The sequence below is a fragment of the Endozoicomonas sp. 2B-B genome, assembly GCF_053470045.1.
On the sequence record NZ_JBLZMU010000001.1, the window covers coordinates 4,356,434 to 4,471,776 of the forward strand.

Consider the following 115,343-nt stretch of genomic DNA (forward strand, 5'->3'; position numbering starts at 1 on the left):
AGATGAAATTCGACATGTGTGGTGCAGCCAGCATTTTTGGCGCCATGCAGACCATTCTGGCATTGAACCTGCCCATCAACGTTGTAGGCATGGTTGCCGCCGCCGAGAATATGCCCAGTGGCAACGCTACCCGTCCGGGAGACATCGTCACTTCAATGTCGGGCCAGACCATTGAAATCCTTAATACTGACGCCGAAGGCCGACTGGTACTCTGCGATGCTCTGACTTACGCCGAGCGTTACAAGCCAAAAGCAGTGATCGATGTTGCCACTCTCACAGGTGCCTGTGTCATTGCCCTGGGTCACCACACCACCGGTCTTCTGAGCAACAATGATGAGCTGACCGAAGCACTGCTGAAAGCTTCCAGAGACGCTTCCGATCTGGCCTGGCAGCTGCCAATGGGTGAAGAGTATCAGGCCCAGCTGGATTCCAACTTTGCTGATATGGCCAACATCGGTGGCCGTGCGGCTGGTACCATCACTGCGGCCTGCTTCCTGGCGCGCTTTACAGAAAGCTACCCGTGGGCTCATCTGGACATCGCCGGAACGGCATGGAACTCCGGTAAAGCCAAAGGCGCTACCGGTCGCCCTGTACCCATGCTGATTCAATATCTGCTGAACCAGCTGTAATATTCTCAGGGTTGTGGATCTTTGGAGGCTCACAACCCCTGTTTCCGAAAATCATCAACGCAACATTCGTGAAGCCGCTGTCAGGTGTCTTGCCGTAAATCTCTACTAATATGTGTCATTCACTCATATTGATTGGAGTTATGCCAGTGAATACAAGAGCAAAGCCTCAGCCGACAGAGATTAATCATATTCGCAACACCTTGACTGACGTAGTTGATGGTTTGGGTCAGACCCGTGGTGAAATGCACCAAAGGTTTGACCAGCAAGAAAAAGAACATAATCAATTCAGACATGAAGTTAATCAGCAGTTTGCCGAGTTTAATGAGCGGTTTGGCGGCCTCGAACATGAGGTTCATGAGGTTAAAGCGCGTCTTGGCGGCCTCGAACATGAGGTTCATGAGGTTAAAGTCCGTTTTGACGGCCTCGAACAGAAAGTTGACCGGCAAGGCTCTGAAATCAGTGAAATCAAAGAAATGCTCCAGACCTTCCTTTCCCGCCAATAACCAGGCTGCCTGACAAGTGGTGGCGTAGGCTCCGTCCTTAAGGGCTCCACCCGACGCGCCTTCGGCGCGCAGCTAACCCAAGCGTTGACAGTTAACGACCTTTAAACCAGCATCATTTCCCATTACACTCAACGTCATGTCTCGAGTTACTTTCTATTTACTGCAACAGCAGTCTGCCCAAGCCGTTAAAAAGTTCGCCTGTCGACTGACCGACAAGGCATGGCGTAGTGGTATGCCTGTACATATTCATACGGATAATGACATCCAGTGCGAAACTCTGGACCGACTGCTCTGGGAGTGGCGTGAGGACAGTTTTCTGCCACACCAGATCATCAACAGCGAAGCAGTAATAGCGCCAATCACGCTGGGATATAAACCACCGGAATCGTTGCACGAAAACACCCTGCTGATCAATCTGTCCAGCCAAATTCCGAACTTTTACAAAAATTTTGTCCGAACTTGTGAAATTGTTGACCAGAGTCCGGGCCCGGTTGAGGTTCTCCGTGAAAAATTCAGGACTTATGTTGCGGATGGCATCCAGCCGGAAACCCATCAAATCCGGGATTGAAGCCATTAGCTGGCAAAAAGCCATCCGCTGGCAAAAAAAATGAGCAGGTAGAAAATATGAGTCAGAAAAAGACGAAAGGTCTGCTGAATGAACAGGAAAGATTAAAAAGCCTACTGAAGGAAGAGATAGACCGCAATGATCATCTCAACCAACACATTCCTGTTCTTACCGACCTTGCTGAGCATGAAGGGGCCAGACAGACCATCACAGTTCTGAATGTCACCGGTGATTATCAACAGAATAACCCGCAAGAACCGCCTATTCTAAGCCCCCTGCTTAACCCCGGTGTCACGGAGTCTGAACTGAAAACCCGGCTACGCAAACAGGCCCGACTGCTGATTCAGGAGATCATCGATGAAGAGCTGGTCAGGGTCGAGGCTCAGCTGAACCGTGAGCTTAACAACTATCTGGATCACCTTCTCGATCAGATGCCCGACGGTCTATCGGATTAACGTCCGATATCATTCAGACAGGTGGCTTCTCCTATTAACACTGCCCTGTCGGTTCCGTGTATACTGCGTCGTTTAGATCAGAACCTGTCAGAACTCTGTAGTTATGGAAAAAACGTTTAACCCTCACGCGATTGAGCGCAGCTGGTATCAGACTTGGGAAGAAAAAGGCTACTTTGCCCCCTCCGGCGAAGGTTCTCCCTACTCCATCATGATTCCACCGCCCAATGTCACCGGCAGTCTGCACATGGGTCACGCTTTTCAGGACTCCATTATGGACGCCCTGATTCGTTACCAGCGCATGAAAGGCAGCAATACTCTTTGGCAGGTGGGTACTGACCATGCCGGTATTGCCACACAGATGGTGGTAGAGCGTAAAGTCCAGGCGGAAGAAGGCAAGACACGTCACGATTATGGCCGTGAAGCTTTTACCGACAAGATCTGGGAATGGAAAGAAGAGTCCGGCGGTCACATCACCCGTCAGCTGCGTCGTCTTGGAGCCTCTGTTGACTGGAACAATGAACGTTTCACCATGGATAAAGGCTTCTACAAAGCCGTTCAGGAAGTCTTCGTTCGCCTTTATGAAGACGATCTGATCTATCGTGGCAAGCGCCTGGTCAACTGGGACCCCAAACTTCATACCGCCATCTCTGACCTGGAAGTGCTGAACAAGGAAATCAAAGGGCACATGTGGCACCTGCGTTATCCTCTGGCTGACGGCGAAAAAACCGCTGAAGGCAAAAACTACATTGTCGTAGCCACAACCCGTCCCGAAACCATGCTGGGTGACACAGGTGTTGCCGTTAATGCCGCAGACGAGCGCTACAAGGCCCTGATCGGAAAAGACATTATCCTGCCACTGGTCAACCGTCGTATTCCTATCGTTGCCGATGAACATGCTGACATGGAAAAAGGCACAGGTTGTGTAAAAATCACTCCGGCTCACGACTTCAACGATAACGAGGTCGGCAAGCGCTGCGGTCTGCCCATGATTAATGTCATGACTCTGGAAGGTCATATCAGTGAACAGGGTGAAGTTTTCAACATTGATGGTTCCAGCAATCACGACATGGAAGCCCCCATCCCCGAGAAATACCGTGGCATGGAGCGTTTTGCTGCTCGTAAGGCCATTATCGCCGACTTTGAAGCGGCCGGGCTGCTGGAAGAAGTTAAAGATCACGAACTGATGGTGCCTTACGGCGACCGTTCTGACGTTGTTATTGAACCTCTGCTGACGGACCAGTGGTTTGTCCGTGCAGGGCCTATGGCAAAACCCGCCATTGAAGCCGTCAAAGATGGCCGCATTCAGTTTGTCCCCAAACAATACGAAAACATGTATTTCTCCTGGATGCAGGACATTCAGGACTGGTGTATTTCCCGCCAGCTCTGGTGGGGCCACCGCATTCCTGCCTGGTACGATGAAGAGGGCAATGTTTATGTAGGCCGCAGTGAAGAAGACGTACGACAGGAAAACAACATCCCGGCCGAAGTCAGCCTTAAACAGGAAGACGACGTACTGGATACCTGGTTCTCTTCTGCCCTCTGGACTTTTGCCACCCTGGGCTGGCCTGAAAACACCGGGCGCCTGAAAACCTTCCACCCGACAGATGTTCTGGTGTCCGGTTTTGACATCATTTTCTTCTGGGTTGCCAGGATGATCATGATGACCATGCATTTCATCAAAGATGAAGACGGCAACCCCCAGGTACCGTTCAAGTATATCTACATGACCGGTCTGATTCGAGATGAGAATGGTGACAAGATGTCCAAGTCCAAAGGTAACGTACTGGACCCGCTGGATATGATCGACGGCATCGGCCTGGAAGATCTGGTTGCAAAACGCACCGGCAATATGATGCAGCCACAGCTGGCGGCAAAAATTGAAAAACGAACCCGTAAAACCTTCTCTGAAGGTATCGCGGCGCACGGTACGGATGCCCTGCGTTACACCCTATATTCACTGGCTTCCACCGGCCGTGACATCAACTGGGATATGAAGCGCCTGGAAGGTTACCGAAACTTCTGTAACAAGATCTGGAATGCAGCCAACTATGTTCAGATGAACACCAGGGGTGAAGACTGTGGTCAGAGCAATACCGACGTTGAGCTGACTCTGGCGGACAAGTGGATTATTTCCCGGCTGCAACGTCTTGAAGCCCAGCTTGAAAAGAATCTGGCAGACTTCCGTCTGGATCACGCTTCCCAGAATCTGTACGACTTCATCTGGAATGAATACTGTGCCTGGTACCTGGAACTGTCCAAGCCTGTTCTATGGAGTGAAAATGCTTCCGAAGCCCTGAAGCGGGGTACCCGTCGAACACTGGTCCGGGTTCTGGAAACCATTATGCGTCTGGCTCACCCATTCATGCCGTTTATTACTGAAGAGATCTGGCAGAACATCAAGCAAGAAGCTGGCGTTGAAGGTGAAACCCTGATGCTGCAGAGTTACCCGACTCTGGACGAAAGCAAGCTGGACGAAACTGCCGAGCAAGACATCGAATGGCTGAAAGGCTTCATTACCGGTATCCGTAATATTCGTGCTGAACTGAATATTGGCCCCAGCCGTGAACTAAATGTTCTGCTGCGCAACCTCTCTTCTGACGACCAACGTCGCCTTGATGAAAACAGCGCTTTTCTGAAGTCTCTGGCGAAATTGTCAGACATTCGTCTTCTGGGCTCTGACGAGGAAGCACCTATGTCGACGACTCAACTGGTCGGCAAGATGGAAGTTCTGGTGCCTATGGCGGGCCTGATCGACAAAGACAAGGAACTAGCTCGTCTGAGCAGAGAAGTTGAACGACTGAATAAAGAAGTTCAGCGCTTTGAAGGCAAACTGGCCAACGAGAAGTTCATCAACAACGCCAAACCTGAAGTAGTTGCTAAGGAACGCGAAAAGTTGACAGAAGCGCTGGCTGCCAGAGAACGGCTCGATGAACAGCTCAAAGCGATTCGGGCTCTGTGAATCCGGTAGCTGTTGAGTTTATATTTTATTGAGTTCTGAAAACATAAAAAGCCTGGGTGCGAATAGCAACCAGGCCTTTTTACGGGTCTCTAAGGGGCTGTTGATATGCCTTTATTACTTTTCCTGTCAGGTAGCGTAATCGCTAAAAACACCTGACGGATAGGAAACTAGCACAAGGGGCTTGCTTTGCAAGCCGAGCTTACATCCCCGTCCTCAAAGTACGGGGCTTTATGCTTATTCGATAAAACTGAATAAGAACTAACCAGAGCGTCAGTCTGACTAACAATATTCCTGTGGGGGCATCTAATCAGTGTTTCTCCGAAATTGATCCCTGAACTGCTGCAAGCGTATCCACTCTTCTTCAATAGCCAGTAACTCTGAAAACAGCTCATCATCAACGATCGACTCACATTGATTGTCTTCTACAACCTCCTCCGGATGCTCTGCAATCCAGAAATGCTCGAATCGACCTTCAATCTGGAGGTTCAACAGATTAGACCGGACGATTCTGGCATCAGAATCCATCCTGATAACATCTTGCCTGTCTGAGACAAAGCGTCTAATCCTTGCAAAAAGGTTTTGCCAGAAAAAAAGAAACTCAGTATTTTCAGGATTGTTCCGGCCGGAGGCGGGCTCCTGACCCTGATCAGAATCGTCAACCATTGGTGCGTCCTTACTGCCTGTTCTAATAAACTGATTATAGAAGCCTGATTATATCTCGCCGAATATCCAGATTTTGGCAGTGTTTATGTCCATTTAATCAGGCAGGAAGGAGCGTTACAAGAACCCACTAAAGGAGAAAAAAGGCCATCAAAAAAGAGGTAACAGTTGAATAAACTAGCGAATAAAGCCGGACCAGCCCCGAGAGGCTGACCCGATACAGGCTCTTGGAAACTTATTTAATATCCAGAACCTGCTCTTCTATCTTTTGTTTCCAGATTTGTGGTCCGGTTTTGTGGACAGAATTACCAGTGTGATCGACTGCTACGGTCACAGGCATATCCTTAACCTCAAACTCGTAGATAGCTTCCATACCCAGTTCAGGGAAAGCAACGACTTCTGCTTTCTTGACAGCCTGGGAAACCAGGTAAGCGGCTCCACCTACAGCAATCAGATAGACAGATTCGTTATCCTTGATCGCCTCAATCGCAGCGTCACCCCGTTCAGCCTTGCCAATCATTCCAGCCAGACCGGTCTGCTCCAGCATAGTACGGGTAAATTTGTCCATACGAGTAGAAGTGGTTGGACCTGCCGGACCCACCACTTCGTCACGAACCGGATCAACAGGTCCTACGTAGTAGATAAAACGACCTTTCAGATCAACAGGCAACTCTTCGCCACGGGACATCATGTCAACCATGCGCTTATGGGCAGCATCACGACCGGTCAGAATTTTTCCTGACAGCAATACTGTGTCGCCCGGCTTCCAGCTCTTGGTCTCTTCTTTGGAGATATCGTCAACATTAACCTTGCGCACCCCTTCACTCATATCCAGAGCGACTTCAGGGTAATCATCCAGGCTCGGAGCTTCCTGAATAACAGGGCCATTGCCGTCCAGTACAAAGTGCGCATGTCGTGTGGCAGCACAGTTTGGAATCATCGCCACGGGCAGAGAGGCGGCATGAGTAGGATAGTCCTTGATCTTGATATCAAGCACCGTGGTGAGACCACCCAGACCCTGTGCACCAATACCCAGACTGTTGACAGCATCCATGATCCCCAAACGCAGCTCTTCAACCCGGTTACTGGGTCCACGCTCTCTGAGTTCATGGATATCAATGGGGTCCATCAGAGATTCCTTGGCAAGCACCATGGCTTTTTCAGCTGTTCCACCAATACCAATACCCAACATGCCCGGAGGACACCAGCCCGCACCCATCGTCGGTACGGTTTTCCTGACCCACTCAACAATATCATCAGAGGGGTTAAGCATGGCGAGCTTGGACTTGTTCTCGGAACCACCACCTTTGGCTGCCACCTGGACATCAACAGTATCTCCGGGCACGAGAGTCATGTGAATGACAGCAGGTGTGTTGTCTTTAGTGTTTTTGCGGGCACCTGCCGGATCTTCCAGAACAGAGGCACGCAGAACATTTTCCGGATGCGTATAGGCACGGCGAACACCTTCATTCACCATATCCTCGACACTTCGGTCACTTTCGAAGCGGACATTCATACCGATCTTCAGGAAGACCGTAACAATACCGGTATCCTGACAAATGGGTCGCTTGCCCATTGCACACATTCTGGAATTAATCAGAATCTGGGCCATGGCGTCTTTGGCAGCCTTGGAGGGCTCTTTTTTCCAGGCATCATGAACAGCGTGAATAAAGTCCAGTGGATGATAACAGGAGATAAATTGCAGAGCGTCAGCTACGCTCTCAATCAGATCCTCTTCACGAATTAGTGACATTGCGCTCCCCAACTCCCATGTTCGGTCCAGAAACCTGTCGGACTCAAAGCACAGCTCCAACAGACCCCGGATTTGCAAGCTTCAATCTATTGCGATCTCTGAAGAACAGCCTTCAGGACCCTGGCCGGTTCCCCGGCTCTGTTGTTTGGTTCTGATCTGAACAGAAACCTCTGTCATATAGATCAGAACATCAATGAAGAACCCTTCGAAACACGACAGTTTTATCGGTTTCCCATGAGCTTCCCCTCCTCATTTGTCCTGCCAGTATATCAATGCTTTGCATCAGAAAACATGGATTGAAAACAGGATCTATCACTTTTTGTCACGGATTACCGAAACAAAACGACAGACAATACCTGATAACACGAGCCACAACTGAATAATGCTCTCGGTTAATACGCAAAAAAGTAAAAAACACAACAGCATTGCAAAGCAGATTTCTCTTCAGAACAGAGCAGACTGGAAAAAAACGACAAGTGCAATAGGCTGATATTTTGGAATTGAATCGGTTACCGACTCAGAGGTCTACCTTATCTTCCATCGGTAGTCATAATACCCAGTCGGCTGTTAGTTGTCAGCTGCACTGTTTCAAGCCTGACAGGGTACAAATCTGAAAAACTTGGACCACGTCGAGACCAGAGCATGATTTATTTCTGCACAGAAGCAGAGATTGTTACCACTGCTGAGAACATAAAAAGTCATTAAGTTCTTCTTACTGAAAGACACCTGTCCGGCCTTCTGAGACCTTGATCTAAACGACAGAGATAGTATTCATTATCAGTTCTGATTGATCGTTCTCAAACCAATAACCAGAAACTCTGAACTCACAAATGGAAAATGATACTTGCACCTTTTCACCTGACAGCTATCATTTGGCTACCTTAAATGTGCAGATCAAAAAAGTTTGCCAAATTATCGAAGTTTTCACGTTAGTATTTCGTTATGCGATATTTATTTATAACTTTGATACCAGTCATCATTACAGGTCAAGCTTGGTCAGTAGGATGCAATAATTGTAAATTTGAAATTAATGCAGCAAGCAACTTTTGCCCTAATTGTGGTTTTCAAATTTCATTACAACTTTTACCAACTGGTCGCCTAAGGGGAGAAGACTCTGTCGCCAGAATGGCAATTGGAAAAAATATCAGTTCTGGAATCAGTACAAATAATAAACACAACACATCTCTACATTATCATTTGAGAAGATTGCTTGAACGAGCAAGGAAAGAAGGAAGGTTTTCAGCCTTATGGCGTGATATTGATTACCTCTGTAAATTTTCAGAACATAAGGATGATTTATTCTTTTTGTATGCCCACGCAGTAGCTTTAAGAAATATGGGAAAACTAGGACAAGCGTTGAGCACTTTAAATACATGCCTGGTAAAAACAAAGTTTTCCCACCCAACAAATCTCAGAAATTTGCAAATTTACTATGAACTTTCATTTGTTCACTCTTTGATGGGCAACCATAACGATGCAATTCATTATTATTATTTATTTTTTACAAACAGAGAAGATAGGGGAATAAATCAATCGACTGTAAATTCTGCAGTAAATTCAGCAGTGATAGCTATAACTTGTAACTCTGAAAATGCAGAAGCATACAGCTTACTTTTATATTGTTGGAAGAACTTGAAACAGAAAATAAATCCCGACAATCTTGAAAAAATGCGTATTTATGGATTTCACTGAATAAATAAGGATCTGATCTGGCAACACCCGAGAGAGCTATTGGATTCTGGCCTTATATCGAAGCGATCAAATAGCTGATTCAACACCGCAACATCGCACTAGTGAAGTCAGGGGCTGGATTCTATGTACATATCTACTGATGGGACCTTGGAATCAGCTTGATCGATTACCTGTAAATTTATTTTTGGAATCCACGGTAGTGTTTTGGCGTCTGATGGTGGTGAGGAATTTATTATCTGCCTTACACCATAAATTTGTGGGCCCTCAAGCTCACCTATGATTCTTTGTATTGCCCGCCTTTGTATTATCTCCCAAACTTCCCGGAGGCTTTTATCTGGTAATGCCTTGTTTGACGAGCTGGCTTGAGACGGTTTGCGAGATATATTAATTGCATATTTTGAGTTTCTGGATGAAAGAGAGTCTATCTCGACTTTGCCTTCTGTAGTGTTGGTGCTGACAAGCATTGTTACTGGAACATCAACCGTATCTTTTCTCTTCCTGTTGTTCTTTGCTCTTGATGTACGTGGGACTTCGATGCCCAGATTAATATGCCCTGTGATACGAAATTGGTAGTGATCCTGCTCATTCGTAGCGGGGCTTTCAGAGGCAGCAGCTGCATTGGAGGGTCCTTCTTCTGCAGGTGGCGGCCGTGGGGTGGTCTCAGCCAATGTGTTGGCAGAAGGCGCTTTTCTTTTCCGCTTTGATCGCGAGGTCTCCTTGTTGGCGCTTCTGTCGGAAGCTGGTTGTTCTTCTGGTGCTGGTTTATTTTCAGTGCTGGATGAAGCAGTGCTTCCGCAAGTAGTGACTATTGGATCATGAAGTATTGGATCAATCACATACAACTGATTCCGGTTTTCAATTTCAATTTCAATAGGCCCTATCGGGAGAGCGATTGCGAAACCAGATTGTTGGCCAGCCCCAGTGGCCATTTGAATTAAATTCTCGTGCGTAAGCATCTGAAGAGCATCAAGAGCCATTACCCCTTCCTCTAAAGAAGGAGAGAACAAGCGATCCGGAGTTGAGGAGTAAGAAGGCGGCCAGAGCTCTGCAACAAAATGTGGACTTTGACTGTAAAAAGACTCAGGAAAGATAATTGCAGCACTTGGTTGTGGTGGCTGTTGATTAAGTGAGGGACCAAGAGTATGTGAAATAATAAGGTGGCAATTATCCCCTTGCCGATGTGCGACGACAATTTCGTCATATATTTCATTAATAACAATGCTATATTCGGTGGTGCTATCAACAAAATCATCATCTGCACAAGCATTGATTACTGTAAACCCAAGCGTAAGTGTAAAGAATGTTCTTGCAAAAAGACTAGAGAAAAGCATCGTTTGATACCTGATTTACTACCAGACAGAAACATTCTGGCTGATCCATGATGACCAATTGGCCACTTATAATAGCACATAACCTCTGGTTCAAGTGCTGCGCATCAGCGCATTCCTTTGGAAACATTTGTTAGTTTGCGGGATTATGACTATATTGGAATGCTTTACCTGTTGTACTTTGCAGCCACAAAATACTAAAAATATTTTTACAGGAGTAAGATCATGTTTAATACACTGTATCTTTTACTATTTTTTATATTTTCTTTCTGTTCCTTGACTTGGGCGACCGTAGAAGTCATTGGGCCAAACACTTTCACCTATACAGATAGTACAGGTAGTACAAAAACTCGACAAATTCTTGGCCACACCAGGCCTGAGAATGTTGATCAATATTTACAACTGGCTACTTCCATGTCTGAAACCACCCTGAGAGTTGATAAAAATCTCAAAGAGAGAATTATAAGTAAAGTTTACGTTATTCAGTTTTCAGCTGATCCCGATGGCCTTGTTGACCAGATTGAAAACATTGGTTTTATTGTCATTTTGAATGATGGAACAGCTCTCCTTAGTTTTGATTTTTTGTCCGCACCAGGCCAGGTTGCGAGTAGCTTCGATCAAGCCGAAGCAGGAAATAGGTTAATGTCACTTATCTCCAAACATGCTACAGGAGTCGGTATGTTGGCTCAGGGCTCAACAGAGTCTCATTTGTGGTCACTGCCCTCATCCTCGTATCAAAATTTCAAGGAATCCGGCTTTCGCAGAGGCAAGAAAATAACCAATAGATATCAAGCAACCTTTCTGATCCCCTATCTGACTTTATCTGGTCAGGGGACTTTAGAAATAAGAAATCTTGGCACATACGAATACACCATTCTTGAATCTACTTCGGTACATTCGTAGCATTCTAATTCTGTCCGATTAAATGAAGGTCCTTAATTGAAGAATAAATTTGAATCTTGGACGAGGCTAATTTTACTATCCATCACAATCTTATGTCTCTCATCAGCTTGCTTCTCGAATTATGAAGGACATGATGAGAGTGAAGTAACTATGGAAGATCAAAATTTTTGGTATCACACTTTTCAAGAGTCATTGTATTACTACATCTATATACCAGTGGATTATTACATAAGTCCAAGAGGTATCTTTCGTTTGTCATCAATATTAGCAATGGGATACAGAAACTATTATAAATTTTATTTACATCGAAGAGCTGATGATAGAATAACTCGTTGGCTTTTAAGATTTTCGCTTGCAATTATACCTGCGAATTTTATTTATGATATTTTAGAAGATAGAACAGCCTCAGGTGATAGTGATATTCCTAAAATAAAAACACGTAAAATTAATGGTTCCCCTGCTTTTAAAATAGAGCTTTCGAGCTTATCAAAAAACAGTGCTCTACAGAATATATCAAAACCATTACTAAGTCGTGGTGTTAACAGCATTATATTCACCTCCTCCATAATAGACGACGAAATACATCTTTTAGGAGAGTTAACACAAATTAGCAAAAACGATAAAATATTCTTTGATATTTTTTTCCCCAAATTAAATTCTGACAGCTATTATTGGCTTGAACTTTCCCGCTGTGTCAGGATAGTTGTCCCGCTCACTGATTAACCAATAAAAGCTAGACAGTGGGCGATGGACGTTGAATATGCCTCGTTTTTCAGAGGAACGTAAATCAGCTGTTTTGAAAAAACTGTTACCACCACACAATCGCTCTGTGCCGGATGTTGCCAGAGAGGAAGGTATCAGCGAACAAACCCTGTATAATTGGCGTAAAAAACTACGGGACAAAGGATTACCTGTGCCAGGGAACGAACAAAAATCAGAACAATGGTCTGCTGAAAGCAAGTTTGCCGTGGTCGTCGAAACCGCTGCTTTGTCAGAAACAGAGTTAAGTGAATACTGCCGTAAAAAAGGGCTTTATCCTCAACAAGTCAAGGAGTGGAAGCACGCTTGTATTTCAGGTGCTGTTCAGGCTTCTCAGCGTGCAGACCAGGAAAGCAAGCAATTAAAACAAGAGCGTAAGCGCAATCAGAGCCTTGAAAAAGAGCTTCGCCGTAAAGACAAGGCGTTGGCAGAAGCTGCAGCCCTGCTGGTGCTATCAAAAAAGCTCGATGCCTTCTACGGGATAGACAGCGAGGACAACTGACACCTGTCGATAAGCGCCGCCAACTGCTGACATGGTTTGATGAGGCTATAGCAAACGGCGCTTCTCGCTGGAAGGCTGCTGAACAATTGGAAATATCCCTGAAAACACTGAATCGCTGGCGCGATGACAATGGTGCAGTGTTAACGGACAAACGCCCGGATGCCTTGCGCCCGGTACCCTCTAACAAACTGACTGAGGAAGAGGAGCAACGTATTCTGACTATCAGTAATGAAGATGAGTATGCGAGCCTGCCACCATCGCAGATCGTGCCAGCCCTTGCAGACAAGGGAGTATACGTTGCTTCTGAATCTAGCTTTTACCGTGTGTTGAAAAAGTATGGTCAGTTGCACCACCGCGGTCGTTCAAGAAAGCGATCGAAAAGCAACAAGCCGACAACCTATGTTGCTACTGGCCCTAACCAGGTCTGGTGTTGGGACATCAGCGGAGTTTTTCAAGATAGTTGTCCCGAAAACTGAATTTTAGGCTGCCTTTTTCTCGTTAATTCTTGCTTCAGACAACCGCTCAGGATTCAGTGCAACCGCACCTACAGGCTCCCAGTTTCTGATAACTCCTGACCAGCGCGTTGGATTAGCTTCTCGCGCTTTGGTATACACCTGTTTCCGGTGATTCAGGATTTCCTGATCTCTTTTCTCATGCCGTTGCGCAGGTGTCACAAAGCGGATTGAGCTATGGCGGTGTTCATTGTTATAAAAGCGCTCAAACTTCAGCATCCACTGTCGACTGTGTTCTAACGTCAGAAAACCTTGAGATGGCCACTGAGGACAGTACTTCACCGTTTTAAAGATCGATTCTGCAAATGCGTTATCGTTACTCACCCTTGGGCGACTATGAGAGGGAATAATGCCCAATTCCTCAAGCTTGGCCTTAAAGGTACTCGACGTCATTGGAGCCCCATTGTCTGAGTGCAGTACAAGCGGTGTTTTAGTGCATTTTTCAGCCACCATTGTCCGGTTAATCAGTTCACTGGCTAACTCACCAGACTCACGGCTATGAATCTCCCAACCAACAATCTTACGACTGTAAACGTCCAGTATCAGGTAGAGGTACCAGAACTGGCCGCGTACCCTGGAAGGTATGTAACTGATGTCCCAACACCAGACCTGGTTAGGGCCAGTAGCAACATAGGTTGTCGGCTTGTTGCTTTTCGATCGCTTTCTTGAACGACCGCGGTGGTGCAACTGACCATACTTTTTCAACACACGGTAAAAGCTAGATTCAGAAGCAACGTATACTCCCTTGTCTGCAAGGGCTGGCACGATCTGCGATGGTGGCAGGCTCGCATACTCATCTTCATTACTGATAGTCAGAATACGTTGCTCCTCTTCCTCAGTCAGTTTGTTAGAGGGTACCGGGCGCAAGGCATCCGGGCGTTTGTCCGTTAACACTGCACCATTGTCATCGCGCCAGCGATTCAGTGTTTTCAGGGATATTTCCAATTGTTCAGCAGCCTTCCAGCGAGAAGCGCCGTTTGCTATAGCCTCATCAAACCATGTCAGCAGTTGGCGGCGCTTATCGACAGGTGTCAGTTGTCCTCGCTGTCTATCCCGTAGAAGGCATCGAGCTTTTTTGATAGCACCAGCAGGGCTGCAGCTTCTGCCAACGCCTTGTCTTTACGGCGAAGCTCTTTTTCAAGGCTCTGATTGCGCTTACGCTCTTGTTTTAATTGCTTGCTTTCCTGGTCTGCACGCTGAGAAGCCTGAACAGCACCTGAAATACAAGCGTGCTTCCACTCCTTGACTTGTTGAGGATAAAGCCCTTTTTTACGGCAGTATTCACTTAACTCTGTTTCTGACAAAGCAGCGGTTTCGACGACCACGGCAAACTTGCTTTCAGCAGACCATTGTTCTGATTTTTGTTCGTTCCCTGGCACAGGTAATCCTTTGTCCCGTAGTTTTTTACGCCAATTATACAGGGTTTGTTCGCTGATACCTTCCTCTCTGGCAACATCCGGCACAGAGCGATTGTGTGGTGGTAACAGTTTTTTCAAAACAGCTGATTTACGTTCCTCTGAAAAACGAGGCATATTCAACGTCCATCGCCCACTGTCTAGCTTTTATTGGTTAATCAGTGAGCGGGACAACTATCCTGACACAGCGGGTCAGTTACATACCTTCCAGGGTACGCGGCCAGTTCTGGTACCTCTACCTGATACTGGACGTTTACAGTCGTAAGATTGTTGGTTGGGAGATTCATAGCCGTGAGTCTGGTGAGTTAGCCAGTGAACTGATTAACCGGACAATGGTGGCTGAAAAATGCACTAAAACACCGCTTGTACTGCACTCAGACAATGGGGCTCCAATGACGTCGAGTACCTTTAAGGCCAAGCTTGAGGAATTGGGCATTATTCCCTCTCATAGTCGCCCAAGGGTGAGTAATGATAACGCATTTGCAGAATCGATCTTTAAAACGGTGAAGTACTGTCCTCAGTGGCCATCTCAAGGTTTTCTGACGTTAGAACACAGTCGACAGTGGATGCTGAAGTTTGAGCGCTTTTATAACAATGAACACCGCCATAGCTCAATCCGCTTTGTGACACCTGCGCAACGGCATGAGAAAAGAGATCAGGAAATCCTGAATCACCGGAAACAGGTGTATACCAAAGCGCGAGAAGCTAATCCAACGCGCTGGTCAGGAGTTATCAGAAACTGGGAGCCTGTAGGTGCGGTTGCACTGAATCCTGAGCGGTTGTCTGAAGCAAGAATTAACGAGAAAAAGGCAGCCTAAAATTCAGTTTTCGGGACAACTATCTTGAAAAACTCCGCTTTGTTGCAACAAATATATTGATTGTAATATTTTTTCTTCAACTCCATTAAGTGTACTGTCAGAAGAAGTGGTCGGTGAGTTAGTCATTTTTTTAGATGGCAACTATGATTTTCTGGCTTCAAGCAGCAATTTTAACAGAGCCAAAGGGATTGACTTTTCAATTAGTGAAGAGTTTGTTGTAGCAAAAATACAACGGATAGAGTCCGACATCTTTTCTTATTCTATATGTAATACTCAAACTGATACTTTGCAAATAAAAAGCAACCAACTGAACTTCTCTAATGAAACTTTAGTTTTCGAATTTAAAGAAAAATTATCTTTTCAGCCTGAAGGATGGCTTGCATATACCATAAAATTAGCTTTTAAACAGCTTGAACATATTTTTCTTATCATGACAATTGATGCGTTGTTTGAAGATTTTTTTCTAGGAGAGTGCGCTATTTGCCATAAAAACATGATCGTAGGAAAAGTTTCGATGGCTGGCTGTCATAGGCATTATTTTTGTACCTTATGCCTGCGTCAATGGGCACAACATGGCTCTGGAAGGTGTCCATATTGCAATAGGTAGTGCCAAGCCTAACAGCTATCAGAACCCCAGTAATTGATATTGGATATTACACTCATGCAGTTTATACCCTCTGAATCAGGAATAATAAATTCACTTGGAGCTATCCCAACTTCTCAGTCTTTTGGAACCTTTAGTATGCGTTCAGATCTATCTGCCAGTACCCAACATCAAGCCATTGGTTAAATTTAAAACCAACTTTTTCAAAGTGTGCTAATTTTACCATTCCAAGCTTCTCATGGAGCTTGACGCTGGAAGCATTTGGAAGGGTAATCCCACTGATCGCCATACGAACCCCAGATTCTTTGAGTCTTTGGAGCAGTAATGAATACAGCTTTGTGCCAAGCCATTTGCCTGACATTTTATGCGATAAATAAACAGTTATCCCAACAGAGAAGCGGTAGGCACTTCTATCACCCTGCTGGTATTTTTATTTTTACTGGTCGCGAACAATAAGTATTCCTAACACAGTTGTTACTATTCATTGAACTCTTTGACAACAGAACAGTCAAACTAATTATTAACGATCAAATCGATTCTCTTAAAGAGAACAAAATAAAAATAGTAGGGATAGCTCAAGCAGCGCTATACAAATCCCTGAGTGCAATGATATGGAAAAAGTTTACTTTAAATACAGATAATTTTAAGTCAGATGAGCATCTTGATCGAAGTTTATAAAGCCTGCTTCAGCCACTTCCCGAAGGCGAGACATGTGGATGGACGAAGTCTCGGAAGAAACTGGAATCATTTGTTAGCATCTATGCTTGTTTTTTTAGGGAGTAAGTACAATGAAAAAATATACTTTAATAATCGCAATATGTTGCTCACTAGTAACTCAATATGCAAAGTCAGCCCCTCTCCCAAAAAATGAGGATGAATTGAGCACTTTGCACGCATTAATTAATATGACCCTCACAGATTCAGCAACTATTGAAGATAAAGAATCTAATATAACGGTCGTTCTTACAAAGTCAGATACACCTCTGCTAAAAACAGAGGATGAATTGAGCACTTTACACGCAGTAACAAATATGAGCCTCACAGATTCAGATTCAGATTCAGATTCAGATTCAGTGAATACTGAAGATAAAGAGCCTTACAAAACAGTCGGTTTTATAAAGAGATATAATATTGATAAGCAAATTTATTATGGATTATTATTAGGTGCAATACATTTTACAGAGTATCGAATTTTGTATTTTTGCATTTTACGCCCTCTGTCATTAGTACATGACCCATACGATGGAAAATTAACATTTTTAGAGGCTGTTTCAGGAGCTATCGTTGAAGAGGCTATATTTAATGGTTTGTTGCTCCCTTTAATCAATTACTCTATAGAATTGGCAACTAACAGTAGCACCAAGTTTGATGAAGAAATATTTATTTTAAGTTACAACCATCATGATAAAAAAATATTTATTATGAGTAACATCATCAAATCCACAGCATTTGGACTTTTACACCTTGCCAACAAGAACCCATTAATGGCACAAGTCCTGATATCAATGACCAACTCATTCGCAAGAGGACAATTTACTAAACATTATGGTTTACTAAGTGCGATTGTAGCTCATGTTTCTTTAAACTCTATGGGTTATTTAGTCTACATCTATAGCAGACGAGAGCACTTTTAGCGACTAACAGTTATTAGCAGTCAAACGAGCGACATTAGTTATGACTCAGACGCGTCTCCCCCCTAAGCAAGGGAGAATAAACTCATTTGAGTATACCCAAACCTTTCAGTTTGTCATAAAGCCATTAATAACCAATAGGCTATTAGCTATTTTTCCTATTTTTTGGTTTGCATACTTTTAGGTTGAGCAAACTGCATCGTTACAGATGCACTTTATTTTCCTCTATAAAACAGTATTTTTCCCACACTGCCGTCAGGCGATCTATATTTGAAGATCTTGTTATAATTTGATAGGACACGGGGACACAACAAGTTCGTTATTGCTTAAATACAACAGCACCCACGAAAAAACATGGGTGTTTCCGTAGTAAAAAGCATTAAGGTAAGATACCACCATGCCTGTTATCACACTGTCTAACCGGGCCTACCCGGTCGATAAAAACCAGAGCCTGCTGGACTCCTTACTGGCAAAGGGTGAAAAAATACCTTTCTCCTGTCGTTCAGGTATCTGTCATGCCTGCATGATGAAAGCTGACACAGGTCATCTCAGCGAGCGGAGCCAGGCTGGGCTGAGCAGTGAAAAAGTTCGTGAGGGGTATTTTCTTGCCTGCCAGTGTCTGCCTGAAAATGATATGACTGTCTCCCTGCCCGGCAGGAGCCACACCCAGGCCATCATTACCGAAAAACAGTTCTTATGCCCTACCGTTGTGGCTCTGACTCTCGCCCCCAGGCATCCGATGAACTATTTTCCCGGCCAGCATGTCTTTATCGATATAGGGCTACAAGTTAATAAAGAGTGCTATCTGGCCTCAGTGCCATCACTGGATCAGACGATGGTCATCCAGGTCCAGCGCAAGGTGGCAGATCCTTTCAGCACCTGGGCGCACGATTCTGCCGAAACAGGACAAAAAATCAGCATCAGCAGCCCCCGCGGAATCAATCTATGTGGAAGCCTGCTGGATATCCCTGACCAGATACTGATCGCTCAGGAAGTGGCACTGGCCCCCATACTGGCTTATGTCCGTGAAGCTTTGCACAATACCGGGTCCTCATCACAACTTAGAATTCATCTGATCCACGAGGCGTATAGCAGCAACGATCACTTCGGTATAGCGCTATTGGAAGCACTTTCACAAATGGATCAGTTCAGTTATGCCCTGACAACCGGAAGACAGGATTATGGGCAATGGCTGGACTCGGCTTTACCAGAAGCTTCATCGATTAGAGTTATTTGTGCCGGTGAGGCATCATTCTGTAAACCTATTGAGGAATCTTGCTCACAGCGCCCAGGTATTAACTACACGGCCTTGAACAGTGAATTTTCCTGATCCACTTTTCTCTTCGCAACCCTCGCGTCTTCCTGTTAATCTAAAATCATATATCTGATCGTCCAAGCATGATTTAAAAGGTGGAAATGGAAGTATGACTATGCAAGATCGTGTCAGTGACAAACTGACCACTGCCCTGGAGCTTGAACACTTTGAAATATTCAATGAAAGCCATATGCACAATGTGCCGCCGGGTTCTGAATCTCATTTTAAAGTGGTTTTGGTTAGCCAGTCGTTTGAGGAGCAGATGCCGGTTAAACGCCATCAGCTGATTTACAAAATTCTGTCTGATGAGATGCAAGGGGGCATTCATGCTCTGGCCCTTCATACTTATACCCCCGGTGAATGGTACGAGCGTAAGGGCCTGGCACCTGTCAGTCCGGACTGCAAAGGCGGCAGCAAGCACTGAACTCTCTCAAACGGCCACAACCAGAGCAGGCCGCTAAAAGTAAGTTTTGCCACCTTCATGGATGAAAGGCATTTCACAATTGGTAATGGAGAGCCCCAGGACGTGTGCGGCGGTGTTCAGTTCGAGTTGGATGGCCTGACCATCAAAACCTTTTTCCCAAATCCCAAAGCCCGTTTGCCGGTATTGAGCCTGCAGGGCCAGCAGATTCTGGTTCCCTGGGGACGCCGTGAGGGTCAGCCTGGTCACACACCACAAGGAGGTTGGGCAAGACTGGAATCCATTAAAAAGGGTATTTGGAATCGGTTTAGCCCCAAACCTGTCAAAATAAGTGTCGATGCCTTTATGGAAAAAGATGAAGCAGGCGAGAGTCATTGGTTTCTCTTGGAAAACCAACAGTTTATACAAGGGCTGATCGCTACTGATGGCCCTTTTACCCGGCTTTATGTCGTAACAGAAGAGAACGAACAAAGTTGCCACAAGAGTCACCGTTGGCCCAGAGTAATGGATGCACCGGAACCCCTCAGAACCGCATCAGGGGGACTTTTTTAGCAGCAGCCCGCACCACCCTCCTTTCTTGTCTCGATTATTGGCATCAGTTCAGCTCATCACTGCGTTATACACTTTAGTGCAATGATTATCTCGGTAAATCATACTTTTCAGCAGACAAACTTTGATAGACACTCTACCTCAGTTAAAGCAAATACCTTAATCAAACGACGACACGAACCATGACAGCTTATAAAAAAACTCGCCGACTTTTTGCCCTGCCCTTTATGTTGGTCAGCGCCCTGTTTCTAACAGCCTGTTCAACGCAGCAAAAAATTGATACTGAAGAACAACCCTTCAGCGGCTATCTGGAAAACTATGAAAGACTGACTGCTTTTGATGACGATACTGCCATGCGCTGGGTCAGTGGTGATCTGAAAAAGTATAAAAAGGTCTATGTTGAACCCGTTAATCTGTTCCCGAATTACAATGCAACCAATGATGCCCAGCGGGAAGTAGCTACTAAAGTCGCTGACTACCTGAACAATGGTTTCAGAGAAGGTCTGAAGCAGCGTGGGATGCTGGCAGAAAAGCCGGGACCGGGCGTCCTGGTCATTCAGCCTGCCATTACCGGCATTGTGTCAGAAATGCAGGACCTCAGACCCAGACAATTCGTTCTCCCCGTCGCAGTTGCCAGAACACTGATCAAAACAGCCACCGACCGACTGGATTACATAGTAGCCCTCTATTTGGAAGTACAACTGAGAGACGGCGAAACGGGCAAGCTTGAGGGTGAAGTGCTGCGTAAAGGAATCAATAAGCAATCGGATAATGATGAAGTCACAAAGGAAGATGTCAAAGCGGTTCTGGATGACTGGTTGGAATTCTACAACCGTGGTCTGGACAAGCTAACCAACAAAGAGCAGTAAAACCCACCAACACGGCTGCCTGTCAGAAACATCAGGCAGCCAGCCCTTTATTCCCCTTAACGACTCAGGACACCGAGGTGTGCAGCCCACACTCCCGATTACCAATCACTTTGGTAGGGTCGTAATAATCTTCTTCAATAGGAAGGTCGTTCATGACCAGATACTCTTCAACATCCAGCTCTGACCAGTTCAACAGAGGGGCCACCCGGTAATAACCATCTTTGGTTTCACTGACGACCTCTAGCCCCTGACGAAAAGCGGTCTGGTCTTTCCTGATGGCCGTCAACCAATAGTCCGGAGAGAAACTCTGCATGGCCCGTCCAAAAGGCTCAAGTTTGACCTGACGGGTAAATTCGTCATGAGCAGGCGTATCCACCTCCGGCACACCGCCCATAATGGCATCGCGGTAAGCACGACTGTACTCTGGATGATAAATCTGAATGTTCAACTCCAGCTTCTGGATTAAACCCCGGGCGAAGCGGTACGTAGCATGCGTCCCGTAGCCTGAATCAATCCAGATAACCGGCAAATCAGGTTGAACCCGGGTAGCCATATGCAGAATGGCAGCCTCATGGGGACCAAAGTTGGTGGTAACCAGCGGCTTGACGGCCTTTTGCAGAGCCCAGCGGATTATCTCTTGTGGCGAGCGCTCGGCAAGCTCACGGTTTATGGTCTCCAGATCCATTGACTTCCCCCGAAATGTTTCTTCTTTAACACTTATGTCTTGATTCATTCGAACTATAGGTGATGAAGTTCCCGGGAAGCAATGCATCGTCTAGAACATATCTTTCTTTGCAAATAGTGAGTTGGACTAATGCCCCAGGTCAGAATTAAGACAATTGCAAAAGAATGATAAAAATCAGATCTTCCGTACCACATGAAGACCATGCCTGACAGGTAAGAGAACATTATCCAGATCCTCTCTGGAAGACAGATAACGATTAAGCTCTGCAATCACCTCGTCCCGCTCATCCTGAGGATTCAAAACACCACCTTTCCAGAGGGCATCGTCAATGACAATAAGCCCCCCCTGCTTGAGCATGGGGAGTATAAGCTCCAGGTATTCAAAGTACTTTTTCTTGTCGGCATCAATAAAAACAAAGTCGAGCTCACCCTCGATGGTAGGGATGGTTTCCAACGCTTTGCCAAACAGTACTTTCAACTTATGAGAATGAAGTGATCGATCAAAGAATTCCTCTGCAATAGCAATGGCTCGCGGGTTGGTTTCACAACAGTAAATTTCCCCATCCTCTGGCAGTGCTTCTGCCATGGATAAAGCCGCGTAGCCGGTGAACATGCCGATTTCCAACACTCTTCTGCTATTGCTCAGGGCCACCAGCAGTTTCAGGGTTTGTCCCACCATTCTTCCTGACATGTTCCCCGGGTAGCGGGTCCGGTCCTCCGTCGCCTGGGCCAGCTCTTTCAGAAGTGACGATTCACCGCCGGTAATGTCATGGCAATATTGTTCAATATCGGGATTTACAATGACCGTCATGGCCCTTCCTTCACTGCATTAACGGGCTGATTCTATCAGCAGCCTGCTGAGTAAAAAATGCCTTTTAACCATGCCCGGTTGATAAACTCATGGTAGGATTTGAAGTAGCTTCCCGAACCCTCTGAACAAGTCAGACAGGAACAAGGGGCTCAATCAAAAAAATAAAAAAAATCCATCACTCACCCAACCCCTCCAAGGCAGTAGACTGTGACAGAAAAACCCATTATAGAAATAGAATATTGTAGCCAGTGTCAGTGGCTGCTTCGCTCTGCCTGGCTGGCTCAGGAACTGCTCAGTACGTTCAGTACTGACCTGGGAGAGGTGAGACTGAAGCCCGGAACAGGTGGTATCTTTATCATCACCCTGAACGGTGAACAGATCTGGGAGAGAAAACAGGACGGCGGCTTTCCTCAGCCCAAGCAGATCAAACAGAAAGTTCGTGACTTGATAGATCCGGAACGGAATCTCGGCCACAACGACCGTTGATTTATGTTACTCCGATCAAAGTGAGGCTCTGACGATCAACCAGAGCCTTTTTCAAATATTTACGACATTTAAACCCAGTCTGACGCCGGCTTTTTGCGGAATCGGATCATTGGCAGGAACAGCCCCAGCAGAATCCCTATGATTATCGTACCACCCCCATAGAGGTACCAACGCATAGTGCTGCTGCGAATCAGCTGGTTATTTTCAGCCTCAACCACCTCAATCCGGTTTTTCAGCTGCAAATTTTCTTCCATCAATTGTTTGTTCCGACGATCCAGTGCCTGAGGGTCGGCGGTGGCTTCTCTCAGGGCAATAAACTGAGAGGTTTTGTCATCCAGCAATCCGGCAGTTTCCTGAAGAGAACCTTTTACACTTTTCAGCTCATTCTCAGTGGCAGATAGCTCAGACTTCAGAGCCGTATTTTCTTTGCTCAGCCGCGAAACGTTTGCCAGCACTTTTGGCAGACGCTCTCTGGCAGGCTGTTCGGCCACCAGGTACTGACGGGGGATATAACCTTCTGATCCATCGGCCATTCTGACCTTGCTGAACCCTTCTCCGGCGTCAGCTTCGAGAACAGTCATTTTCAGCCCTGTTTTCAGGCCCCGATGCAAAATCCGGTATTGATTACCAGGCCCTGACCGCATTGGCACATAAACGACATCCGTAACATAACGTGTTTCAGCCTCTACTGGTTCAGCCTGAACCATTGAACCCAGCAGTACTAAACCGGTGAGTGATAAAAACAGTTTGGGTAAGGTTTGTTTCACGTTTTCTCTCTTAACCAGGCTGCCCTGTTATCAGAATTATTCGAACAGGGCCGCATCCTGCAAAACTTAATTATAAAAATGACAGACTTCCGGAAGGAAAATCAGGGCAGTACTCGCTTGAATGGCTTCACACTTACAGAATGATAGACACCGGCGGCCACGTAGGGATCATCATCAGCCCAGGATTGCGCGGCTTCGAGGCTGTCAAATTCAGCAATAACAATACTGCCACTGAATCCGGCTTCGCCCGGATCGTTACTGTCGATAGCAGGACAGGGGCCTGCCAGGATCAGACGCCCCTGAGACTTCAATACCTCAAGCCTTTCCAGATGAGCAGGTCTGGCTGTCTTGCGCAGAGACAGACTATTGTCAACATCTTCACTGATGACTGCGTAAAGCATTTATTTTTCCTCAGCCTGTATATGTCTCGAGATGACCAGAAACTGCAAGACAACAAAGACAAAAGTAAGAATCAGGCTACCAAACACCTTAAAGTCAACCCAGAACTCGTGGAAGGTGAAAGCCACATAAAGGTTAGCGGCACCCAGTAGTGCAAAGAATACAACCCAGCTCAGATTCATACGAATCCAGATCTCATCCGGCAGGCTGATGGCATGCTCCATCATTCTCTGAACCAGGCTTTTCTGGCCAACAAACTGACTGCCCAGAAAGGCGGCAGCAAAGATCCAGTTTACAATCGGCGCTTTCCATTTCAGGAAGTTTTCGTCCTGAAAGGCCAGGGTCATGCCACCGAATAAAACCACGGCCATAAGCGTAATCACCTGGCTCTTTTCAAGGGTTTTGTTCTTGATAAAGCTGCCACCATAAACAATGACAGAGGCAATGATCAGGAAGAAAGTGCCACTGATAGCACCTCCGACCTCAAGGGAATATCCGGCTACATCCACCATTCTGGGGTCCATCTTGTAGACCGTAAAAAAGATAATAAGTGGAATAAAATCAATCAGTTGCTTCATATTAAACCAGTCGGGTTACCTTGTGATTTACTTCGATATTTCGCTCAGGGTTTCTCACTAACCAAGTTCAGAGCTCGTTAAATCATCCTGTAGTTTACTATGGAACGGCTGCATTGCCATGTCTGGTCGACTCCACCCTGCCAACTTTTTAAAAGCCTTTACAGTTCCATTGGTGGTAGAGTGTACAGACAGTTACTACTTATTTGTATCGCAATGACCCTGAATGTCGACCTCCATTGTCACACCACCGCATCCGATGGTTCCATGGGACCACTGGAAGTTTATGAACGAGCACGTGATAAAGGTGTCGATATACTGGCTATTACGGACCATGATTCGGTGGCTGCACACCAGTTTCTCTCCAATAAAACACTCTCTGGCCCCAGGCTGATCACCGGGACGGAATTATCAACCACCTGGTCTGCCATGGAAATCCATATTGTCGGTCTTAACTTTTCCCTGTCGAACCCGGATCTTGAACGAATCATCCATCACCAGTGCTCCGCCAGAAAGCAACGATCTCTGATGATCGCCAGCCGTCTGATGAAACAACTGAAACTGAAGATCAGCGCTGACACTTTGATGAATGAAGTCATTGATCTGGCATTGAACCGGCAGAAACAATCGCCTGACGGCTTTGTTTTATCCAGAGAAAATATCCAGACAGGCCGACCTCATTTCGCCCAATGGCTGATTGAAAAAGGCTACGTCAAAGAGATGCAAGCAGCTTTTGACAGGCATCTGTCGCACCAGAAAATAGGCAACTTGAAGGCCTTCTGGCCTCCCATGGGTCAGGCCGTAGCCTGGATCAGAGCCCTGAATGGTACGGCTGTGTTAGCTCACCCCGGAAAATACAAAATGACCCGCACCAAGCTCAGAGCTCTGGTCAAAGACTTCAAACTGGCTGGCGGCCATGCCCTGGAAGTCAGTGGCTGCCAACAACCTCCCGGACAGCGGGAAGCACTGGCAAGCCTTTGCCAGGACTTTGAACTCAGAGCCTCAAGAGCCAGTGACTTTCATACCCCCGCCAAACCTTGGGTAGAACTGGGCAGAGCGCCAGAACTTCCCAAGGGTGCTCTGCCCGTCTGGGAGAACTGGTAGATAATTTACTAATGCCTGAGTGCCAGAAAACACTGATTCTCACGCTCCCTTGCTCAATTAACCATCCCTCCATAGTTCGGTAACTTTTGCTAAGTGACCGGAACTTCTGGTCACCACATGGCGACTATCGTTGCTAAAGCTGGCCGATAAGATCTTTTCAGAATGGGAAACGGTGGCTTTTCGTTGCCATGATCCGTCAGCCTTCCGACCAATGATTTGAGCTCTGCGATCAAAACTGGCAGTCAGCAAATGATCGCCATCGGCATTGAAGGTGGCTGATCTGATCGAATTATTATGATGAATGGTCGTTTCTTTCCACCATGATCCATCGGTCCTCTTACCAGTGATTTGCACCTTGTCATCTCTACCAACGGTCGCCACACGGCTACTATCTGGGCTAAAGACGGCTGAGATAACACTTTTTTCGTGGGAAATGATCGCTTTTATTTTCCATGTTCCATCGTCTTCCCGGCCATAGATTCTTGCCTCATGATCATCACCAGCTGTCACCAGATAGCGGCCATCCGGGCTTAAGCTGGCAGAGTTGACAGAGTTATCATGGACAATGACGATTTCTGTTTTCCATGATTTATCCGCCTGCAGACCATGGATTTTCACCGTATTATCGTTACCGACACTGACCACATGGCGTCCATCAGTACTAAAGGTGGCTGAACTGATCGAATCATTATGGTTAATGAACATTTTTGGCTCCCATGATCCATCGTCCGCTCGCCCATAGATTTTTGCCGTAGGATCCTCACCAACGGTCAGTACATGGCAACTGTCGGGACTGAAGGTGGCTGAGTTGACAACATCGTCATGAGCAATGATGGCTTCTTCTACCCATGATTTGTCATCCTTCTGGCCATAGATTCTCGCAGTATGATCCATACTGGCGGTGACTAGCAGCCTGTCGGACTTGAGCGTCCGTAGCGAGGATTGCGAGAAATTGAGGATAAAAATTTCTGATTCCGAGGAGAATAGCGAGCTATTTGACGAGGGAGCAGGAATTTTTAGACCAATTTATCGCAACCGCAGTAGGACAGTCTTAAGTCCGACAGGCTGCTAGGAGCCTGACCGAGAATGGCGTAACTAGATCCCCAGAGGCTCTCTAAAATTTCAGGATGAGCAAAAAACATCCAATTTTTGGTGTAATTTTGCTCATTTTTGCAAATTTAGGCCTTTTCACAGCCTTTATGCCGCTTTTTTAACCCCTTTTAAATTCTCAAGACGGATTGATCCCGTTGAAGCGGCCTTCACAAATTTTTTGAAATTGTGTGCCGTGCATACCAGTGAGAACTCTGCTTCTACCTTCTCTTTACCACGAAGGCTAAAACTCCTGAACCCTGAGTTTTTTATATGACCAAACGGTGGCTCTGCAATGACCTTACGACGCTCATAGATTGCTTTCGCACTGGCTGTCTCCATTTTCTTGTTCATACGTTGCCGCGCGGGCTCAAACTTGTCTGTGCGGATGACCCTGCCAGCATCCTTTTTTGAGCCACTGCATTGTGAACGGTAAACACACTTCCTGCATGCGTCCTTGTTCGCCCGGTAACTCTGCCTCTTGGCCTTGCTGTCTGGGTTAGTTATCAGCTTCTCCCCAGCCGGACAGATAAACACATCCATTTCTGCATCGTAGTCAAAATCTGCTTTGACAAACTTACGCTCAGAGTCCTTAAGCTGGGTATCTGCTGGCTTCTCTTTTCTGTCGGTGGCTATGTAGCCATCTATTTCATGCTTATCCAGCACATGCAGGTTTGGCCCTGAGAAATAACCATTATCCATGCTCACCTTATCCACAACAGCACCATCGGTTGTCTCAGACAGTGCTTCCAAAGCAGGCTCTGCCTCCTGAACATCATTGGCTTGCTGGCTGATGTGCTGGCCGACGATGATCTGATTATCAGCATCTACGGTGATTTGAGCATTGTAGCTGTACTCACAGTAACTTTTCTTGCTCATGATCCGGGCATCATGGTCTGCAAAGCTTATCTGCCTTTTGTCGTCAATAGGCTCATCAGGGTTCAGGGCTTTTTCGCGTTCTTCAAGGGCTTCTTTGGCCGCTTTGATTTTTTTCAGACGCTCCTCTTTAAACTGGAGGTCTTCAGGAATGCTGTAGCCGTTGCTTGCTTTGTAGGCGTCGTCTTCTTCCTGGTCGCACTGACTGGCTTTTTTGATCAGCTCATCCACTTCTGCACTGAGTTCTGCCTCTTTAGCCTTGAGCCTTCCGTAGGTCATGGCCTTGTGCTTTGAGCTGTTGGCTTTGAACTTGGAGCCATCCAGGCTGATATGGCCCAGTGATGCCATTTTGAGCTCCATGGCCAGTTTGACGGACTGTTTGAAGCAGTCATGAAAAAACGACAGATTTTCCTTACGAAAATCTCCCAGAACCCTGAAATTTGGGCAGTTCATTTGTGAGATATACATGAACGCCAGATCTTGTCGACACCGTCGCTCAATCTGACGGGAGCTGAAAACACCATGGCTATAGGCGTAGATCAGAATAGCGACAATGAGCTTTGGAGGGTAAGCGTGCTGACCAAGGTGGTGATATTTTTTTTCAACCTCAGACGTATCGATGTTCTGAAAAATGCTTTCATAAACGAAACAATCATGGTCTTTGGGAAGCAGGTCGAAAATGTTGGTTGGGAACAGCAGATGCTGGTCAAACTCAACAGGGCTGTCCTTGAATTTTGGTGGTGGTGACATCTGGCATCATCGGAGTTGGTTTAAGGCTTATCATAACAGATAAGCCTATTCTCGGTCAGGCTCCTAGATGGCAGCCATTGGGGCTGAAGCTGGCCGAGTTGACACCATCACCATGGGTAATGACGAATTCTTCTACCCATAATTCATCATCCTTCTGGCCATAGATTTTCGCCGTATGATCCATACTGGCAGTTATACATAGCTGCCATCAGGGCTGAAGCTGGCTGAGTTGACAACATCATCATGAACAATGATGGCTTCTTGCGCCCATGATTGGTCGGCCTTCACACCGTGGATTTTCGCCGTTCCATCGTCACTGGCGGTGATCATATGGCGGCCATCAGGGCCAAGGCTGGCTGAGTTGATCCAGGATTTGTGAGCAACACTGGATACTGTCACTGGAAGCATTGTTTTTCCTAAAACATTGACAGCCTCTGATACACTTGTTTCCTGGCTGTTATACCTGCAAAGCTGGATATAATGAAATTTCTCCAAAGTCACCAACTACTATCGATTGTCAAAAGAATCAACATTTCACCATGTGACTTAGAACCTGCATAGTAATAAAAGTTCAAATTTTCTTAACTGCAATTAACATTTTTTTAACTCATTCACACATTCCACAGGCTACTGCAAAAGTAAAACATCGGAAAAGTCAGTCTGCCATCAGAACTTGGCCCTGGTAGCCGAGTGCTCCATTTTCGGGGAAAATCCATATATTTGAGTGACTAAGGGCTGAATAATCTTTATTGGCCTGCCGGGCAACGCTTCATTAGTGGCCGGAGCTCGTCGAACCCGTATCGATACTGAACAAGGTCAGCCATCCCCTGGACAGTGGCGGGTACACGACCGAAGACTATCTTTTGCAACCGCTGGAGGGCGGGTGGTTGTGCGGATGAACGGTTCGGTGTTTTTCGGTAAGCTAGCGCCTGGTTATAATGCAATAGGTTAACCATGAGCACACCGTCAACGCCCCTTAAAAAAACGGCCAACTATTATTATGGGCTGGGTATTTTTGTTGCTTTTTTCCTGGCCGTGATACAGATTGTTTCGGCACTCAGTGAAGACACGTGCAGGCCATCTGTTTCAGAATACCCCAACGCGCAACTCAATTTCATGGCGCTGGTCAAGAATTACCGGAACCTGTATGTCCGTGTGAGTTCTATCCCTGGGTTATGTGGCACTCTCGGAAACACACTACAGCAAAATTGAACTATCAAGGTTTAGGAATGTCCAATTTCTGTATTTAAAAAGGAGTCTTCCTATGATTCATGGAATGATAGATTCAGCAAGCGTTCAGAATAAGCCTAAGATTAGTATTTCTCCTACTTTAAAAGAAGCTTCAGCTTTTATGGGCTTCAAGGTTAAAGTGATATGTAATTGCTCAGACCTCCCATATTTACCAATGTATTTTTCTTCTCTAAAAGAAATTACTCCCATTGACCCAATAGAAGAGATGAAAGAAGAATTTGAAAAACTTTCTAACACAAGGCTTTCTGATAGGGCATGCAATTTGGTCATTATTGAGTTATTAGATTCTCAAACTTCTAATCTTATAGCTTTTATATCTATGCAAGATAACAAAAAATCTTTGTTTGTGAAAATGCTGGCTACTCAGGATGAATATAAAGGTCGTGGAGCTGGTCAATTTCTTATGCGCTGCGCCATTGATGTTGCAATTAAAAGAAATATTACAACTGTTAAACTTAACCCTGAGGGCAGTGCGAGACAGTTTTATATCAAAAAAATTGGAATGATTGAAACTAATAATTCTGAATTAGAGTATTCTCATCCAAGATATAACGATATCAAAACACACTTCAGCCCAGTACTCTCAAAATTCAAGCTTATACAAACCGAGGAAAAAGGCTATTTTCATGTTTCTTCTTTTTAATCCCACAAAAGCCACATAATTCGGTACTTATGAAAAAGTAAGAAAGAGTAACATATGTGTTATGAACTATTTCTAATATTGTCTGCCATAATATTCAGTTCAGGAAGAGGTTACCTAGCATGGATGCTCAATATTTTACTAATACTTTATCAACCAGGCCATATCCCTCAGAAAATTAAAAAAATCTCAAAGCTGACTTCTGTGCAGTTAAAACTAAAAGAGGTAGAGACACCCACTTGTTTCAACTCAAGAGTTATTAATGTTTTAGAAGATTGCAATATTTAATATCAACTCCGCCATAGCTAGCTACTGATTGAGCCCTAAACTGATGAAGACCATTCATTCACTGAATTTAAAATCATATCTGATAGAGAAATTAAAAAAAATCAATATTCACTGTTTACTGTCCTTCAAATATTCAGAAAGCAATAGAATGCCCCCACTCTCCTTCGACCGTGCATCCTGAGCGGAGTCGAAGGGCACTCAGGGTGAACGGAGTTTGGTGAGCGAAACGAAAGAACCGGGAGTATTTGTGATGCAGCATTGCCCCTGTTTGATCTGATCAATGAACAGACTGATAACCTTATCGTTTATATCGGTGATAAAAATAGCAGGCTGCTCCGATGACTGAAGCCGTTCCAACAAAAGCGACACTTCCAACTACAGCAGGAATAATGATTTTGTTATTATCAGAGGGAAAATTAATAGATTTGCCCATACACCCTTCCGGAAAGTCGTAAAACTGCGGTTTATAAGGCATATTCCAGCTGGCGACACAAGCACTCTTTCCACAGTTAATTATCCCGCAACTTTCAGCACCAGTTTCGCAAACAGAGCTTATTTTGACAGTGCATTTTTCTGGTATATCTAGAAAAATATTTGTGCATTGTCCAGCACCATCGCCTTTTGTACAAAAGTCCCACAATAACCCTTTGTATTTAAAGTGCGGAATGGCACATGATCCGTCATTAGGTAACAATGGCCGAGAATTGCTTGTTACACAGATTTCAAGAAACCCATCATCGTCCCTACCATAAAAACAATAATCGCTGCCTACACCCCAAGATGGGCACAAAAACGAACCGCTGATTCCCCAAGAGCCAACAGCAACAACACAAACTTCTTTATTCTTTGGGTTAGTAAAAGTGCCAACCGCATTACCCTCATGACAAGACGTCCAAGTCAATTTTTCATGTCTAATGTATAAAAAAGATACAGGGCAATTTTTGTCATTGACGTAAGGAATGCATGGATCCGTAGGCAGAAAATAGTCAGATCCAGGAGGATGATCAATTTTACATTTACAATCATCTTCACAATCAGACGGGCAATTCGTATCTATTTCAGATTCATAAACACTTATGTCACATATTGTCTGTGTGCGTGGAACAAAACATGTAGCATCTTGACAAACATTATTAATGGGATACCACGTTAGATCTTTACAATCAAAAAAAACATTAGCAGTGTCTTGAAAACTAAATGAAATGTTAGATGGACATTTTATAACTCCATCTTTGGTAGTATTAACAGATTGGTAAGACTCATCAGCAAGCAATGAGGTGACTGCCTATGAACTAATAATTACAATTCGTAATAAAACACAGAGACAAGGAGTTTTCATAATAAATGCCCTGACCAACTACAAACAAGCAATGAAAAATAAACAGGATTGACTTGCCGAGCTGAGTATAGCCGCATAACCCTTTAAATCAGTGGTTGCCGACAGGCAATCCACTGGATTTTATTGGTAGGTGGCATGGTTATTGACGTGAGATTAAGGCTTTGAGCATTTCCTTTATTTCTACATTGTCTGCTCTTAATGCAGCAATTTCCTTGTCCTGCTGATCGAACCTTTGATGCATTTCACCACGGGTTTGACCAAAGCCGTCAACTACGTCAGTCAGGGTGTTACGGATATGATTAATCTCTGTCGACTGAGGTTCGGGTTTGGGTTTCGCACTCATGGGTTACTCCTTGATAAAATGTCAAAGAAGAACAGCATAGCAGAGACTGGCACAAAGACACCTAACATAGTGCCTACGGGACATCCTCGTCGACTGGTAACATAATGTCTGGTTCATTCTCACCACCGACGGCGGCGTCTGGTTGAGTAGCGCAGCCTCGGAAAGAACTGGAACCATTGTTATGTTGCAGCTTGTGGCACAAAACTGATTTTTACTTTATACCCAATCGCCTTTGCATAATCTTCGATAGTTGACAACTTTGGAGATGTTTTAGAATTTACATTCTCCAAACGTGAAATATTACTTTTTTGCGTATGCAGAATTTCAGCCAGTTCTTCCTGGGTTAAGCCTGCTTCTTTACGAAGGGCAATAAGCTGCTTACGTAATTCATAAGCAAGCTCAAGCTCTTCGTACTCTGCCCTCACTTTTGGATTTTTAAGAGCTTTTTTCTTGAAATCAGAAAATGTTGGTCTTGTCATTTTTTGACCTCCTTCATCCGCTTTTTGGCAAGATCCAGCTCTTTTTTAGGCGTTTTCTGTGTTTTCTTGATGAAGGAGTTGAGGATGACGACCTCTTGCCCCTTGACCTGACAAAACAGAGAACGACCTATGCCTTCTTTGCCTTTTGCTCTGATCTCGAAGAGACCATCGCACATTGGAGCTGTATATGGCTTGCCCAAAGCAGGGCCAAATTCTTCAATCATTTCAGCTAGATGGATGAAGTTAGCCAAGATTCCCTCGGGGAAGCTCAGGGTCTCTTCCCCTACCTTCTTGCTGTAAAACGTATAATGATTGTCATACTGAAGTCTTCTGGGATCAAAAAACGCAAACGGCCATAATGACTCATTTTTTGCAAAACGATATGTGCAAGCCCTCTTTTGACTTCATGCTTGCGAAAATAACCCAGTACGCACCCGTTAAAGATAGACAGACATTTATTGTTGGTAGCATTGTTGAACGGATGAGAGACACTGGCAATTTTTTGATTTTGCTGAAAAATATCTTGCTGAAAAAAGCATTCCTGTTAAACAAACTTTTCCGGGCAATAAAAAAAGACATACCGATTTAATATTTGATAGCAAGGAAGGCGTTATTTACGAGTTGCAACTATTAAACAAAGGGCGTCACCAGTTTCGCATCACTGACCGCAGAAAAGATTCTGCATACTCTTTTAAAAACACCGATTTTGATAAAAAGCTCATTAATACTGAAAGTACTTATTACTACTCTTCTGAAAACAAAAATCATTTTATACCCATAAATCTATACTTTTCTTCCTCATAACCCTTGCGCAGCTTACTGAGGATCGTGAAACCTTATCACTAAACCAAAGCCCTTGGTATCGTCCCGAATTGAACGCAAACGTTGCACCGGCTTGCTTCGGTGGTATGATGCGCACTCCAATTTTACTGCAAGAGAATGGCAACCTGTCGACATCCCTTTGAACACAGTGTCCAAAAGACGGTTCAATAGGTGCAGGTTCCATGTATACAACAGCCATGAGTCAGTTTTTCCAGATCCACCCCGAGACGCCACAGCTTCGTCTGATTCGCCAGGCCGCAGAAATTCTGAGGGCTGGAGGGGTGATTGCCTACCCTACTGACTCAGCCTATGCCCTGGGCTGCCTGATCGGTGACAAGAAAGCGGTTGAGCGCATTCGCCAGATTCGTCGATTGGACGAAAAGCATAACTTCACACTGGTGTGCAGAGATCTCTCTGAACTGGCCACCTACGCTCAGGTCGACAATGTTCAATACCGTCTACTGAAACATCATACACCCGGCCCTTACACTTTCATTCTCAAAGGCACCCGTGAAGTGCCTCGCCGCCTGATGCATCCCAAGAGAAAAACCCTGGGTTTACGAGTACCAGAGTGCAGTATTGTAAGCGCCCTGCTCAATGAACTGGACGCGCCCTTAATGAGCAGTACTCTGCAGTTGCCAGGTGACAATGAACCCATGCTGGACCCATACGACATTCGTGAAACACTTGAAAACCAGCTGGACCTGGTCATTGATGGAGGTTATCGAGGTATGGAACCAACCACCGTGATCAGTTTGCTGGCAGAAACGCCTGAAGTCCTACGGAAAGGTAAAGGCAATCCGGAACCGTTTCTCAACTGAATCCGATCCAATGCACTAATCTGTTGCTAGGAGCCTGACCGAGAATGGCGTAACTAGATCCCCAGAGGCTCTCTAAAATTTCAGGATGAGCAAAAAACATCCAATTTTTGGTGTAATTTTGCTCATTTTTGCAAATTTAGGCCTTTTCACAGCCTTTATGCCGCTTTTTTAACCCCTTTTAAATTCTCAAGACGGATTGATCCCGTTGAAGCGGCCTTCACAAATTTTTTGAAATTGTGTGCCGTGCATACCAGTGAGAACTCTGCTTCTACCTTCTCTTTACCACGAAGGCTAAAACTCCTGAACCCTGAGTTTTTTATATGACCAAACGGTGGCTCTGCAATGACCTTACGACGCTCATAGATTGCTTTCGCACTGGCTGTCTCCATTTTCTTGTTCATACGTTGCCGCGCGGGCTCAAACTTGTCTGTGCGGATGACCCTGCCAGCATCCTTTTTTGAGCCACTGCATTGTGAACGGTAAACACACTTCCTGCATGCGTCCTTGTTCGCCCGGTAACTCTGCCTCTTGGCCTTGCTGTCTGGGTTAGTTATCAGCTTCTCCCCAGCCGGACAGATAAACACATCCATTTCTGCATCGTAGTCAAAATCTGCTTTGACAAACTTACGCTCAGAGTCCTTAAGCTGGGTATCTGCTGGCTTCTCTTTTCTGTCGGTGGCTATGTAGCCATCTATTTCATGCTTATCCAGCACATGCAGGTTTGGCCCTGAGAAATAACCATTATCCATGCTCACCTTATCCACTACAGCACCATCGGTTGTCTCAGACAGTGCTTCCAAAGCAGGCTCTGCCTCCTGAACATCATTGGCTTGCTGGCTGATGTGCTGGCCGACGATGATCTGATTATCAGCATCTACGGTGATTTGAGCATTGTAGCTGTACTCACAGTAACTTTTCTTGCTCATGATCCGGGCATCATGGTCTGCAAAGCTTATCTGCCTTTTGTCGTCAATAGGCTCATCAGGGTTCAGGGCTTTTTCGCGTTCTTCAAGGGCTTCTTTGGCCGCTTTGATTTTTTTCAGACGCTCCTCTTTAAACTGGAGGTCTTCAGGAATGCTGTAGCCGTTGCTTGCTTTGTAGGCGTCGTCTTCTTCCTGGTCGCACTGACTGGCTTTTTTGATCAGCTCATCCACTTCTGCACTGAGTTCTGCCTCTTTAGCCTTGAGCCTTCCGTAGGTCATGGCCTTGTGCTTTGAGCTGTTGGCTTTGAACTTGGAGCCATCCAGGCTGATATGGCCCAGTGATGCCATTTTGAGCTCCATGGCCAGTTTGACGGACTGTTTGAAGCAGTCATGAAAAAACGACAGATTTTCCTTACGAAAATCTCCCAGAACCCTGAAATTTGGGCAGTTCATTTGTGAGATATACATGAACGCCAGATCTTGTCGACACCGTCGCTCAATCTGACGGGAGCTGAAAACACCATGGCTATAGGCGTAGATCAGAATAGCGACAATGAGCTTTGGAGGGTAAGCGTGCTGACCAAGGTGGTGATATTTTTTTTCAACCTCAGACGTATCGATGTTCTGAAAAATGCTTTCATAAACGAAACAATCATGGTCTTTGGGAAGCAGGTCGAAAATGTTGGTTGGGAACAGCAGATGCTGGTCAAACTCAACAGGGCTGTCCTTGAATTTTGGTGGTGGTGACATCTGGCATCATCGGAGTTGGTTTAAGGCTTATCATAACAGATAAGCCTATTCTCGGTCAGGCTCCTAGCAGCCTGTCGGACTTAAGACTGTCCTACTGCGGTTGCAATAAATTGGTCTAAAAACCCCTGTTTCTTCGTCAAATAGCTCGCTATTCTCCTCAGAAACAGAGATTTTTATCCTCAATTTCTTGCAATCCTCGCTACGGACGCTTAAGTCCGACAGGCTGCTAGAGAAATCCGACTTCATGACAGATTTTTTTTACTGTGAAACATTTTTCATCTTCGGGGGCGACAAAAATTTGTTTCAGTCACCATGGCTGATTTATTCACTGCTGGCAAAAACACGCTTTTACCGTCGTGCAAACTGTCGTACCCTGTTCACTCAGGATTCTAACGGGAGAGCCTCTTGAGCGCTGTAGACTCACAGTCGCGTGTTCTATCTGGCATGCGACCTACTGGCCGATTACATCTTGGCCATTATCATGGGGTATTAAAAAACTGGCTTCGGCTGCAACATGAGTATGAATGTTTTTTCTTCGTAGCTGACTGGCACGCGCTGACCACTCACTATGAAGAGCCGGAAAAACTCGAAGATTCAGTCTGGGACATGGTCATTGACTGGCTGGCGACTGGCATCAATCCCGGTTCGGCCACCCTGTTCATACAATCCAGAGTTCCGGAGCATGCAGAACTGAATCTGCTGCTCTCCATGATTACCCCGCTCTCTTGGCTGGAAAGAGTGCCCAGCTACAAGGATCAGCAGGAAAAACTGAAGGAAAGGGATCTCTCTACCTTCGGCTTTCTTGGCTATCCACTCCTGCAAAGCGCCGATATCCTTGCCTACCGTGCAGGTCTGGTTCCTGTCGGTGCTGACCAGGAAGCCCACGTGGAGATTACCCGGGAAATCGCCAGACGCTTTAACCACCTTTATGGTCGGGAGCCCGGCTTTGAGGATAATGCCGAGGCCGCTATCGGCAAAATGGGCAGAAAAACTGCCAACCTCTACCGCAAGCTCCGTCGCGCCTACCTTGAACACGGGGATGACGAAGCTCTTGCCACGGCCAAGGCGCTGCTCAAAGAACAGAGCAATATCACCCTGGGCGACCAGGAAAGACTGTTTGGCTATCTGGAAGGGACAGGTAAGGTTATCTTGCCGGAACCTCAGGCTTTGCTGACTGAACAGCCCCGCATGCCGGGTCTGGATGGTCAGAAAATGTCCAAGTCCTGCGGCAATACCATCGGCCTCAGGGAAGACCAGGACAGCGTAGCGTCAAAACTGAAAAAGATGCCCACAGACCCGGCTCGCATTCGCAGGAATGATCCGGGCGAGCCGGAAAAGTGTCCGGTCTGGCAACTGCATCAGGTCTATTCAGATCAACAACGCAGAGACTGGGTTCAGGAAGGCTGTCGCTCAGCAGGTATCGGCTGCCTTGACTGCAAAAAGCCCCTGATCGAAGCGGTACAGGCTGAACTGGAGCCTATTCGTTCAGAAGCCAGGGAACTGGAAAACAATCCCGATGTCGTAAAAAGTATCATCGCCGAAGGGACCGAAAAGACCCGGGACGAAGCCCAGGACACCCTCAGGGAGGTTCGGGAAGCCATAGGACTGGACTATCGTTGAACACTGTGTTTCAGTGAAGTATCAGCTATTACAAACTACAGGTCAGGTTCTTCGAGTCTGATCGTCATAAAAAGCAGTTTTACCGTTTGTCGGTCAAACTGCTTTTTTTCAGTTAGAGGATTCGAAACAGGGTGAAGCATCAATGACCTCCACGGAAACCGTGGCTGAGCCCGGAGAACAACCCCCTGAAGAGCTGACAACGCCAGCTCAATCGGACTCTGAGCCTGAACTCATTGAACACCAGATACGGGTTATGGGTCAGCCCATGGCCAAGTTGCCTGACGACCTTTACATCCCACCGGATGCCCTGCAAGTTTTTCTGGAAGCCTTTGAGGGGCCTCTTGACCTGCTGCTCTACCTGATCAAGCGTAACAACATGGACATCCTGAACATTCAGGTGGCAGTCATTACAGAGCAATACATGCAGTATGTAGAATTGATGGAATCAGGACAATTTGAGCTGGCAGCTGAATACCTTGTCATGGCCGCGACACTGGCCGAAATCAAATCACGAATGCTGCTGCCCCGGGTCTCTGAGGACGAAGACGAGGAAGAAGATCCTCGTGCCGAGCTGATTCGTCGACTGCAGGAATATGAGCGCTTCAAGAAAGCCGCAGAAGATATTGATCAAATGCCAAGAATGACCCGGGATCTGCACGAAGCCAGTGCGGCCCCACCCGACCTGGAAAAGGAACGCCCCCATCCGACAGTGGATCTCAAAGAGATCATGCTGGCCATGGGAGAAATACTCCGCCGCTCAGAAATGTACGTCAGTCACCAGGTTGAACAGGAAGCCCTGTCCACCCGTGAACGGATGAGTGAAGTTCTCTCCATGCTGACCTCTGAGCGTTTCACTCCCTTTGTTGCCCTGTTCCGGCTTGAGGAAGGCAAACTCGGCGTTGTCGTTACTTTTATGGCGGTGATGGAACTGATCAAGGAATCCCTGATCGAACTCATTCAGAATGAACCTTTTGGCCCCATTCACGTAAAGGCACGGATTGACTGATGGAAGCAGAACAACTGCAACGTATCCTGGAAGGAGCTCTGCTGGCCAGCCAGAAACCCCTGACTGAAGAAAAGCTGGCCGCACTGTTCCCCGAAGACCTTTACTCTGAGGAAGAGCGCCCGGATGACAACCAGATTCGTGGGGCTCTGGTAGCTATCTCTGAAGCCTGTGAAGGACGGGGCTTTGAACTCAAAAAAGTGGCATCGGGATACCGCTTCCAGGTCAGACAGGAATTGTCACCCTGGGTTGGCAGACTCTGGGAAGAAAAACCACAGCGCTACACACGGGCACTGCTGGAAACCCTGGCCCTGATCGCCTACCGGCAGCCCATCACCCGGGGGGAAATCGAAGACATTCGCGGGGTGGCCGTCAGCAGCAACATTATACGAACCCTTCAGGACCGCGAATGGGTTCGGGTGGTAGGTCACCGGGATGTCCCGGGGCGTCCGGCCATGTTTGCCACTACCCGCCAATTTCTGGATTATTTTAATCTGGAAAATCTCAATGAACTGCCCCCCCTGTCCGAGATTCGTAATCTGGAAGAAGCAGCCCGGGAACTGGCAGAAGCTAACGATCAGAGCAGACCAGTGGCAGAGGACGCTGAAGTTCAGGAGGACACTGAGGTGGAAGAGCAATCCTCTGATGAGCTATTTGCCGAACTGGATGAACTGGAAGCTGATCTGCCAGATAACTTTGACGATCTGATCCGTAAAAAGAACATTGATGAACCAAAACCTGAACAACCTTTGGTTGAGCAGGAGGCTGAACAGGAGGCTGAACAGGAGGCTGAACAGGAGGCTGAACAGGACACCCATATATCAGATTCGTCGGTAGGACTTTTCGCTGAAGAGGATCAAGTCGCACACCAGGCGACAAATCCATCCTTTGAAGAAGAGCCTGCTTCCGAAGTAGAAACACCCGTGGAAATATCAAACGAAATAACTAACCCCTGAGCAATGCCTGATGACCCGATGGAACAGCCACGGAAATCCACGCTGTCTTAACCTATCCTGAATCGCTATACTTTGGCCCCTTTGATTGAGAAACAGAGCGGCATAGCCGTAAATACCATGACAACTGAAACCACTCCTCCCCAGGGTGAGAAATTGCAAAAAATCCTGGCGGGCGCCGGCCTGGGCTCGCGCCGTGAGATGGAACGCTGGATCAGCGAAGGTCGAATCTCCGTCAACGGAGAACAGGCCAGCCTCGGCGACCGAGCCTCAGCTGAAGACAAGATTGCTGTCGACGGCCGCCCGGTCAAACTGGAAACCTATGCTTCCGGAATCCGTCGTGTCATCGCCTACAACAAGCCGGAAGGCGAGATTTGCAGCCGCCACGACCCGGAAGGCCGCCCGACCGTTTTTGACAAACTGCCCAGACTTCAGGGCGAACGCTGGATTGCCATTGGCCGTCTGGATATCAATACTTCCGGACTGATGCTGTTCACCACCGATGGTGAGTTGGCCAGTCGCTTGATGCACCCTTCTTACCAGGTTGAACGTGAATACGCTGTTCGAGTGATGGGTAATACAACAGAGCAGAAAGTTAAAAACCTCTTCGATGGCGTCGAGCTGGAAGATGGCCCTGCCCGTTTCACCGATATTGTTGACTCAGGCGGTTCGGGTATCAACCGCTGGTTTCATGTCTGCCTTCTGGAAGGCCGTAACCGTGAAGTGCGCAGACTCTGGGAATCACAGGATTTGACAGTAAGCCGCTTGAAACGAGTTCGTTTTGCCAATGTCATCATTCCTGACCACCTGCGCATGGGTCAATGGGAAGAAGTAGAAAAAACTGACATCGACGAACTGGCGGCAGCCGTTCAGCTATCACCCGCACCCAACACACCAACTCGCAGAGTCGATCCGAGACACACCAAAACCGGCCTGAAAACCAGAGGCACCCGTGGTAAACCTGCTATCAACAAGAAGCGGCCCTCGCCTCACAAAAAGCCTGGTGCTTTCAAAAAGAACAGGCATCGCTGATGTTATCTGAGCTCCAGCCATCGAGTTGGAGCTCTTGGTGATACCCTGAATATGCTTTAATGAGTTTCCATGCTGGCCCTGACCGGGTTCTCACTGGACAGATTAACTGTACTTATATACAGTTAATCTAAACCACACCTGACAGGAGAGGCCCATGTCTATTACCCCCATGTGGCGAGTTGACCGGGACGGAAGCATGTTTACAGATAAAAAAGCCGCTGAAGAATACGATCGCATGTTGGAACTGGCCGGGAATATCACCAGCCTGCTGGAAGATCACTTTGAAATTGATGAGCAACTGGCAGAAGAGATCGGCCTGATGTTCGCCAAAAACAAGGAAGCCTTCGCCAAAGCCTTTAAAGGCAAACCGGACCTGGTGCTCGAGATAGGCCAGACTGCTGAGCAAGACAATGACCCAAATGAGGATCAGACTTCGGCCTGAGCTGGCCTGCCAATATCCGATAACCAAGAGCGGAAAGCCCTGATCCGCTCTGCCACAAACCCTTTTTTATCCCCTCCCATTTAGAACGAATCAGGAATAAAGAGCATGGGTAAAAACAATCATCCATTTCCCTCTGACTCACTTCAGGTTCAGCTTTAAAATAGCTCTTTGTGAAAAAAAGTCTTTCTTTCATTCCTCATAGAGAAACCCTTTTTTTTACCAAAAACAGCGGTTCTAAAGGTCATTTTTCCCATAATCAGACCAAGACACTAGTGAAGCAACCCGCCAAGTAGCACTTGTACTGGTTGCTAATACAGCGAATTCCGCTAATATATCGGCCTTTTTGTCTGGCAAGGTATGTAGTCACGACATGACGAGCTTCGTTCCTGGACAGCGCTGGATCAGTGACACCGAAACTGAACAAGGGCTGGGTACCGTTCTGACTTTCGATAGTCGCATGGTAACCCTATTGTTCCCCACCACCGGTGAAACCCGGCTCTACTCCATTAATAACTGCCCGCTATCAAGGGTACAATTTAATCCTGGTGACAAGATAGAAAGTCACGAGGGCTGGACCATGACGGTGACAGAAGTCATCGAAGAGAATGGTCTGCTACTGTATAGAGGCGTTCTTCCCGACGGAAAGCCCAAAGAGCTTCCCGAATCGGAACTGGGCAACTTTATTCATTTCAACAAACCGCAGGACAGAATGCTGGCGGGTCAAATAGACCAAAACAGCAACTTTTCCCTGCGATACAAAACTCTGTTGAACAATTGTCGACTACTAAGCTCTCCTGTGAGAGGGCTGCTCGGTGCCCGTACCAGCCTGATACCTCATCAGCTGCATATAGCGCGTGAAGTGTCTGGACGTCATGCTCCCAGAGTGATGCTGGCTGACGAAGTCGGCATGGGTAAAACCATTGAAGCCGGTCTCATCCTGCATCAGCAACTGATCACTGAACGAGCCAGTCGGGTATTGATTCTGGTACCGGAAACACTTCAGCATCAGTGGCTGGTTGAAATGCTGCGTCGTTTCAATCTGCACTTCGGACTGTTTGATGAAGAGCGTTGCCGTGCGACTGAAGATGAAAACCCGTTCAACACGGGGCAACTGATTCTCTGCAGCCTGGACTTCCTGAGCCAGTCCGAACATCGTTTTCAGCAAGCTCTTGAGGTCGACTGGGATCTATTGATCGTCGACGAAGCTCACCATCTGGTCTGGTCAGAAGAAAACCCCAGCCGTGAATATCAGGTTGTGGAAACATTGTCGTCACAAATTCCCGGCCTGCTGCTGTTGACAGCAACACCTGAACAGATGGGACCCGAAAGTCACTTTGCCCGGCTCCGTCTGCTGGACCCTGATCGTTTCCACGATCTGGTGACCTATCAGGAAGAGGAAAAAAACTATGAGCCTGTGGCCGAAGCGGTTCAAGAGCTGCTGGAAAATAACCACCTGCCGGAAGTCGCCTGTCAGCACCTGACCGGTTTCCTGGGTCACGATTGTCAGCCTCTGATCGACCTGATCAATAATGGCTCTTCTGAACAAAAAGAAACGGCCCGCGAACAGCTACTAAAAACCCTCCTGGACCGCCATGGTACTGGCCGGGTTCTGTTCAGAAATACCCGTGCAGCGGTGGGAGGATTCCCCGGCCGTGTTGTTCAGGGGTACGCCCAGAAGCTGCCCGAGCTTTATCAGATTGCCCAGGAAGAAGAAACCGAAGCCCGTGGTTCGCTCTACCCCGAACTGGCTTACCAATCCCATATCTGTGTTGATGATATGGACCCCTGGTGGAAGGTAGACCCACGCATCGACTGGCTGATTAACCTGCTGAAGCTGCTTAAAAAACAGAAAGTGCTGGTGATCTGTGCCAATGCCAATACCGCTCTGGATCTCGAGGACGCTCTCAGAATTGTGTCTGGTATACCCACGGCAGTGTTCCACGAGAACATGACTATCGTAGAGCGGGATCGAGCGGCTGCATGGTTTGCTGATGAGGAATACGGTGCCCAGGTTCTGGTCTGCTCCGAAATTGGCAGTGAAGGTCGCAATTTCCAGTTTGCCCACCACCTGGTGCTCTTTGATCTGCCTGCTCACCCGGATCTGCTGGAACAGCGTATTGGACGGCTCGATCGCATTGGCCAGACTGAGACCATCAAAATCCATGTTCCCTTTATAGAGGGCACCGGACAGGAATTAATGTTTCACTGGTATGATCAGGGCCTCAATGCCTTCGCCGATACTTGCCCGTCTGGCAGCATGGTCTTTGAAAAGTTGGGTGAAGCATTCACTGAAGCACTGGCGCCTGAAAAGAAAACGACACTGGCAGACATTCAACCATTGATCGAAGAAACCGCAGATCTCAATGCAAAAATGAATAAACACCTTCACAATGGTCGGGATCGCCTGCTGGAAATCAACTCCCGTGGCACCCTCTCCAGTGAAGATCTGATTAACGACATCGAAGCACAGGAAGAACCCAGGCAGCTCAAGCGCTATATGGAAAAGCTGTTTGAAGGATTTGGCGTCGAGTCAGAAGATCATTCCAAACATTGTCTTGTTGTGCGTCCGGGCAGCCATATGGTGACCTCCTTCCCGGGCCTTCCGGCTGACGGTATTACCGTCACCTTTGATCGGGATATGGCCCTTTCCCGGGAAGACATGCACTTCCTCACCTGGGAGCACCCCATGGTTCGTGAAAGCATGGACATGCTTCTCACCAGTGAGATGGGCAATACCTCGGTGGCTCTGTTGAAAAACAAAGCTCTGAAACCGGGCACCATGCTGCTGGAAGCAATCTATGTCGTCGGAGCTTCAGGAGAGAAAAAACTGCAGCTGGATCGATACCTGCCTGCGACACCGATTCGCTGCCTGATCGATCCCGGCATGAACAACCTCTCGGAAAAAGTGGCCTTCGACACCCTGAACGCCCAACTTCAGCCCATCAAAAAAGGTATGGCGAAGAAACTGGTGAAAGCGCAACGGGAGCCAATTCTGACCATGCTGGCCAGAGCAGAGCAAGCGGCGAAGGAACAGGTTAACCCCATTGTGACCGAAGCCTGCAAAAACCTGCTGAGCCATGTTACGGAAGAGATCAAGCGGCTGGCTGCCCTGAAAGCAGTGAACCCGAACGTACGTGATGAAGAGATTGAACACCTCAAACTGCGTGCCGCCCTGGGTCATCAATGTCTTCAGAAAGCGATGCTCAGGCTGGATGGTTTGCGATTGATGATCGCCGGTTAACAACGCATAGGGCACTGGCGCGATTTTTTTCGTGTTCAGTGCCATTGGTTGTTGTGTCTTTTTTGTCCTGTTTATAAGGTAACAACAGGTTACTGCTTCTATCGATCTTCACGAGTATGCCAGAGCCTCAAAATATAAATGGTTGAGTTCTGGATTTCATAGCGTATTTCATATTGCCCTATAAGTATCTTTCTGACTTTTCTAGGCCCAAAAGTTTCAAGCCGTTCACCAAGCCTTGGGGTTTCCAGCAGACTGTCTGGACAGGATGTCAAAGACTGAACCATTTTAGCCGCAGCCTGATTATTTACCAGAGCTAAAAAATCATACAGCCACGACAAATCAGAAAGGGCTTTGCTCGTCCACTTAATTTCCACTAGGGTGGAACCGGCAAGGGGTTATCAGTCCCAAGACTTTCTGCCCACTCTTGCACAGCCTGATGATCAATAACAGCATTTGCGTCTACGTCTGACAGCGCTTCCCGGGTTAGCCTGTCACGCTCTTCTTGCTGGTCAATCCAGGCGGAAAGAGCTTGCTTGATGATCCACCCACGTGATCGCTCAAGTCTCTGTGCGAGCAGTTCCACTTTTTCAGCCAAAGGTATTGGCACATGGGCAGTTAGTACCTTCGTGTCTGTTTGAGCCATGACAACCTCACTTTTAATTAAATATTATTAATTATGATTAAGTCAAAAATGGTTTCAGACCCAGAAGCCATCAGATCATAGCAATTACTTTTTATAAAAACCCACCTCACCCTCAGGCCGGGTCTTGAATCGGCGATGCAACCACATATACTGATCCGGGTTTTTCTTTACCTGCTCTTCTACAAATTGATTGACCCGGATCGCATCCTGAAGATCATCGCCCCGGGGGAAGTCTTTCCAGGCCTCAAACACCTCAAGAACATACCCCTCGGAACCCGGTTTTCGGGTGACCACCATGGGCACCACTCTGGCCTTACCCATTTTGGTCATTCTGGAAGTGCCAGTCACCGATGCGGTCTGAACACCAAAGAAAGGAGCAAAAACACTTTGCTTGGGACCATAATCCTGATCGGGAGAGTACCAGACGGTTTTTCCCTGTCTCAGGGATCTCAGCATACCCCTTACATCCCTTCGGCCTAACAGACGACTCCCCCGGTCATAACGCAGACGTTGCCTTCTCTGCATGTATTCAAAAACAGGATTCTTGTGTTCACGATAGGTCGCGTCGACACTGTGCCTTAGCGTAATCAGAGCGCCCGATATTTCTATGGTTGTAAAATGCAGAATCAACAAAAGGTTACCCTGGCCAGTCTCTGAATTGAGATTTTCAAGACCTTTATAGGTCACCAGTCGTTCAAGTCGCTTTCTTGGCCACCACCAGGCCATGATGACTTCCATCAGACCGATGCCAACCGACTCAAAGTTTTTCTGCAACAGGGCGTCCCTTTCCGCCTCACTTATGTGGGGAAAACACTTTTCCAGATTGACCCGGGTAATACGCACCCTGCTACCACCAAAACGCAATAAAAGACGACCTACCAGACGCCCGAGGAGCACCATGACAGAATAAGGAAGCAATGCCACCAGAGCGGTGAACCCCAGTCCCAGCCATACTGGCCAGAACTTTGGTTTCAGGTAGGACCACTGAAAGCGATCGGCTTCCGTAGTATTACTTAATTCATCCGACTTCATCTATTCACCAGAAACCCTGTTTCAATAAACTTGCATAATCAGCGAAGCATCAGCCTGCCCTTGTCCGGCACTATTATCTCAGCTGCCGGGACCGAGGTCATGTTTCTCAGGGGCTAGCTTGTAAAATGACTTGAGAAATATTGCTTTTGATCGTAGCCTGACAAGCAATGCGGAGCGATAGGCCAGAAAATGAAAGGCATTGTAACTTTTTCCTATTATCCGTCAGATACAGCAAGAACATTGCTGACCTAACTTCCGTAAATAACATGGCCGCCATGAATTCAACTCTGACCTCAAAGCCATCAAAAGCCGCATTCCAGCTCAAAGGCGGCATTTATACGCTGACTACGCTTGAATTGCACAACAGCTGTCTGATCAGCTTTAGCAGGCAGTTGCAGGCGATGTCGGAAAAAGCCCCCCACTTCTTTCAGGAGACACCGGTGGTACTGGCCCTGGAGAAGTTACCAGCAACCATTGATGCCTCTGATCTGAGGGCTATTGCCGGGCGACTAAGGGAGTCCGGTATGATTCTGGTAGCCGTCCGTGGCAGCGAGCAGTTCAGATATACGGCGGAGCGTGCAGGCATAGCCTGGCTACCCTTTCAGAAGACAAAGTCAGAGAAAAATGTGGTCATGATGCAACAGAACGGTCAACCGATGCCGGTCGAACGTCATGAGCCAGCTCGCTTTGAGCAAAAAGAAGAAACCTCAGCCACCTCAGACTCAGAAACAAAAATTATCGATCAACCTGTTCGCTCTGGTCAGCAAGTCTATGCCCCGGGCGACCTGGTTGTACTATCACAGGTCAGTCCGGGTGCAGAATTACTGGCTGGCGGGCACATACACGTCTACGGACTTTTAAGAGGCAAGGCGCTTGCCGGGGTTAATGGCAATCCTGAGGCAAGAATTTTCTGCCATCGATTCGAAGCCGAACTGATTTCCATCAGCGGTCAGTACAAGCTCACCGATCAGACGGAAGAATCATCCTGGAGCCGCCACTGGGGTAAGTCTGTCTTAATAAGGCTTACTAAGGATCACTTGCACATCAGCAGGCTTTAATAAATACTTGAACATTGACCACCACTTACTATTCACAGGATTTGAACTTGGCACGCATAATTGTTGTAACGTCAGGAAAAGGCGGTGTTGGTAAAACCACAACCAGCGCTTCATTTGCCACGGGTCTGGCCATGAAAGGACACAGAACCGTCGTGATTGATTTCGATGTCGGGCTGCGAAATCTCGATCTTATCATGGGATGTGAGCGCAGAGTCGTTTATGATCTTGTGAACGTTATTAATGGCGAAGCAGCTCTTCATCAGGCGCTGATTAAAGACAAGCACACTGAAAATCTGAGCGTATTACCGGCATCACAGACCCGGGATAAAGAAGCACTGACTCTCGAAGGCCTTGAAGCAATTTTTGACGAGCTGGCAAAAGATTTTGAATACATTATCTGCGACTCACCTGCCGGCATTGAGCATGGTGCGCTCATGGCCTTGTACTTCGCAGACGAAGCTATCATAACGACGAACCCCGAGGTTTCTTCCGTCAGGGATTCAGACCGGATTCTGGGTATTTTGCAAAGCAAATCCCGGCGAGCTGAAAAAAAGCTTGATCCTGTTAAAGAGCATCTGTTGCTGACCCGTTATAACCCGACGAGGGTAGAAATGGGCGATATGCTTAATGTTGAAGACGTTCAGGAAATCCTTGCCATCCCTTTGCTGGCCGTTGTTCCTGAATCCAAAGATGTACTGAAGGCATCAAATCACGGTGTTCCGGTTATTCATCAGCAGACCACCGATGCCGGCCAGGCATACAATGATATGGTCGCTCGTTTTCTGGGCGCTGAATTACCCCACCGGTTTATTGAACCTCCGAAAAAAGGCTTTCTCCAGAAAGTTTTTGGGAGTCGTGCATGAGTCTGCTGCAATTTTTTAAATCCAGCAAATCCGAAGGCAGTGCATCAGTGGCCAAAGAACGTCTTCAGATACTGGTTGCTCACGAAAGACTGAACCGTTCTGGCCACGATTTTCTTCCGGCTATGAGACAGGACATACTGAAAGTCGTAGAAAAGTATTTTCAGGTAGCTGAAAACACCATCTCCGTCCGACTGGACAAAGATGGTGACTGCTCCACCCTGGAAGTCAACGTTCAGCTTCCTGAAAGCTCCTGACAGTCAGAGCCACCACCTATCTTTGCGCACATACAGTACTGGCATAGATTACTTCTATGCCAGTATCTTTCCAGCGTTGAATCAAACAGCTGTTTAATACCAATCAAACTTTCTAACTCCCCATTGCGCTGAAGATTTGAGCCTTAATCCTGCGTTGGCGATCGTCGCCACAGCTAAGGCTATGACTCCTCACACCTCCTTGTCTTAAGGCTCAAATCTCCATGCTCATCACAGGAGTTAGAAAGCACGATTGGTATAACTCACCAGAATTTGACGCCTCCAACAGTTTGCAACGTTTTAATAACACAGCGTTGCAAACTGCAATTGAAACTCTCACTTAAGTACAAATTCAGACTAACCGAATGATTGAGTTGCTGTTATTCTTAAATGGTATCCATGCAAAAGCCAGCACGGTCAGGAAAGACTATGAAACATCACTACTCTGCGCCATTTAAAAGTCGGAAAACCACTATTCGCCCACAGGTTCGCGCATACAATGCAACTGCCTACCCAAAAAACCTGAAGCCTTTGATGAAAAACAGCAGCCAGCTGCCAGCCAGCAAGCCTGAAGGCAACGAATGCTTTGAGCTCGGGTATAACTGATACATTCTGCCGAGCGCCTTCCAAAGCCCAAAGCAGAATAATCATAGGCCTTTATGACTGTTTTAAAGCGACTCAAAATCATTACGCAGGCAAGGAAAGAATCACCTTGCCTGTTGTTTTATTGGATGCCATTAAATCATACGCTTTCTGATATTGTTCTATGGGAAGAACTGTATCAATAATCGGTTTTAATTGGCCCAGAGCAAATAAAGGCCAAACCTTTTCCACTAATTCGGTTAACAACCTTTCTTTTTCGGTAATTGGCAGAAAGCGCAGGGTTGATCCCATCACCTGAATTCTTTTCATTAACAACAGCCCCATATCCAATTGTGCTTTTCGGCCTGCCATTAAACCTATAGTGACAATTCTTCCGCCGTTATTCATTAAAGGCAGGTATCTTTCCAGCCAGTCTCCGGCACAGCAATCCAACACCATATCAAAGGGGCCAAAGGCATTAAGAACTTGCCAATCCTGCCGATGTCTGTTCAGGCCATTTTTTGCTCCCAGCTCTCTGCAGAATTGCAGCTTCTCATCACTGCCGACCACTACCGTTACATCAATGCCCAAATGGTCGCATAATTGAAGAACTGCAGTACCCACACCGCTGGCACCCGCCATCAGCAGAACCTTGTCTCCGGCTTTGACCTTGCCACGATGAAACAGGTTTAGCCAGGCGGTTGTGTAAACCTCAACAATGCCACCTGCCTGAACGAGGCTCAGTGACCCGGGAACCGGCAGCAACAGCCGCTGATCACACACTACGCTGGTCGCCAGTCCTCCACCCGGCAACAACGCACACACCTGCTGACCCGGCAACCACTGGCTGACATTGGCTCCAACCGTCTCAATAATCCCGGAGCATTCCAGTCCCATAACGGGCGTTACACCTTCTGGTGGATTGTAAGTTCCGGCCTGTTGCGACAGGTCGGCACGGTTAAGACCTGCGGCCACTACGCGAACTTTTACCTGATCTTTACCCGGAGGCTTATCGGGAAAAGATCGCCATTGCAACGCCTTGTCAATAGCCATAAGTCCGTGAAAGTTTTTGCTCTCTTGCATCTTTACTCAATCCTCGTTGATCAAGCCGATACAGGTATCATGAAAATACCTCCATTATCGAGCTTCATTGAATGAGGGTTTACCAACCTGAAGCGACTCTGACAGTCCACTGACTGGCTGCATTCAGTTATAGACTGTATTATGTCTCAGGGGATATTCACAATCACAAAAGAAAACTGATTGAGAAAGCCCCCAAAGCACTGGTAACTTAAAAATAGAGGTCAACCAATGCTTTGGGATGAGTCTATGGACCAACTGTCTGGGAGCCAGCAGTGCCAAATGCGCCAAACGCAGTATCACCCGGTAACAAAGCTTTGACAGGCTCTGGACTATTTCCGGTGCAAAATAGGCTGTAACGAACGTTCTGAATATTTTGGTACAAGTGTTTCAGGCACAGTGGGATGGAGTGTCCTATAGTCGATGAACGTCGTCTTAGGCACTCTGTAATAAGGACGTAATCCTTCATGAGCCGAGGCGGCACACCCGATATCGAAAAACGACACGGAGCTTCACAATCCATGATACCGACCCTGCTAAACGCCAGGAAAATACCATCGGTTTTTTTTGCCCTGTTCACCGCGCTCTGTTTAACCACCAGCTCGGTTTTTGCCGCTGACCAGAATCTTGAGCGCCCGGTTGAAGAACTTAAGCCCAGCCTGCAGCAGGCCATTGCCAGTGTTAATGTGGTGCAACTGCTTTCACGTAACCATTACCGTAAAATTGAGCTGGACAAAGAGAGTGGTGAAAAAGTATTTCAGCGCTATCTCGATCGTCTGGACCCCAACCGCAGCTTCTTCCTGCAAAGCGATATTGATCAGTTTGCCCCCTACAAAGAAAAGCTCGACAGCTCACTCAAGAGCGGCGACCTGAAACCTGCTTTTGAAATATTCAATCGCTACACAGTCAGGGCAGAAGAACGTGCCCGCTACATGTTGGCTCAGGTCAAGCAGGGAGTCGACAAATTGAACCTGAAAAAGAACGAAGACCTGATTGTTGACCGCAAGGAGCAGCCCTGGCTGGCCAATAAAAAGGCCCAGCGTGACCTCTGGAAAAAGCAGTTCAAGGACAGCGTACTGACCTTAAAGCTGAACAACAAAACCGATGAAGAAATTGCAGATCAACTGAAACGACGTAACACCAACCTCTTACGCCGATTGCATCAGAGTAAAAGTGAAGACGTTTTCCAGACCTACATTAATTCTTTCACCGGGATTTTCGATCCCCATACCCAGTATTTTTCGCCTCAGACTGCCGAGAACTTCGACATTAATATGAGCCTTTCTCTGGAAGGTATTGGTGCAGTACTGTCTGCCGAGGATGAATACACAAAAGTGGTCAGCATAGTTCCCGGTGGTCCTGCCGATAAAGCAGGCAAGCTGAAGCCCGGCGATAAAATCATCAGCGTAGGCCAGGGCCAGAAAGGCGCCCTGGAAGATGTCGTAGGAATGCGTCTGGATGATGTGGTTAAACTGATCCGTGGTAAAAAGAAAACCCTGGTCAGACTGGAGGTCATTCCGGGGTCCAGCAAAAGCAGCAACACCCGTATTTACGAAATTGTTCGTGACAAGGTCAAGCTGGAAGAACAAGACGCGAAAAGTCACATTCTGGAATTTAAACAGAATAATAAAAACAAGCGTATAGGGGTTATCGAAATTCCTACCTTTTACATAGACTTTAAAGCGGCTCAGTCCGGTGATCCCAACTACAAGAGCACGACGCGCGACGTGCGCAAGCTGCTTGAAAAGCTCAAGAAAGAAAACCTGGACGGCCTGATCATAGACCTTCGTGGCAATGGTGGTGGCTCTTTGCAGGAAGCCAATGAGCTAACAGGCCTGTTTATTGATCAGGGCCCGACAGTTCTGGTAAGGGACAGCAGAGGTCGCACCGAGCGTCAGCAGGACCCGGACCCGACTCAGGTCTACAATGGCCCCATGGCCGTTGTGGTTGACCGCCTGAGTGCTTCTGCTTCGGAAATCTTTGCCGGTGCCATGCAAGACTATGGACGGGCACTGGTGATTGGCGGTCAGACTTACGGAAAGGGTACCGTGCAAAGCATTCAGCCGCTTAACCATGGACAGCTGAAACTGACCCTCGCCAAGTTCTACCGTATTTCCGGTGAAAGTACCCAGAACCAGGGTGTGTTGCCCGACATTGCCTTTCCGTCACTGTATGACGGACGTGATATCGGCGAAAGCAAACTGCCTGACGCCCTGCCCTGGGACACCATCAAGCCAATCCCTTACAGAAAGTATTCAGATATGAAACCTTATCTGCAACCTCTCGATGATAAGCACCGCAAGCGAACAGATGAGGACCCGGATTTCGTCTATCTGAACGAAATGAAGGAGTACCTGTCCCGCTACGAAAATCAGGAAAAAGTGTCGCTGAACGAAGCAAAGCGCAAGCACGAAATCCAGACCATGCGTAGCCAGAGGCTGGCCATTGAGAACAGGCTAAGAAAAGCCAAAGGGGAACCCCTGTTGAATAATCTGGATGAACTGGAAGCAGCCGAGCAGGAAGAGTCTTCTTCAGAAACCAAAAACAAAAAGAAAGAAACAGACGCCTTTATCAAGGAAGCCGGAATGGTTCTGGTGGATCTGGTTCAAATTCAGACAAAACAAAAAACAGCCAACCGTTAATAACCTCTCAGGGCCTGATTGTCAGGCCCTGCCAGCCTCAAGAGTTCAGCCTCCTGAATCTCAGGACAGCTACTAATATCTACCTTCCGATAAAAAACACTGGTACAATGTCGCTTAATAAAATAGAAGCGCCCTAAACAGGAAGTTATTCCGGGATTTGTTGCAATGTCTAGTGAATACTGAATGCCTGGCCTCTTCTGCTGTGCTCTCTGTTAATAACGCCCAGTCTCTGCAGGAGACTTTTAAAAACTCCAATCAGGGAACAACCATGTACGCTGTCATTTTCAGAGCAACAGTCAAAAAACTGGATCAAGAGTACCTTGAACTGGCCCAGCGCATGCGTGAGCTGGCCCTGGATGAATACGGTTGTATTGAGTTTATAGCCAGTACTGAAGGCGATCAGGAGCTGGCTATCTCATACTGGCCAGACAAAAACAGCATCCATGCCTGGAAGAACAACCCCGAACACCTGACAGCCCAAAAAAAAGGCAAAGCACTCTGGTACCATGATTACCAGGTGGAAATTGTTGAAGTCCTTCACAAATACCATGGCTAAAAATCAAATGCCCGGACACCTCTGAAGTGTAATGTTCGCACAAATCGATTTGCTCAATTGCGCCTCAATCCTCTTCCTGAATCCAGAGCTTTGCCGCCTCCAGCTGCTCGTATTTGAAGTGCCTGATTTTTGCGGCAATAAAGTGGCTGGCCATTTTTTCCCTTGCCCCCACCTCTTTTGCATCCGTCACAATGGCAATTTTTCTCAGATGTTTGTGATGATTTTTCACAAACCGGATGTGGCTGACCAGTGCACCAAAGGATTCCCAGCCGGGAAAATGATCGGTATGGATAATCAACCCGGCCAGCCCTCCTCTCTCTTCAATCAAAGGATCAATTTGTCGAGCGGCAGAAACAAAATCCTCTTTTGAAAGAGGTCCATGAGGTTCCAGAAGAGCAATGCCGTCTTTCCTGCCCATTTCAATAGAAAGCATATTCGATCCCAGCCTCCGCATGAATGAAATAGAATTGTACTGCAATCACTATAGGTCGGATCACCGTCTTCTCCAATCCATGTCCGGATGGCATGAAATCAACGTTCTTGTGGAATCTTTACGGCAGCTTATTTCAATGACTGACACCTTCAGTCCCGGTATGACTGCTCCCTGTATTCCATCCGGGCTTTCACTTCAGCGCAGTATTCGGCTGTGGGTCTTGCCAGAAGGCGGGGGATGCCTATGGGCTCGTCCGATTCAAGACAGTAACCATAGGTACCTGATCGTATACGCTCCAGTGACTGTCTGATCTTGGAGAGCAATTTTTGTTCTCGATCTAAAATCCGCAACGAAGTACTGCACTCTTCTTCCCAGGATGCTCTATCACTGTCATCGTTCAATTCCGGTGGGCTGGCCATTTGACTTTTGGCCTCTTGAATTCGAGCTTCTGTCGAGTTGTGAAGCAGCAATAGTTGGTGCTTGAAGAAATCCAGTTGCTCAGTATTCATGTAGTCAGACTCTGCAGCCTGTTTGATCTGATCTTCAGTCAACGTGCCTTGTCCCAGTGATGTTGTCTTCATTGACTTTCTCCCCAACCAGGAAAAGGATCACTCAAACTTGCCCAGTACTCTTTACCTTTGAGAACCTCGTCTTCTGTTAACAGGCAATAGTCGAGGGCTTTAGTGATGGCCTGTTGATCCAAACCCTGACCAATGAAAACAAGCTCCTGACGCATATCGCCGAAAGGTTCTACCCAGTTACTCTTGATGGAGGCGAGGTAATCTTCATCGGTAGGCCAGTTCTCTTTCGGGACAGCTTTCCAAAACATCCCTGCGAAACCATAACGTGCAATACCGCCAGCCTGACTCCATTGGCCTGCAAATTCCGGACGGGAGGCCAACCAAAAGTAGCCTTTGGATCGAATCAGTTTTCCATAGTCTCTCGCCGAGTGGAGAAACTGGTAAAACTTTTCTGGATGAAAGGGTCGGCGGGCGGTGTAACTAAAACTTCCAATGCCGTATTCTTCGGTTTCCGGCACATGTTCCCCGCGCATTTCCTTAAGCCAGCCTGGCGCTGATTGTGCGCGCTCAAAGTCAAACAGCCCAGTGTTTAATACTTCGTCAACATTTACCTGACCATGAGCAATGGGAATGATTCGGGCATTGGTATTAAGCGTTTTCAGAATCGCGGTCAAACGTTCCAGTTCGGGTTGTTCTATCAAATCGGTTTTGCTGATTAGTAGTATATCGGCGAACTCAACCTGATCTACCAATAAATCAGCGACACTGCGTTCATCCTCTTCACCTAAAGACTCCCCGGTTTCCTGAAGGTATTTCGCCTCGTCATAATCCTTGAGGAAGTTCACCGCATCTACCACAGTGATCATTGTATCCAGCGTGGCGACATCAGACAGTGATTCACCCTTTTCATCAGCAAAGGTAAAGGTTTCAGCGACGGGTAAAGGCTCGGAAATGCCGGTGGACTCAATCACCAGGTAATCAAAACGTTCCTCCTGTGCCAGTTTGTTGATCTCCAGCAACAGATCTTCGCGCAAGGTACAACAAATACAGCCATTACTCATCTCCACCAGCTTCTCCTCCTGGTGACTCAGTGAGACTTCGTTTTTTACCTGTGCTGCATCGATATTGATTTCACTCATATCGTTAACGATAACGGCCACTTTTTTACCTTGACGGTTGTTAAGAATGTGGCTCAGTACAGTGGTTTTTCCTGCGCCAAGAAAGCCTGACAGCACAGTGACGGGTAGTTGAGTCATGACGGATAGTTCCGGTCCAAGTGAATATGCGGTTGAGTACGCCCTGAATTGTTATGTTATATTATAACTATTTAAATTTAGTCAACTACCACTGAATGCTTGTTTTAACCTGAGCCCGGTCATGATGATCGGGAAATGACAACCTATCTCCAAAAGATATGGAAGAGATGCAAAACGCCGTTGAAATCAGCATGGAACTTTTTCATAACTGCCAATGTCTAATTTTAAGACTGATCAGAACATTTGTACCAAGTTAGAGAGGTTGACCATTTAATTTTTCAAGGAGGACTTGATGATGATACAAGCAAGGATTCAGCCAGGAAACAATAACAGACTGCTCGACCAATGGCGCGCTAAAATCGGTCAAGAGACAGGGGATACCACTCAACCAACATTTAGTGGCCGGTTTATTGCCAGATACGATAACTTTTTAGATAAAAACTTAATGCTTAAGGTATGCAAGGACGCAAAAGAAGCCAGAAGCTTTGATGCCTTTGTCGATAACAGATTAGAGGATCTGGCCCATGAAAAAGAAATGAAATACTACCCAAATTTCCTGGACAGCAGTCCCCACAAGGATCGCTATAATGTGCCAGTGCTCGGGGCATTTTGTTCAGGTGAAATGCTGGCACCCGTTATCGCATTTGACAGGTCTTGTAAATTAGCTGACGAAGATCAGGTGAGAGCCTATCTTGAGAAAAAAAATGTCACTGAATCAGTGGCTGATCTCACCTGTTCCAGCCTGGAAAAAATGGCTCAACTAGGCAATTGGTCCGATCAGAGAGTGCCATTTCACGCCAGCATACTAAAATATACGCTTAATTCAGACTTCCCGGAAATATCGCATCTGGGTTGGCATTATGACTGGACCAGTTTATCAATGTTAACAGTCGTTTCGCCATGCGAGCAGGAAAACGGTACATACTCCGGCGGAGAGCTGTCTTTTGCTGAACGCGCACAAGAAACGTTTTTTTCCAGACTTTATTCTAAGTTTTTTTATACGCCAAGCTACATTCCTGAAACGGTCAAAACGTATTCCTATCCAGAAAGTGGCTGCTTTTTTTTCGAGAACCTCTGGTCGGAACACAAAGTGAACAAGATGAGTCTGGTTGCAGGGGAATCCTGTGAACGCGTCCTGTTTACCCTGTTCGCAAATCCGAATTTAGAACAACTGATGTCCTTTTTGAGCCGAAATTCAGACAAAAATCTGGTGACAAAAGATGGGCTTTGAAGTCAGTGACTTTGAGTGCTGCGAGGGGTTCGAAATTCTCCAAGACATATTTTTTTATTTTATCGCTTGTCTCGCTGGCCGGGCCTCTTTATATTCGAGAAACTGAATAGCACTCAAATCAAGAATAAGAATCCATGAACATTGCCATCTATATATACGACAATGCAGAAGTACTGGATTTTTCCGGTCCTTATGAAGTGTTTTCAACAGCCAGCCGGGTCTGTGCAGACGGCGAGCCTTTTAATGTCTTTCTGATAGGAGAGACTGGTGAAACCGTTACTGCCCGAGCCGGATACAGCGTGAACCCTGACTATGGGTTCTACAATCACCCCCCTGTTGACTTACTGATGGTGGTTGGCGGTGTCCATCATGCTGAATTGAAAAAGCCTCAGGTACTGGACTGGCTTCGAACTTTTTCAGCCAGTGCACACATGACAACATCCGTTTGCACTGGCGCTTTTATCCTGGCCGAAGCGGGCATTCTAACCGATCAGAAAGTCACTACTCACTGGGAAGATATTCCTGACCTGAGGCAACATTATCCACAACTGCTTGTGGTCTCTGACCAGCGCTGGGTAAAAGACGGCTCTATCATGACATCAGCCGGTATTACAGCCGGAATCGATATGAGTCTTTCCCTGGTGAGTTTGCTGCACAGTCAGGAACTTGCCGAGAAAACTGCAAGACAGATGGACTTTGTATGGATGCAGGAGCCAGAGCAACGCAGGAGCAGTTGCCGCGAGCGCCTGAGCAATGAGTCAGAAAATATGATTTCCTATGGTTGAGTACTTACGGGTTTCGATGCAAAACCATCTGGTCGTTTGATCGCAAAGTTTCATGCCTCGGTCAGTTCAGCTTGCTCAGGGACTTTGATCATTGATCCGGAACTTATTGAAGCAGTGATTGACTGAGACTAAAACCTTACTCAAATGAAGTCACTGTTTCATTTGCTTACACAGCCAATGGCTCTTAAACTTCACAACCATCCGATCCTTTTGACTTAAGTCCGACTGCATCTGGGTGGCCTCGTCCTAGTCAGGCGACCTCTCTGACACTTTCTAAACGGCTACCTTGACCTTAAGAAGTTTGTTCTGCGTTTCTACAGGAACGAATCGGAGGCTTTGTATGTCTGTTAATCAATGTCCTATTATGCATCATGCCGCTGGCAGTGGTACTTCCAACCAGGATTGGTGGCCCAATCGATTAAATCTGGAAATCCTGCGTCAACACGGTAGTGCTTCAAACCCGATGGGTGCGCATTTCGATTATGCGGCTGAGTTCAACAGCCTGGATTTCGGGGCGGTCAAGACCGACCTCACATCACTGATGACCGACTCCCAGTCCTGGTGGCCCGCCGACTTTGGTCATTATGGTCCTCTCTTTGTCCGGATGGCCTGGCACAGTGCCGGAACCTATCGCAATCTTGATGGCCGTGGTGGTGCAGGAACGGGTAGCCAGCGTTTTGCCCCCCTTAACAGTTGGCCAGATAATGCCAATCTCGACAAGGCCCGTCGTTTGCTCTGGCCTGTTAAACAGAAATACGGCCGAAAACTGTCCTGGGCTGACCTGCTGATTCTGGCAGGTAATGTGGCTCTGGAAACAATGGGCTTTAAAACCTTTGGCTTTGCCGGCGGGCGAGTAGATATCTGGGAATCAGAAAAAGATATTTACTGGGGCAACGAGAAAACCTGGCTGGGAGACGAGCGCCACATCGGTGAACGTAATCTGGAAAAGCCACTGGCCGCCGTCGAGATGGGCCTGATCTATGTTAACCCCGAAGGTCCTAATGGCAATCCTGACCCAAAAGCTGCTGCTATGGAAATCCGGAGTACTTTTGCACGCATGGCGATGGACGATGAGGAGACCGTTGCCCTGATTGCAGGTGGCCATACTTTTGGCAAGTGTCACGGGGCGGGTGACCCATCTCTGGTCGGTCCTGAACCCGAAGCAGCAGACATAACCGAGCAGGGACTGGGATGGAGCAGCAGCCATGGATCTGGAAAAGCCGGCGATACCATTACGGGTGGTCCGGAAGTGACCTGGACCAGCCAGCCAACCCAGTGGAGCAACCTGTATTTTGAAAATCTGTTCCAACACGAATGGGAACTGACCAAAAGTCCGGCCGGAGCCTATCAATGGGTGGCCAAAGACAGTGAAGACACTATTCCTGATGCCCATGATCCAACAAAACGTCATCAGCCCACCATGCTGACTACCGATCTGTCACTTCGTTTTGACGCAGCTTATGAAAAGATATCCAGAAACTTTTATGAACATCCGGATCAGTTTGCCGATGCCTTTGCCCGAGCCTGGTTTAAGCTGACTCATCGGGACATGGGACCCATTTCACGCTACCTGGGTCCGGAAGTGCCCAGCGAAGTAATGATCTGGCAAGACCCCATTCCTTCTGTTGATCATGAACTGATCAATAGGGAGGATCAGGCTGCGCTCAAGCAACAGATTCTGGGTTCTACTCTCTCAATCAGTGAACTGGTATCAACCGCCTGGGCTTCTGCCTCAACCTTCAGAGGTTCGGATATGCGTGGTGGCGCCAATGGCGCCAGAATCCGGCTGGAGCCCCAGAAAAGTTGGGAGGTCAACAGGCCAGAACAACTTACTCGCGTTCTGCAGCAGCTTGAAGATATCCAGCAAGCGTTCAATGGTTCTCAATCAGGTAACAAAAAGATTTCCCTGGCCGACCTGATTGTCCTGGGTGGTTGTGCCGCTGTTGAACAGTCTGCTAAAAATGCAGGCTACGCTATTGACCTGAAATTCAACCCTGGTCGTATGGACGCGTCGCAGCAACAAACGGATGTTCAGAGCTTCCGGCTACTGGAGCCGACAGCAGACGGCTTCAGAAACTATCAGAAAAATACCACGGATGTTTCTGCAGAGGCACTTTTAATCGACAAGGCGCAGCTGTTGACCCTGACTATCCCTGAAATGACGGTACTTGTTGGTGGCATGCGTGTTCTGAATACTAACAGCGACCAGAGTCAGCATGGGGTTTTCACCTCAAAATCAGATGCCCTGAGCAATGATTTCTTTATCAATCTGCTGAATATGGACATTGAGTGGAAAGCTACATCGGTGGATGAAAATATTTTCGAAGGCCATGATCGTGCTACCGGAGCCAGTCAGTGGAGCGCAACCCGGGTAGATCTGATTTTTGGCTCAAACTCCGAACTCCGTGCAGTAGCCGAAGTCTATGGTTCGGACGACGCCGGTGAGAAGTTTGTTCACGACTTCGCTGCCGCCTGGCTGAAAGTGATGGATCTTGACCGGTTCGACCTTAGGGATTCCTGATTGCTTCAACCAATACAAAAACCGCCAGAATCAGCTGGCGGTTTTTTTTAAGTACTGAAAAATACTTCAGTCTCAGGCATTAGCTTGCCGGATGACATCGACAGCCTGACCATTCTCTTCAGCAGAGATACAGGCTGCAGCAGTGAACAAAACGTCGGTTGAACTGTTCAATGCCGTTTCAGCAGAATCCTGGATAACACCGATAATAAAACCAACGGCAACAACCTGCATAGCCACATCAGCAGAGATGCCGAACAGGCTGCAAGCCAGAGGAATCAGCAGCAAAGAGCCACCTGCCACACCTGAGGCGCCGCAGGCAGACACAGCAGCAATCAGACTCAGAATCAGAGCCGTTGGCATGTCCACCTGGATACCCAGAGTATTGACAGCAGCAAGAGTCATTACAGTGATGGTGATGGCAGCGCCCGCCATGTTGATGGTCGCTCCCAGAGGAATGGATACAGAGTATGTATCCTCATGCAGGTTCAACTTTTTGCAAAGCTCCATGTTCACTGGAATGTTAGCGGCGGAGCTACGGGTGAAAAATGCGGTTACACCACTTTCACGCAGGCATTGGAAAATCAGTGGGTATGGGTTGCGCCTGAGTTTGGCGAACACGATCAGCGGGTTCACGACCAGCGCAATAATCAGCATACAACCGATCAGAACCATCAACAGCTGCCCGTACTCAGCCAGAGCAGAGAAACCAGTCTGGGCTATGGTGTTGGCGACCAGACCGAAGATACCAAAAGGTGCCAGCTGGATAACAAACCGAACGACGTTGGATACCGCATCGGAAAGGTCATGAATAAAACGCTTGGTGCTATCAGAAGCACGATGCAGAGCAAGCCCCAGTGCGATAGCCCATGTCAGAATACCGATAAAATTACCGGTCATCAGAGCTTCAACGGGATTCTGGACAATGTTGAACAACAGGGTGTTCAGAACTTCACCAATGCCCTGGGGCGGGTTGGCACTGGCTTCATTAGTGACCAGAGTGAGAGTAACCGGAAAAGCAAAGCTCATGGCAACGGCCGTCAGAGAGGCCGCCAGGGTGCCGATCAGGTAGAGGCTGATGATGGGCCTCATGTTGGTGTGCTGACCTTTCTTCTGGTTGGCAATAGAAGCCACCACTAGCACAAAGACCAGAACAGGTGCTATTGCTTTGAGGGAACCAACGAACAGAGAACCCAGCAAAGAGAAAGAGATAGCGGTATCAGGAGCGACGACCCCAAGGCCTGCCCCCATTACAATACCTGCGATTATCCTCAGAACCAGGCTCGTGCTGGCCATGCGTTCGAATAGAGATTGAGTTTCACCCATACCATACCCCACTTTATTTATAATGAAATTGACGCCCTTTCAGACAATCAGTTGACGATCGGGGAAAGGCTGAGCTCCCGGCTTTTGGCTGTTTGCTCATCAATCTTTCCGTACCATTCCCCTCGTCTGAAAGGCCCCTAGGAGCCTGACCGAGAATAGACTGCCCTACTGCGGCGGCAGCAAATTGGTCTGAAAATCCGCTTTTGTTCGTCAAATAGCTCGCTATTCTCCTCACAAAACCGAATTTTCATCCTCAATTTTCTGCCGTCCTCGCTACGGGCGCTATTCTCGGTCAGGCTCCTAGATATAACGGAAATCACCTATCGGGCGATCATTTTATAAGCAGTTCACACAAATCAAGTGCCCAAAACTAATGGATCAGGCCCTCTGCATTATTGATATAAGTTATATATTTAGACCGTTATTCTACAGAGTAAGTTCACTATTACTTTTCCGCCAGCTGGCTCAGTGGTCATTTCAGTGGAGGCATTGAGTCACTTTGCCCCTGACCCTGTTGATCTTTATGCGTGGGATAAAAATCAGCTTTACCCATCGTTTATTGGCCTTTAAAGCTTTTTTCCTGTTCATTTATTGAACTCAGCAGTGAGGATAGAGAGTCCGGGATGACACGTCATTGTGGATTGAACGGTAATGGGAAGGGTTTCCCTCGAGACATTAATCAGTAAATCACATGAACAATAGGTATATTCGCTCTCTGACACTGTCTTCTGCCGAAAAAGCAATCACAGCCAAAGGAAATTAGCTCGTTGTTTGAATCACGAAAGTATCCGTTTCAAGTCTCTTTTTGAGCGGTATAATCTGAAACAGGCATTAAAAGTGCCGAACGACAGTGATGCAAACATTACCACAATGGCAAACACGCCGGAACTTCATGCGCCTTTCGTCGCTGGACTGCCAGTCGCCCCCCAGACCAGGTTGAAAGTTTAATCCATCAAGTTTGCACGTTTACCAGCACACCTCTTCAACGAACCGGAAATTTATGTACCGTAAAATGTCTTTTAACGATTCATCATCGGAAGTGATTAATAAATACCGCGGAACGGTCAGTGGACGCTGGTTTGACCTGATTAATCTGCAATTACAGAAACATGGGGTGGATCCATTACCTCCCGAGCATTTCAATATTCCTCTTGAAAGCTGGTCATACTGCGACAGGCCAGTCCCGGTTGATGGCGCTCGCAGGCTGCTCTACTGGGCCGTGGAGCAAACTGATAACCCGCTGTTACCGGTCGATCTGGGGCTTTCACTCCAACCGCTTGATATCAAGTCGCTGGGTATCGTCTTATGGAGTGCTGCATCACTCAGGCAACGAATTGAAAAACTGGAGATGTATCAATCATTGGTCACGACAACTACCCGAATCATCTTCAATGAAAAAGCCGGGACAGCCACATTATTATTAATTGACAGTGATGCTCTCGATAAACAGGTCAACCTGACCACACATGGCATGATGGCCCTGGTTTCAGCTGTTACCAGGGTAATACGCTGGGACAATGAAGCCAAAATCACGATACACCTGCCATTTGAACAACCGACATACCACAAAAGACTTGAGGGGAAATTGGAAAGTACTCTGAAATTCTCCATGTCTCAGTTTCGCATAGAATTCAGTGTTGATGCACTGGATCAGCCTCTGCGCACCTCTGACCCAGAGCTGCTTCAGGCAAATGAATCACTGGTTCAGAAAAAGCTGTTAATGATCGAAAAAAGCAACCTTGTTTTAAAAGTCAGTCGCTCACTCCTGGAGTTGAGCCCGCTTATACCGCCAACGACTGGTGAAATGGCAAGCCTGATGAATATGAGCAGTCGTACATTCCAGAGAAAACTGACAGAGCTGGGGCTGAGTTACCGGGAACTGGTTAACAAAATACGCCATGAAAAAGCGATTGCCCTGATTGAGTCCGGCGATACGCCCCTTTCCACTGTCGCCTATGAGTTAGGGTTTGGCGATTTGAGCAGTTTTTCCAGAGCGTTTAAAAGCTGGACAGGTTTGTCGCCAAGGCAGTACCACAATGTCCAATCCTTCAACGTTTAAAAATAAAAACGGTACGAAATATGGCTCAAATCAAACCCTTTATTGACAGTCGGTAACAAACAAGTACATGGCGCACTCTGCCAAGTTTTTGATGGAACATTGATGTAAAGTGAAGACCTCAACGTTACCAGACAAGACCCTGAGTTACAGATATTTTCGGGGCGGGTCACTCTGTGCAAATAAAAAAGGAGTCACTATGACTGCTCAATTTGATATCAAAAACTGGCAATCAACCTACGATCGTAAATGGTCACCCCTGGAAAGTGCGGCAAATGAAATCCAGTCCGGGGACAGGGTTTGGATTGGTGGTGCCAATGGTGTTGCTATCCCGGTTCTTAAACAGCTTTGTCATCGTAAAGATGAATTGAAAGACGTTGAATTGTTCGGCGCACTATTAATGTTTCCTTTTGATTTTCTCAAGGCACAATTTAAAGGCCACATCAATTACAACTGTTTATTTACCGGGCCACTGGAGAGAAAATTTCTGGGACCTCATGGCAATATAAAGATTAATTCTGTGCATTTTTCCCAGACGCAGAGCTTTATGAAAAACATCATGAAGCCGAATGTTCTGTTGATGGAAGTTTCCCGACCTGATGAAAATGGCTTTATGAGTCTGGGTCATATCGGTGCCCTGTTAGGCGACAGCGTGGTCGAAAATGCCGAAAAGGTGATCGTGGTTGTTAACGACCAGGTACCCTATCTTAAAGGTGAAAGTAACTTTGTTCATGTAGACCAGATTGACAAACTGGTTGAATGCAATCACGAACTGCCCTTCGCGCCACAGGCCCAGCCAAGCGAACTGGAACAGAGTATTGCGAGCCACATTCTGCCTTACATTAATGATGGAGACACCATTCAGATCGGTTTTGGCGGACTCTCAGATGCGGTTGCCTATGGTTTGGAAAACAAAAAGAATCTGGGCGTGCATTCGGAAATGATGACAGACTCCCTGCTGCACCTGATTAAAATTGGCGCTATTGATAACAGCAATAAAACCATTGACAAAAACAAACTGGTTTACGGACTGGCTGTAGGAAGTCGGGACCTTCTGGATTTTCTGGATAACAACGACGACACCCATGTCATGCCCCTGTCAACGCTGAACAGGCCGGAAGAAATAGCTAAACAGGATAATTTCATTTCCATCAACGGAGCTCTGATGTGCGACCTGACCGGCCAGATTGCGGCTGAAGGTGTTGGTCTGAACCAGATTTCATGCACAGGTGGTCAGCTTGATTTTGTTCGCGGCGCTGGCATGTCCAAAGGTGGTAAGTCCTTTATCGCCCTGTCGTCTGTCTTCAAAGGCAAAAACGGCCTGGAATCCCGCATTCAACTGACCCTGCCCGCCGGAACACCGGTGACCACACCACGCAGTGACGCTATGTTCATTGTCACAGAGTACGGTGTTGCCGACGTGCACAACAAACCCCTCAAAGACCGTACTGCAGCCCTGATTGCCATCTCTCATCCGGATTTCCGCGAGCCCCTCACTGCCCAGGCACGTGAAGCAGGTCTGATCGACTAAAACGGACATTTTCTCTTCTGCGAACCTTGATTAATTCTGCAAAGGTCGATCGATGCTTAGGCTTTTAAATTGGAGAATGCTATCGTCTCTGAAGAGACGACCATTGTAGAATAGCTCCAGAGGCTTGCTTTGCAAGCCTGGCTCAGATCCCCGCCTTCACGTCCTCGGTGATGATTACGGGGTTTTTAGCGGGGATTCAATAAACGGAGGAGGGCAGGCGATGCAGTCTCACAATCTTCTGGCAGGGCTAGTCATCGGCTTGTTTCTGACGGGGTGTTCTTATCATGGTCGACCAGAAGAAAAGTCGATGTGTACCGAAAGCTGGTATGAGTATGCAGAGTCGAGAGTACCCACAGGCGATGGCATGGGACACGGCCCTGATCCCGGCTCCACGGAATGGCGCTCCGTTGTGGAATTCAGACTCAACTTACGAGATCAGAACCTGTTGCCTGATCGATCAAGCGATCAATGGTGTCGGGCTATCGATCAATTTTTAAAAGCCCATGACGGATAGTTTTACCTTCACCGGAATCGCCTGAGCTGATCATTTCGTCATAGGCTGAAGACATCACCATATCCAGTTGATCCGACAGATCCTTGCCTAAAGTGTATTTGGCCTCGAAAATGCTGTGAAAGACTTTGGGCTTATTTTCTGCATGCTCGGTAAGCCATTCCCTGTCGTTAATCCGGCACAAATAGATGTCACCTTCAGCCGAAATCAGCTCCAGATGTGTCTGCTTTTGGCGAACAACGGCAGTCAGTGTTTTCAGATTCATAACCTTGCCTCACGAATGTTTTCTGAGTAACCAGGATCCCATGAAGGGGTTGTCCAGCCTTTGGCTTCTGCCAGCCGGTTCCGCCTCAGGAATGTGAATTGCGATGACGCGCATCAGTTTAGAAACAGAATTGGATTCAACATCCAGCATGACTACAGAGCCACCCTGTTCAAGGTGATCATGGAAAGGCTGGAGCCTGAAGTTGTCACTGGAAGCGCCGATCAACCCCCCCAGCCAAGTCGAGTAACCCAGTACCACCATGCATGCGAAAAAAGTGACCACCGGGGCAACCGGATGCGCAGCCATTAATTCATGGACCGCAAGGCCGGTCAGTACTGTCAGCAGGATACCAATGAGAAAACCTCTCTCACCTGAACGAACCGTGTCGTATTCTTCGATAAAGGACAGATCATTCAAATGCTTTTTCTGCGTCGCCAGATGATCTTTGTGAGCGATGTGGATTCGATTGTGAGAGACCCCTTCAGCTTCGGCAAGGTCGTTCAGCTTTTGGGCGAAGGCGAGGTCAGGCAGACGATAGAGTACTCTTAACATACAAAACACCTTCTTGCGGTGATTAAGTAAGGTCTCAAAACTCAATATTAGAGCTATTACGGATGATTGGCGAATTTAGATCACTTAGAAAGCATCAGGGCTTTTTGGCGCACCTTTCCTTGACAAACTCCCTGAAGGTTCGGTCGGCCAGAGAGGTCACTTTTTTTCGCCAGACCATGACAATTTCCAGTTTTACCGACTTAGTGAAAGTCACAAAAATTTGGTATTTACTTTGCGTGATGGGCTCAGACATTGGGGTTATAGCACGATCGTCTTCATTCTTACACTGGTTTCAAATTCAACGCTCAATTCAAACCTGAGCCAGAGGGGCGTCGGGTGATGAAGGCGAAGCACCGGAACGAACTGGAAGCATACGTTAGATGCGCTAACAAGATTGTTATGAACTTTATGATGAATGAGCACTCTAGAGAGAAAACATGAAAGGAATATACTGTGAATTCAGCCCCTATCCAGCCCTTTGGGTCAACAAACTTTCAAGCCTGTGCTGCAACCAGTCAAGTTACGACGTCTGAAGATTATCATTCATCTCAGGTGTTTATACCCAGAGGTAATGAATACTTTGATTTGCAAAGATTAATCACCACCAGAAAAGTGGCAAAAGTAAAAAACGGACACATACTTAGTTCTTCTACCACTAAAGATAACGCATTCCCATTGTGGCTGAGAATACCATCAGATAAACCTGATAATGCTTTTTGGACCTCCACTCTAAAAAAAGACGCCACAAACAATAAAAGTACAACTGCCTGGATAGAGTGGTGTAGAGAAAATAGTTTGAGATTCTGGTTAGGAAACGATGCTGCTCAGTTTAAAGTTTCAGAAACGGCAAAAATATTAAAGATTGATTCCTTTGAAAAATATGAAAATTTAGTGAAAAACTTCCCCCATGCAGAAAATGATGATTATATCGACTGGGAACGAGTAGCTACCGAGTTTGATGCTGTGCATTGCACAGAAGATTTTTGTATTCCGGGATGGAATTGTGAATCAACAGCTTGGTTAAATACAGATAAATTAGCATTCCAGAAATCTATAAGCTCAGAAGAAATTGACTTGTAGAATGAACGATTGAGCACCTGACAGAAGTAATAACATGATCGATCTTGCCACACCTGCTTATCGAAAAGCCTGCTTTGCCCTGGCACTGGGATCGTTCCTGATATTCTGCAACCTGTATCTGTTTCAGCCACTGATTCCGGTCATGGCCGATCAATTCTCGGTTTCTGTACTTAAGGCCAATAGCCTTCTGGCGGCAAGCACTACGGGTCTGGCGCTGACCCTGTTGCCCTGGGCCATTCTTTCAGAAAAGCTGGGCCGTTACCCCGTGATGATGATCAGCCTGGCGCTGATCCCTCTGACAGGACTGGGTATCCTCCTTTCAAACAGCCTGACTGTTATGATTGTTACCCGGGCAGTTCTGGGCATCGCCCTGGCCGGTTTTGCGGCCGTAGCAGTGGCCTATATGGCAGAAGAATTCACCCAAAGCGCTCTTACGATGGCTGTCGGCACTTATATCAGCGCTAACTCCCTGGGTGGAATCTGTGGTCGTATCTTTGGGGGATTGGTCTGCGAACAGTGGAACTGGGAAACAGCCGTTGCGACCATGGCGCTGTTCAGCCTGCTGTGTGCGCTGATTGTCTATGCGTTATTGCCCAGGGCGGTTCATTTTCAACAAGAACCCGGGTTCAGTGTTAAGGAAGCCATCGACAATATTGCCGGGCACCTGCAAAACCCGAAATTGTCACTGGCTGTATTAATGGGTGGACTGAACTTTGCCCTGTTCGTCAATCTATACACCGTAACAGGTCTCAGACTGATTGCTCCCCCCTACTCTCTTCCCGCAGGCTGGACTGCATTGATTTTTCTCTGCTACCTGAGCGGCACCCTCTCTTCCCGACTCAGTGGGCACTGGCGTAAGCAACACACCACTACTCAGGGCCTGTTGATCGGAACATTTATGAGCATGAGTGGCGTATGGGTCGCCAGCCTGCAGGAATTAACGGCGGTAATTATCGGATTGCTGCTGATCAGTTCCGGTGCATTCTTTGTTCACTCTCTGGCTTATGGCTGGGTCAGTCATCATGCAACCCGTGCCAAAGCTACGGCTAGCGCACTGTATCTTGTTGCTTATTATCTGGGAGGCAGTCTGGGAGGATTTCTACTGATCGCTTGCTGGCAGAAGGCCGCCTGGCAAGGAGTATTAATGGGTTCAATGACGCTCTACGGATTAATGTACTGGATCTGTTTCAGACTAAAAAAATACGACTCCAGGCGTCAAACACCGACGATAGCCTCGCCTTGAATAAAATAAAGATTGCCTCGTCCGCTATCCCGTCCTGAATCAATTGATTGCAGGACGGGACAAACAGTCAGATTAATGGCCGTAGCGATCCAGCAGTACTTCAAACATGGCACGAACCCCGAAAGCTTCTCCACCTACAGGACGACCTGGCTGATTACGAATATTCCAGGCCATGATATCAAAGTGAACCCAGGGAATGTCCTTGCCGACAAACTCCTGCAGGTAGAGTGCCGCAGTAATAGAACCCCCATAAGGCTCCCTGGCACAGTTGGTCATGTCAGCGATTTCGCTTTTAAGCATGTATTTGTAGCCCTTGTGCAACGGCAGGCGCCAGACCGGGTCCTCCGTTTTATCACCTGCCTGCATCAGTTCACACGCCAAAGCCGTATCGTCGGTATAAAAGCCACCCACTTCAGTACCCAGGGCTATACGGCAGGCGCCAGTCAGCGTGGCGAAATCGACAATCATTTCAGGATTTTCGGCACTGGCCTCGGTCAGAGCCTCACACAAAACCAGACGACCTTCTGCATCGGTGTTGTGAATTTCTACTGTCAGACCCTGGCGGGTTTTCACAACATCGCCGGGACGCAGGGCATTGCCGGCAACCGCATTTTCTACGGCTGGAATCAGCATTCTCAGACGAACAGGCAGATTGAAGTCCATAATCAAACGCGCCAGTCCAATGACGTGAGCGGCACCGCCCATATCTTTTTTCATCAAGCGCATACCCGCTGAGCCTTTCATGTCCAGACCACCACTGTCGAAGCAGACGCCCTTACCCACCAGAGTAATCAATGGATGCTTCTCGTCACCCCAGGTCATATCGATAAGTCGTGGCGCATGGCTACTGGCACGGCCTACCGCATGAATGGTGGGGTAATTTTGGGCCAACAGCTCATCACCTACAATCTGACTGACTTTGCCACCGAACTCTTCAGCCAGCTTTGCCACTGCCTCGCCCAAATGCTCAGGCATCATATCACCTGCCGGGGTGTTCACCAGATCACGAACGCTAGCCACCGCTTTAACATACTTTTCAGCTTCTTCAACCTGAGCCTGGCTCGGCAGAATCAACCTTGGACACTCTTTCTGATCAGTTTTTTTGTAGCGGTTAAACTGATAGGCACCCAGTCCCCAGCTGAATGCAGCCAGTTTGAGCAGGTTTTCATCCCCCTGAAGTTTGTAGTCTCCGGCTGGCAGCTGATTGACCAGATCACCGCAGATAAAGTGACTGGAGAGATCTTCAACCCCCACAATGACCTGCCCCATGACACCTTCTTCACCGGGGATCAGACTGATGCCTTTTCCTTTGTAGTCTGTGCAGGTCAGCCAGTTCTGAAGAGGCTCTGACTGCTCATCAAACCAACGATCATAATCTGAAGTTTCAATCAGAGTCAGAGGAATACCGTGGTCACCAGCCAGCAAATAGGAAAGCATAGGTCTCTACCATTTGGGAATAAAAGGAATTAAAAGACAACAATATCGAAAGAAGGTACTCAGTATCGAGGCAGCCTGCACACCCTGTGCGGTAGCAGATGCATGGGGCAAACCGCAATATTGCCGTTTGCCCCATGCTATCAGAGCCACATTAACCATGCCAGTGGGCATAGCGTTTTTGGAGCTGCGGCAGGCTTAAGAATCCATAATCAACCTGCCAGACTCCAGTCGAAAAACTCGATCCATCTGCCTGGCAAGATTCATGTCATGGGTTACCACAATAAAACTGGTCTTGAACTCTCTGCTGAGAGTCGCCATTAAACCGTGCACTTTTTCAGCAGTGTTAGGATCAAGGTTACCCGTTGGTTCATCCATAAACACCAGATCAGGTTCGCCGACCAGGGCTCTGGCAATGGCTACACGCTGACGCTCACCTCCGGATAATTCTGCGGGCTTATGTTTGGCCCTTGCCAGCAACCCCACTGCTTCCAACAGCCGTTCGGCGCTCTCCTTAATCTGCCTGATGGGCATTTTCTTTCTCAGCAGCAGCGGCATAGAGACATTTTCCAGGGCGGTGAACTCGGGTAACAGATGATGAAACTGGTACACAAAACCGAGGTGGCGATTTCTCAGCTCATTTTGCCGGGCCTCTTTCATCGTCGACAGGTCATGGCCGCAGACTTTGATTTCACCGGAAGAAGGACAATCCAGTCCGGCCAGCAGTTGCAGTAATGTCGTCTTCCCTGAACCGGAGCTGCCCACCACCGCTAACCTTTCAGATGGACCGACGACCAGGTTCAAGTCTTTCAAGACTTCCAGTTTTTCAGGGCCTTCATCAAAACTTTTGGCAAGCGCCCTGCACTCCAATATTGCTCTTACTGACTCAGTCATAACGAAGTGCCTCTGCTGGCTGGGTTTTAGAGGCTCTCCAGGCGGGATACAGAGTGGCCAGGAAACTCATGGAAAGACCTGCAATACTGATGGCAGCAACATCGCGCCACTGCAATTCAGAAGGCAGATAACTGATAAAATAAACGTCCGGACTGAGGAACTGGATACCCAGTGAGGACTCAAGAGCTGAGATCATTTCAGAAACGTTCAAGGCAGCAATAATACCGAGTACAACCCCCAGTAATGTGCCCACAACACCAATGAGAGAGCCCTGTACCATAAAGATACCCATGATAGTTTTCGGACTGGCGCCCAGTGTTCTCAGAATAGCGATATCTGATTGCTTGTCAGTCACCACCATCACCAGAGTAGAAACGATATTGAATGCCGCTACCGCAACAATCAACGTCAACAGCAGGCCCACCATGGTTTTTTCCATCTGGATCGCCTGAAACAGTTGCCCCTGGGTTCGAGTCCAGTCCTGCACGTAGTAACGACCTGGCAGCTGAATGGCAACATCCCAGGCCAGTTTGGGTGCAGCAAACAGGTTTTCCATTTTCAGCCGGACGCCTTCAACACCTTCCGGGACTCTCATGAATCGTGCAGCGTCCTGAATGTTGATATAAGCCAGACTGCCATCCACTTCAGCGCCCACTGAAAAGATACCAACCACAGTAAAACGCTTGAGCCTGGGGAAAACACCGGCAAGGTTCACATTCGCCTCGGGTAGAACCATGGTCACCTTGTCACCAAGCGTCACACCAAGGGACTGGGCCATGATCTCACCCAGCACTATACCAAACTCACCGGGTTTTAGGTTGTCGAGAGATCCCTGCTCCATATGCTGAGTAACGATTGAAACCTGCTTTTCGTAGGCCGGATCAATCCCGAAAACCATCGCCCCCCGAACCTGACTGCCACTGGTCAGCATCCCCTGACCATCGACAAAAGGAGCTGCAGCAACAATCCCTTCCTGCCTGGAGACCTGTTCGAGAATATTCTGCCAGTCGTGCATGCCGCCGGATGCCGAGGTAATGGTGGCATGGGGAACCATGCCCAGAATACGCTGTTTCAGTTCCCGGTCAAAACCGTTCATGACAGACATGACAATAATCAGTACGCAGACCCCCAGGGTCAGCCCAACCATCGACATGAGTGAAATAAAGGAAATAAAGTGATTCCTTCGTTTGGCCCGGGTATACCTGAGGCCGACAAAAAACGGTAATGGTCTGAACATTTAGAATTTATGAGGCGTCAATAGTTGCGAAGTTCGCTATTATAACCCCAACGGCCCGGTACAATAAGGCTGTTTGCATTTCCTTGCAAAAGCGACAGTCTCCCATAACAATAACCGGGGCTGCAGAGCTGTTGCAGCCAACCCATGAGAATAAGAAAGTAGCGAGAAAAGTATGCTTGTTATGAAACATCTATTAACAATATCGTCATTAGCCCTATCCATGACCTTGTTGGGTCTTGTCAGTTTCAACCAGCATGCTTTTGCAGCAGAACCCGCCGACACCATTGCGGTGCCCGTTGGCAGTCAGTCGGCTGAACTTCGCAGCACAGTTCTGTTGCCAGAAAGAGGTCAAAGCATGGATTCCGTCAAGGATCGTCTGGGACCACCTGAAATATCTGAAACGGTTGGCAAGCCCGCAATTACCAGTTGGAAGTACCAGGACATGACCGTTTATTTTGAAGGTAAAACCGTTCTGCGAGCGGTTGTTCACCCCAACTTCCAACAAGCCGAGCCAACCGCTGTCGCCACTGATTCGGCTGTCAGACAGCCCTGAGCAGAGAAAACCACTAAAATTGGCGACCGTGTTTAAACAGTCGTCTTTTTATATCACCAATAGGCCTGCATAATCAGGCTATAATTTCGTCCGGCTTTTATCTTGTGGGTTTATCAATCTTTTCATGTGGATAGCAATAATCATGCACTATCGTTTTACACGATTTTTTGACTATCTTCAGCAGTTATCGAACACTTATCACCAGTCTTATCATGGCACTGTAGAACAAAGCTTCTTTTTTATTCTTCTTTTCATTGAAAAATAGGTTTGTCTAACAAGCCAAAGATGGGCCACCCTGTCCTCCACCCATGGGTCATTCAAAACGGTTTTCTGGTAATGATATTTGAGCAAATCCAAAAACAATACGTTCAAGTAAGACCGCAATTCACGCTTACAACTCATTAAGCTCGACTCCAACTCCTCAAGCGAATTGTCCAGGTCAAGCTGCTCAAAATCCCGATTTTTGAGTAAAAATACCTGCTGCTCCAACCACTTGTAGTAATCAATTTCGTACAAACTTTTCATCATTTCCCTCCTGAAAATCCTGTTAAAGCTCGTCGATTTCGGCCCTGCCAAGCTCTTCATCTCTGGGCTCAACGTCGGGCACTTCCTCACAGGGTAGATTAATAATGCCGGTAAGAAAGTTGTCCCAGACCTCCAGCAACTTAAGTACTCAACCATACGAAATCATATTTTCTGACTTATTGTTCAGGCACTCGCGGCAACTGCTCCTGCGTTGCTCTAGCTCCTGCATCCATGCAGTCGTGATGCGTTGCAACTCTGGTCACATAGCTTGCTATGTTCCCGTCGTTGCGCCTTGCAGAGCACCTGCCCAATAAGCCAGAAATATTCGATTCCGCATGGCTGAGTACTTAATCTTCAGCTTCAAATAACCAAACCCTTCACAGTTCGTTTCCCTGACGTTAGTGGCTAAATTGTGGACAAGAATCAAGTCACGGTAAGAATGCCCTTACCCTTTTTACTAAGTCCTGTTAAGAACCGTTGCAACACCTGTAGTTCGCATAGCCCGACAAGGGGATATCAGAGCTGCTTACTTTTACATAACCTTCCCGCTTCGACGAACACATCTTTGGTGTTGAAAATCAAAATCAATGGTTTGAAGAACAGAGAACACCACCTTCAGAGAGCCTTCAGTTATAAGTCAACCATAAACTGTTTCGCTGTCATTCCCGGAAATTGTTGTGTCTGCAACTGCCACCTGAACCGGCCACATCCTCCCCCACAACGAGCATCACATCAGTGCTATGTCCGTAATGGTCAAAGGGACACTTTAATAGGTTGGCAGGATCAGATATCGTCTCAGCATGGGGTCCACAGAAGTCACATATTGGCATATGCCATCTAACGACAGCGGTTGCATCGGGCGGGGTATCTCGGGATATGAAGATATCCTGATATCGCGGTTTATCGCCAGTAGAACATTCTGTAAGCATGACATCCTTATAATGGAGGCCAAGTTTACTGATATTTAAGTAATCGGGTGGCATTGAGTCAGTCTCCGGATTATGTACCCCGTGCATGCAAGAACTGTCTGATCCAGCCCTGAAAGAGTAAGACGCGCTATGATCGGAATCATAATTTCTTACAAAATAAATAACTCCATCCAGTGCGTGAACACTTCCGAACGCGAGCGCAAGAATCGTTGACCCTGCTAGTCTGGAAATCAGCTTCATACTTCTCTCCTACTGATGAGTTGACGAGTGATCTCTTCCGCTATCAATCCCGAAAATTGTCGTGCCTGCAACTGCCACCTGAACCGGGCACATCCTGACCCACAACGAGCATTACATCAGTGCTATATCCGTAATGGTCAAAGGGACACTTCAATAGGTTGGCAGGATCAGATTTCGTCTTGGCATAGGGTCCACATGTGTCACATACTGGCATATGCCATCTAACGACAGCGGTTGCCTTGGGCGGGGTGTCCCGGGATATGACGATATCCTGATATCGCGGTTTATCGCCATCGCCACAGTCTGTAAATATGACATCCCTGTAATGGAGGCCAAGCTTGCTGATGTTTAAGTAACCGGGAGGCATTGAGTCAGTACCCGGAGTATAAACCCCGTACATGCAAGAACTGTCTGACCCAGCCCTGAAAGAGTAGGACACGCTATGGTCGGAATCATAGTTTCTTATAAAATAAATAACCCGGTCCAGTGCGTGCACACTTCCGAACGCGAGCGCAAGAATCGTTGACCCTGCCAGTCTGAAAATCAGCTTCATACTTCTCACCTACTGATGAGTTAACCAAGCAGACAGGGTATGAGGCCTCATACCCTTTTGTCGCCTGCATCGTACCGGAAATTATAGCTCTGATTTACTACCACCTGATTAACCTGAAATGATCTTCCTGAATATCAAAAACACCTTTAAGTTTCCTGGAGTTGGAAAAAATGGGGAGATCCATAAAAATCAGCTCATACTCTCCGATATCCTTTACCAACCATCTCAGGCAATCTGTGGAATCACGGCGTTTTTGCCAAAGATCAGTGCCATTTACTTTTTCATAATCTTCCAGCTTCGATGAATACCTTTTCGGCGTTGAAAATCACGATCAATGGTTTGATGGGTGATCTCTTCGACAACAAATTCTGACCCAACACGCTCATCCAGTTTGAATTTTCTAAAATTGTTTGAGAAATAGAGAACACCGCCCTTGCTCAGCCTCTTTACTGCCAGTTCAATTAACCTGAAATGGTCTCTCTGAACATCAAAAACATCTTTTAGCTTTCTGGAGTTGGAGAAGGTGGGAGGGTCCATAAAAATCAGATCATACTCGCTGATATCTTTTTCCAGCCATTTCAGGCAATCTTCCCGCTCCATTCGGTGACGCCGCTCGCTCAGACCGTTCAGGGCCAGATTCTTTTTACCCCAGTCGAGATAGGTATTGGAAAGATCCACACTGGTAGAAGACACGGCTCCCCCCATAGCGGCATGAACGGTTGCTGTGGCGGTATAACAGAACAGGTTGAGGAAACGTTTGCCCGCCGCTTCTTTCTGCAGTCTCATTCTCATCAGTCGGTGATCCAGAAACAGACCCGTATCCAGATAATCATGCAGATTAACCAATAAACGACATCCGCCCTCTTCAACTTCCATCATCTGCTTCTGTTCGTCTTGTCGTCCGTACTGACTGGAACCTGATTGCCGCTCACGTCGTTTGAGGACAATATTTTCATCCGGTATATTCAGCACCTCAGGCGTCACTGCCAGGGCTTCGATTAACCGCTCCTGAGCTTTTTCCTCGTTAATGGATTTAGGCGCTGCATACTCCTGAACATGCACCCAGTCACGATACACATCTACCGCTACAGCGTATTCCGGCATGTCGGCATCATAGAGACGATAGCAGTCAATGTTGTTGTTTCTGGCCCATTTGCTCATCTGCCTGAAATTTTTCTTCAACCGATTGGCAAACATGTTAGCCCCTTCAGAAATATAGGTAACTGTTCTGGCCTCTGGTTGATTCCGTTCCTGTTTTTCTGCAACGGCCTCTCTCGCTTCACGGCTGCGAATATCATAAAGAAAGAGCTTACAGGGCAGTGCACCGTTAAAGAGTGAATAACTCTTTTTTGGCCCCATTCCGAGATTTTTCACCAGACTGGGCGTGCCGGTAAATATGCCTGCTTGCCAACCCGGGCAATGCTCCTTCAGCTTTTCACCCAGATGTTTGTAGAGGTAGACCAGACTGGCTTCATCGCCCATACGTTCACCGTAGGGAGGATTACAAACCACCAATCCGGCACCTATGTCTGAATCCATCGCCAAATCCTTGAGCTCCTGCTGTCGTATCCTGACCCTTTTCGACAGCCCTACCCTTTCCAGGTTGGATTTGGCACGATGAGCAACAGAACCCAGACCTTCAAAGCCAGTAATATCCGAACTCAGGGTAGCCAGCCCCTGTTGCCGACGCTCCCTGGCTTCCTCCAGCACTTTCATCCACACCTTTGGCACATGCCCCATCCAACGGTCAAAACCGAAACGGGTCCGGAGCAGACCGGGGGCAATATCAGCCGCCATCATGGCTCCTTCTATTAGCAGAGTACCGGCGCCGCACATGGGGTCCATTAACGGTTTGCCCTGTGCCGCCATTTCAGGCCAGCCAGCCCTTATCAGAATCGCCGCAGCCAGATTCTCCTTCAGAGGCGCTTCACCTGATTCCTGACGATAGCCCCGTTGATGCAAACTCTGGCCTGACAGGTCAATAGACACAAACGCTGTTTTTCCCCTGGCATGAACATTGATTCTTAAATCGGGGTTAGTGGCATTCACAGAGGGTCGCCAGCCATAGTCATCTCTTAACTGGTCAACGATGGCGTCTTTAACGACCTGGGCACCGAATCGGGTGTGATTGATATCTGGCGTGGAGCCGGTGAAGTCGACCCGAAAGCTGCTCTGCCTGTCGAGATGATCATCCCACTCAAACGTTCTGACACCCTGATACAGGCTGTCTTTATTCTCAGATCGGATCTCACCCAGCCGCAATAAAATCCTGCTTGCCAGTCTGGACCAGAGACAACTGCGATAAGCAACCTCAAGACTGCCCCTGAAACTCACGCCAGCGACAGTTTCCTGGACAGATTCAGCACCCAGATCCGTCAACTCTCTGGCCAGCAGGATTTCCAGCCCCTTGGGGCAGCTGGCGAAGAGTTCCAGAGAACGCTCTGTAAGAGGCGTATTCATAACTTATATTCCAAAAAAATTTAAAAACTCAATACTTATTAGGATTGATTTCTCGACAGCCTGTTCAAACTTCGTTAGAAATTAGACCGTAGACTTTCCCTGTACGTTTGCTCTCTGGTTTTTTCCCAGTTCCCTCGTTACATGCAACTTGCATATGACCTGGTGGGCTTCCGGAGTTATCACAACAGACCGGATCGGGGAATATTCCAAGTGCTGTAACAGGGTGCCAGGGAGGCATTGATAAACGAATCAGCAAGAGGCAGTACCACATGATGAAAAGACAAAAAAGGGATATGACAGACAGAGCCTTTACCAAAGGATATCGGACAGGTGCGTCTGGACGTTCGAAGGATATCTGCCCACATACGGACCCCCAACTTCGCCAGGCCTGGCTAACGGGCTGGCGGGAGGGTCGCGTAGACAACTGGGATGGCTTGATTGGCATTTCCGGCCTGCAACGGGCCAGTAATGCCTCCTTTCTATAAGTTACCCTATTGTTAAAGCCCATATAAGCCCCGGATCTCCGGGGCTTCTTTCATCTCGTGCAACAACCATGAACGCAGAAGCATATCCCTGAGTCAGAGCCTGCTTAAAAGTGTTTCAACCATGATCACAAGAATAAACGGCCTCTGCCGCTTCACGAATCAGGGAAGGACCTCTGTAAATGAAACCTGAATAGAGCTGAACCAGGCTGGCCCCTGCTTTGATCTTGTCCGCTGCGGTTCTGGCATCCATGACACCGCCCACACCAATAACAGGCAGTTTTCCGGACAGTTCGCAAGACAAGAGTTTAATCACTTCTGTCGAGCGATCGCTTAACGGCGCACCACTGAGCCCACCCTGTTCATCGGCGTTGGCCAAACCCTCAACAGCATCCCTCGACAAGGTGGTATTGGTCGCTATAACCCCGTCCATCTCATAGGAAACCAGTTCACGGGCGATGTCAGCAATTTCATCTTCATTCATGTCCGGTGCAATTTTGATCGCTACCGGAACCCTGCGACCGTATTTGTCGGTCAATAAAGCCTGCTCTTTTTTCAGGGCATCCAGCAGACTTTTCAGGGCATCACCAAACTGCAATTTACGCAGCCCCGGAGTGTTAGGGGATGAGAGATTAACCGTGATGTAGCTGGCATGGGGATACACTTTTCGCAGGCAAGTCAGATAATCACTTTCAGCGTTTTCTACTGGAGTATCAAAGTTTTTACCGATGTTAATGCCAATGATGCCCTGGTAATGACACCTGCGGACATTTTCAACCAGGTGATCAACCCCTTTGTTGTTGAACCCCATACGATTGATCAGCGCCTGACGCTCTGGAATCCGGAAGCACCGGGGCTTTGGATTGCCGGGTTGAGGGCGGGGTGTCACGGTGCCCAGCTCAATATGACCAAAACCCAGACTGCCCAGACCATCAATGCAATCTGCATTTTTATCAAGACCTGCTGCCAGGCCGACAGGGTTTTCAAAGGTCAGCCCCATAACTTCCCTGGGACGGGAAGGCACAGATGGCACAAAAGCACCGGTCAGGCCAAGCCGCTGGCCCGCACCTATCATCTCTAGTGCCACATCGTGTGCATTTTCAGCAGAGAGACAAAATAACAACTTTCGGCCCAGTTGGTACATGAAAAGCCCCGGATAATGTAGATAAACCTGCGAAATTATACGCAGCTTCATTTTGAAAACCAGTGTCGCAGGGTTTTTTATAATTCCGAATTGACTGGCACTAACAAGACGGACAGTTATTCTGACCAAAATGGAAATTTTCTGCCATTCCGAGGGTCTTACTTAATAAGGGACCCATTTAACTGATATTGGCAGGAGGCCAGATATGTTAGAAGTATTGATGGGAAGTGTTCCAAAAAGCACAGGTTGCCCAGGCAAGCCTCACTCTTGCCTGAGCCTTGCGCAGAACCCTCTGGCGGATGCAGGAACCTATATTCCCCGTCAGGAGGCCGGAAGCAATGCTACACCTTTCTCCAGACCTCTCTCTGAACACCAGGTCACTCAATCTAACCCCACCGCATTCATCGGAAAAACGTCCATTTCTGCGCCTGATATTGATGACGAGAATGAACTCTTTGAGGATGCCGACGACAACCCGGACTGGATGAAAGATTACGATACCAGAATGGCGGAAACTGCAAATCCCCCTCCCATCCCCCAAAAGGATCACTGGCAATTCTCGGCTCACGACCGGGAAACCCTGATTCGTGAGTATCCCGACTTGCTGGACAGGTTCAGACAAGAAGGTATGGCTGCTGAAGTCATCTCTATGTTGCATCCCTATGGCATTCTCGAACGGATTCTGGATGAGTGCCCGCAAAGCGGTTTTGCCCTGTTACAACAGAGATTGCTGGCACTGGCTGAGGACATAGAAAAAAACTGGTGGGGCATCACTTCCAGCAGACCGGAAGCCAGAAAGCAGCTGGAGGCTTTATTCGACCTGTTGGCAGCTCGTGATTTCGATGCTCTGTTTGAAAAGTTACTTGAATTTGAAACACAGCATGGCAAGACGCCTTTTTACCTCGGGCTTCAAGAGTGCTTCGTGCAGAACCTAAAGACCGACCCCTTCAAACCAGAGAATGTCGGCATCAACCCAGCTGCCGGGTCCTTGAAAAAAATGAACGCTCAAAAAGCGCTGAAGGGGCTCTATTTTCCACCACCGGGTGACTGGAATAACCACTCACAGTTAACCGGGACAATGATTTGGAAAATACCACAAGTTATTCACGAACTGCTGCTGGATCGCTGCAGCACTGACATCATTGAAGCTCGAAAAAAGATGTGCCGTGGGCAGTGGCAAAGTCGTCAGCAACTGCAGTTATTATCAAACCGTCTCAAGTGCCTTGCCGAGATGCCCTGCACGCCCGAAAAACTGACGGACTTCATTGAAAACCCCGATCATAAAGAGGTTCAGGACTTTCTGGAAATGGAATGCCGAAAGCTCTACTTCGAACAGCGCTACCAACACTTAATGTCGATAGAGTTATCGGAACTCTCCATCGACGAGCTGAATGAAACAGAGCAGCAGGTTGGCCATATGCTGGCGATGGAAAAGCATGAGGAAATACCTGCTGACATGCTGACACAGTTAGAGCATTTCCATCACGCCATTCAACTGGTTCGTTTTATGAAACTGGAGCTGGAAATTCCAGTTTCAGAACGGATCTTTATGCTCAAGCCCCCTGCCACCCGGCATCTCATGTACAAGCTGAATAACTGCAGGCATAAGGACGATGCAGAAATAAAGCTGTATCACGCCATCCAGCAATACAGTGATCACCTGCAGGCTTATCATAAAAACCCAAGCTACTCATCCATAGTCGCTTATCAGCAGAAACATCATGACCTCAGGCTGGCTCAGGAAGAGCAGTTGATGGCAGAGACCAGAGCCTTGATAGAACACCCTCAAATGCCTCCCGTTATGAGTTCCGGTGATTATCAGGAAAACCTGCAACTACTGAAAGTGATGGATCAGGCACTGCAGGAAACTGCCCCGGTCAGGCCCGTCAATTCGGGCGAAGAAGCGATGATGGCGGTGGGGTATCAGATCATCTGGCCTCATAGAAAATCCTTTGATGACAAACTGGCCGAACTTCAGCACCTTAAAGATCTGAAAGCCGTTGGCTACTCGTTCAGTGAAGAGCTTCTGAAAACCTGCGAGGCCATTCCCGGTTCTACCACTGGTATTATTAACCGAGTGTCCAATATTGTGCAGCCCACCGCGACCACGATTCAGGACTGGTACAGCGGTAAAGGCAGTGCCTGGAGTGTACTGACTGGAGTACAAGGCAGTTACACAGAGTTGGAAAAGCAGGCCTGTGAGACACTTTCGGGCGTAGTGGCAATCGCCCAGAGTCATCCACGAATGTTCCGTCGTCTGGTCGGAGACTCTGTCCAGACTATTGAGCAGTTAAAAATACTGGTGGGCGCCGGCAATTCAGGACTGGTTTCACAACTTCAGGCAAGAATGTCGGCTGAATCAGCAGCCTCCTGCTTTGCAGGAGATAAAGCCGTTAATGAAACATTCGACCCTACAGACAGCTATGCCAACCACCCTGAACAGGCGGCATTGTTAAAACGGTTCCAATTTCTGCTGCAGGTATCAGACCTGGCTCTGAAAGGCTCTATCGCCCTGAACTTCTTTGCCGACCTTGCCAATCATACGGCAGGTTCCAGACTGGGTAACCTTCTCGGACTGACAGCAGGCGCCCTGCTTGCCGGACCCGCAGGTGGCGTAATGGGCTGGACCGTTGGCGGACTGGCTGGAGCGGTTGCTACCGCAACAACTCATGCAACGGGAGCCGTTGCGATCCGTGAAGGCGTCAATCAACTGGATGGTCGTCAGGTTCGAGTCCTGAATCGTTTGATCAACTATGGACCAGCCTTTGCCAACACATCCAGCCCCACGGATCAGCTGGCACAGATTGCCAGAGGCGTTTCTAAAGAGGGCGGTCTGGCCAAAAGCTTCTGTAACATCTACTTCAACCCCTTTCGAGTCCGTTACAACCGACTGACAGAAGCGATCCATGCCTACAACAAAAAGGAAGCCGGAGCCTTTAGTCGGCTCGCCGCTGAAGGTGCCAAATGCCTGGTCGTTCTGGGTGGCTCAGTCACAACCGGAGCCCTGATAGCCGGAGGCGCTTTCTACGGGAGCCTTCTGAGTGCGGCATTATGGCCCATAGTCGCCTCCAGCTTCGAACTGATTGTCACGACATTGACTGTCGGCAGCGTCATCAGTCGACTATCTAACTCTCTGGATCATGTCGAAGCCCTGGTTTATACGTACAAAGACGGCCTTCACTATTACCAGATGCTGTTGCCGGAAGGCTCCGATGAAAGAGCCCGTATTGAAGCTCATTGCATGGAATCATCAAAACGGATGATGGCTAAAATGACCGCCCAGAGCTCGTTCAAGCAATACCTGCGGGAAACAATCACCGCCGAAGTAGCTAATACTTACTGGCAGCCATGGTGTCAAACCGAAGAGGACAAACATCTGGTTGATAGCGTTAACGCCGGGGTGGAAATGGAAGTCAGCGAATTAGCTGACTCCAGGAAAGAACTGGCAGGAAGCATTCTGAAAAACCACAAAGCCCTGATGATCCTCCAAAGCTATAAAGACAGGATCGATACCCTGACCAAAGATCTCAAAGCCTTTAACACCTTCAGAAGAAAACTCAGGGAATTGGGGCTTCATCCTCCAGAGATCAGCCGTGGCATTGGTTATTACATTCAGGATCAATTACTGGAGATTCCTCTGGCCATCAACCGCCATTGTGGTACCCCCACCCCCGGCACCACCTTGCCAGCCATTGAGAAGACTCTGGAAGACACTTTGAGGCAAACGATAAGGGGTCACTATTTGCTGAAAATGGCTGCTCTTGGCAGACCGGTCAAAAGGGTTTTAGACGAAGATGGTAGTGTTTCGCACCGATCTCTCAGTCGTGATGACCTGCTGACCATCAAAAACCATGTCATGAGTCAGCTCTATAATCGTCTGGAGAAGGACATTTCATCGGCGGCGCTGGAGCGACTGCAGCTGGCGGTTCACACGGCCGCAAAAAGCGTTGAGGACGACTTTGGCAAGGGTCGAAAAGTCAACCTTAAACAGATGAGTACAGCACTGGCCAACCGGCTGGAAGATCAGGGTCGGACCATGCAAGACGTTGAAAGGCTCAGGGTTGCCCGTTTCCGACAGCAACTGAAAGAGAACCCTGATTTTCAGAATATGACCGAAGAAGAGCAGGCTCTGATTATTGATCAGGCTGTTATTGCCATGCCCGGAGAATCAACCCCGGCCTTCACCTGAGAAATACCCTGGCGTGCTCACTGACATCGTCAGTGATTCTGCTGTGTCTGGTTTCAAGCTCTGCCCGATGCAAGTCTGGATCAAAGGGATCGGTATGTTTGGCTGTTTTATGGGTAAAGTCCTGCAGACTCAGAACATTTTCTCTGGCACCGCTCAGTCCACTGTCAAGCATGAAATGATCACCGACTGCAGTTTCACCAGCTGCCGTCACCGCCAACTGATGCCCATGGGCTTCCCTGATGGCAAAATTTTTCTCGAGCCGTTGACGCCGCGTACACAAGACTGAAGTAAACTGGTGATTGATTTTGTCCGATGTAGCCCCTATTGATCCGGACTGATCAATTCCATGATAGTGGGCAACCGCCTGCAACCAGGCTTTGTGAACCACCTTTTTGACACTCTCCAGGGCTTTTTTTGTAGCCCGTTGAAAAGCCTCTTCTGAATTGCCGGGATCCGATCCTGAAGTCGAGCTATTCAGTAGCTGATCCCTGATGTCTCGCTTCAGTTTGTGACAATACTGATTTAAGGGATCTGGCAACTCCATACCAATGTAAACCAGATTCTTGTTTTCTAAACAGCGGGTCTGCATAACCTGATCCAGTGTCCGGCGCTCCAATTCTACCAGGTCTTTTCGGAAGACGACGTTCCTTATAGGGTCATCAGACTCTTTTAACATCTGCAACTCCTGGTAAAGCTGTTCCTTGAAGTGCTGATGAAAATCTTTGTTGAAGACCACCGTCTTCCTGAAATCCTGAAAGGTATTCAGCTCCTGGTTGGCTAATTCCTCACCTTGTTTACCTTCCCAGCTGCAAGCAGCGTATGACCTGCCATAGTTGCCCTTGCCATCCCTCAGGAACTTGTTTCCGAGCCTGCTATTTTTCCCGCTGGCACAAATGATCATATCCACAGGTCGGTGCACAACCGCTTCCTCAAGGGTGTCATGCTTTGCCCTGCCCTGTTGCGCCATATCATAAGCAGGGTTATAACGTGCTTTGACTTTGTAGCCCTCCACTCCCGACTCAACGCCTTCCAGCTCAAAAGCAGCCATTCTTTCCAGACTGGAAGGCCCGCCACCCTCATGGATTTGATTATTCCTTTGCCTCAACTCGTTCAGTCGATCGTGCAAGCCTTCTTCCAGATGCTGAATCGCTATCTCACCATGACCATCGGAACGAACAATGCCCTTGCTTTCCTCACCTTCACCAAAGAGCTCATAGTAGTGCTCACCCAGATAAAACTTCAGCATATCCATCCATTTGAAGTCCAGCCTGACCACCTGACCCTTGTCGTATTCAGTACTTCTGTTATCAAAGACGGAAACATCGGCACCGGCTTCAAATTGTGACAAGGCCAGAGCCAACCCGGTGGGTCCCGTCCCTTCAATCGCTACCCGGGGGTGAGTTCTGGCATCATCATGCTGCTTAATCAACCAGTCGAGCTGTGCCAGATCAATTTCCTGCCCCCTCAAAGTGCCGATTTCCTGAATCTTTAACAGCCTGGTGAGAGTGTCCTGCTGACCTGGCCATTGTTCAGGCTGCGAGAGTATGCTCAGTTCCCATCGTCTGCCCGCTGTCAACTGGATATCCAACAGTGCTCGTCGTGATTCTGCTATCAGCTGCCCCTCTTCTTTGGTCAGGTTTTCACCGGTTTTCAGGCGTTCTCTGATGTTATCTACATCTAACTTGGTGACTTCAGCACTCAGTTGATTCAATGCTTTTCTCACCTTGGCTTTATCCTCAGATAACTGTCGCTTCAGATAAGAAAATTCGCTGCGACGATTGACTAGAATTTTCAGTTTCGGATAACGCTTCAGGTCTTGAACAAGACGGTAGTCTTTTTCCAGTACTAAATTTCTTGGGTAGCTGTGAACGGAAGACTCTGCGCTTGCGGCACTCAAAAATATTTGTTTTACCGCTGTGCGCAGGGGCAACTCATGGTCTGGAATTCTAAAACTATTTGATTCCTCACCCCAGATAGACAATAGATCGTCATACTCATCCTGTGACAGCCGTTCGGGCAACGAATGAAGCGTTTCCCGAATCACCTCTTCGACCAGACACCGAAAATCCCCTGATTGAGCACTACCAGCAAAATGCCGCTCCAACCTGCCAAGATCCTGCTGCAATCTGCTGTCATTCGATATTCGACCTGGTTTGAGGAGTGAAGCCTTGTAGATGCCTTTAACGGCCTCACGAGCATCCTGTAGAGATACCGCTGGAATCTTGTCAATCAGTGCTGGCAAGGATTTTATTCCCTCTTCTGCCTCACTGAGCATCGTGTTTATGTTCTCAGACCTCAAAACAGCGTGGAGAATTCTACCCCGTATGTTTTCTCTTTCCAAACGGCTGAAACCCGGAATAACCCCATCAGACACATCATCTACCAGACGTTTTCTGTCCTGTTTACTAAGCTCCCCGCCCTCAATAGCCTTCATCACCTGATCATGCAACAAAACCTTTGCTTCACGCTCCATGGCCCTTTGCGCTTTTGCGCTGCGAGTGGGAGAAAAAAAGGCAATCAGCCTTTTGAAGAGGTTTCCACGGGGTTTGACACTGATGACCTTTCTCCCCCTGAAACTAGCCAAAGTGTCCTGCCCTGGTGCCCCCGACTCGCTAGTCACTTCAAGCCGGGCTGTTTTTCGTTGTCTGCAAAACGTCTCAAGCTTCCCAACATTGTCCATTAAATCAGCGTATTGAGAACTCGCTTGTGTTCGTCCACCTGCACCTCCAACGCTCATAGTTATAGGCCTCCCTGCCTGAGTGATTAAATAAATACATCAATAACCAGATAATTCCGTTATTGATCAATGCAACCGTCAAAATCAGGTCTTCAGTTGCGACCCAGGAACGCTTTGCCTCGCTGAATCACAAAGTCAGCGGTTCTCTGCTGCCTCTGCTCAAGCTCTTCCCGGTGCAAACGCCTATCAGAAGGATTGACATCATTGGCCGTTTTTTGGGTAAATTCCTGCAATTGCAAAACATGTTCTCTGGCTCCGGTCAGCCCGCTGTAACTCATAAAATGAGGGCTGACTGCGGCATCACCGGCTACTGTTACTGTCAATTCATGTCCGTCTGCCTGCCTGGTTACAACACTTTTCTCAACCCTGTGTTGCTGCACCGAAAAGGCCGAAGTAAACTTGTGATTGATTTTGTCCGATGTGGCGCCCAGTGATCTGGAGTCGTCGATTCCGTAATAATGGGCAACCGCCTGGAACCAGGCTTTTTGAACGGCCTTGACAGCCTCTCTGGCTTTTTTCTCAGCCTGTTTATTAGCCTCTTCCGGATTAACAATACCCGATCCCGGAGTCACACTGACCGACAGATTCCGCTTAATTTTCCCCTCCAGTTTTTTACAATACTGACCAAAGGGCTTTGGCAACTCCATGCCAATGTAAACCAGATTCTTGTTCTCAAAACAGCGAGTCTGCATAACCCGATTCATAGTCTTGAACTCAAGCTCCAGCAGATCCTTAGGGTCGACGACACTCTTTTTTGAGTCAGCAGGTTCTGATAAAAGAAGCATCTCTTTGGAAAGGCTCTCCCTGAAGTGCTCATGAAATTCCTTGTCAAAAACCACCATCTCCCTGAAATCCTGAAACCTGTCCAGCTTCTGGCTGGGTAACTCTGCACCTTTTTTACCTTCCCAGCTACAGACACCGTAAGGCTCGGCACGGACAAGCACTTTGTCCTCCATGAACTTGCCTCGCAGCTGGGTGTTTTTACCTCCAGCACAGATCAGCATATCTACAGGCCGATACTTGACCGCTTCCTCCGGAGTGTGATCTTTTGCCCTGCCCTGTTGCGCCACATCATATTCGGGATTATAACGAGCCCTGACTTTGAAACCCTCCTCCCCCGACTCTACCTCTTCAAGCTCATAGGCAGCCATTCTTTCCAGACTGAGAGGCTGGTCAGTCTCACTGGTCTTATCATAATTCCTGCCCATCAGCTCAGTCAGTCGGTCGTGTAATGCTTCCTCCAACCGATGAATGGTTATCTCGCCAAAGCCATCGGGACGAATGATGCCCTTGCTTTCTTCACCTGCACCAAAAAGCTCGTAATAATGCTCACCCAGATAAAACTTCAGCATATCCAACCATTTGGGGTCCAGCCTGACCACCTGAACTCTGTCGTATTCAGTACTTCTCTTCTCAAAGATGGCAACATTGGCACCGGCTTCGAACTGTGACAAGGCCAACGTCAGCCCTGTGGGGCCGGCTCCTTCAATAGCTACCCGAGGATGAGTTCTGGCCTCATCATGCTGCCTGATCAGCCAGTCGAGCTGCGCCAGATCAACCTCTTCTCCCCTCAGAGTACCGATTTCCTGAATCTTCAATAGTTTTTCGTGTTCCTCCTCCTGAGCTATCCAGATGTCAGGCTGCAGGAGCATTGCCATGTCCCACCGCCTGCCCGCCGTCAACTGAATATTCAGCAGTACACGTCTTGATTCCGCTATCAGCTCTCTTTCTTCTCTGGTCAACGCCTCACCAGCTTTCAAGCGTTCTCTGATGGCTTCTACATTTAACCGGGTTACTTCATCACTCAAACGCTCCAGCTCCTCTGTCACCTGAGCTTTATCCTGAGCTAACTGCATGATCAACTGCTGAATCCTGTCAAGACCGAATCGCGATTCGAGTTCAGAATCACGGCGCATTGCGTCAATAAAGCGAGCAGTTTTCTCCTGCACCAACTCTCGTGGGTGGCCGTGAATAGAAGGTTCTTTGCGGGTGACATTAATGAACGTTTTATCGATAACTCTAGCCAGGGCCCTGTCACGGTTTGTATCAGGAAAGTGACTCCAGTTAGCCAATAACTGCGTATATTCATCGTCTGACAGGCGTTCAGGCAAAGAGTGTATAACCTCCTCAATGACCTCATTGACCAAATCCCGAAAACCATCTAACTGGCGGGTAACTTTAAAATGCTCTTCCAGCCTCGCAATATCCTGATGCAGTCTGCTGTTATCCGGTATTCGCTCAGGGGCAAGGAGCAAAGTCGTGTAATAACCTTTAATAGCCTCGCGGGCATCATAAAGAGAGACGGACGAAATGGTGTCAATCAGTTTTGGAAAGGCTTTTACTCCGTCTTCTGCCTCATTGAGCATCATTCCTATGGATTCAGGCCCCTGAAACACGTTGAGGCTTTCGAGGTGGCTGAGAGTTTTTTCTCTCATCCCTTGCCTCTCCTCTTGGCTGAACCCGGGGATAACACCAGTGGCAACAGCATTGATAAGACGGCTTCTATCCTGTGTATCCAGATGTTTGTCACGAAGCGCCATCAAGACCTGGTCGTGCAACACAGCCTCGGCATCTCTTTTTTGTATGGCTCTGATCTCTCTTACTGACTTTCTGAGAGTAAAAAAGTCAAGCAGCCTTTTGAACAGGTTCTTACGGGGTTTGACCTTGACAACCTTTCTCCCTCTGAAAGTCGTCAAAGAGCCCTGCTCTGTTCTCTCAGGACATTCAGTCACTTCAATCCGGCCCACTCCTCCTTTTTTATGAATCGCCTCAAGCTCTGAGACATTTTTCATTAAATCAGCGAACTGAGAACCCGATCCTGGTGCACCCGTGCCTTCTATATTCATTGCTCCTGGCCTCCATGTCTGAGTGATAGATCATACACGACGATAAAATAATATTTCTGGTATAGGTCTCACTTAATCATTCACTTAATAGTTTGTACCGGTAGGCTGCTCGCCTGAGCCAGTCCCATCAGTTCCCGATTAGCCACAGTAAACATCACCATTTCGTGCACACTGGCATTACGAATTTCGGATAACATAGCCTGCCAGCGAGCCACCAGCCCCTGGTGCTGCACCACCCATTCATCCAGCTTCAGAGTAAGATCTTCCTCTTCACTGCCGGTATTGAGTAATGCAACCGTCAAAGCGATCTGCTGCCAGGTCAACTCGTCACGAATACTGTTACGGGCTAATGACTGCCAGTGATTGGTCACCTCTATATTGCCCAACTGTACGCTGTACCAGTTCAGCTCCAGCCGCTCACCCACTGCAAAGTAAGTCCGGGCGACCTTTTCTATAGGTTGCCCGGTCTGATCGGCGGCCTGAATAATTGACAGGGCACTCAACAGGTGTCTCAGGCTACAAACGACTTTGGCCAGATTTTTTGGCACCTGATGACTGACCATCTCAGCCATTTTGCTATCCAGCTCTTCTCTCTCGGACTCACTGAGGTATTCAGTAAACGACTCGATAAAGCTACTGATCAGTGGACCAAAATGTTCAATACACTCTGCTGCTACCAGATCCTGACGTTTGAGCCGGATAAACCAGCGGCTGGCACGACGGGTCAGTTTGATCAGCGACACCATCATTTGCTGCTGCACACTGCTGGGAATCTGGTTATCCATATTTTCGATGGCCTGCCAGTAATCAGAGATACCGAAAACCTCCCGACTGACCATAAAGGCCCGGGCAATCTCCGCCGCACTGGCACCGGTGGTCTGATGAACCCTGAGCACGTGAGTGATCCCCATCATGTCAATCATATGATTGGCTGTCTGGGTTGCTACAATTTCCCTTCTCAGACGGTGTTGATCAATCTGTTCTGAAAACTTTTCTACCAGAGTATCAGGGAAAGAGGTATGCAACTCACGGGTCATGTAGGGCTCATCAATCACATCCGAACTGATCAGTGCTTCCTTGAGGTCCGCTTTACTGTATGAGATCAGCAACGACAATTCCGGACGGGTTAACCCCTGACCCGCTGACAACCGTTCTGCAAGGGCTTCATTATCAGGCAGGAACTCAATAGACCGGTCAAGTTTGCCTTCCCCTTCCAGGTACTCCATGAAGCGCCGGTATTCATCCATGCGATTACGGACTTCCAGTTCTGCCAGGGAAAGCGCCTGAGTCTGGCGATAGTTATTGGAAAGAACCAGTCTGGAAACATCGTCGGTCATGCGTTCCAATAATGCATTGCGCTGTTTCACGGTCATGTCACCACTGGCGACAATATCGTTGAGAAGAATCTTGATATTTACTTCGTGGTCAGAGCAGTCAACCCCGCCAGAATTATCAATAAAGTCTGTATTCAGTGCGCCACCCTGCAGGGAATACTCAACCCTTCCCAACTGGCTGAGACCCAGATTACCACCTTCACCTACCACTTTGGCCCTGAGCTCACAGCCGTTGATACGCAGTGGGTCATTAGCCTTGTCACCGACATCGGCATGACTTTCATTAATGGCTTTCACATAGGTGCCAATACCACCATTCCAGATCAAATCGACGGGAGCCCTTAACAGCGAACGTATCAATTCATTGGGCGTCATTCGGCCTGCTTTGATATCAAAGCGCTCCTTCATTTCGTTTGAAATCGTCACGGACTTGGCGTTGCGGGAGAAGATCCCACCGCCCTTGGAAATCAGAGACTTGTCATAATCCTGCCAGCTGGAACGGGGAAGATTAAATAACCTCAGCCGTTCAAGATAACTGCGATTTACATCAGGGTTTGGATCCACAAATATGTGTTGATGGTTGAAGGCAGCGACCATTTCCAACGTTTCAGAAGAGAGCATACCGTTACCAAAAACATCCCCGGACATATCCCCGACGCCAATGACCGAGATGGGATCTTCCTGAACATTCACTCCCCGCTCACGGAAATGACGCTGTACCGAAACCCAGGCCCCTTTGGCGGTAATACCCATTTTCTTATGGTCATAACCGACACTGCCTCCGGAGGCAAAAGCATCGCCCAGCCAGAAGTCGTATTCGTGAGCAATCTCATTGGCAACGTCTGAGAAAGTGGCGGTTCCCTTATCAGCTGCCACCACCAGGTAAGTATCATCATCGTCATAAAATACGACAGACTTCGGATGGATAACATCGGATTCAGAAAGATTATCAGTGATATCCAACAAAGCACGAATAAACGTCTGATAACAGGCCACCCCTTCTTCCACGATGGCTTCCCGATGACCATCTACCGGCAGCTGTTTGGCAACAAAACCGCCTTTGGCACCCACCGGAACAATCAGGGCATTTTTGACCTGCTGAGCCTTGACCAGACCCAGAACCTCAGTCCGGTAATCTTCCACCCGGTCAGACCAGCGCAGCCCTCCCCGCGCGACTTTACCACCCCGGAGATGGATACCTTCTACCCTGGGCGAGTAAACAAAAATTTCGTAAAGTGGCACCGGCTTTGGAATATCGGGAATTTCCCGTGGTGACAATTTATAGGAAATATACGACTTTGTATTACCATCAGAATCAAGCTGGTAGAAATTGGTTCTCAGGGTGGCCATGATCACACTCTGAAAACGGCGAACAATCTGGTCTTCAGTGAGCACCGTCACCTGATCCAGAGCCTCAAGAATCCCTTGCTGAATCTGCTGCTGTCGTCCGAGCCGTTGGGAGTTGGACAGAGACAACTCAGGGTTAAAGCGTGTTTCGAACAAGGCCACCAGCATGCGCGTAATTTCTATATTGTTGCATAAGGTTTCAGCAATATAAGTTTGACTGAACCCCATCCGAATCTGTTTGATGTAGCGGGAATAGGATCGCAGCATGGCTACCTGACGCCAGCTCATACCACAGGCCAGCACCAGCAGATTAAACCGGTCATTCTCAGCTTCCCCGAACCAGACCTTTTCAAATGCCTCCTTGAAGGTCTTGTCAACTTTCTGAATATCCATCGACTTTTGTGGGTCATAACACAACAGAAAGTCATGAATCCAGATGAGCTGACCATCGCTCTTGCGAATCAGGTAGGGATACTCAGCCAGCACCCTCAGCCCCAGGTTCTCAATAATCGGGATCTGGTCAGCCAGTGGCAGTGGTTCGATATAGTGATACAGCTTGAAATGAATGCGGCCAGGCTCATCGTCCAGAGAGCGGTAGAATCCCATAGACAGTGATGATTTTTCATTGATGCGCTCAAAGTGTTCAACATCAACAACCGCTGACTCTGGCGAAAATGCCTCTTTGTAACCGGCAGAAAATCCTGAGGCATATCTGGCAACCAGTTGATTGCCCTTGGCTTCGCCATTGGATTCCAGCAGTGCTGAACGAAACTCATCAATCCAGGAGCGGGTGGCCAGGGTCAGCTCATCATTGATCGCCTCCAGATCATACTCAATGCGCCCACGCAGCTTGAATATAAAATGCACCCGGGCCAGAACAGACTCGGAAAAATACGTGGTGAACTCCGAGTCAACCGCACACAGCCGCCGGCAGAGAATCTCTTCCATCTTGAGCCGCAGGCTGGTGCTATAGACATCTCGGGGGACAAACACCAGTGCGGAACAAAAAGTGCCATAAGGATCCTGACGGATATAGATCCGGATCTTCTTGCGCTCCTGAATCCTGAGGATGGACATTGCCGTGGTGAACAGTTGCTCTCTGGGTGTCTGAAACAGTTCATCACGGGGGAAAACTTCCAGAACCTGTTCCAGATCCTTACCATGATGACTTTTGGGATCCAGCTCGGAACGCTCAATCACTTCCCGGGCCTTGTGATTAATGTAAGGTATCGAGAAAGGGCTCTGACGATAAACCGGAGAGGTATACAGACCCACAATTCTGGTCTCACCTACCACCGAGCCATCCTCTGCAAATTGTCTTACCGTGATGAAATCGGGATAAGCGGGACGATGAACACTGGATCGGACAGCCGCCTTGGAGAAGGAAAGCCAGTCTTTCTGCTCAAAGAAGTCCTTTTCTATAAAAGGCTCCAGTTCGTGCTGACCGATTTCCCCCTTGTGGGTGGTTCTCAAAAGTCCCAGCAATGAATCGGAAGGACGAATAATCTGGCGCTGACCTTCACTTTCTGACACTTTGAGCTCTTCGTAACCGAGAAACGTGAAGTTGTTGTTTAACAGCCAGTTCAGAAACTCCTTAACCTGCTCTGCCTGCCCCCCGACCATAGAGCTTGCCAACTGCTCGACACGACTCGACATGGACCGGTAGTCTTCAACCACCCTGGCCACATCAGCCATTACCGCAGCCACCTGCTCGGCAATAGCCTCCAGTTCCTCTTCATTATCCTGGCGATCAATCTCTACGAAGATAATCGCTTCCCTGTGAACCGTGGCCTCGGTGTTCGTATCGAACACCAGATTAAACTGGCTGTCCCTGCGGTTATGAATGACGGTATTGCGCAGGTTATGTATGGTCAGGCCGCGCTCATTCAATTTCATTCTCAGGGAGTCCACCAGGAAAGGCATATCCCGATGAATCAGTCTGAGTATGGTATGGGTTGAGTGCCAGCCGTGATGGGGATAATCCGGATTCAATACCTCTATTTCCGGACGGTCAGGATCATGGTGCTGGATAAACTTCCAGAACGAAAGGGTTGAGCCCAGAAGGTCCCGGCGTCGGCATTTGTTCAACTCCCGTCGGATATCCATGAAATAGTACTGGTATACAAACTCACGAAGAGCTTCTTTCTGCTGTTCGGGTATCTGGGCGCTTAACTCCTCAATAATTTTGTCCAAATACTCCTTTCGTTCCAAAGTCTCGTGATGACCCATGCTGGCATCTCCGGTTAAGAAAAATGTATTGCCAAGGGCCGTTGACGTCCTTGTCAGCCTGAAAATGACTACGTCAACAGCTTTTGAATATTAACGGTTCCGTTTAAGAAATCTTTTGGCAGGGATGGGCACAACAAACAGGTTTATAGCCTGAAAGGAAACTTTTCAGGGAAAGACGCTGTCTAAAACAAATTCACCCAAGCTGTTACTAACTTATCGGCCTTTGCACTCTTATAAAAGAGTCAGGAGTCTCTCTGTCCAGAATTCGAAAAGAAGTTGTCAGATAACGGACAGCTTCCCTCGGACGACTAGACCTGAGCGGCTACTGAACCTATATTACAGATTCTCTACCTGACTATAGGTAAAGGCTGTGGGCTTTGCCCAACCGGACTCTCAACATGGACAATGATGGATGGACCCAGCGATGAAGCCGAATGCAACAGGTAGAACAGGGTGAACCGAACCGGCTAACACCATCGAAGCCATATAGAGGCATCTTATAACGCAATATGAATAAGGTATCTGTTGTCGCTGTTAGGGTACGGTAACAAACCCATATAATCACAGGCAGCTGTCAGGCATGTCCACCGCTCAGCCGCCAGAAGCTATCCGGGATTCAAGATTCTATGTCTAACAATTCAGTATTGAATGAACTCAGGCAGTACCTGTGTAACAGTATTATCGGACAGGAGCATCTGGTAGATCGTTTATTGATTACCCTGCTGGCCGATGGACACTTGCTGGTCGAAGGCGCCCCGGGCCTGGCAAAAACCCGGGCCGTCAAGGCTCTGGCCGATGGTCTGGAGGCTGGATTTCACCGTATCCAGTTCACACCGGACCTGCTGCCGGCAGACGTTACCGGTACCGATATTTATACCCCTGAAGACGGCAGCTTCCACTTCCAGCCTGGTCCTATCTTTCAGAATCTGGTGTTGGCCGATGAGATCAATCGCTCTCCGGCCAAAGTCCAATCCGCTTTGCTGGAAGCCATGGCTGAGCGCCAGGTCAGCGTGGGTCGAAAAACCTATCCACTCCCTAAAGTATTCATGGTCATGGCCACCCAGAACCCGATTGAGCAAGAAGGTACTTACCCTCTCCCGGAAGCTCAGCTGGACCGCTTCCTGATGCACGTCCGGGTCAGTTACCCCGATGTAGAGTCCGAGCGACTGATTCTCAAGCTCGCCCGCGGTGAAGCCATGAAACAGTCTCCGGTAAAACCGGTTACGCCCGTGAGCCAGGCTGACGTTCTGGCCGCGAGACAGGAAACCCTGGCCGTTCACATGGAACCCGTGGTTGAGGAATACATCGTTCAGCTGATCAATGCCACCCGCCACCCGGCCCTCTACAATGATCGTCTGGGTGAATACCTCGATTACGGTGCCAGTCCCCGTGGTACGATTGCCCTGGACCGCTGTGCCCGCGCCAGAGCCTGGCTTAACGACAGGGATTTTGTCAGCCCGGATGACGTACAGGCGGTTGCCCACGATGTCCTTCGGCACCGACTTCTGCTGAGTTTTGAGGCAGAGGCCGAAGGAAAAGACGCTGATCACATCATTGATCAGTTACTGAATCTGGTTCCTGTTGCCTGAGCCGGGAGCAAAGAATGAGTGGAGCATACTCGCAACTGAAAGAGCTGGTCGGCCTGCGTTTTCAGGCCAGGGAACTGGCCATTTTCCGTCAAAACCGTGCCCGCAGTTTGCTGGCAGGCACAGGTTATTCCCCTTTCAAAGGCAGAGGGATCGACTTCGAGGAAGTGCGGGCTTATCAACCTGGTGACGACATCCGGTCTATTGACTGGCGCGTCACAGCCCGCAGGATGAAACCCCATACCAAACTCTTCAGGGAAGAACGAGAACGCCCGGTTCTGGTTCTGGTTGACCAGAGTCATTCGATGTTTTTTGGCAGTCAGTTGAACTTCAAGTCTGTCACTGCTGTCGAAGCCGGTGCTTTGCTGGCCTGGGCCGCGCTCCAGCACAGTGACCGTATCGGAGGTTTAATTTTTGATGAGCAGGGACTCAGTGAGATTCGTCCCAAGCGTTCCAAAAAAACCCTGATGCACCTGCTCAACAAGCTTGAACATCATAATAGAAGTCTCAAGGCTGAAACCATCCCTCACCAACCACAGGACAACTATCTGGGCAGAGCATTGCGACACGCTCGCAGGGTGGCTCATCCGGGTACTCATATTTTCGTAATCAGTGATTTTCAGCAGCTTGACGAAGAAGGCTTTCGCCACCTTTCCCGGCTTTCAGGACATTGTGAGTTAATGGCCATACAAGTGACAGACCCGCTGGAATCTGAGTTGCCCAGACCCGGACGCTATGACATCACCAATGGGATGCATCAGCAAACCATCAACACCCGCTCCAGAAACCTTCGCCAGCAATACCGATCCCGGCATCATCACTTTCAGAACTCCCTGAAAAGCCAGCTTGCCAGTCTCAAGGTGCCGCTTCTGGAGCTTGGGGCTGACCAGGATACCGGCTCTCAACTTCAAGCCTGGTTTGGCTCCCGTATAACCCCCCGGAGGTCGGTATGACACCCAATCCTCTGGATCAACTCCAACCCAATCATCTGCCTGACCCGGTCAGTTTCTGGCCGCTGGCTCCCGGCTGGTGGCTATCCGCCGTTTTGATAATAGTGGTTGTCACCCTGACGACCTTATTTGTGGTTCGCTACATTCGTCGAAATCGTTACCGCAGGCAGGCACGCAAACAGGCCCATATTATTTTCAGCGCCTATCAGAATCACCAGAATTCGCTACAGTTTGCCAACGACTGTAACCGTTTACTAAAACAGACAGCACTGCATGCCTACCCGGCCGAAAAGGTTGCTTCTCTTCACGGGACCCCCTGGCTGGAGTTTCTCTCCCGAAAGAGTGGCATCCTTGCATTCAGCGGGAAACCCGGACAGTCTCTGGGCGACGCCCGTTTTCAAAAAATGCCTGTGGCAAACGAAATGTCCACAGAAAAAGAAACGTCCACCGCGAAAGACAAATCAGAGGTTGATGTGAACCAGCTCCATAAACTCACAGTCCGCTGGATCAGGAAACACCATGCTTGAGTTGCAATGGCCCTGGATGTTACTGGCCGCCCCCCTGCCCTGGCTGGTTTATCGTTTTGTAAGCCCTGCCCCCCGTGCCGCTGGCGCGGCTTTAAGAGTCCCTTTTTATCGAGATCTGGCCGATATTGCCGGTGAACATTCTGAGCACCGGGAAACACTTAAGCGTTGGCAGAGCCTGATCCCCTGGCTGATCTGGATGCTGCTGGTGCTCGCCGCTTCAAGACCGGCCTGGCTGGGAGAAACGGTTCAAATAGAGAGATCAGGAAGAGATTTGATGATCGCCGTCGACCTCTCCGGCAGTATGGAAATCGCCGACATGGAACTGAATGGCCAGGCAGTGAATCGTCTGGTGGTGACCAAACACGTCCTCAACGACTTTATTGACCAACGCAAGGGCGACCGACTTGGACTGATTCTATTTGGAACCCAGGCCTACCTGCAGGCACCTCTTACCTTTGACCTGAAAACCATTGGCACTCTCATGGATGAATCTACGATTGGCATGGCAGGCAACAAAACCGCCATTGGTGATGCCCTGGGTCTGGCAGTAAAGCATCTTCGTAAACGCCCCCAGGACAGCAGGATTCTGATACTAATGACCGATGGTGCCAACACCGCTGGAGAGATTACGCCTGTCCAGGCTGCAAAGCTGGCCGCTTCAGAAAACATTCGCATTTATACCATTGGCCTGGGAGCGGATGAAATGATTCAGCCCGGCCTCTTTGGTTCATCCATTGGCGCACGTCGGATCAACCCCTCTGAAGACCTGGACGAAAAAACCCTGAAAGAAATTGCAGAGCTCACGGGTGGACAGTATTTCCGGGCAAAAAATACCGAAGGGCTTGAAAAAATATACGACGAACTCGACAACCTGGAGCCTGTAAAGCAGAACAAAGAACGCTTCAGGCCCAGCATAGCGCTGTTTTTCTGGCCTCTGGCACTGGCCCTGATTCTCAGCCTGATTATGGCAACACTGAGAGTCTTTCCTGAAGCATCTATTAGCCAGACAGGGAGGAATCGCCAGTGAATGCGTTTATCAGTCAATTCCATTTTCTACGCCCACTGTGGTTGCTGGCCTTCATCCCGTGTCTGATTCTGCTGATCGCTCTCTGGCGTCAACAGCTGCAGTCCGGAGACTGGAAACGGGTTATCGCCCCTGAATTGTTGCAACACCTTTTGCAGGGTCGCAATAAGAAACAGAACCGACTCCCAGTCTACCTGCTTCTGGCAGGCTGGACACTGGCTGTTCTGGCACTGGCAGGCCCAACCTGGCAAAAAATCCCCACTCCTGTCAACAAGAGCCTTCAGCCCATGGTAGTCGTAGTGGATATGTCCCACAAAATGTTTGCTAAAGACGTTACACCCAATCGACTTTCCAGAGTTCGTTACAAACTGCTGGACCTGTTTAAAATGCGTAAGGACGGGCTTTCAGCTCTGGTGGCCTACGCAGGCTCAGCCCACACTGCGGCTCCCTTAACAGACGACAATCGTACTTTAGCCAATCTGGTTCCGGCGCTGAGCCCCCAGATTATGCCGGAACAAGGAGATAACGCCCTGAAGGGCCTTGAGCAGGCCGTTGAATTACTCAAGCAAGGGGCGGGGGAAACAGGCGATATCCTCCTGATCACCGACCAGGTTCCAGATACACAGGTCAGCGAGATACGCTCACTGCTGAAGGATAGTGGCAGCACTCTCTCAATTCTGGGCATTGGCAGCGAGGAAGGCGCTCCCATCAGCCTGCCCGAAGGCGGCTTCCTTAAAGACAGACAAGGCACCATTATTATTCCGAAGAAGGAACGTCAGCAACTGCGTCAGCTTGCACAATCGACAGGTGGCGTTTACGCCGACATGACTCTGGATGATAGTGATTTGCAAACCGTTCTGCCAAAAGCGGGACTGAATGACGACTCAGTCAGAGTTGAGAGTCAGTTTGACCAATGGCAGGATGTCGGCTTCTGGTTGGTGCTGCTGATTTTGCCTCTGGCAATGGCCGGTTTCAGAAAAGGCTGGTTAACCGTCTTTCTGGTGGCTGCGTTACTCCCTTCTCCCCCGGCAGAAGCTGTGGAATGGAACAGTCTCTGGCAAAACAGTAACCAACAGGCTATGGAAGCACTCAACAACAAAAACCCCGAACAGGCCGCTGAAAAATTCACCCAACCGGACTGGAAAGCTGAAGCTCTCTATCAGGCAGGTATGTACGAAGAAGCAGCCACTGAGTTTGCCCGTTCCGATACCGCTGACGGCTTTTACAATCAGGGCAATGCTCTTTCCCGAGCCGGTAAACTCGATGAAGCGGTAGCAGCCTACGACAGAGCCCTTGAGCTAAACCCTGCCATGGAAGATGCCGCCGCCAATAAAAAGCTGATTGAAGAACTGATAAAGCAGCAACAGCAGCAGCAACAGCAAGAGGCTCAGAACAACAACCGGCAGCAGAATCAACAGAATCAACAGAATCAACAGAATCAACAGAATCAACAGAATCAACAGAATCAACAGAATCAACAGAATCAACAGAATCAACAGAATCAACAGAATCAACAGAATCAACAGAATCAACAGAATCAACAGAATCAACAGAATCAACAGAATCAGCAAAATCAGCAAAATCAGCAGAATCAACAGAATCAGCAGAATCAGCAGAATCAGCAGAATCAGCAGAATCAACAAAAAGATCAGAGCCAGCAGGGTCAGAGTCAACAGAATCCGCAACAAGACTCTGATAATCAACAACAAAGTTCCGACAAGGGTCAGGAAAATCAGCAACAGCAGAACCCGCAAAATTCTGGTCAGCAGAATAAGGAGCAAGAACAATCTTCTCAATCCCGGTCAGCACAGCAGCAACAGGAAGATCAGAAAGAGCGCTCATACTCTGGTCAGCAGGATCAGGAGTCTGAACAACAGAATCCAGCTGAGAGCAAGCAACAACAAGCCAGTGCCGGAGAGCCTCAGGAACAGGGTGATCAGGCGCAGCAAGCACTGCGATATCCTGAAGAACAGCAAACCACCAGCCCGGACCAGCAAGCCATTGAAAATTGGTTAAAAACCATACCGGACGACCCCGGTGGCCTACTCAGGCGCAAATTCCTTCAACAACAGAGAGAGCAAAAAAGACAACAGGAGCAGTCATGGTGAAGTCAATTTTTTTCAAACTCAGTAAAGTACTGATCCTGCTGACAGGGTTGTTTCTCACTGCACAGGGGATGGCTGCACTGACTGCCTCTGTTGACCGGACTCATCTGGCAGAATACGAGACTCTGGAACTCACCCTCAGAACAGACAGTGATACCAGTGCTGCCCCCGATTTGTCACCCTTGGAAAATGACTTTGACATACTGGGGACCCGCCAAAGTCGTCAGGTTCGAATTATTAATGGTAAAAATGAATCCTGGCGTGACTGGATTATCACGCTTTCACCTAAAAAGTCCGGTCGTTTGCTGATACCCAGCCTGCAATTAGAAGGTATGACTTCAAAAGCTATACGATTGGAAGTATCCAACACGCCCACTGAACAAAAAGCCGGATCAGGTGGGATCGGCCCGGTTTTCATCCGAACTGAAATCAGTAATGAAACACCTTATGTTCAGGAAGAAGTGATCCTGACCCTGAAGATTTACTATCGGGTCCAGCTTTACGACGACCGTCGACTTTCACCCGTAAATATCGACGGTGCTATTGTGCAACAACTGGGGGAAACCCGGAACTATGATACGGTTATGGACGGTACCCGATACGGTGTCTTTGAACTGAACTTCTCGATTCACCCGCAAAAACCAGGTCCGATGGACATTCCGGGCCTGACTTTTTCAGCCACCATGCCAGACCGCCGGGATACTTTTGGCAGTATTTTTTCAATGAGTGGCAAGCCCGTTGCAGCCCGATCTGCTGAAATCACCCTCAATGTCCGGCCACAACCAGACAGCTTTAAAGGTCCGGTCTGGCTGCCTGCCCGAAAACTGACCCTGACCGATGGCTGGAGTGCACCACTGGACAAGGTCAAAGTGGGCGACGCCATCACTCGAACCATTGTTGTAGAAGCTGAAGGACTGACCGGTGTTCAGTTGCCTGCCATTACCATGCCCAGACTCGACGGCATCAACGCTTACCCGGACAAGTCTGCGACCGATGACAAGGCAACAGACTCGGGGGTTATTGGCAGCCGGATAGAAGCCATCGCCCTGATTCCAACCCGCCCCGGAAAGATTGAACTCCCTCCGGTGCATTATCAATGGTTTGATACCAAAACCCGGACCGAGAAAGTCGCTACCATTCCTGCCAAAACCATTACCGTGCTGCCATCGGAAAACGGCGAAGTATTAACAATGACTCCAGAGATTCCAACCCAGACTACCGAAAAGAATGCAGAAACAGTTTGTCCACCTGTGGTTGCTAATCTCACCACCCAGGGGCCAGGCTGGCTTTGGCCTTCTTTATCTGCCCTGTTTGGAGTACTCTGGCTGATCACTTTATTGGCATTATGGCGATGCCGGTCTTCCCGAAAACCAGCGATTGAGTCTTCCGCCATCACAGAGCCTCAGGGATTCAATGAGAAAGAAGCCTGGCAAAAATTTGAAAATGCCTGCAATGCCGATGACCTGATTCAGATCCGCCGATGTTTTATTGAATGGGTTCAAGCTCTGTCTGGCAACTCAGGATTATCGACCATGGACAGATGTTTGAAAAAACTCAACAGTGATCCATTAGTGGCTTCGTTCAACCAGCTTGAAGCCAGCCTTTATTCAGGTCAGGAACAAAAGCTTGATGCAAGGGAGCTGATTATGGTGTGCACGCAACTGCGTAAAGAGCAAAAGAGCAGCGAAACAAACAATGGCCTTAACAGTCTTTATCCGGGCTAGTAGTTCTGAGCTCTGAAAACTCTTGTTGGCCAGGTGATTCTGGCCGCGTGAGTGAAAGCAATGAATCATTCATGCAAAGTTTATTAATTTGGACCTTGTTACCACAACAGGCGGTTACCACATGGCTGCCATCGCCACTGAAGGTGGCGAAAATGATCCGATAATCATGAACAATGGTGGCTTTTTCGACCCATGATCCATCAGCCTTCTGGCCAAAGATTCTCACCGTGTTGCTGTCTTCACAGGCGGTTACCAAATGGTAACCATCGGGGCTGAAGGTGGCTGAGATGACCGGACCTTTATGGGAAAAGTTGGCTTTTTCGACCCATGATCCGTCAGCCTTCTGACCATAGATTTTCACCGAGCCATCCACACATCCCGTCACCACATGGCGACCATCGGGGCTGAAAATGGCTGAGATGACAGCGTCATCATGATTAATAGTACGCTCTACTTCCCATGATCCGTCGTCTTTCTGACCACAGATTAGCGCAATGTCATCATCACTGGCCGTCACCAGGTAGCGGCCATTGGGGCTGAAGGCCGCTGTGTTGACATGGTCACCATGGGAAATACTGTCTTCGTCTTCTTTTCCCCATGATCCATCGTCCTTCCGACCGTAGATCTGCACCGTGTTATCGTCACTGGCTGTCAACACACGGCGGCTATCAGCACTAAAGGTGGCTGTGTTGACAATGTCATCATGGTCAATGGTGACTTCTGACTCCCATGATCCATAGACGATTTTCACCCTGTTATCGAGACCGATGGTCAACAGATAACGGTTATCGGGGCTAAAGATGGCCGACGCCACCCAGCCTTCATGGCAAATGGTGACTTTTTCTTCCCATGATCCATCGTCCTTCTGGCCATAGATTTTCGCCGTTTTATCACTACTGGAGGTCATCACATAACGGCTATCAGAGCTGAAGGTGGCGGTGTTGACATAGTGATCATGGGAAATGATGGCTTCTTCTTCCCATGAGCCATCGTTCTTCTGACCATAGATTTTCGCTTTGCCACCTTTACTGGCAGTCACCACATAGCGACTATCTGGGCTGAAGGTGGCTGAGATGACTGTACTTTTATGGGAAATGACGGCTTTTTTGTCCCATGATCCATCAGCCTTCTGACTATAAATTTTCGCCGTATTATCTCTACTGGCGGTCACAAGATGACGACTATCGGGGCTGAACGTAGCTGAATGAACCTCATCCTCATGAGAAATGGTGAGTTTTTCTTCCCATGTTCCATTAGCCTTCTGACCGTAGACTTTTGCCGTTCCATCAAGACTGGCCGTCAGCAGATAGCGGGCATTGGCACTGAATTTGGCTGAGACAACATAATGACGATGAACAATGGTGGCTTTTGGCTCCAAATTAAACGTTTCACACTGAGACATCAGTCGTGCTCTGGTGAAATAGAATAGTGCAGGAAAATGAGTACTCTCCCGGAGTTCTATAAGTGATTTGACTAATGCTTCATCCTTCGTGAACGGTCGTAGCCTGTTATGGAGTTGTTCTTCATCCTCTGCAGGAAGGGCTTTCTTTAGTTGATATCGGTGCTCTGGAGTAAAGCGGTGATACCAGGCCTCTGCCAGAGCATGATTGCTTTTAACAACCTTGTGTAAGTAAGTAGATACCTGCTGTAAACAGGTAATATCCCGAAACTCCAGCAAGCGAATAATTTTGAGGGTTAACTCCTCGGGTAAATCCTGCAATAAGACTGTTTTCTTTATCTCGGTATCAGGTATAGCGATGGATCTACCCAAACTGGCACCCGATGGTTCTTCCTCCAATCGTGCGTCCTTGGTTGGGGGTATGGATGAACCAACCATGTCGGATTTATTAGTTGAAGAATGCACTTGTGGTTTCTCCTAAATGACCATTTCAGGACATTTAAAATTGATATGTAACTTAGAAGTGTTTTTAAAATAAAAGTTCATAACATGTTGTTAAGTGCAAATAACAAAGTTCTGACTTTCAGCACATTTACAAGTGCATCCCCTTTATTTGTCACAGCAAACAATCATTCATCTGCAATTTATTAATTCGCACTTTATTACCACTACTGGTAGTCAGTACATGGTGTCCATCGGTGCTGAAGGTGGCTGATTTGATTGGATCTTCATGGGAAATGATCGCTTTTTCGACCCATAATTCATCGGTCTGCTGACCATAGATTTTTGCCGTTCCATCGTTACTGGTGGTCAGCACAAGGCAGCCATCGTCGCTGAAGGTAGCTGAGTTGACCGAAAGCTTATGGAAAATAATGGCTTTTTCGACCCAGGATCCATCAGCCCTGATACCATAGATTTTCGCCGTGCCGCCTTTATTCTTATCAAAGAGTGTGCATACACCCTCTACACTGGCCGTCACCACATGACGGCCATCGGGGCTGAAAGAGGCTTCTGTAACCCAGTCATCATGGGGAATGGTCACTTTTTCTTCCCATGATCCATCGGCCTTCTGGCCATAGATTTTCGCCGTGTTGTCAAAACTGGCGGTTACCACATGGCGGGCATCGGGACTGAAATCGGCTGACCTGACTTGACAACCATGGGAAATGATCGCTTTTTGTTCCCATGATCCATCGCTCTTCTGGCCGAAGATTTTCGCCGTGTTATCGCTACTGGCCGTCACCACAAGGCCGTCACCGGTGCTCACTGCGTTGACTGCACCACTGTGGAAAATGGTGACTTTTTCTACCCATAACCCATCAGCCACCTGGGCATGGATTTTCACCTCATCATCTTCAGTGACGGTCAGCACAAGGCGGCCATCGTCAATAAACCTGGCAAAGTTGACATCGTTATCATGAGAAATGGTGGCTTGTAGTTCCCATGATTTATCATCCTGCTGAGCGAAGATTTTCGCATCATAGTCGTCACTGGCTGTCACCACACGACGGCTATCGCCACTGAATCTGACTGTGTTGATTTTAGCTTCATGAGAAATGATAAGTTTTTCTTCCCATGAACCACCGAAACCCTGACTGCAGATTTTTACTTTGTCATCGTCACTGAGTGTTAACACATGGCGTCCATCGGGACTAAAAGTGGCTGAGTTAACCTGATCATCATGGGTTATGGTGATCGTTTCTTCCCATAATCCATTGTCCTTCTGGACATAGATTTTCGCTGTGCCATCATTGCTGGCGGTCACTACATGGCTACCCTCAGGGCTGAATCTCGCTGACTCGACTGAACCTTCATGTTCAATGATGGCTTTTCGGTCCCATGTTCCATCATCCTCCTGGCCAAAGATTTTTGCCGTGTGATCAGAACTGCTGGTCACCATATAGCGTCCATCGGTGCTGAATCTGGCTGAACTGACAAAGTAATCATGATCAATAACGAGTTCTGTATCTACGTTAAATATTTTGCATTCAGACATCAGTCGAGCTTTGGTGAAATAGAATAGAGCAGCAAAGTAATGCCTATCCCGGCGTTCTATGATTGCTTCGACTAACGCTTTATCCTTCGTAAACGGTCGCAGCCAATGACGAAGTTGTTCTTTATCTTCAGCAGGAAGAATTTTCTCTAGTTGATTTTGATGTGATAAAGAAAAGCGTTGATACCAGGCCTTCGCCAGAGCATGATCGCTTTTGATAACCCCGTGTAAATGAGTAGATACCTGTTGTAAACGGACAATATCCCGAAACGCCAACAAGCGAATAATTTTGATGGTTATTTCCTCGGGCAAATCCTGCAATAAAGCTGTCTTCCCGGCTTCTTTGTCAGGTATGGTGATGGACCTGCCGACACTGGCACCCGATGGTTCTCTCTCCAATGGAGTGCTCATAGGTGGTAGCGAGGGTGAATCACCTTTGGCGAAGTTATTAAGCTTAGAATGCATGCCTGCTTTCTCCTGAGTTACTGCCTGCAAAATGGCGTCCCTTTTTATTTGCTGCAGCAAATGAACAATGATCCATCCGTAGCTTATTAATAATCACGTGTTGGCTAAAACTCGTCAGCACGTGGTGGCCGTCGGCGCTAAAGGTAGCTGACCTGATCGAATCATCATGGGAAATGATGACTTTTTCGAGCCAGGACCCATTGGTCTCCTGACCATAGATTTTTGCCGTTCCATCCTGACTGGTGGTCAACACATGACGGGCATCGGCGCTGAAGCTGGCTGATGTGACCGAACCATTATGGAAAATGGTCGCTTTTTCTTCCCATGACCCATTGGCATTCTGGCCATAGATGATCGCCGTGTTATCGTCACTGGCCGTCACCACCCGGCAACCATCGATGCTGAAGCTGACTGAGTTCACCCGGTCAACATGGGTAATGACGGCCTCTGTATCTGCAATATACTTTTTGTATTGAGACATCAGCCGGGCTTTGGAGAAATAGAATAGAGCAGGAAAGTAATCACTCTTTCGGCATTCTATGATTGATTCAACTAACGCCTCATCCTTCGTAAACGGTCGCAGCCAACTACGGAGCTGTTCTTTATCCTCTATAGGAAGAATTTTCTTTAGTTGATATTGGTGCAGTGAAGAAAACCGGCAATACCATGCCTTTTCCAGTGCAGGATCGTTTTTAATGGCAGTGTAAGTGTGAGTAGATACCTGTTGTAAACTGACGATATCCCGAAACTCCAACAAACACGCAATTTTGACGATTATTTCTTCGGGCAAATCGTGCAGTGAAGTTGTTTTCTTTATTTCTTTGTCAGGTACAGTGACGGACATGCCTGCACTGACACCTGAGGATTCTTCTCCCAATGAAGTGCTCACGGTTGGTAGCGAAGGCGAACCGGCTATGACGGAATGATTAACGTCAGAAAACATATCTGGTTTCTCTTAAGTTTTTAACCCCGATTAACAAGGAAGTTCAAAATTGATGAAGTCGGTTAGACTCGGATTTGAAATAAAAGTTCATAATGTGTTATTGAATGCCAGCAAAGAAATTTCTGCCTTTCAGCGCATGCAGAATGGCATCCCTTTTATTTTCACAGCAAACAATCATTCCCCCGAAGTCTATCAATTCGTACCTTGTTATCACTACAGAGGGTCATCACGTGGTGGCCATCATCGCTAAAGGTGGCCGATCCAATCGAATGATTATGGGAAATGATGGCTTTTTCTACCCAGGACACATCAGTCTCCTGACCGTAGATTTTTGCCGTTCCATCTGCACTGGTGGTCAACACATGGCGGCCGTCAGCGCTGAAGGTGACCGAGGTGACCGAACCTTTGTGGAAAATAATGGCTTTCTCAACCCATGATCCGTCAGCCTTCCTGCCAGAGATTTTCGCTGTGCCATCTTCACTGGCGGTCACAACATGACGGCCATCGGCACTGAAGAGGGCTGAGACGACATCGTTACCATGGGAAAGGGTGGTTTTATGTTCCCATGATTCATCGGCCTCCAGACAATAGATTTTCACCTTGCCATCTCTACTGGCGGTCAGCAGATGATCGCCAGCGGGGCTGAAGGTGGCTGAGTTGACTTTGTCATCGTGGAAAATGATGGTTTCTTTCCAAGAGCCGTCGGCCTTTTCATCACAGATTTTCGCTGTATTATCTTCACTGGCCGTCAACAAATGGCGGCCATCGGCGCTGAAGGTGGCTGAGTTGATATAGTGAATATGGAAAAAAGTGACTTTTTCTTCCCATGATCCATCGGCCATCTGGTCATAGATTTTCACCTTGCTATCGCAACTAACAATCACCAAACGGCCTTCATCGGCGCTAAAAGTGGCTAAGCGGATCCAGTAATCATGAAAAATAGTCATTTTTTCTTTCCATGCTCCATCGTCTCCCTGGCAAAAAATTTTCGCCGTGTGATCGTAACTGACGGTCATCATAAAACGGCTACCGGGGCTAAAAATGGCAAACTTGACGAAATCATCATGGGAAATGGTGAGTTTTTCTTCCCAGGATCCATCAGCCATCTGGCTAATAATTTTTGCCGTACAGTCGTCACTGGCGGTTACCACATGGAGACCATCAGAGCTAAAGGTGGCTGATTCGATCAAACCATCATGGGTAATGGTGAGTTTATGTTTCCATAGCCCATCGACTCCCTGACCATAGATTTTTGACGTGTTATCCCAACTGACGGTCACGACGTGGCGGCCATCGGGGCTGAAAATGGCCGCTTTAACCCAATAATTATGAGGAATGGTCACTTTTTCTTCCCATGATCCATTGGCCTTCTGGCTAAAGATTTTTGCCGTTTTGTCATAACTGGCGGTCACGACATGACGACTATCGGCGCTGAAATTGGCTGATTTCACAGAGTCATCATGTTCAATGATGACTTCAGTATCTACATCAAACGTTTTGCATTGAGACATCAGTTGAGCTTTGGTGAAATAAAACAGAGCAGGAAAATAATCATAACTTCGGTGTTCTAATATTGATTCGACTAACGTTTCATCCTTCGTAAAAGGTCGCAACCAATTTCGGAGCTGTTCTTTATCCTCTACAGGAAGAATGTTCTTTAGTTGGTACTGATGTGGTGAAGAAAACCGGCAATACCATGCCTTTTCCAGTACAGGATCGTTTTTAACGGCAGTGTATGTGTGAGTAGATACCTGTTGTAAACTGACGATATCCCGAAATTCCAACAAACGCGCAATTTTGATGATTATTTCCCCGGGTAAATCGTGCAATGAAGTTGATTTCTTTATTTCTTTGTCAGGCACAGTGACAGACCTGCCTACACTGACACCCGATGGTTCTTTTCCCAATGAAGTGCTCACAGTTGCTAGCGAAGGTGAACCGGCCATGTCGGAATGATTAACGTCAGAATACATATCTGGTTTCTCTTAAGTCTTCACCATGCCCCTGATGAGCAAAGATATTCAAAATTGATGAAGTCAATTAGAGTCGGCTTTGAAATAAAAGTTCATAATAGGTTGTTAAGTGCTACTAAAAAAAACTTCTGCCTTTCAGTACATTCAGAATGGTGTCCCTTTATTGATCTCAGCAAACAATCAGTTCTTCATCGATAGTTTATAAATTCTCAAATTGTCAAAGCGAAAAGGTGAAATCAAATGGTAGCCATCGGCACTGAGGACAGTTTCGGCCATACCTCTATGGGTAACAACGGCTTTTTCTATCCATGACCCATTAGCCCACTGACCATAAATTTTTGCCGTTCCATCCATACTGGTGGTAATCACAAGGCAGCCATCGACAGTAAAGGTGGCTGTTTTGAGTGAAGCTTCATGGGAAATAATGGCCTTTTCGACCCAGGATCCGTCAGTCTTCAGACCATAGATTTTCGCTGTACCATCTTTACTGGCCGTCACCAGATGGCAGCCATCGGGGCTGAAGTTGGCTGAGAGGACACGGCGACCATGGTTAATAGTGCACTTTTCTTCCCATGAACCATCACTCTTCTGGCCATAGATTTTTGCCGTATGATCTTTGCTTGCGGTCAAAACATGGCGGCCATCGGGGCTAAAGTTAGCTGAGAGGATATGGCGACCATGGTTAATAGTGCACTTTTCTTCCCATGAGCCGTCGCTCTTCTGTCCATAGATTTTTGCCGTATGATCCTTACTTGCGGTCATCACATGGTGGCCATCGTCACTGAATATGGCTGACTTGACCCTGTGATCATGGGAAATGATGGTTTCTTCTTCCCATGAGCCATCAGCCTTTTGACCATAAATTATCGCTGTGCCATCGTCACTGGCAGTCACCAGATGACGGCCATCGGCACTGAAGTTGACTGTGTTGATCCACAGGCCATGGAAAATGGTGAATTTTTCTTCCCATGATCCATGGACTCCCCGACCATAAATTTTTGCCGTGTAATCGTAACTGGTGGTCACCAGATGGCTACTATCGGGGCTGAAGTTGGCTAAGTCGAGCCAATCATTATGGGAAATAGTAAATTTTTCTTCCCATGCCCCATCATCTCCCTGAACACATATTTTCACCGTTTGATCCCTACTGGCGGTCAAAACATGGCTACTTTCGGCGCTGAAGGTGGCTGAGCTGAGCCAGTCATCATGGGAAATAGTGAGTTTCTCTTCCCATGACCCATCGACCTGACCATAGATTTTTGCCGTTTTATCGAAACTGACGGTCATTGCGTAGCGACCATCAGCGCTGAAGATGGCTGACACGATCTCATCTCTATGGGGAATAATGGCTTTTCTATCCCATGATCCATTGTTATGGTAAATTCTGGCCTTTCCGTCTGCGCACCTCGTTATCAGGTGGCTGCCATCGGCGCTGAAGGTGGCTGAGAACACACCACCCCAAAAACCAGAATGGTTAAGGATCACTTTTGTATCTACATTAAACGTCTTGCATTGAGACATCACTCGAGCTTTGGTGAAATAAAACAGTGCAGGAAAATAATCATAACTTCGGTGTTCTAATATTGATTCGACTAACGTTTCATCCTTCGTAAACGGTCGCAGCCAACTACGGAGCTGTTCTTTATCCTCTACAGGTAGAATTTTCTTTAGTTGATATTGGTGCAGTGAAGAAAACCGGCGAAACCATGCCTTTTCCAGTACAGGATCGTTTTTAATGGCAGTGTATGTGTGAGTAGATACCTGTTGTAAACTGACGATATCCCGAAATTTCAGCAAACGCGCAATTTTGATAATTATTTCTTCGGGCAAATCGGGCAATGAAGTTGTTTTTTTTATTTCTTTGTCAGGCACAGTGACGGACCTGCCTGCACTGACACCTGATGATTCTTCTCCCAATGAAGTGCTCACAGGTGGAAGTGAAGGCGAACCGGCTATGTCGGAATTATTAAGGTCAGAATGCATATCTGGTTTCTCCTAAGTTTTCACCCTCCCCCTGATGAGGCTGTCGCAAAACTCTGGTTCCCATGCTTTCAGGCCCTGTGGGTCCCAGCGTGGGAACGCGCTGACTCCCGTCATTGCCGGCTTCATTCTAGTCATTCCCGCGAAGGCGGGAATCCACACTGACTCTCCACCAGAACCCTACTGCCCGGTGTCCCCCTGGCCTTGTCATCCCCGAGAAGGCAGAGATCCACCGTTGGCGCTGGATTCCCGCCTTCGCGGGAATGACGACTTCAGAGCGTGAGAACGAGCTGTTGAAGTTTTGCGACACCCTCGCAGAGCGTGGAAACGAGTTGTTGGGCTTTTGCGACACCCTCTGATGAGCAAAGATATTCAATATTGATAAAGTGAGTTTGACCCGGATTTGAAATAAAAGTTCATACTATGTTATTGAATGCCAGCAAAGAAATTTCTGCCTTTCAGCACATGCGCAATGGTGTTCCTTTTATTGACCACAGCAAACAATCAATGATTCATCGATAGCTTATAAATTCTATATTTGTCATGGCGAAAGCGCGAAACCAAATGATGGCCATTGGCACTGAGGGCAGTTGATGTGGGAAAACATGTCTGCTCAACAAAGGCTTTTTTTACCCATAATCCGTTAATATCCTGACCATAAATGTTTGCCGTTCTATCTGTACTGCTGGTCACCACAAGGCGACCATCGGCGCTGAAGGTGGCCGACAAGACAATATCCAGATGGGAAATGATGGTTTTTTCAACCCAGGATCCGTCAGTCTTCAGACCATAGATTTTCGCCATGCGATCGTCACTGGCCGTCACCAAGTGGCGGCTATCGGGGCTGAAGGTGGCTGAGCAGATAGAGTCACGATGGTAAATAGTGCGTTTTTCCTCCCATGATCCGTCGTCCGTCTTACTATGGATTTTCGCTCTGGTGAAACTTGCCGTAACTACATGGCGGTCATTGGGGCTGAAAGCGGCTAAGTTGACATAACAATTAAGAGATATGATGGCTTCTTCTCCCCATGACCCATCGTCCTTCAGACCACAGATTTTCGCAGTGTTATCTTTACTGGCCGTCACCACACGGCGGCCATCGGCACTAAAGGTGGCTGAGTTGACACAGTCATCATGGGAAATGATGGTTTCTTCTTCCCATGAGCCATCGGTCTTTTGACCATAGATTTTCGCTGTGCCATCATCACTGGCGGTGACCACCCGGCGACCATCGGCGCTGAAGGTGACTGAGTTGATCTCCCGGTCATAGGAAATGGTGATTTTTTTTACCCACAATCCACCAACTTCCTGACCATAAATTCTGGCCGTGTTATCGTCACTGGCGGTCACCAAATGGCGACCATCGACGCTGAGGGCAGCAAAGTTGACCCAATCATCATGGTAAGTGGTAAGTTTTTCTTCCCATGACCCATTGTCTCCCTGAACACAGATTTTCGCCGTTGCATCGTCACTGGCCGTCACCAGGTAGCTGCTATCGGCGCTGAAGGTGGCTGAGTTGATCCAATCATCATGGGAAATAGTGAGTTTCTCCACCCAAGTCCCATCGACTTGACCATAGATTTTTGCCGTAGAATCCCAACTGAAGGTCATCACATGGCGACCATCGGGGCTGAAGATGGCAGATCTGACACCCCTTTGATGGGGAATGATGCCTTTTTTTTCCCATGATCCATTGGCACTCTGGCCATAGATAAGCGCAGTTGCGTCCTCACTGGCCGCCACCAGGTGGCTGCCATCGGGGCTGAAGGTGGCTGGTTTCACCTGGTCACTATGAGCAATAACGGCCTCTGTATCGACATTATACTTTTCGTATTGAGACATCAGTCGGGCTTTGGCGAAATGGAAAAGGGCAGGAAAATAAACGGCCTTTCGGTGCTTTATGAGTGATTCAACTAACGCTTGATCTGTCGTAAACGGTCGCAGCCAATTTCGAAGATGTTCCTTATCCTCAACAGGAAGGCTTTTTTTCAATTGATACTGGTGTGGTAAAGAAAACCGGCGATACCATGTCCTTTCCAGAACATGTTCGTTTTTAATAAACCTGTTTAAGTAAGTAGATACCCGCTGCAAACTGACAATATCCCGAAGCTCCAGAAAACGAAAAATTTTGAGGGTTATTTCCTCAGGCAAATCGTGTAATAAAGCTGTTTTCTCTATTTCTTTTTCAGGCACAGCAAGGAACCTGCCCGCACTGACTCCCGACGGTTCTTTCGCCAATGAAGTGCTTACAGCTGGTATCGAAGGGGAACCTGCTATGTCGGAATAATTAACATCAGAATACATCTGGTTTCTCTTGGTTGATTATTCCCACCGATTAGCAAGGAATTTCAATTTTGATGAAGTCAGTTAGAGTCGGCTTTGAAATAAAAGTTCATAATAGGTTGTTAAGAACCACTAAAGAAATTTCTGCCTTTCAGCACATACTCAATGGTGTCCCTTTTATTGATCACAGCAAACAATCAATGCTTCATCGATAGCTTATAAATCGTCAAAACGTTATGGGAAAAGGGCAAAACCAGATGGTGACCATTGGCGCTGAGGGCAGTTAAATTGGGCAACCCTATTTGGTCAACAACGGCTTTTTCTACCCACAATCCATTAATATCCTGACCATAAATTTTTACCGTTCTGTCTGTACTGGTGGTCACCACAAGGCGGCCATCGGCACTAAAGGTGGCTGATATGACAATACCCAGATGGGAAATGATGGTCTTTTCTACCCAGGATCCGTCAGTCTTCAGACCATAGATTTTTGCCATGCGATCGTCACTGGCCGTCACCAAATGGCGGCTATCGGGGCTGAAGGTGGCTGAGCGTATATAGTTACGGTGGGAAATAGTGCGTTTTTCTTCCCATGTCCCGTCGTCCTTCTTAATACAGATTTTCGCTCTAGTGTAACTTGCCGTCACTACATAGCGGTCATTGGGGCTGAAGGCGGCCAAGTTGACATAGGAATTGTGAGATATGATCGCTTCTTCTCCCCATGACCCATCGTCCTTCAGACCAAAGATTTTCGCTGTGTCATCTTTACTGGCCGTCACCACATGGCGGCCATCGGTACTAAAGGTGGCTGAATTGACACAGTCATCATGGGAAATGATGGTTTCTTCTTCCCATGAGCCATCGGTCTTTTGACCATAGATTTTCACTGTGCCATCCTCAGAGGCTGTCACCACACGGCGACTTTCGGCACTGAAGGTGATTGAGTTGATCCGTTGGTCATGAAAAATGGTGATTTTTTTTACCCATGATCCATCGACTTCCTTACCATAGATTCTTGCCGTGTTATCGTGACTGGCGGTCACCAAATGACGGCCATCGTCGCTAAAGGCAGAAAATTTGACCCTATCATCATGGGAAATGGTAAGCTTTTCTTCCCATGTGCCATCGTCTCCCTGAACGCAGATTTTCGCCGATTCATCATTGCTGGCGGTCACCAGGTGGCTGCTATCGGCGCTGAAGGTGGCTGAGTTGAGCCAATGATCATGGGAAATAGTGAGTTTCTCCACCCAGGTCCCATCGACTTGACCATAGATTTTTGCCGTACAGTCTCGACTGAGGGTCATCACATGGCGACCATCGGGGCTGAAGATGGAAGATCTGACGCCCTCTTGATGGAAAATGATGCCTTTTTTTTCCCATGATCCATTGGCACTCTGGCCATAGATAAGCGCAGTTGCATCGCTACTGGCCGTCACCAGGTGGCTACCATCTGTGCTGAAGGTGGCTGATTTCACCCAGTCATTATGAGCAATAACGGCTTCTGTATCGACATTATACTTTTCGTATTGAGACATCAGTCGGGCTTTGGCGAAATGGAAAAGGGCAGGAAAATAAACGGCCTCTCGGTGTGTTATGAGTGATTCAACTAACGCCTGATCTCTCGTAAACGGTCGCAGCCAATTTCGGAGATGTTCTTTATCCTCTACAGGAAGGCTTTTTTTCAATTGATATTGATGTGATAAAGAAAACCGGCCATACCATGTCCTTTCCAGAACATGTTCGTTTTTAATAAACCTGTTTAAGTGAGTAGATACCTGTTGCAAACTGACAATATCCCGAAGTTCCAAAAAGCGAAAAATTTTGAGGGTTAATTCCTCGGGCAAATCGTGTAATAAAACTGTTTTCTCTATTTCTTTGTCAACAACAGCGACGGACCTGCCCGCACCGACAGCCGATGGTTCTTGCGCCAATGAAGTGCTTACAGCTGGTAGCGAAGGTGAACCGGCTATGTCGGAATGATTGATGTCAGAATACATATCTGGTTTCTCTTAAGTCTTCCCCCCCCCCCCGATGAGCAAAGACATTCAAAATTGATGAAGTCTGTTAAGTACTCAGCCATACGGAATCGAATATTTCTGGCTTATTGGGCAGGTGCTCTGCAAGGCGCAACGACGGGAACATAGCAAGCTATGTGACCAGAGTTGCAACGCATCACGACTGCATGGATGCAGGAGCTAGAGCAACGCAGGAGCAGTTGCCGCGAGTGCCTGAACAATAAGTCAGAAAATATGATTCCGTATGGTTGAGTACTTAGAGTCGGCTTTGAAACAAAAGTTCATAATAGGCTGTTGAGCATCACCAAAGAAATTTCTGCCTTTCAGCACATGCGCAATGGCGTCCCTTTTATTGATCACAGCAAACAATCAATTCTTCATCGATAGCTTATAAATCATCAAAATGTTATGGAGAGAGGGCAAAACCAAATGGTGGCCATTGCCACTGAGGGCGGTTGATTTGGCCAAACTTCTATGGGCAACAACGGCTTTTTCTACCCATAATCCATTAATATCCTGACCATAAATTTTTGCCGTACGATCCCAACTGGCGGTCATCAAAAGCTGGCCATCGGCGCTAAAAATGGCTGATGTGACAACACCCAGATGGGAAATAATGGTCTTTTCGACCCAGGATCCGTCAGTCTTCAGACCATAGATTTTCGCCATGCCATCGTCACTGGCCGTCACCAAATGGCGGCTATCGGGGCTGAAGGTGGCTGAGCTGACGTAGTCATTATGGGAAATAGTCCGTTTTTCTTCCCATGATCCGTCGTCTTTCTTACTGTTGATTTTCGCCGTGTAATCGTAACTTGTCGTCACCACATGGCTGCCATTGGGGCTTAAGGCAGCTGAGCTGATATAGCTCCCATGGGAAATGACAGCTTCTTCTCCCCAT

Annotated in this window: 96 protein-coding genes and 2 pseudogenes (2 of these 98 running past the window's edge); 51 read left to right on the forward strand and 47 right to left on the reverse strand. The window is 47.7% G+C overall.

All coding sequences use genetic code 11. The features are described from left to right. From ACOMHB_RS16945 to ACOMHB_RS16965, 5 genes are all read left to right on the forward strand, one after another. Positions 1-629 carry the 3' portion of a leucyl aminopeptidase gene (locus tag ACOMHB_RS16945; protein ID WP_448217505.1) on the forward strand. It extends 853 nt beyond the left edge of the window, so only the last 629 of its 1,482 coding nucleotides appear in the window; its start codon lies off the left edge, out of view; its stop codon occupies positions 627-629. Positions 630-775: 146 nt separating this feature from the next. Further along, positions 776-1,132 carry a hypothetical protein gene (locus ACOMHB_RS16950; RefSeq protein ID WP_448217506.1) on the forward strand — a complete coding sequence of 119 codons (357 nt, stop codon included), beginning with the start codon at positions 776-778 and terminating at the stop codon, positions 1,130-1,132. A 136-nt stretch (positions 1,133-1,268) separates the two neighbouring features. After that, positions 1,269-1,700: a DNA polymerase III subunit chi gene (locus ACOMHB_RS16955; RefSeq protein WP_448217507.1), complete on the forward strand. Its 432-nt coding sequence runs from the start codon at positions 1,269-1,271 to the stop codon at positions 1,698-1,700. Between the two features lie 56 nt (positions 1,701-1,756). Next, positions 1,757-2,152, forward strand: coding sequence for a hypothetical protein (locus ACOMHB_RS16960; protein ID WP_448217508.1), 396 nt, complete (start codon positions 1,757-1,759; stop codon positions 2,150-2,152). 103 nt (positions 2,153-2,255) lie between these two features. Further along, positions 2,256-5,111 (forward strand): valine--tRNA ligase, encoded by a 2,856-nt coding sequence (locus ACOMHB_RS16965; RefSeq protein ID WP_448217509.1) that lies wholly within the window; start codon positions 2,256-2,258, stop codon positions 5,109-5,111. A 303-nt stretch (positions 5,112-5,414) separates the two neighbouring features. Here ACOMHB_RS16965 and ACOMHB_RS16970 read toward each other — a convergent pair whose 3' ends face one another. Both ACOMHB_RS16970 and ACOMHB_RS16975 read right to left on the reverse strand, forming a co-directional pair. Beyond that, positions 5,415-5,774 carry a hypothetical protein gene (locus ACOMHB_RS16970; RefSeq protein WP_448217510.1) on the reverse strand — a complete coding sequence of 120 codons (360 nt, stop codon included), beginning with the start codon at positions 5,772-5,774 and terminating at the stop codon, positions 5,415-5,417. 232 nt (positions 5,775-6,006) lie between these two features. Continuing rightward, positions 6,007-7,524, reverse strand: a complete 1,518-nt coding sequence (locus ACOMHB_RS16975; protein WP_448217511.1) for a fumarate hydratase — start codon at positions 7,522-7,524, stop codon at positions 6,007-6,009. A 942-nt stretch (positions 7,525-8,466) separates the two neighbouring features. Here ACOMHB_RS16975 and ACOMHB_RS16980 point away from each other — a divergent pair. Continuing rightward, a complete protein-coding gene (locus ACOMHB_RS16980; RefSeq protein ID WP_448217512.1) occupies positions 8,467-9,216 on the forward strand; it encodes a hypothetical protein in 750 nt (249 codons plus the stop codon). A gap of 107 nt (positions 9,217-9,323) precedes the next feature. Here the strand turns inward: ACOMHB_RS16980 and ACOMHB_RS16985 are convergent, their stop codons facing one another. After that, entirely contained in the window at positions 9,324-10,547 is a 1,224-nt protein-coding gene (locus ACOMHB_RS16985; protein WP_448217513.1) for a hypothetical protein, read from the reverse strand. A gap of 222 nt (positions 10,548-10,769) precedes the next feature. On the opposite strand from ACOMHB_RS16985, the gene ACOMHB_RS16990 reads away from it, so the two are divergent. The 4 genes from ACOMHB_RS16990 to ACOMHB_RS17005 all read left to right on the forward strand — a co-directional run bounded on the left by ACOMHB_RS16990 (position 10,770) and on the right by ACOMHB_RS17005 (position 13,184). Beyond that, the gene (locus tag ACOMHB_RS16990; RefSeq protein ID WP_422138360.1) at positions 10,770-11,447 is read left to right on the forward strand and encodes a hypothetical protein; all 678 of its coding nucleotides are present in this window, start codon (positions 10,770-10,772) and stop codon (positions 11,445-11,447) included. Positions 11,448-11,597: 150 nt separating this feature from the next. After that, entirely contained in the window at positions 11,598-12,170 is a 573-nt protein-coding gene (locus tag ACOMHB_RS16995; RefSeq protein ID WP_448217514.1) for a hypothetical protein, read from the forward strand. A gap of 37 nt (positions 12,171-12,207) precedes the next feature. Further along, on the forward strand, positions 12,208-12,708 hold the full coding sequence (locus ACOMHB_RS17000; protein WP_448217515.1) for a transposase: 501 nt from the start codon (positions 12,208-12,210) through the stop codon (positions 12,706-12,708). Positions 12,709-12,794: 86 nt separating this feature from the next. Then, positions 12,795-13,184 carry a helix-turn-helix domain-containing protein gene (locus ACOMHB_RS17005; protein WP_448217516.1) on the forward strand — a complete coding sequence of 130 codons (390 nt, stop codon included), beginning with the start codon at positions 12,795-12,797 and terminating at the stop codon, positions 13,182-13,184. A 3-nt stretch (positions 13,185-13,187) separates the two neighbouring features. On the opposite strand, the gene ACOMHB_RS17010 is transcribed toward ACOMHB_RS17005, so the two are convergent. Continuing rightward, positions 13,188-14,752, reverse strand: a protein-coding gene (locus ACOMHB_RS17010) for an IS3 family transposase (protein WP_448215008.1) whose coding sequence is annotated in 2 segments (ribosomal slippage) — positions 13,188-14,299 and positions 14,299-14,752 — 1,566 coding nt in all. Because the reading frame shifts where the segments join, the coding sequence is not laid out codon by codon here. 74 nt (positions 14,753-14,826) lie between these two features. Between ACOMHB_RS17010 and ACOMHB_RS17015 the strand changes: the two are divergent. Together ACOMHB_RS17015 and ACOMHB_RS17020 are read left to right on the forward strand one after the other, a co-directional pair. Beyond that, positions 14,827-15,453 (forward strand): annotated as a pseudogene (locus tag ACOMHB_RS17015) (transposase); the annotation flags it as partial. Between the two features lie 106 nt (positions 15,454-15,559). After that, positions 15,560-16,060, forward strand: coding sequence for an RING finger protein (locus tag ACOMHB_RS17020; protein ID WP_448217517.1), 501 nt, complete (start codon positions 15,560-15,562; stop codon positions 16,058-16,060). 130 nt (positions 16,061-16,190) lie between these two features. Here the strand turns inward: ACOMHB_RS17020 and ACOMHB_RS17025 are convergent. Continuing rightward, positions 16,191-16,460 (reverse strand): annotated as a pseudogene (locus tag ACOMHB_RS17025) (GNAT family N-acetyltransferase); the annotation flags it as partial. A gap of 385 nt (positions 16,461-16,845) precedes the next feature. Here ACOMHB_RS17025 and ACOMHB_RS17030 point away from each other — a divergent pair. The 5 genes from ACOMHB_RS17030 to ACOMHB_RS17050 all read left to right on the forward strand — a co-directional run bounded on the left by ACOMHB_RS17030 (position 16,846) and on the right by ACOMHB_RS17050 (position 20,842). Continuing rightward, positions 16,846-17,691, forward strand: coding sequence for a CPBP family glutamic-type intramembrane protease (locus ACOMHB_RS17030; RefSeq protein ID WP_448217518.1), 846 nt, complete (start codon positions 16,846-16,848; stop codon positions 17,689-17,691). A 394-nt stretch (positions 17,692-18,085) separates the two neighbouring features. Next, complete coding sequence (locus tag ACOMHB_RS17035; RefSeq protein ID WP_448217519.1) at positions 18,086-19,018, forward strand: 2Fe-2S iron-sulfur cluster-binding protein; 933 nt, start codon at positions 18,086-18,088, stop codon at positions 19,016-19,018. A gap of 94 nt (positions 19,019-19,112) precedes the next feature. Beyond that, positions 19,113-19,427 carry a BolA family protein gene (locus ACOMHB_RS17040; protein ID WP_422134317.1) on the forward strand — a complete coding sequence of 105 codons (315 nt, stop codon included), beginning with the start codon at positions 19,113-19,115 and terminating at the stop codon, positions 19,425-19,427. 57 nt (positions 19,428-19,484) lie between these two features. After that, entirely contained in the window at positions 19,485-19,976 is a 492-nt protein-coding gene (locus ACOMHB_RS17045) for a hypothetical protein (RefSeq protein WP_448217520.1), read from the forward strand. 179 nt (positions 19,977-20,155) lie between these two features. Beyond that, the gene (locus ACOMHB_RS17050; protein WP_422134319.1) at positions 20,156-20,842 is read left to right on the forward strand and encodes a DUF3313 domain-containing protein; all 687 of its coding nucleotides are present in this window, start codon (positions 20,156-20,158) and stop codon (positions 20,840-20,842) included. Positions 20,843-20,906: 64 nt separating this feature from the next. On the opposite strand, the gene ACOMHB_RS17055 is transcribed toward ACOMHB_RS17050, so the two are convergent. Together ACOMHB_RS17055 and ACOMHB_RS17060 are read right to left on the reverse strand one after the other, a co-directional pair. Continuing rightward, the gene (locus ACOMHB_RS17055) at positions 20,907-21,527 is read right to left on the reverse strand and encodes a phosphoadenosine phosphosulfate reductase domain-containing protein (protein WP_448217521.1); all 621 of its coding nucleotides are present in this window, start codon (positions 21,525-21,527) and stop codon (positions 20,907-20,909) included. Positions 21,528-21,701: 174 nt separating this feature from the next. Then, complete coding sequence (locus ACOMHB_RS17060) at positions 21,702-22,337, reverse strand: O-methyltransferase (RefSeq protein WP_448217522.1); 636 nt, start codon at positions 22,335-22,337, stop codon at positions 21,702-21,704. Positions 22,338-22,544: 207 nt separating this feature from the next. On the opposite strand from ACOMHB_RS17060, the gene ACOMHB_RS17065 reads away from it, so the two are divergent. After that, positions 22,545-22,823 (forward strand): Rdx family protein, encoded by a 279-nt coding sequence (locus ACOMHB_RS17065; RefSeq protein ID WP_422134322.1) that lies wholly within the window; start codon positions 22,545-22,547, stop codon positions 22,821-22,823. A gap of 68 nt (positions 22,824-22,891) precedes the next feature. On the opposite strand, the gene ACOMHB_RS17070 is transcribed toward ACOMHB_RS17065, so the two are convergent. The 3 genes from ACOMHB_RS17070 to ispZ form a co-directional block, all read right to left on the reverse strand. Further along, entirely contained in the window at positions 22,892-23,590 is a 699-nt protein-coding gene (locus ACOMHB_RS17070) for a TIGR04211 family SH3 domain-containing protein (protein WP_448217523.1), read from the reverse strand. Between the two features lie 101 nt (positions 23,591-23,691). Next, positions 23,692-23,991 carry a YciI family protein gene (locus ACOMHB_RS17075; RefSeq protein ID WP_422134324.1) on the reverse strand — a complete coding sequence of 100 codons (300 nt, stop codon included), beginning with the start codon at positions 23,989-23,991 and terminating at the stop codon, positions 23,692-23,694. Beyond that, positions 23,992-24,567, reverse strand: coding sequence for a septation protein IspZ (ispZ, locus tag ACOMHB_RS17080; RefSeq protein ID WP_422134325.1), 576 nt, complete (start codon positions 24,565-24,567; stop codon positions 23,992-23,994). A gap of 180 nt (positions 24,568-24,747) precedes the next feature. Here ispZ and ACOMHB_RS17085 point away from each other — a divergent pair, with 180 nt between their 5' ends. Further along, a complete protein-coding gene (locus tag ACOMHB_RS17085; RefSeq protein WP_422134326.1) occupies positions 24,748-25,668 on the forward strand; it encodes a PHP domain-containing protein in 921 nt (306 codons plus the stop codon). A 57-nt stretch (positions 25,669-25,725) separates the two neighbouring features. Here ACOMHB_RS17085 and ACOMHB_RS17090 read toward each other — a convergent pair whose 3' ends face one another. From ACOMHB_RS17090 to ACOMHB_RS17105, 4 genes are all read right to left on the reverse strand, one after another. Continuing rightward, entirely contained in the window at positions 25,726-26,562 is an 837-nt protein-coding gene (locus tag ACOMHB_RS17090) for a WD40 repeat domain-containing protein (RefSeq protein WP_448217524.1), read from the reverse strand. Positions 26,563-26,865: 303 nt separating this feature from the next. Next, on the reverse strand, positions 26,866-28,383 hold the full coding sequence (locus ACOMHB_RS17095; protein ID WP_448216038.1) for an IS1182 family transposase: 1,518 nt from the start codon (positions 28,381-28,383) through the stop codon (positions 26,866-26,868). Between the two features lie 55 nt (positions 28,384-28,438). After that, the gene (locus ACOMHB_RS17100) at positions 28,439-28,567 is read right to left on the reverse strand and encodes a hypothetical protein (protein ID WP_448217525.1); all 129 of its coding nucleotides are present in this window, start codon (positions 28,565-28,567) and stop codon (positions 28,439-28,441) included. 8 nt (positions 28,568-28,575) lie between these two features. Then, on the reverse strand, positions 28,576-28,791 hold the full coding sequence (locus tag ACOMHB_RS17105) for a hypothetical protein (RefSeq protein WP_448217526.1): 216 nt from the start codon (positions 28,789-28,791) through the stop codon (positions 28,576-28,578). Positions 28,792-29,337: 546 nt separating this feature from the next. Here ACOMHB_RS17105 and ACOMHB_RS17110 point away from each other — a divergent pair. Both ACOMHB_RS17110 and ACOMHB_RS17115 read left to right on the forward strand, forming a co-directional pair. After that, positions 29,338-29,595: a hypothetical protein gene (locus ACOMHB_RS17110; protein WP_448217527.1), complete on the forward strand. Its 258-nt coding sequence runs from the start codon at positions 29,338-29,340 to the stop codon at positions 29,593-29,595. Positions 29,596-29,647: 52 nt separating this feature from the next. Beyond that, positions 29,648-30,277: a GNAT family N-acetyltransferase gene (locus ACOMHB_RS17115; protein ID WP_448217528.1), complete on the forward strand. Its 630-nt coding sequence runs from the start codon at positions 29,648-29,650 to the stop codon at positions 30,275-30,277. A 583-nt stretch (positions 30,278-30,860) separates the two neighbouring features. On the opposite strand, the gene ACOMHB_RS17120 is transcribed toward ACOMHB_RS17115, so the two are convergent. The 4 genes from ACOMHB_RS17120 to ACOMHB_RS17135 form a co-directional block, all read right to left on the reverse strand. Beyond that, positions 30,861-31,835: a hypothetical protein gene (locus ACOMHB_RS17120; protein ID WP_448217529.1), complete on the reverse strand. Its 975-nt coding sequence runs from the start codon at positions 31,833-31,835 to the stop codon at positions 30,861-30,863. A 205-nt stretch (positions 31,836-32,040) separates the two neighbouring features. Continuing rightward, a complete protein-coding gene (locus ACOMHB_RS17125; RefSeq protein ID WP_448217530.1) occupies positions 32,041-32,244 on the reverse strand; it encodes a hypothetical protein in 204 nt (67 codons plus the stop codon). 179 nt (positions 32,245-32,423) lie between these two features. After that, on the reverse strand, positions 32,424-32,723 hold the full coding sequence (locus tag ACOMHB_RS17130) for a helix-turn-helix domain-containing protein (RefSeq protein WP_448217531.1): 300 nt from the start codon (positions 32,721-32,723) through the stop codon (positions 32,424-32,426). Beyond that, the gene (locus tag ACOMHB_RS17135; protein WP_448218649.1) at positions 32,720-32,995 is read right to left on the reverse strand and encodes a type II toxin-antitoxin system RelE/ParE family toxin; all 276 of its coding nucleotides are present in this window, start codon (positions 32,993-32,995) and stop codon (positions 32,720-32,722) included. The genes ACOMHB_RS17130 and ACOMHB_RS17135 overlap by 4 nt, the downstream gene beginning before the upstream one ends. A gap of 747 nt (positions 32,996-33,742) precedes the next feature. On the opposite strand from ACOMHB_RS17135, the gene ACOMHB_RS17140 reads away from it, so the two are divergent. Next, complete coding sequence (locus ACOMHB_RS17140; protein WP_422137123.1) at positions 33,743-34,366, forward strand: L-threonylcarbamoyladenylate synthase; 624 nt, start codon at positions 33,743-33,745, stop codon at positions 34,364-34,366. Between the two features lie 155 nt (positions 34,367-34,521). Here ACOMHB_RS17140 and ACOMHB_RS17145 read toward each other — a convergent pair whose 3' ends face one another. Beyond that, complete coding sequence (locus tag ACOMHB_RS17145) at positions 34,522-36,039, reverse strand: IS1182 family transposase (RefSeq protein WP_448216038.1); 1,518 nt, start codon at positions 36,037-36,039, stop codon at positions 34,522-34,524. A gap of 405 nt (positions 36,040-36,444) precedes the next feature. Here ACOMHB_RS17145 and ACOMHB_RS17150 point away from each other — a divergent pair, with 405 nt between their 5' ends. From ACOMHB_RS17150 to rapA, 6 genes are all read left to right on the forward strand, one after another. Next, complete coding sequence (locus tag ACOMHB_RS17150) at positions 36,445-37,659, forward strand: tryptophan--tRNA ligase (RefSeq protein WP_448217532.1); 1,215 nt, start codon at positions 36,445-36,447, stop codon at positions 37,657-37,659. Between the two features lie 142 nt (positions 37,660-37,801). Beyond that, a complete protein-coding gene (locus ACOMHB_RS17155) occupies positions 37,802-38,665 on the forward strand; it encodes a segregation and condensation protein A (protein ID WP_422134331.1) in 864 nt (287 codons plus the stop codon). Further along, positions 38,665-39,618, forward strand: a complete 954-nt coding sequence (scpB, locus tag ACOMHB_RS17160) for an SMC-Scp complex subunit ScpB (RefSeq protein ID WP_448217533.1) — start codon at positions 38,665-38,667, stop codon at positions 39,616-39,618. Before ACOMHB_RS17155 ends, scpB begins: the two co-directional genes overlap by 1 nt. Before the next feature lie 117 nt (positions 39,619-39,735). After that, complete coding sequence (gene rluB, locus ACOMHB_RS17165) at positions 39,736-40,647, forward strand: 23S rRNA pseudouridine(2605) synthase RluB (protein ID WP_422138369.1); 912 nt, start codon at positions 39,736-39,738, stop codon at positions 40,645-40,647. Between the two features lie 154 nt (positions 40,648-40,801). Then, on the forward strand, positions 40,802-41,089 hold the full coding sequence (locus tag ACOMHB_RS17170; protein ID WP_422134334.1) for a YebG family protein: 288 nt from the start codon (positions 40,802-40,804) through the stop codon (positions 41,087-41,089). Between the two features lie 370 nt (positions 41,090-41,459). After that, positions 41,460-44,330, forward strand: a complete 2,871-nt coding sequence (rapA, locus tag ACOMHB_RS17175) for an RNA polymerase-associated protein RapA (protein ID WP_448217534.1) — start codon at positions 41,460-41,462, stop codon at positions 44,328-44,330. Between the two features lie 98 nt (positions 44,331-44,428). Here rapA and ACOMHB_RS17180 read toward each other — a convergent pair whose 3' ends face one another. The 3 genes from ACOMHB_RS17180 to lpxL all read right to left on the reverse strand — a co-directional run bounded on the left by ACOMHB_RS17180 (position 44,429) and on the right by lpxL (position 46,005). Beyond that, positions 44,429-44,704: a type II toxin-antitoxin system RelE/ParE family toxin gene (locus ACOMHB_RS17180; protein ID WP_448217535.1), complete on the reverse strand. Its 276-nt coding sequence runs from the start codon at positions 44,702-44,704 to the stop codon at positions 44,429-44,431. Then, on the reverse strand, positions 44,704-44,973 hold the full coding sequence (locus tag ACOMHB_RS17185; protein ID WP_422138372.1) for a CopG family ribbon-helix-helix protein: 270 nt from the start codon (positions 44,971-44,973) through the stop codon (positions 44,704-44,706). Before ACOMHB_RS17185 ends, ACOMHB_RS17180 begins: the two co-directional genes overlap by 1 nt. Before the next feature lie 84 nt (positions 44,974-45,057). After that, the gene (gene lpxL / locus ACOMHB_RS17190; protein WP_422134338.1) at positions 45,058-46,005 is read right to left on the reverse strand and encodes an LpxL/LpxP family Kdo(2)-lipid IV(A) lauroyl/palmitoleoyl acyltransferase; all 948 of its coding nucleotides are present in this window, start codon (positions 46,003-46,005) and stop codon (positions 45,058-45,060) included. A 275-nt stretch (positions 46,006-46,280) separates the two neighbouring features. Here lpxL and minC point away from each other — a divergent pair, with 275 nt between their 5' ends. The 4 genes from minC (at position 46,281) to ACOMHB_RS17210 (ending at position 48,783) form a co-directional block, all read left to right on the forward strand. After that, complete coding sequence (gene minC / locus ACOMHB_RS17195) at positions 46,281-47,063, forward strand: septum site-determining protein MinC (protein ID WP_448217536.1); 783 nt, start codon at positions 46,281-46,283, stop codon at positions 47,061-47,063. Positions 47,064-47,110: 47 nt separating this feature from the next. Beyond that, the gene (minD, locus tag ACOMHB_RS17200; protein ID WP_317142193.1) at positions 47,111-47,926 is read left to right on the forward strand and encodes a septum site-determining protein MinD; all 816 of its coding nucleotides are present in this window, start codon (positions 47,111-47,113) and stop codon (positions 47,924-47,926) included. Further along, a complete protein-coding gene (minE, locus tag ACOMHB_RS17205) occupies positions 47,923-48,180 on the forward strand; it encodes a cell division topological specificity factor MinE (protein WP_422134340.1) in 258 nt (85 codons plus the stop codon). Before minD ends, minE begins: the two co-directional genes overlap by 4 nt. Positions 48,181-48,606: 426 nt before the next feature. After that, the gene (locus tag ACOMHB_RS17210) at positions 48,607-48,783 is read left to right on the forward strand and encodes a hypothetical protein (protein WP_422134341.1); all 177 of its coding nucleotides are present in this window, start codon (positions 48,607-48,609) and stop codon (positions 48,781-48,783) included. A gap of 81 nt (positions 48,784-48,864) precedes the next feature. Here the strand turns inward: ACOMHB_RS17210 and ACOMHB_RS17215 are convergent, their stop codons facing one another. Next, a complete protein-coding gene (locus ACOMHB_RS17215; protein ID WP_448217537.1) occupies positions 48,865-49,842 on the reverse strand; it encodes an NAD(P)H-quinone oxidoreductase in 978 nt (325 codons plus the stop codon). A 464-nt stretch (positions 49,843-50,306) separates the two neighbouring features. Here ACOMHB_RS17215 and ACOMHB_RS17220 point away from each other — a divergent pair, with 464 nt between their 5' ends. Continuing rightward, positions 50,307-52,481, forward strand: coding sequence for a carboxy terminal-processing peptidase (locus ACOMHB_RS17220; protein WP_448217538.1), 2,175 nt, complete (start codon positions 50,307-50,309; stop codon positions 52,479-52,481). A 172-nt stretch (positions 52,482-52,653) separates the two neighbouring features. Next, on the forward strand, positions 52,654-53,037 hold the full coding sequence (locus ACOMHB_RS17225) for an antibiotic biosynthesis monooxygenase family protein (RefSeq protein WP_448217539.1): 384 nt from the start codon (positions 52,654-52,656) through the stop codon (positions 53,035-53,037). A gap of 64 nt (positions 53,038-53,101) precedes the next feature. Here ACOMHB_RS17225 and ACOMHB_RS17230 read toward each other — a convergent pair whose 3' ends face one another. The 3 genes from ACOMHB_RS17230 to zigA form a co-directional block, all read right to left on the reverse strand. After that, positions 53,102-53,470: a SpoIIAA family protein gene (locus tag ACOMHB_RS17230; protein ID WP_448217540.1), complete on the reverse strand. Its 369-nt coding sequence runs from the start codon at positions 53,468-53,470 to the stop codon at positions 53,102-53,104. A gap of 149 nt (positions 53,471-53,619) precedes the next feature. Continuing rightward, a complete protein-coding gene (locus ACOMHB_RS17235) occupies positions 53,620-54,051 on the reverse strand; it encodes a TraR/DksA family transcriptional regulator (protein WP_448217541.1) in 432 nt (143 codons plus the stop codon). Then, complete coding sequence (zigA, locus tag ACOMHB_RS17240) at positions 54,048-55,247, reverse strand: zinc metallochaperone GTPase ZigA (protein WP_448217542.1); 1,200 nt, start codon at positions 55,245-55,247, stop codon at positions 54,048-54,050. Before zigA ends, ACOMHB_RS17235 begins: the two co-directional genes overlap by 4 nt. 292 nt (positions 55,248-55,539) lie before the next feature. Between zigA and ACOMHB_RS17245 the strand changes: the two genes are divergently transcribed. The 3 genes from ACOMHB_RS17245 to katG all read left to right on the forward strand — a co-directional run bounded on the left by ACOMHB_RS17245 (position 55,540) and on the right by katG (position 59,784). Then, positions 55,540-56,478: a hypothetical protein gene (locus tag ACOMHB_RS17245; RefSeq protein ID WP_448217543.1), complete on the forward strand. Its 939-nt coding sequence runs from the start codon at positions 55,540-55,542 to the stop codon at positions 56,476-56,478. 134 nt (positions 56,479-56,612) lie between these two features. Then, positions 56,613-57,263: a DJ-1/PfpI family protein gene (locus ACOMHB_RS17250; protein ID WP_448217544.1), complete on the forward strand. Its 651-nt coding sequence runs from the start codon at positions 56,613-56,615 to the stop codon at positions 57,261-57,263. A gap of 340 nt (positions 57,264-57,603) precedes the next feature. After that, complete coding sequence (gene katG / locus ACOMHB_RS17255) at positions 57,604-59,784, forward strand: catalase/peroxidase HPI (RefSeq protein ID WP_448217545.1); 2,181 nt, start codon at positions 57,604-57,606, stop codon at positions 59,782-59,784. 72 nt (positions 59,785-59,856) lie between these two features. On the opposite strand, the gene sstT is transcribed toward katG, so the two are convergent. After that, on the reverse strand, positions 59,857-61,107 hold the full coding sequence (gene sstT, locus ACOMHB_RS17260) for a serine/threonine transporter SstT (RefSeq protein ID WP_422134353.1): 1,251 nt from the start codon (positions 61,105-61,107) through the stop codon (positions 59,857-59,859). A 1,012-nt stretch (positions 61,108-62,119) separates the two neighbouring features. On the opposite strand from sstT, the gene ACOMHB_RS17265 reads away from it, so the two are divergent. The 3 genes from ACOMHB_RS17265 to ACOMHB_RS17275 all read left to right on the forward strand — a co-directional run bounded on the left by ACOMHB_RS17265 (position 62,120) and on the right by ACOMHB_RS17275 (position 65,208). Continuing rightward, entirely contained in the window at positions 62,120-63,166 is a 1,047-nt protein-coding gene (locus ACOMHB_RS17265; RefSeq protein WP_422138386.1) for an AraC family transcriptional regulator, read from the forward strand. Between the two features lie 196 nt (positions 63,167-63,362). Further along, positions 63,363-64,694: an acetyl-CoA hydrolase/transferase family protein gene (locus ACOMHB_RS17270; RefSeq protein WP_448217546.1), complete on the forward strand. Its 1,332-nt coding sequence runs from the start codon at positions 63,363-63,365 to the stop codon at positions 64,692-64,694. 220 nt (positions 64,695-64,914) lie between these two features. Next, positions 64,915-65,208, forward strand: coding sequence for a hypothetical protein (locus ACOMHB_RS17275; RefSeq protein WP_422441882.1), 294 nt, complete (start codon positions 64,915-64,917; stop codon positions 65,206-65,208). Here ACOMHB_RS17275 and ACOMHB_RS17280 read toward each other — a convergent pair. Both ACOMHB_RS17280 and ACOMHB_RS17285 read right to left on the reverse strand, forming a co-directional pair. Then, positions 65,174-65,470, reverse strand: coding sequence for a DUF6482 family protein (locus tag ACOMHB_RS17280; RefSeq protein WP_448217547.1), 297 nt, complete (start codon positions 65,468-65,470; stop codon positions 65,174-65,176). The genes ACOMHB_RS17275 and ACOMHB_RS17280 overlap by 35 nt on opposite strands. Positions 65,471-65,479: 9 nt before the next feature. Continuing rightward, positions 65,480-66,022 (reverse strand): hypothetical protein, encoded by a 543-nt coding sequence (locus ACOMHB_RS17285; protein ID WP_448217548.1) that lies wholly within the window; start codon positions 66,020-66,022, stop codon positions 65,480-65,482. A gap of 453 nt (positions 66,023-66,475) precedes the next feature. Between ACOMHB_RS17285 and ACOMHB_RS17290 the strand changes: the two genes are divergently transcribed. Beyond that, the gene (locus ACOMHB_RS17290) at positions 66,476-67,102 is read left to right on the forward strand and encodes a hypothetical protein (RefSeq protein WP_448217549.1); all 627 of its coding nucleotides are present in this window, start codon (positions 66,476-66,478) and stop codon (positions 67,100-67,102) included. Positions 67,103-67,136: 34 nt separating this feature from the next. Beyond that, positions 67,137-68,345: an MFS transporter gene (locus tag ACOMHB_RS17295; RefSeq protein WP_448217550.1), complete on the forward strand. Its 1,209-nt coding sequence runs from the start codon at positions 67,137-67,139 to the stop codon at positions 68,343-68,345. Positions 68,346-68,417: 72 nt separating this feature from the next. Here the strand turns inward: ACOMHB_RS17295 and ACOMHB_RS17300 are convergent, their stop codons facing one another. From ACOMHB_RS17300 to ACOMHB_RS17310, 3 genes are all read right to left on the reverse strand, one after another. After that, the gene (locus ACOMHB_RS17300; RefSeq protein WP_448217551.1) at positions 68,418-69,782 is read right to left on the reverse strand and encodes a leucyl aminopeptidase family protein; all 1,365 of its coding nucleotides are present in this window, start codon (positions 69,780-69,782) and stop codon (positions 68,418-68,420) included. Positions 69,783-69,977: 195 nt separating this feature from the next. Next, positions 69,978-70,673 carry an ABC transporter ATP-binding protein gene (locus ACOMHB_RS17305; protein ID WP_448217552.1) on the reverse strand — a complete coding sequence of 232 codons (696 nt, stop codon included), beginning with the start codon at positions 70,671-70,673 and terminating at the stop codon, positions 69,978-69,980. Next, positions 70,666-71,910 (reverse strand): lipoprotein-releasing ABC transporter permease subunit, encoded by a 1,245-nt coding sequence (locus ACOMHB_RS17310; RefSeq protein WP_448217553.1) that lies wholly within the window; start codon positions 71,908-71,910, stop codon positions 70,666-70,668. Before ACOMHB_RS17310 ends, ACOMHB_RS17305 begins: the two co-directional genes overlap by 8 nt. A gap of 181 nt (positions 71,911-72,091) precedes the next feature. Between ACOMHB_RS17310 and ACOMHB_RS17315 the strand changes: the two genes are divergently transcribed. Further along, the gene (locus tag ACOMHB_RS17315) at positions 72,092-72,463 is read left to right on the forward strand and encodes a hypothetical protein (RefSeq protein WP_448217554.1); all 372 of its coding nucleotides are present in this window, start codon (positions 72,092-72,094) and stop codon (positions 72,461-72,463) included. A 210-nt stretch (positions 72,464-72,673) separates the two neighbouring features. On the opposite strand, the gene ACOMHB_RS17320 is transcribed toward ACOMHB_RS17315, so the two are convergent. The 3 genes from ACOMHB_RS17320 to rlmKL form a co-directional block, all read right to left on the reverse strand. Beyond that, the gene (locus tag ACOMHB_RS17320) at positions 72,674-72,991 is read right to left on the reverse strand and encodes a DUF29 family protein (RefSeq protein WP_448217555.1); all 318 of its coding nucleotides are present in this window, start codon (positions 72,989-72,991) and stop codon (positions 72,674-72,676) included. A 1,209-nt stretch (positions 72,992-74,200) separates the two neighbouring features. Then, positions 74,201-74,710, reverse strand: coding sequence for a hypothetical protein (locus tag ACOMHB_RS17325; RefSeq protein ID WP_448217556.1), 510 nt, complete (start codon positions 74,708-74,710; stop codon positions 74,201-74,203). A gap of 273 nt (positions 74,711-74,983) precedes the next feature. Next, positions 74,984-77,170 carry a bifunctional 23S rRNA (guanine(2069)-N(7))-methyltransferase RlmK/23S rRNA (guanine(2445)-N(2))-methyltransferase RlmL gene (gene rlmKL / locus ACOMHB_RS17330; RefSeq protein ID WP_448217557.1) on the reverse strand — a complete coding sequence of 729 codons (2,187 nt, stop codon included), beginning with the start codon at positions 77,168-77,170 and terminating at the stop codon, positions 74,984-74,986. A 269-nt stretch (positions 77,171-77,439) separates the two neighbouring features. Here rlmKL and rmf point away from each other — a divergent pair, with 269 nt between their 5' ends. Further along, positions 77,440-77,655, forward strand: coding sequence for a ribosome modulation factor (gene rmf, locus ACOMHB_RS17335; protein WP_448217558.1), 216 nt, complete (start codon positions 77,440-77,442; stop codon positions 77,653-77,655). A 115-nt stretch (positions 77,656-77,770) separates the two neighbouring features. On the opposite strand, the gene ACOMHB_RS17340 is transcribed toward rmf, so the two are convergent. Next, positions 77,771-78,847, reverse strand: a complete 1,077-nt coding sequence (locus ACOMHB_RS17340) for a quinone-dependent dihydroorotate dehydrogenase (protein ID WP_422134368.1) — start codon at positions 78,845-78,847, stop codon at positions 77,771-77,773. A 154-nt stretch (positions 78,848-79,001) separates the two neighbouring features. Here ACOMHB_RS17340 and ACOMHB_RS17345 point away from each other — a divergent pair, with 154 nt between their 5' ends. After that, a complete protein-coding gene (locus tag ACOMHB_RS17345) occupies positions 79,002-82,985 on the forward strand; it encodes a hypothetical protein (RefSeq protein ID WP_448217559.1) in 3,984 nt (1,327 codons plus the stop codon). Here ACOMHB_RS17345 and ACOMHB_RS17350 read toward each other — a convergent pair. The 3 genes from ACOMHB_RS17350 to ACOMHB_RS17360 all read right to left on the reverse strand — a co-directional run bounded on the left by ACOMHB_RS17350 (position 82,978) and on the right by ACOMHB_RS17360 (position 93,478). Continuing rightward, entirely contained in the window at positions 82,978-85,722 is a 2,745-nt protein-coding gene (locus ACOMHB_RS17350) for a hypothetical protein (protein ID WP_448217560.1), read from the reverse strand. The two genes, ACOMHB_RS17345 and ACOMHB_RS17350, sit on opposite strands and share 8 nt — an antisense overlap. 92 nt (positions 85,723-85,814) lie before the next feature. Then, positions 85,815-88,568, reverse strand: a complete 2,754-nt coding sequence (locus ACOMHB_RS17355; protein ID WP_448217561.1) for a hypothetical protein — start codon at positions 88,566-88,568, stop codon at positions 85,815-85,817. 80 nt (positions 88,569-88,648) lie between these two features. Continuing rightward, positions 88,649-93,478, reverse strand: a complete 4,830-nt coding sequence (locus tag ACOMHB_RS17360) for an NAD-glutamate dehydrogenase (RefSeq protein WP_448217562.1) — start codon at positions 93,476-93,478, stop codon at positions 88,649-88,651. 626 nt (positions 93,479-94,104) lie between these two features. On the opposite strand from ACOMHB_RS17360, the gene ACOMHB_RS17365 reads away from it, so the two are divergent. From ACOMHB_RS17365 to ACOMHB_RS17390, 6 genes are read left to right on the forward strand one after another with little or no spacing between them, the layout of a single operon-like run. Then, on the forward strand, positions 94,105-95,067 hold the full coding sequence (locus tag ACOMHB_RS17365) for an AAA family ATPase (protein WP_448217563.1): 963 nt from the start codon (positions 94,105-94,107) through the stop codon (positions 95,065-95,067). A 14-nt stretch (positions 95,068-95,081) separates the two neighbouring features. Beyond that, entirely contained in the window at positions 95,082-96,017 is a 936-nt protein-coding gene (locus ACOMHB_RS17370) for a DUF58 domain-containing protein (RefSeq protein ID WP_448217564.1), read from the forward strand. Next, positions 96,014-96,541, forward strand: coding sequence for a DUF4381 domain-containing protein (locus ACOMHB_RS17375; protein WP_448217565.1), 528 nt, complete (start codon positions 96,014-96,016; stop codon positions 96,539-96,541). Before ACOMHB_RS17370 ends, ACOMHB_RS17375 begins: the two co-directional genes overlap by 4 nt. Beyond that, positions 96,534-97,568 carry a vWA domain-containing protein gene (locus tag ACOMHB_RS17380; RefSeq protein WP_448217566.1) on the forward strand — a complete coding sequence of 345 codons (1,035 nt, stop codon included), beginning with the start codon at positions 96,534-96,536 and terminating at the stop codon, positions 97,566-97,568. The genes ACOMHB_RS17375 and ACOMHB_RS17380 overlap by 8 nt, the downstream gene beginning before the upstream one ends. Next, complete coding sequence (locus tag ACOMHB_RS17385; RefSeq protein WP_448217567.1) at positions 97,565-99,673, forward strand: VWA domain-containing protein; 2,109 nt, start codon at positions 97,565-97,567, stop codon at positions 99,671-99,673. Before ACOMHB_RS17380 ends, ACOMHB_RS17385 begins: the two co-directional genes overlap by 4 nt. Beyond that, a complete protein-coding gene (locus tag ACOMHB_RS17390) occupies positions 99,667-101,394 on the forward strand; it encodes a BatD family protein (protein ID WP_448217568.1) in 1,728 nt (575 codons plus the stop codon). The genes ACOMHB_RS17385 and ACOMHB_RS17390 overlap by 7 nt, the downstream gene beginning before the upstream one ends. Here ACOMHB_RS17390 and ACOMHB_RS17395 read toward each other — a convergent pair. The 8 genes from ACOMHB_RS17395 to ACOMHB_RS17430 all read right to left on the reverse strand — a co-directional run. After that, on the reverse strand, positions 101,372-103,258 hold the full coding sequence (locus tag ACOMHB_RS17395) for an F-box/WD repeat-containing protein (protein WP_448217569.1): 1,887 nt from the start codon (positions 103,256-103,258) through the stop codon (positions 101,372-101,374). The genes ACOMHB_RS17390 and ACOMHB_RS17395 overlap by 23 nt on opposite strands. A gap of 151 nt (positions 103,259-103,409) precedes the next feature. Continuing rightward, positions 103,410-105,251 carry an F-box-like domain-containing protein gene (locus ACOMHB_RS17400; RefSeq protein ID WP_448217570.1) on the reverse strand — a complete coding sequence of 614 codons (1,842 nt, stop codon included), beginning with the start codon at positions 105,249-105,251 and terminating at the stop codon, positions 103,410-103,412. Then, positions 105,241-106,194 carry an F-box/WD repeat-containing protein gene (locus tag ACOMHB_RS17405; RefSeq protein WP_448217571.1) on the reverse strand — a complete coding sequence of 318 codons (954 nt, stop codon included), beginning with the start codon at positions 106,192-106,194 and terminating at the stop codon, positions 105,241-105,243. Before ACOMHB_RS17405 ends, ACOMHB_RS17400 begins: the two co-directional genes overlap by 11 nt. Positions 106,195-106,355: 161 nt before the next feature. Further along, a complete protein-coding gene (locus ACOMHB_RS17410) occupies positions 106,356-108,167 on the reverse strand; it encodes an F-box/WD repeat-containing protein (RefSeq protein WP_448217572.1) in 1,812 nt (603 codons plus the stop codon). Between the two features lie 180 nt (positions 108,168-108,347). Further along, positions 108,348-110,150 carry an F-box/WD repeat-containing protein gene (locus ACOMHB_RS17415; protein ID WP_448217573.1) on the reverse strand — a complete coding sequence of 601 codons (1,803 nt, stop codon included), beginning with the start codon at positions 110,148-110,150 and terminating at the stop codon, positions 108,348-108,350. Between the two features lie 501 nt (positions 110,151-110,651). Further along, the gene (locus ACOMHB_RS17420) at positions 110,652-112,451 is read right to left on the reverse strand and encodes an F-box/WD repeat-containing protein (protein ID WP_448217574.1); all 1,800 of its coding nucleotides are present in this window, start codon (positions 112,449-112,451) and stop codon (positions 110,652-110,654) included. A gap of 176 nt (positions 112,452-112,627) precedes the next feature. Then, positions 112,628-114,427: an F-box/WD repeat-containing protein gene (locus ACOMHB_RS17425; RefSeq protein ID WP_448217575.1), complete on the reverse strand. Its 1,800-nt coding sequence runs from the start codon at positions 114,425-114,427 to the stop codon at positions 112,628-112,630. Between the two features lie 387 nt (positions 114,428-114,814). Further along, positions 114,815-115,343, reverse strand: the 3' portion of a protein-coding gene (locus ACOMHB_RS17430) for a WD40 repeat domain-containing protein (protein ID WP_448217576.1). It continues 452 nt past the right edge of the window; only the last 529 of its 981 coding nucleotides appear in the window; the start codon falls outside the window, past its right edge; the stop codon is at positions 114,815-114,817.

Excerpts from the sequence above, each read along its gene's own strand:
- ACOMHB_RS16955 (WP_448217507.1), top strand. The coding sequence starts at position 1,269 with ATGTCTCGAGTTACTTTCTATTTACTGCAACAGCAGTCTGCCCAAGCC.
- ACOMHB_RS16960 (WP_448217508.1), top strand. The coding sequence starts at position 1,757 with ATGAGTCAGAAAAAGACGAAAGGTCTGCTGAATGAACAGGAAAGATTA.
- ACOMHB_RS16965 (WP_448217509.1), top strand. The coding sequence starts at position 2,256 with ATGGAAAAAACGTTTAACCCTCACGCGATTGAGCGCAGCTGGTATCAG.
- ACOMHB_RS16970 (WP_448217510.1), bottom strand. The coding sequence starts at position 5,774 with ATGGTTGACGATTCTGATCAGGGTCAGGAGCCCGCCTCCGGCCGGAAC.
- ACOMHB_RS16975 (WP_448217511.1), bottom strand. The coding sequence starts at position 7,524 with ATGTCACTAATTCGTGAAGAGGATCTGATTGAGAGCGTAGCTGACGCT.
- ACOMHB_RS16980 (WP_448217512.1), top strand. The coding sequence starts at position 8,467 with ATGCGATATTTATTTATAACTTTGATACCAGTCATCATTACAGGTCAA.
- ACOMHB_RS16985 (WP_448217513.1), bottom strand. The coding sequence starts at position 10,547 with ATGCTTTTCTCTAGTCTTTTTGCAAGAACATTCTTTACACTTACGCTT.
- ACOMHB_RS16990 (WP_422138360.1), top strand. The coding sequence starts at position 10,770 with ATGTTTAATACACTGTATCTTTTACTATTTTTTATATTTTCTTTCTGT.
- ACOMHB_RS16995 (WP_448217514.1), top strand. The coding sequence starts at position 11,598 with ATGGAAGATCAAAATTTTTGGTATCACACTTTTCAAGAGTCATTGTAT.
- ACOMHB_RS17000 (WP_448217515.1), top strand. The coding sequence starts at position 12,208 with ATGCCTCGTTTTTCAGAGGAACGTAAATCAGCTGTTTTGAAAAAACTG.
- ACOMHB_RS17030 (WP_448217518.1), top strand. The coding sequence starts at position 16,846 with ATGAAAAAATATACTTTAATAATCGCAATATGTTGCTCACTAGTAACT.
- ACOMHB_RS17035 (WP_448217519.1), top strand. The coding sequence starts at position 18,086 with ATGCCTGTTATCACACTGTCTAACCGGGCCTACCCGGTCGATAAAAAC.
- ACOMHB_RS17040 (WP_422134317.1), top strand. The coding sequence starts at position 19,113 with ATGACTATGCAAGATCGTGTCAGTGACAAACTGACCACTGCCCTGGAG.
- ACOMHB_RS17045 (WP_448217520.1), top strand. The coding sequence starts at position 19,485 with ATGGATGAAAGGCATTTCACAATTGGTAATGGAGAGCCCCAGGACGTG.
- ACOMHB_RS17050 (WP_422134319.1), top strand. The coding sequence starts at position 20,156 with ATGACAGCTTATAAAAAAACTCGCCGACTTTTTGCCCTGCCCTTTATG.
- ACOMHB_RS17055 (WP_448217521.1), bottom strand. The coding sequence starts at position 21,527 with ATGGATCTGGAGACCATAAACCGTGAGCTTGCCGAGCGCTCGCCACAA.
- ACOMHB_RS17060 (WP_448217522.1), bottom strand. The coding sequence starts at position 22,337 with ATGACGGTCATTGTAAATCCCGATATTGAACAATATTGCCATGACATT.
- ACOMHB_RS17075 (WP_422134324.1), bottom strand. The coding sequence starts at position 23,991 with ATGCTTTACGCAGTCATCAGTGAAGATGTTGACAATAGTCTGTCTCTG.
- ispZ (WP_422134325.1), bottom strand. The coding sequence starts at position 24,567 with ATGAAGCAACTGATTGATTTTATTCCACTTATTATCTTTTTTACGGTC.
- ACOMHB_RS17090 (WP_448217524.1), bottom strand. The coding sequence starts at position 26,562 with ATGGATCATACTGCGAGAATCTATGGCCAGAAGGATGACAAATCATGG.
- ACOMHB_RS17095 (WP_448216038.1), bottom strand. The coding sequence starts at position 28,383 with ATGTCACCACCACCAAAATTCAAGGACAGCCCTGTTGAGTTTGACCAG.
- ACOMHB_RS17100 (WP_448217525.1), bottom strand. The coding sequence starts at position 28,567 with ATGGATCATACGGCGAAAATCTATGGCCAGAAGGATGATGAATTATGG.
- ACOMHB_RS17105 (WP_448217526.1), bottom strand. The coding sequence starts at position 28,791 with ATGCTTCCAGTGACAGTATCCAGTGTTGCTCACAAATCCTGGATCAAC.
- ACOMHB_RS17110 (WP_448217527.1), top strand. The coding sequence starts at position 29,338 with ATGAGCACACCGTCAACGCCCCTTAAAAAAACGGCCAACTATTATTAT.
- ACOMHB_RS17115 (WP_448217528.1), top strand. The coding sequence starts at position 29,648 with ATGATTCATGGAATGATAGATTCAGCAAGCGTTCAGAATAAGCCTAAG.
- ACOMHB_RS17125 (WP_448217530.1), bottom strand. The coding sequence starts at position 32,244 with ATGAGTGCGAAACCCAAACCCGAACCTCAGTCGACAGAGATTAATCAT.
- ACOMHB_RS17130 (WP_448217531.1), bottom strand. The coding sequence starts at position 32,723 with ATGACAAGACCAACATTTTCTGATTTCAAGAAAAAAGCTCTTAAAAAT.
- ACOMHB_RS17140 (WP_422137123.1), top strand. The coding sequence starts at position 33,743 with ATGAGTCAGTTTTTCCAGATCCACCCCGAGACGCCACAGCTTCGTCTG.
- ACOMHB_RS17145 (WP_448216038.1), bottom strand. The coding sequence starts at position 36,039 with ATGTCACCACCACCAAAATTCAAGGACAGCCCTGTTGAGTTTGACCAG.
- ACOMHB_RS17155 (WP_422134331.1), top strand. The coding sequence starts at position 37,802 with ATGACCTCCACGGAAACCGTGGCTGAGCCCGGAGAACAACCCCCTGAA.
- scpB (WP_448217533.1), top strand. The coding sequence starts at position 38,665 with ATGGAAGCAGAACAACTGCAACGTATCCTGGAAGGAGCTCTGCTGGCC.
- rluB (WP_422138369.1), top strand. The coding sequence starts at position 39,736 with ATGACAACTGAAACCACTCCTCCCCAGGGTGAGAAATTGCAAAAAATC.
- ACOMHB_RS17170 (WP_422134334.1), top strand. The coding sequence starts at position 40,802 with ATGTCTATTACCCCCATGTGGCGAGTTGACCGGGACGGAAGCATGTTT.
- rapA (WP_448217534.1), top strand. The coding sequence starts at position 41,460 with ATGACGAGCTTCGTTCCTGGACAGCGCTGGATCAGTGACACCGAAACT.
- ACOMHB_RS17185 (WP_422138372.1), bottom strand. The coding sequence starts at position 44,973 with ATGGCTCAAACAGACACGAAGGTACTAACTGCCCATGTGCCAATACCT.
- lpxL (WP_422134338.1), bottom strand. The coding sequence starts at position 46,005 with ATGAAGTCGGATGAATTAAGTAATACTACGGAAGCCGATCGCTTTCAG.
- minC (WP_448217536.1), top strand. The coding sequence starts at position 46,281 with ATGAATTCAACTCTGACCTCAAAGCCATCAAAAGCCGCATTCCAGCTC.
- minE (WP_422134340.1), top strand. The coding sequence starts at position 47,923 with ATGAGTCTGCTGCAATTTTTTAAATCCAGCAAATCCGAAGGCAGTGCA.
- ACOMHB_RS17210 (WP_422134341.1), top strand. The coding sequence starts at position 48,607 with ATGAAACATCACTACTCTGCGCCATTTAAAAGTCGGAAAACCACTATT.
- ACOMHB_RS17215 (WP_448217537.1), bottom strand. The coding sequence starts at position 49,842 with ATGCAAGAGAGCAAAAACTTTCACGGACTTATGGCTATTGACAAGGCG.
- ACOMHB_RS17220 (WP_448217538.1), top strand. The coding sequence starts at position 50,307 with ATGAGCCGAGGCGGCACACCCGATATCGAAAAACGACACGGAGCTTCA.
- ACOMHB_RS17230 (WP_448217540.1), bottom strand. The coding sequence starts at position 53,470 with ATGCTTTCTATTGAAATGGGCAGGAAAGACGGCATTGCTCTTCTGGAA.
- ACOMHB_RS17235 (WP_448217541.1), bottom strand. The coding sequence starts at position 54,051 with ATGAAGACAACATCACTGGGACAAGGCACGTTGACTGAAGATCAGATC.
- zigA (WP_448217542.1), bottom strand. The coding sequence starts at position 55,247 with ATGACTCAACTACCCGTCACTGTGCTGTCAGGCTTTCTTGGCGCAGGA.
- ACOMHB_RS17245 (WP_448217543.1), top strand. The coding sequence starts at position 55,540 with ATGATGATACAAGCAAGGATTCAGCCAGGAAACAATAACAGACTGCTC.
- ACOMHB_RS17250 (WP_448217544.1), top strand. The coding sequence starts at position 56,613 with ATGAACATTGCCATCTATATATACGACAATGCAGAAGTACTGGATTTT.
- katG (WP_448217545.1), top strand. The coding sequence starts at position 57,604 with ATGTCTGTTAATCAATGTCCTATTATGCATCATGCCGCTGGCAGTGGT.
- sstT (WP_422134353.1), bottom strand. The coding sequence starts at position 61,107 with ATGGGTGAAACTCAATCTCTATTCGAACGCATGGCCAGCACGAGCCTG.
- ACOMHB_RS17265 (WP_422138386.1), top strand. The coding sequence starts at position 62,120 with ATGTCTTTTAACGATTCATCATCGGAAGTGATTAATAAATACCGCGGA.
- ACOMHB_RS17270 (WP_448217546.1), top strand. The coding sequence starts at position 63,363 with ATGACTGCTCAATTTGATATCAAAAACTGGCAATCAACCTACGATCGT.
- ACOMHB_RS17275 (WP_422441882.1), top strand. The coding sequence starts at position 64,915 with ATGCAGTCTCACAATCTTCTGGCAGGGCTAGTCATCGGCTTGTTTCTG.
- ACOMHB_RS17280 (WP_448217547.1), bottom strand. The coding sequence starts at position 65,470 with ATGAATCTGAAAACACTGACTGCCGTTGTTCGCCAAAAGCAGACACAT.
- ACOMHB_RS17285 (WP_448217548.1), bottom strand. The coding sequence starts at position 66,022 with ATGTTAAGAGTACTCTATCGTCTGCCTGACCTCGCCTTCGCCCAAAAG.
- ACOMHB_RS17295 (WP_448217550.1), top strand. The coding sequence starts at position 67,137 with ATGATCGATCTTGCCACACCTGCTTATCGAAAAGCCTGCTTTGCCCTG.
- ACOMHB_RS17300 (WP_448217551.1), bottom strand. The coding sequence starts at position 69,782 with ATGCTTTCCTATTTGCTGGCTGGTGACCACGGTATTCCTCTGACTCTG.
- ACOMHB_RS17305 (WP_448217552.1), bottom strand. The coding sequence starts at position 70,673 with ATGACTGAGTCAGTAAGAGCAATATTGGAGTGCAGGGCGCTTGCCAAA.
- ACOMHB_RS17310 (WP_448217553.1), bottom strand. The coding sequence starts at position 71,910 with ATGTTCAGACCATTACCGTTTTTTGTCGGCCTCAGGTATACCCGGGCC.
- ACOMHB_RS17315 (WP_448217554.1), top strand. The coding sequence starts at position 72,092 with ATGAAACATCTATTAACAATATCGTCATTAGCCCTATCCATGACCTTG.
- ACOMHB_RS17320 (WP_448217555.1), bottom strand. The coding sequence starts at position 72,991 with ATGATGAAAAGTTTGTACGAAATTGATTACTACAAGTGGTTGGAGCAG.
- ACOMHB_RS17325 (WP_448217556.1), bottom strand. The coding sequence starts at position 74,710 with ATGAAGCTGATTTTCAGACTGGCAGGGTCAACGATTCTTGCGCTCGCG.
- rlmKL (WP_448217557.1), bottom strand. The coding sequence starts at position 77,170 with ATGAATACGCCTCTTACAGAGCGTTCTCTGGAACTCTTCGCCAGCTGC.
- rmf (WP_448217558.1), top strand. The coding sequence starts at position 77,440 with ATGATGAAAAGACAAAAAAGGGATATGACAGACAGAGCCTTTACCAAA.
- ACOMHB_RS17340 (WP_422134368.1), bottom strand. The coding sequence starts at position 78,847 with ATGAAGCTGCGTATAATTTCGCAGGTTTATCTACATTATCCGGGGCTT.
- ACOMHB_RS17345 (WP_448217559.1), top strand. The coding sequence starts at position 79,002 with ATGTTAGAAGTATTGATGGGAAGTGTTCCAAAAAGCACAGGTTGCCCA.
- ACOMHB_RS17350 (WP_448217560.1), bottom strand. The coding sequence starts at position 85,722 with ATGAGCGTTGGAGGTGCAGGTGGACGAACACAAGCGAGTTCTCAATAC.
- ACOMHB_RS17355 (WP_448217561.1), bottom strand. The coding sequence starts at position 88,568 with ATGAATATAGAAGGCACGGGTGCACCAGGATCGGGTTCTCAGTTCGCT.
- ACOMHB_RS17360 (WP_448217562.1), bottom strand. The coding sequence starts at position 93,478 with ATGGGTCATCACGAGACTTTGGAACGAAAGGAGTATTTGGACAAAATT.
- ACOMHB_RS17365 (WP_448217563.1), top strand. The coding sequence starts at position 94,105 with ATGTCTAACAATTCAGTATTGAATGAACTCAGGCAGTACCTGTGTAAC.
- ACOMHB_RS17370 (WP_448217564.1), top strand. The coding sequence starts at position 95,082 with ATGAGTGGAGCATACTCGCAACTGAAAGAGCTGGTCGGCCTGCGTTTT.
- ACOMHB_RS17375 (WP_448217565.1), top strand. The coding sequence starts at position 96,014 with ATGACACCCAATCCTCTGGATCAACTCCAACCCAATCATCTGCCTGAC.
- ACOMHB_RS17380 (WP_448217566.1), top strand. The coding sequence starts at position 96,534 with ATGCTTGAGTTGCAATGGCCCTGGATGTTACTGGCCGCCCCCCTGCCC.
- ACOMHB_RS17390 (WP_448217568.1), top strand. The coding sequence starts at position 99,667 with ATGGTGAAGTCAATTTTTTTCAAACTCAGTAAAGTACTGATCCTGCTG.
- ACOMHB_RS17400 (WP_448217570.1), bottom strand. The coding sequence starts at position 105,251 with ATGCATTCTAAGCTTAATAACTTCGCCAAAGGTGATTCACCCTCGCTA.
- ACOMHB_RS17405 (WP_448217571.1), bottom strand. The coding sequence starts at position 106,194 with ATGTTTTCTGACGTTAATCATTCCGTCATAGCCGGTTCGCCTTCGCTA.
- ACOMHB_RS17410 (WP_448217572.1), bottom strand. The coding sequence starts at position 108,167 with ATGTATTCTGACGTTAATCATTCCGACATGGCCGGTTCACCTTCGCTA.
- ACOMHB_RS17415 (WP_448217573.1), bottom strand. The coding sequence starts at position 110,150 with ATGCATTCTGACCTTAATAATTCCGACATAGCCGGTTCGCCTTCACTT.
- ACOMHB_RS17420 (WP_448217574.1), bottom strand. The coding sequence starts at position 112,451 with ATGTATTCTGATGTTAATTATTCCGACATAGCAGGTTCCCCTTCGATA.
- ACOMHB_RS17425 (WP_448217575.1), bottom strand. The coding sequence starts at position 114,427 with ATGTATTCTGACATCAATCATTCCGACATAGCCGGTTCACCTTCGCTA.